Annotated in this window: 104 protein-coding genes, 5 tRNA genes and 3 pseudogenes (1 of these 112 running past the window's edge); 68 read left to right on the forward strand and 44 right to left on the reverse strand. The window is 73.3% G+C overall.

Features of this window, described 5'->3' with window-relative positions; translation table 11 throughout:
- Positions 1–104: 104 nt before the first annotated feature.
- Positions 105–181, reverse strand: a tRNA-Asp gene (locus FHL80_RS01085).
- A gap of 28 nt (positions 182–209) precedes the next feature.
- Positions 210–282, reverse strand: a tRNA-Glu gene (locus FHL80_RS01090).
- A gap of 114 nt (positions 283–396) precedes the next feature.
- On the opposite strand from FHL80_RS01090, the gene FHL80_RS01095 reads away from it, so the two are divergent.
- Positions 397–1,050 (forward strand): AMIN-like domain-containing (lipo)protein, encoded by a 654-nt coding sequence (locus tag FHL80_RS01095; protein ID WP_138731636.1) that lies wholly within the window; start codon positions 397–399, stop codon positions 1,048–1,050.
- A gap of 7 nt (positions 1,051–1,057) precedes the next feature.
- Here FHL80_RS01095 and FHL80_RS01100 read toward each other — a convergent pair whose 3' ends face one another.
- Together FHL80_RS01100 and FHL80_RS01105 are read right to left on the reverse strand one after the other, a co-directional pair.
- Positions 1,058–1,387 (reverse strand): hypothetical protein, encoded by a 330-nt coding sequence (locus FHL80_RS01100; RefSeq protein ID WP_138731637.1) that lies wholly within the window; start codon positions 1,385–1,387, stop codon positions 1,058–1,060.
- A gap of 52 nt (positions 1,388–1,439) precedes the next feature.
- Positions 1,440–1,967, reverse strand: coding sequence for a GtrA family protein (locus tag FHL80_RS01105; protein WP_216870327.1), 528 nt, complete (start codon positions 1,965–1,967; stop codon positions 1,440–1,442).
- 182 nt (positions 1,968–2,149) lie between these two features.
- Here FHL80_RS01105 and FHL80_RS01110 point away from each other — a divergent pair, with 182 nt between their 5' ends.
- The 5 genes from FHL80_RS01110 (at position 2,150) to FHL80_RS01130 (ending at position 6,299) form a co-directional block, all read left to right on the forward strand.
- Positions 2,150–2,641 carry a hypothetical protein gene (locus tag FHL80_RS01110; protein WP_138731638.1) on the forward strand — a complete coding sequence of 164 codons (492 nt, stop codon included), beginning with the start codon at positions 2,150–2,152 and terminating at the stop codon, positions 2,639–2,641.
- Between the two features lie 58 nt (positions 2,642–2,699).
- Positions 2,700–3,587 carry a Rieske (2Fe-2S) protein gene (locus tag FHL80_RS01115; protein WP_138731639.1) on the forward strand — a complete coding sequence of 296 codons (888 nt, stop codon included), beginning with the start codon at positions 2,700–2,702 and terminating at the stop codon, positions 3,585–3,587.
- 34 nt (positions 3,588–3,621) lie between these two features.
- Positions 3,622–4,473, forward strand: a complete 852-nt coding sequence (locus FHL80_RS01120; RefSeq protein WP_138731640.1) for a hypothetical protein — start codon at positions 3,622–3,624, stop codon at positions 4,471–4,473.
- Between the two features lie 423 nt (positions 4,474–4,896).
- Positions 4,897–6,108 carry a serine hydrolase domain-containing protein gene (locus tag FHL80_RS01125; RefSeq protein ID WP_138731641.1) on the forward strand — a complete coding sequence of 404 codons (1,212 nt, stop codon included), beginning with the start codon at positions 4,897–4,899 and terminating at the stop codon, positions 6,106–6,108.
- Positions 6,109–6,226: 118 nt separating this feature from the next.
- Positions 6,227–6,299 (forward strand) — tRNA-Lys (locus FHL80_RS01130).
- Between the two features lie 152 nt (positions 6,300–6,451).
- Here the strand turns inward: FHL80_RS01130 and FHL80_RS26970 are convergent.
- Both FHL80_RS26970 and FHL80_RS01140 read right to left on the reverse strand, forming a co-directional pair.
- Positions 6,452–7,306: pseudogene (locus FHL80_RS26970) on the reverse strand (tyrosine-type recombinase/integrase); the annotation flags it as partial.
- 235 nt (positions 7,307–7,541) lie between these two features.
- On the reverse strand, positions 7,542–7,742 hold the full coding sequence (locus tag FHL80_RS01140) for a helix-turn-helix transcriptional regulator (RefSeq protein ID WP_138731642.1): 201 nt from the start codon (positions 7,740–7,742) through the stop codon (positions 7,542–7,544).
- Between the two features lie 283 nt (positions 7,743–8,025).
- Here FHL80_RS01140 and FHL80_RS01145 point away from each other — a divergent pair, with 283 nt between their 5' ends.
- The 4 genes from FHL80_RS01145 (at position 8,026) to FHL80_RS01165 (ending at position 12,945) form a co-directional block, all read left to right on the forward strand.
- Positions 8,026–8,337, forward strand: coding sequence for a hypothetical protein (locus FHL80_RS01145; protein WP_138731643.1), 312 nt, complete (start codon positions 8,026–8,028; stop codon positions 8,335–8,337).
- A 599-nt stretch (positions 8,338–8,936) separates the two neighbouring features.
- Positions 8,937–9,542, forward strand: a complete 606-nt coding sequence (locus FHL80_RS01155) for a hypothetical protein (RefSeq protein WP_138731644.1) — start codon at positions 8,937–8,939, stop codon at positions 9,540–9,542.
- Between the two features lie 1,662 nt (positions 9,543–11,204).
- On the forward strand, positions 11,205–12,530 hold the full coding sequence (locus tag FHL80_RS01160; RefSeq protein WP_138731645.1) for a hypothetical protein: 1,326 nt from the start codon (positions 11,205–11,207) through the stop codon (positions 12,528–12,530).
- The gene (locus FHL80_RS01165) at positions 12,517–12,945 is read left to right on the forward strand and encodes a hypothetical protein (protein WP_138731646.1); all 429 of its coding nucleotides are present in this window, start codon (positions 12,517–12,519) and stop codon (positions 12,943–12,945) included. The genes FHL80_RS01160 and FHL80_RS01165 overlap by 14 nt, the downstream gene beginning before the upstream one ends.
- Positions 12,946–14,056: 1,111 nt before the next feature.
- On the opposite strand, the gene FHL80_RS26625 is transcribed toward FHL80_RS01165, so the two are convergent.
- Positions 14,057–17,011 carry a toll/interleukin-1 receptor domain-containing protein gene (locus FHL80_RS26625; protein WP_138731647.1) on the reverse strand — a complete coding sequence of 985 codons (2,955 nt, stop codon included), beginning with the start codon at positions 17,009–17,011 and terminating at the stop codon, positions 14,057–14,059.
- A 481-nt stretch (positions 17,012–17,492) separates the two neighbouring features.
- Between FHL80_RS26625 and FHL80_RS26975 the strand changes: the two genes are divergently transcribed.
- Complete coding sequence (locus FHL80_RS26975; protein WP_369333790.1) at positions 17,493–17,705, forward strand: WD40 repeat domain-containing protein; 213 nt, start codon at positions 17,493–17,495, stop codon at positions 17,703–17,705.
- 1,099 nt (positions 17,706–18,804) lie between these two features.
- Here the strand turns inward: FHL80_RS26975 and FHL80_RS01180 are convergent.
- Both FHL80_RS01180 and FHL80_RS01185 read right to left on the reverse strand, forming a co-directional pair.
- Positions 18,805–19,422 carry a hypothetical protein gene (locus FHL80_RS01180; protein WP_138731648.1) on the reverse strand — a complete coding sequence of 206 codons (618 nt, stop codon included), beginning with the start codon at positions 19,420–19,422 and terminating at the stop codon, positions 18,805–18,807.
- Positions 19,394–19,855, reverse strand: coding sequence for a hypothetical protein (locus tag FHL80_RS01185; protein WP_138731649.1), 462 nt, complete (start codon positions 19,853–19,855; stop codon positions 19,394–19,396). Before FHL80_RS01185 ends, FHL80_RS01180 begins: the two co-directional genes overlap by 29 nt.
- A 144-nt stretch (positions 19,856–19,999) precedes the next feature.
- On the opposite strand from FHL80_RS01185, the pseudogene FHL80_RS01190 reads away from it, so the two are divergent.
- Positions 20,000–20,410 (forward strand): annotated as a pseudogene (locus FHL80_RS01190) (methyltransferase); the annotation flags it as partial.
- A gap of 347 nt (positions 20,411–20,757) precedes the next feature.
- Here FHL80_RS01190 and FHL80_RS01195 read toward each other — a convergent pair.
- From FHL80_RS01195 to FHL80_RS01230, 9 genes are all read right to left on the reverse strand, one after another.
- Positions 20,758–20,952 carry a hypothetical protein gene (locus FHL80_RS01195; protein ID WP_138731651.1) on the reverse strand — a complete coding sequence of 65 codons (195 nt, stop codon included), beginning with the start codon at positions 20,950–20,952 and terminating at the stop codon, positions 20,758–20,760.
- Positions 20,953–21,322: 370 nt separating this feature from the next.
- Entirely contained in the window at positions 21,323–21,673 is a 351-nt protein-coding gene (locus FHL80_RS01200; RefSeq protein ID WP_138731652.1) for a hypothetical protein, read from the reverse strand.
- 2 nt (positions 21,674–21,675) lie between these two features.
- Complete coding sequence (locus FHL80_RS01205; protein ID WP_138731653.1) at positions 21,676–22,134, reverse strand: prevent-host-death protein; 459 nt, start codon at positions 22,132–22,134, stop codon at positions 21,676–21,678.
- A gap of 2,064 nt (positions 22,135–24,198) precedes the next feature.
- On the reverse strand, positions 24,199–27,552 hold the full coding sequence (gene mobF, locus FHL80_RS01210; protein WP_138731654.1) for a MobF family relaxase: 3,354 nt from the start codon (positions 27,550–27,552) through the stop codon (positions 24,199–24,201).
- Between the two features lie 490 nt (positions 27,553–28,042).
- A complete protein-coding gene (locus tag FHL80_RS01215; protein WP_138731655.1) occupies positions 28,043–28,741 on the reverse strand; it encodes a hypothetical protein in 699 nt (232 codons plus the stop codon).
- 214 nt (positions 28,742–28,955) lie between these two features.
- Complete coding sequence (locus FHL80_RS26980; protein WP_216870341.1) at positions 28,956–29,159, reverse strand: hotdog domain-containing protein; 204 nt, start codon at positions 29,157–29,159, stop codon at positions 28,956–28,958.
- The gene (locus tag FHL80_RS01220; RefSeq protein WP_216870328.1) at positions 29,101–29,382 is read right to left on the reverse strand and encodes a hypothetical protein; all 282 of its coding nucleotides are present in this window, start codon (positions 29,380–29,382) and stop codon (positions 29,101–29,103) included. Before FHL80_RS01220 ends, FHL80_RS26980 begins: the two co-directional genes overlap by 59 nt.
- A complete protein-coding gene (locus FHL80_RS25145; protein WP_216870329.1) occupies positions 29,379–29,792 on the reverse strand; it encodes a PaaI family thioesterase in 414 nt (137 codons plus the stop codon). Before FHL80_RS25145 ends, FHL80_RS01220 begins: the two co-directional genes overlap by 4 nt.
- Complete coding sequence (locus FHL80_RS01230) at positions 29,789–30,370, reverse strand: TetR/AcrR family transcriptional regulator (protein ID WP_138731656.1); 582 nt, start codon at positions 30,368–30,370, stop codon at positions 29,789–29,791. The genes FHL80_RS25145 and FHL80_RS01230 overlap by 4 nt, the downstream gene beginning before the upstream one ends.
- Positions 30,371–30,514: 144 nt before the next feature.
- Between FHL80_RS01230 and FHL80_RS01235 the strand changes: the two genes are divergently transcribed.
- Both FHL80_RS01235 and FHL80_RS01240 read left to right on the forward strand, forming a co-directional pair.
- On the forward strand, positions 30,515–30,907 hold the full coding sequence (locus FHL80_RS01235) for a GatB/YqeY domain-containing protein (RefSeq protein WP_216870330.1): 393 nt from the start codon (positions 30,515–30,517) through the stop codon (positions 30,905–30,907).
- A 123-nt stretch (positions 30,908–31,030) separates the two neighbouring features.
- Entirely contained in the window at positions 31,031–31,192 is a 162-nt protein-coding gene (locus tag FHL80_RS01240; protein ID WP_246078378.1) for a hypothetical protein, read from the forward strand.
- Positions 31,193–31,472: 280 nt separating this feature from the next.
- Here the strand turns inward: FHL80_RS01240 and FHL80_RS01245 are convergent, their stop codons facing one another.
- The 4 genes and pseudogenes from FHL80_RS01245 to FHL80_RS01255 all read right to left on the reverse strand — a co-directional run bounded on the left by FHL80_RS01245 (position 31,473) and on the right by FHL80_RS01255 (position 34,438).
- Positions 31,473–32,195, reverse strand: coding sequence for a tyrosine-type recombinase/integrase (locus tag FHL80_RS01245; protein WP_246078379.1), 723 nt, complete (start codon positions 32,193–32,195; stop codon positions 31,473–31,475).
- A 12-nt stretch (positions 32,196–32,207) separates the two neighbouring features.
- Positions 32,208–32,576: pseudogene (locus tag FHL80_RS26985) on the reverse strand (tyrosine-type recombinase/integrase); the annotation flags it as partial.
- Positions 32,577–32,757: 181 nt separating this feature from the next.
- Entirely contained in the window at positions 32,758–33,066 is a 309-nt protein-coding gene (locus FHL80_RS01250; RefSeq protein ID WP_138731658.1) for an Rv3488 family transcriptional regulator, read from the reverse strand.
- Between the two features lie 115 nt (positions 33,067–33,181).
- Complete coding sequence (locus tag FHL80_RS01255; RefSeq protein WP_138731659.1) at positions 33,182–34,438, reverse strand: APC family permease; 1,257 nt, start codon at positions 34,436–34,438, stop codon at positions 33,182–33,184.
- Positions 34,439–34,512: 74 nt separating this feature from the next.
- Between FHL80_RS01255 and FHL80_RS25150 the strand changes: the two genes are divergently transcribed.
- Positions 34,513–34,887: a VOC family protein gene (locus FHL80_RS25150; RefSeq protein WP_216870331.1), complete on the forward strand. Its 375-nt coding sequence runs from the start codon at positions 34,513–34,515 to the stop codon at positions 34,885–34,887.
- A 47-nt stretch (positions 34,888–34,934) separates the two neighbouring features.
- Here FHL80_RS25150 and yczE read toward each other — a convergent pair whose 3' ends face one another.
- Positions 34,935–35,603, reverse strand: a complete 669-nt coding sequence (gene yczE / locus FHL80_RS01265) for a membrane protein YczE (RefSeq protein WP_138731660.1) — start codon at positions 35,601–35,603, stop codon at positions 34,935–34,937.
- A gap of 96 nt (positions 35,604–35,699) precedes the next feature.
- On the opposite strand from yczE, the gene FHL80_RS01270 reads away from it, so the two are divergent.
- The 7 genes from FHL80_RS01270 to FHL80_RS01300 all read left to right on the forward strand — a co-directional run bounded on the left by FHL80_RS01270 (position 35,700) and on the right by FHL80_RS01300 (position 41,033).
- The gene (locus FHL80_RS01270; protein ID WP_216870332.1) at positions 35,700–37,082 is read left to right on the forward strand and encodes an aminotransferase-like domain-containing protein; all 1,383 of its coding nucleotides are present in this window, start codon (positions 35,700–35,702) and stop codon (positions 37,080–37,082) included.
- A 57-nt stretch (positions 37,083–37,139) separates the two neighbouring features.
- The gene (locus FHL80_RS01275; RefSeq protein WP_138731662.1) at positions 37,140–37,577 is read left to right on the forward strand and encodes a hypothetical protein; all 438 of its coding nucleotides are present in this window, start codon (positions 37,140–37,142) and stop codon (positions 37,575–37,577) included.
- Positions 37,578–37,717: 140 nt separating this feature from the next.
- Positions 37,718–38,437: a response regulator transcription factor gene (locus FHL80_RS01280; RefSeq protein WP_138731663.1), complete on the forward strand. Its 720-nt coding sequence runs from the start codon at positions 37,718–37,720 to the stop codon at positions 38,435–38,437.
- Between the two features lie 25 nt (positions 38,438–38,462).
- Entirely contained in the window at positions 38,463–38,909 is a 447-nt protein-coding gene (locus tag FHL80_RS01285) for an SRPBCC family protein (protein ID WP_138731664.1), read from the forward strand.
- 44 nt (positions 38,910–38,953) lie between these two features.
- Positions 38,954–39,799 (forward strand): NAD-dependent protein deacetylase, encoded by an 846-nt coding sequence (locus FHL80_RS01290; protein WP_138731665.1) that lies wholly within the window; start codon positions 38,954–38,956, stop codon positions 39,797–39,799.
- A gap of 3 nt (positions 39,800–39,802) precedes the next feature.
- The gene (locus FHL80_RS01295) at positions 39,803–40,102 is read left to right on the forward strand and encodes a biopolymer transporter Tol (protein ID WP_138731666.1); all 300 of its coding nucleotides are present in this window, start codon (positions 39,803–39,805) and stop codon (positions 40,100–40,102) included.
- A gap of 16 nt (positions 40,103–40,118) precedes the next feature.
- Positions 40,119–41,033: an MSMEG_6728 family protein gene (locus tag FHL80_RS01300; RefSeq protein WP_138731667.1), complete on the forward strand. Its 915-nt coding sequence runs from the start codon at positions 40,119–40,121 to the stop codon at positions 41,031–41,033.
- On the opposite strand, the gene FHL80_RS01305 is transcribed toward FHL80_RS01300, so the two are convergent.
- The 3 genes from FHL80_RS01305 to FHL80_RS01315 are packed head-to-tail and all read right to left on the reverse strand — an operon-like array spanning position 40,993 to position 42,649.
- On the reverse strand, positions 40,993–41,886 hold the full coding sequence (locus FHL80_RS01305) for a phosphotransferase (protein ID WP_138731668.1): 894 nt from the start codon (positions 41,884–41,886) through the stop codon (positions 40,993–40,995). The genes FHL80_RS01300 and FHL80_RS01305 overlap by 41 nt on opposite strands.
- Positions 41,883–42,284 carry a PaaI family thioesterase gene (locus FHL80_RS01310; RefSeq protein WP_138731669.1) on the reverse strand — a complete coding sequence of 134 codons (402 nt, stop codon included), beginning with the start codon at positions 42,282–42,284 and terminating at the stop codon, positions 41,883–41,885. The genes FHL80_RS01305 and FHL80_RS01310 overlap by 4 nt, the downstream gene beginning before the upstream one ends.
- Entirely contained in the window at positions 42,281–42,649 is a 369-nt protein-coding gene (locus FHL80_RS01315) for a VOC family protein (protein ID WP_138731670.1), read from the reverse strand. The genes FHL80_RS01310 and FHL80_RS01315 overlap by 4 nt, the downstream gene beginning before the upstream one ends.
- Positions 42,650–42,750: 101 nt before the next feature.
- Here FHL80_RS01315 and FHL80_RS01320 point away from each other — a divergent pair, with 101 nt between their 5' ends.
- Entirely contained in the window at positions 42,751–43,296 is a 546-nt protein-coding gene (locus FHL80_RS01320; RefSeq protein WP_138731671.1) for a YbaK/EbsC family protein, read from the forward strand.
- A 50-nt stretch (positions 43,297–43,346) separates the two neighbouring features.
- Positions 43,347–43,514 carry a hypothetical protein gene (locus tag FHL80_RS25155; protein WP_216870333.1) on the forward strand — a complete coding sequence of 56 codons (168 nt, stop codon included), beginning with the start codon at positions 43,347–43,349 and terminating at the stop codon, positions 43,512–43,514.
- A 182-nt stretch (positions 43,515–43,696) separates the two neighbouring features.
- On the opposite strand, the gene mscL is transcribed toward FHL80_RS25155, so the two are convergent.
- From mscL to FHL80_RS01350, 6 genes are all read right to left on the reverse strand, one after another.
- Positions 43,697–44,155, reverse strand: a complete 459-nt coding sequence (gene mscL / locus FHL80_RS01325) for a large conductance mechanosensitive channel protein MscL (RefSeq protein WP_138731672.1) — start codon at positions 44,153–44,155, stop codon at positions 43,697–43,699.
- A gap of 45 nt (positions 44,156–44,200) precedes the next feature.
- Positions 44,201–44,851 (reverse strand): Flp pilus assembly protein CpaB, encoded by a 651-nt coding sequence (cpaB, locus tag FHL80_RS01330; RefSeq protein WP_138731673.1) that lies wholly within the window; start codon positions 44,849–44,851, stop codon positions 44,201–44,203.
- 109 nt (positions 44,852–44,960) lie between these two features.
- On the reverse strand, positions 44,961–45,314 hold the full coding sequence (locus tag FHL80_RS01335) for an FmdB family zinc ribbon protein (protein ID WP_138731674.1): 354 nt from the start codon (positions 45,312–45,314) through the stop codon (positions 44,961–44,963).
- A gap of 177 nt (positions 45,315–45,491) precedes the next feature.
- Positions 45,492–45,935, reverse strand: coding sequence for a VOC family protein (locus FHL80_RS01340; RefSeq protein ID WP_138731675.1), 444 nt, complete (start codon positions 45,933–45,935; stop codon positions 45,492–45,494).
- Between the two features lie 5 nt (positions 45,936–45,940).
- A complete protein-coding gene (locus tag FHL80_RS01345) occupies positions 45,941–46,372 on the reverse strand; it encodes a helix-turn-helix transcriptional regulator (protein WP_138731676.1) in 432 nt (143 codons plus the stop codon).
- Between the two features lie 94 nt (positions 46,373–46,466).
- Complete coding sequence (locus FHL80_RS01350) at positions 46,467–48,860, reverse strand: ATP-binding cassette domain-containing protein (RefSeq protein ID WP_138731677.1); 2,394 nt, start codon at positions 48,858–48,860, stop codon at positions 46,467–46,469.
- Positions 48,861–48,978: 118 nt separating this feature from the next.
- On the opposite strand from FHL80_RS01350, the gene FHL80_RS01355 reads away from it, so the two are divergent.
- Complete coding sequence (locus FHL80_RS01355; RefSeq protein ID WP_138731678.1) at positions 48,979–49,461, forward strand: MarR family winged helix-turn-helix transcriptional regulator; 483 nt, start codon at positions 48,979–48,981, stop codon at positions 49,459–49,461.
- Positions 49,462–49,504: 43 nt separating this feature from the next.
- Complete coding sequence (locus FHL80_RS01360; protein WP_138731679.1) at positions 49,505–50,530, forward strand: LLM class flavin-dependent oxidoreductase; 1,026 nt, start codon at positions 49,505–49,507, stop codon at positions 50,528–50,530.
- Positions 50,531–50,555: 25 nt separating this feature from the next.
- Here FHL80_RS01360 and FHL80_RS01365 read toward each other — a convergent pair whose 3' ends face one another.
- The 3 genes from FHL80_RS01365 to FHL80_RS01375 form a co-directional block, all read right to left on the reverse strand.
- Positions 50,556–51,140, reverse strand: coding sequence for a hypothetical protein (locus FHL80_RS01365; RefSeq protein ID WP_138731680.1), 585 nt, complete (start codon positions 51,138–51,140; stop codon positions 50,556–50,558).
- 261 nt (positions 51,141–51,401) lie between these two features.
- Positions 51,402–52,928, reverse strand: a complete 1,527-nt coding sequence (locus tag FHL80_RS01370; protein WP_138731681.1) for a carboxyl transferase domain-containing protein — start codon at positions 52,926–52,928, stop codon at positions 51,402–51,404.
- Positions 52,925–54,169 carry a CaiB/BaiF CoA transferase family protein gene (locus tag FHL80_RS01375; protein ID WP_138731682.1) on the reverse strand — a complete coding sequence of 415 codons (1,245 nt, stop codon included), beginning with the start codon at positions 54,167–54,169 and terminating at the stop codon, positions 52,925–52,927. Before FHL80_RS01375 ends, FHL80_RS01370 begins: the two co-directional genes overlap by 4 nt.
- Positions 54,170–54,370: 201 nt before the next feature.
- Between FHL80_RS01375 and FHL80_RS01380 the strand changes: the two genes are divergently transcribed.
- The 5 genes from FHL80_RS01380 (at position 54,371) to FHL80_RS01400 (ending at position 58,619) form a co-directional block, all read left to right on the forward strand.
- On the forward strand, positions 54,371–55,315 hold the full coding sequence (locus FHL80_RS01380; protein ID WP_138731683.1) for a UTP--glucose-1-phosphate uridylyltransferase: 945 nt from the start codon (positions 54,371–54,373) through the stop codon (positions 55,313–55,315).
- A 113-nt stretch (positions 55,316–55,428) separates the two neighbouring features.
- Complete coding sequence (glp, locus tag FHL80_RS01385; protein ID WP_216870334.1) at positions 55,429–56,919, forward strand: molybdotransferase-like divisome protein Glp; 1,491 nt, start codon at positions 55,429–55,431, stop codon at positions 56,917–56,919.
- Positions 56,920–56,986: 67 nt separating this feature from the next.
- Positions 56,987–57,538, forward strand: a complete 552-nt coding sequence (locus FHL80_RS01390; RefSeq protein ID WP_281283415.1) for a GNAT family N-acetyltransferase — start codon at positions 56,987–56,989, stop codon at positions 57,536–57,538.
- Positions 57,539–57,770: 232 nt separating this feature from the next.
- Positions 57,771–58,475 carry a divisome protein SepX/GlpR gene (gene sepX, locus FHL80_RS01395; RefSeq protein ID WP_138731685.1) on the forward strand — a complete coding sequence of 235 codons (705 nt, stop codon included), beginning with the start codon at positions 57,771–57,773 and terminating at the stop codon, positions 58,473–58,475.
- A 70-nt stretch (positions 58,476–58,545) separates the two neighbouring features.
- Positions 58,546–58,619, forward strand: a tRNA-Ala gene (locus tag FHL80_RS01400).
- Between the two features lie 44 nt (positions 58,620–58,663).
- Here the strand turns inward: FHL80_RS01400 and FHL80_RS01405 are convergent.
- From FHL80_RS01405 to FHL80_RS25160, 3 genes are all read right to left on the reverse strand, one after another.
- Positions 58,664–59,446 carry an enoyl-CoA hydratase/isomerase family protein gene (locus FHL80_RS01405; RefSeq protein WP_138731686.1) on the reverse strand — a complete coding sequence of 261 codons (783 nt, stop codon included), beginning with the start codon at positions 59,444–59,446 and terminating at the stop codon, positions 58,664–58,666.
- Between the two features lie 117 nt (positions 59,447–59,563).
- Positions 59,564–60,847, reverse strand: a complete 1,284-nt coding sequence (locus FHL80_RS01410) for an MFS transporter (RefSeq protein WP_138731687.1) — start codon at positions 60,845–60,847, stop codon at positions 59,564–59,566.
- 46 nt (positions 60,848–60,893) lie between these two features.
- Positions 60,894–61,163, reverse strand: coding sequence for a MarR family transcriptional regulator (locus FHL80_RS25160; protein ID WP_216870335.1), 270 nt, complete (start codon positions 61,161–61,163; stop codon positions 60,894–60,896).
- A gap of 170 nt (positions 61,164–61,333) precedes the next feature.
- On the opposite strand from FHL80_RS25160, the gene FHL80_RS01420 reads away from it, so the two are divergent.
- Genes FHL80_RS01420 through FHL80_RS01450 form a run of 7 tightly spaced genes read left to right on the forward strand, consistent with a single transcriptional unit; the run spans position 61,334 to position 68,172 of the window.
- Positions 61,334–62,788, forward strand: coding sequence for a glycosyltransferase family 2 protein (locus FHL80_RS01420; protein WP_246078381.1), 1,455 nt, complete (start codon positions 61,334–61,336; stop codon positions 62,786–62,788).
- Positions 62,788–63,888 (forward strand): archaeosortase/exosortase family protein, encoded by a 1,101-nt coding sequence (locus FHL80_RS01425; protein WP_138731689.1) that lies wholly within the window; start codon positions 62,788–62,790, stop codon positions 63,886–63,888. Before FHL80_RS01420 ends, FHL80_RS01425 begins: the two co-directional genes overlap by 1 nt.
- A complete protein-coding gene (locus FHL80_RS01430; RefSeq protein ID WP_138731690.1) occupies positions 63,885–64,949 on the forward strand; it encodes an ATP-grasp domain-containing protein in 1,065 nt (354 codons plus the stop codon). The genes FHL80_RS01425 and FHL80_RS01430 overlap by 4 nt, the downstream gene beginning before the upstream one ends.
- Positions 64,946–66,094 (forward strand): non-hydrolyzing UDP-N-acetylglucosamine 2-epimerase, encoded by a 1,149-nt coding sequence (gene wecB, locus FHL80_RS01435; protein WP_138731691.1) that lies wholly within the window; start codon positions 64,946–64,948, stop codon positions 66,092–66,094. Before FHL80_RS01430 ends, wecB begins: the two co-directional genes overlap by 4 nt.
- Positions 66,091–66,933, forward strand: coding sequence for an HAD family hydrolase (locus FHL80_RS01440; protein ID WP_138731692.1), 843 nt, complete (start codon positions 66,091–66,093; stop codon positions 66,931–66,933). Before wecB ends, FHL80_RS01440 begins: the two co-directional genes overlap by 4 nt.
- Positions 66,930–67,478 carry a hypothetical protein gene (locus FHL80_RS01445; protein ID WP_138731693.1) on the forward strand — a complete coding sequence of 183 codons (549 nt, stop codon included), beginning with the start codon at positions 66,930–66,932 and terminating at the stop codon, positions 67,476–67,478. Before FHL80_RS01440 ends, FHL80_RS01445 begins: the two co-directional genes overlap by 4 nt.
- On the forward strand, positions 67,471–68,172 hold the full coding sequence (locus FHL80_RS01450; protein ID WP_138731694.1) for a PIG-L deacetylase family protein: 702 nt from the start codon (positions 67,471–67,473) through the stop codon (positions 68,170–68,172). The genes FHL80_RS01445 and FHL80_RS01450 overlap by 8 nt, the downstream gene beginning before the upstream one ends.
- Before the next feature lie 21 nt (positions 68,173–68,193).
- Here the strand turns inward: FHL80_RS01450 and FHL80_RS01455 are convergent, their stop codons facing one another.
- Positions 68,194–69,717, reverse strand: coding sequence for a dolichyl-phosphate-mannose--protein mannosyltransferase (locus tag FHL80_RS01455; RefSeq protein WP_138731695.1), 1,524 nt, complete (start codon positions 69,715–69,717; stop codon positions 68,194–68,196).
- 104 nt (positions 69,718–69,821) lie between these two features.
- Between FHL80_RS01455 and rsmI the strand changes: the two genes are divergently transcribed.
- On the forward strand, positions 69,822–70,661 hold the full coding sequence (gene rsmI, locus FHL80_RS01460) for a 16S rRNA (cytidine(1402)-2'-O)-methyltransferase (RefSeq protein ID WP_138731696.1): 840 nt from the start codon (positions 69,822–69,824) through the stop codon (positions 70,659–70,661).
- Between the two features lie 87 nt (positions 70,662–70,748).
- On the opposite strand, the gene FHL80_RS01465 is transcribed toward rsmI, so the two are convergent.
- Together FHL80_RS01465 and corA are read right to left on the reverse strand one after the other, a co-directional pair.
- Positions 70,749–71,615: a type IV toxin-antitoxin system AbiEi family antitoxin gene (locus FHL80_RS01465; RefSeq protein ID WP_138731697.1), complete on the reverse strand. Its 867-nt coding sequence runs from the start codon at positions 71,613–71,615 to the stop codon at positions 70,749–70,751.
- 125 nt (positions 71,616–71,740) lie between these two features.
- Positions 71,741–72,838 carry a magnesium/cobalt transporter CorA gene (gene corA / locus FHL80_RS01470; protein WP_138731698.1) on the reverse strand — a complete coding sequence of 366 codons (1,098 nt, stop codon included), beginning with the start codon at positions 72,836–72,838 and terminating at the stop codon, positions 71,741–71,743.
- Between the two features lie 155 nt (positions 72,839–72,993).
- Between corA and FHL80_RS01475 the strand changes: the two genes are divergently transcribed.
- From FHL80_RS01475 to pth, 13 genes are all read left to right on the forward strand, one after another.
- Entirely contained in the window at positions 72,994–74,502 is a 1,509-nt protein-coding gene (locus FHL80_RS01475) for an amino acid permease (RefSeq protein ID WP_138731699.1), read from the forward strand.
- A 107-nt stretch (positions 74,503–74,609) separates the two neighbouring features.
- Positions 74,610–75,269 (forward strand): hypothetical protein, encoded by a 660-nt coding sequence (locus FHL80_RS01480; protein ID WP_138731700.1) that lies wholly within the window; start codon positions 74,610–74,612, stop codon positions 75,267–75,269.
- A gap of 46 nt (positions 75,270–75,315) precedes the next feature.
- On the forward strand, positions 75,316–77,136 hold the full coding sequence (gene metG, locus FHL80_RS01485; RefSeq protein WP_138731701.1) for a methionine--tRNA ligase: 1,821 nt from the start codon (positions 75,316–75,318) through the stop codon (positions 77,134–77,136).
- A 37-nt stretch (positions 77,137–77,173) separates the two neighbouring features.
- Entirely contained in the window at positions 77,174–78,091 is a 918-nt protein-coding gene (locus FHL80_RS01490; RefSeq protein ID WP_138731702.1) for a TatD family hydrolase, read from the forward strand.
- 26 nt (positions 78,092–78,117) lie between these two features.
- A complete protein-coding gene (locus FHL80_RS01495; protein WP_216870336.1) occupies positions 78,118–78,951 on the forward strand; it encodes a hypothetical protein in 834 nt (277 codons plus the stop codon).
- A 386-nt stretch (positions 78,952–79,337) separates the two neighbouring features.
- A complete protein-coding gene (locus FHL80_RS01500) occupies positions 79,338–80,441 on the forward strand; it encodes a resuscitation-promoting factor (protein ID WP_138731704.1) in 1,104 nt (367 codons plus the stop codon).
- Complete coding sequence (gene rsmA, locus FHL80_RS01505; RefSeq protein WP_246078382.1) at positions 80,401–81,363, forward strand: 16S rRNA (adenine(1518)-N(6)/adenine(1519)-N(6))-dimethyltransferase RsmA; 963 nt, start codon at positions 80,401–80,403, stop codon at positions 81,361–81,363. Before FHL80_RS01500 ends, rsmA begins: the two co-directional genes overlap by 41 nt.
- A 99-nt stretch (positions 81,364–81,462) precedes the next feature.
- Complete coding sequence (locus FHL80_RS01510) at positions 81,463–82,431, forward strand: 4-(cytidine 5'-diphospho)-2-C-methyl-D-erythritol kinase (protein ID WP_138731705.1); 969 nt, start codon at positions 81,463–81,465, stop codon at positions 82,429–82,431.
- A gap of 204 nt (positions 82,432–82,635) precedes the next feature.
- Positions 82,636–82,711, forward strand: a tRNA-Gln gene (locus tag FHL80_RS01515).
- A gap of 82 nt (positions 82,712–82,793) precedes the next feature.
- Positions 82,794–84,344 carry a bifunctional UDP-N-acetylglucosamine diphosphorylase/glucosamine-1-phosphate N-acetyltransferase GlmU gene (glmU, locus tag FHL80_RS01520; protein WP_138731706.1) on the forward strand — a complete coding sequence of 517 codons (1,551 nt, stop codon included), beginning with the start codon at positions 82,794–82,796 and terminating at the stop codon, positions 84,342–84,344.
- Positions 84,341–85,321: a ribose-phosphate diphosphokinase gene (locus FHL80_RS01525; protein ID WP_138731707.1), complete on the forward strand. Its 981-nt coding sequence runs from the start codon at positions 84,341–84,343 to the stop codon at positions 85,319–85,321. The genes glmU and FHL80_RS01525 overlap by 4 nt, the downstream gene beginning before the upstream one ends.
- Before the next feature lie 417 nt (positions 85,322–85,738).
- Positions 85,739–86,407, forward strand: a complete 669-nt coding sequence (locus FHL80_RS01530; protein ID WP_138731708.1) for a 50S ribosomal protein L25/general stress protein Ctc — start codon at positions 85,739–85,741, stop codon at positions 86,405–86,407.
- A gap of 104 nt (positions 86,408–86,511) precedes the next feature.
- The gene (gene pth, locus FHL80_RS01535) at positions 86,512–87,069 is read left to right on the forward strand and encodes an aminoacyl-tRNA hydrolase (protein ID WP_246078390.1); all 558 of its coding nucleotides are present in this window, start codon (positions 86,512–86,514) and stop codon (positions 87,067–87,069) included.
- Positions 87,070–87,073: 4 nt separating this feature from the next.
- On the opposite strand, the gene FHL80_RS01540 is transcribed toward pth, so the two are convergent.
- Entirely contained in the window at positions 87,074–87,997 is a 924-nt protein-coding gene (locus tag FHL80_RS01540) for a glycoside hydrolase family 16 protein (RefSeq protein ID WP_138731710.1), read from the reverse strand.
- Between the two features lie 427 nt (positions 87,998–88,424).
- Here FHL80_RS01540 and FHL80_RS01545 point away from each other — a divergent pair, with 427 nt between their 5' ends.
- From FHL80_RS01545 to FHL80_RS01585, 9 genes are all read left to right on the forward strand, one after another.
- A complete protein-coding gene (locus tag FHL80_RS01545) occupies positions 88,425–89,921 on the forward strand; it encodes a sugar transferase (protein ID WP_138731711.1) in 1,497 nt (498 codons plus the stop codon).
- Between the two features lie 182 nt (positions 89,922–90,103).
- Positions 90,104–91,408 carry a DUF1972 domain-containing protein gene (locus FHL80_RS01550; RefSeq protein WP_138731712.1) on the forward strand — a complete coding sequence of 435 codons (1,305 nt, stop codon included), beginning with the start codon at positions 90,104–90,106 and terminating at the stop codon, positions 91,406–91,408.
- Positions 91,405–92,175, forward strand: coding sequence for a CDP-alcohol phosphatidyltransferase family protein (locus tag FHL80_RS01555; RefSeq protein ID WP_138731713.1), 771 nt, complete (start codon positions 91,405–91,407; stop codon positions 92,173–92,175). Before FHL80_RS01550 ends, FHL80_RS01555 begins: the two co-directional genes overlap by 4 nt.
- Entirely contained in the window at positions 92,172–92,864 is a 693-nt protein-coding gene (locus tag FHL80_RS01560) for a hypothetical protein (protein ID WP_138731714.1), read from the forward strand. The genes FHL80_RS01555 and FHL80_RS01560 overlap by 4 nt, the downstream gene beginning before the upstream one ends.
- Positions 92,861–94,084, forward strand: a complete 1,224-nt coding sequence (locus FHL80_RS01565; RefSeq protein WP_138731715.1) for a glycosyltransferase — start codon at positions 92,861–92,863, stop codon at positions 94,082–94,084. The genes FHL80_RS01560 and FHL80_RS01565 overlap by 4 nt, the downstream gene beginning before the upstream one ends.
- A complete protein-coding gene (locus tag FHL80_RS01570; protein WP_138731716.1) occupies positions 94,081–94,815 on the forward strand; it encodes a polysaccharide deacetylase family protein in 735 nt (244 codons plus the stop codon). The genes FHL80_RS01565 and FHL80_RS01570 overlap by 4 nt, the downstream gene beginning before the upstream one ends.
- A 249-nt stretch (positions 94,816–95,064) precedes the next feature.
- Complete coding sequence (locus FHL80_RS01575; protein WP_138731717.1) at positions 95,065–99,555, forward strand: PKD domain-containing protein; 4,491 nt, start codon at positions 95,065–95,067, stop codon at positions 99,553–99,555.
- A gap of 105 nt (positions 99,556–99,660) precedes the next feature.
- Entirely contained in the window at positions 99,661–100,920 is a 1,260-nt protein-coding gene (locus tag FHL80_RS01580; RefSeq protein WP_138731718.1) for an MATE family efflux transporter, read from the forward strand.
- Positions 100,917–102,164, forward strand: coding sequence for an O-antigen ligase family protein (locus FHL80_RS01585; RefSeq protein ID WP_246078383.1), 1,248 nt, complete (start codon positions 100,917–100,919; stop codon positions 102,162–102,164). Before FHL80_RS01580 ends, FHL80_RS01585 begins: the two co-directional genes overlap by 4 nt.
- A 146-nt stretch (positions 102,165–102,310) precedes the next feature.
- Here FHL80_RS01585 and FHL80_RS01590 read toward each other — a convergent pair whose 3' ends face one another.
- On the reverse strand, positions 102,311–103,519 hold the full coding sequence (locus FHL80_RS01590; protein ID WP_138731719.1) for a YveK family protein: 1,209 nt from the start codon (positions 103,517–103,519) through the stop codon (positions 102,311–102,313).
- A 368-nt stretch (positions 103,520–103,887) separates the two neighbouring features.
- Here FHL80_RS01590 and FHL80_RS01595 point away from each other — a divergent pair, with 368 nt between their 5' ends.
- The 4 genes from FHL80_RS01595 to FHL80_RS01610 all read left to right on the forward strand — a co-directional run bounded on the left by FHL80_RS01595 (position 103,888) and on the right by FHL80_RS01610 (position 110,087).
- Positions 103,888–104,361, forward strand: a complete 474-nt coding sequence (locus FHL80_RS01595) for an FAD synthase family protein (RefSeq protein WP_138731720.1) — start codon at positions 103,888–103,890, stop codon at positions 104,359–104,361.
- 137 nt (positions 104,362–104,498) lie between these two features.
- The gene (gene mfd, locus FHL80_RS01600; RefSeq protein ID WP_216870337.1) at positions 104,499–108,071 is read left to right on the forward strand and encodes a transcription-repair coupling factor; all 3,573 of its coding nucleotides are present in this window, start codon (positions 104,499–104,501) and stop codon (positions 108,069–108,071) included.
- Positions 108,072–108,157: 86 nt separating this feature from the next.
- The gene (locus tag FHL80_RS01605; RefSeq protein WP_138731721.1) at positions 108,158–109,165 is read left to right on the forward strand and encodes a SurA N-terminal domain-containing protein; all 1,008 of its coding nucleotides are present in this window, start codon (positions 108,158–108,160) and stop codon (positions 109,163–109,165) included.
- A 4-nt stretch (positions 109,166–109,169) separates the two neighbouring features.
- On the forward strand, positions 109,170–110,087 hold the full coding sequence (locus FHL80_RS01610; protein ID WP_138731722.1) for a nucleoside triphosphate pyrophosphohydrolase: 918 nt from the start codon (positions 109,170–109,172) through the stop codon (positions 110,085–110,087).
- A 15-nt stretch (positions 110,088–110,102) separates the two neighbouring features.
- Here FHL80_RS01610 and FHL80_RS01615 read toward each other — a convergent pair whose 3' ends face one another.
- On the reverse strand, positions 110,103–111,071 hold the full coding sequence (locus FHL80_RS01615; RefSeq protein ID WP_138731723.1) for a DUF3592 domain-containing protein: 969 nt from the start codon (positions 111,069–111,071) through the stop codon (positions 110,103–110,105).
- A 103-nt stretch (positions 111,072–111,174) separates the two neighbouring features.
- Here FHL80_RS01615 and eno point away from each other — a divergent pair, with 103 nt between their 5' ends.
- The 3 genes from eno to FHL80_RS01630 all read left to right on the forward strand — a co-directional run.
- Positions 111,175–112,458, forward strand: coding sequence for a phosphopyruvate hydratase (eno, locus tag FHL80_RS01620; RefSeq protein ID WP_138731724.1), 1,284 nt, complete (start codon positions 111,175–111,177; stop codon positions 112,456–112,458).
- A gap of 4 nt (positions 112,459–112,462) precedes the next feature.
- Complete coding sequence (locus FHL80_RS01625) at positions 112,463–112,990, forward strand: FtsB family cell division protein (RefSeq protein WP_246078384.1); 528 nt, start codon at positions 112,463–112,465, stop codon at positions 112,988–112,990.
- A gap of 111 nt (positions 112,991–113,101) precedes the next feature.
- Positions 113,102–113,603: the 5' portion of a DUF501 domain-containing protein gene (locus FHL80_RS01630; protein WP_138731725.1), read on the forward strand. The gene runs 32 nt beyond the window's last position; the window shows 502 of its 534 coding nt (coding positions 1–502); its start codon is at positions 113,102–113,104; the stop codon falls past the right edge of the window.

Genomic DNA, 113,603 nt, shown 5'->3' on the forward strand with positions numbered 1-113,603 from the left:
CCAGGGGCGGGGTCGAACCGCCGACCTCTCGCTTTTCAGGCGAGCGCTCGTACCGACTGAGCTACCTGGCCCCAGCACCGGGACCAGTGGGTGCTGGTACCGGATGGCGACCCTGACGGGACTCGAACCCGCGACCTCCGCCGTGACAGGGCGGCGCGCTAACCAACTGCGCTACAGGGCCTTGCGTTGAACTGTGGTGCTGTCGTGCGTGCCCCCAACGGGGTTCGAACCCGTGCTACCGCCTTGAAAGGGCGGCGTCCTGGACCGCTAGACGATGGGGGCTCGTGGTCGCTGGAGGCAGGGAGAACCATACATGGCCGCGGGAGGGTCCCCGCACGGGGGCCCGGACGCCGCGTGGCGAGCCGATCCGGAGCGCCCTGCGTGCCAGCATCGGTCGTGCTCACACGACGTCCCTCCCGGATGACCGGGCTCGCCTGCCTGGCCGTTGCCGCGCTCTCCGCCGGGTGCGCCGCGCAGACCGCCCCCGACGCCGCGGCCTCCACCGGCAGCGTGTCGGTCGCCGCCCCGACCACCGCCGCCGGCAGCACGTCCTCCGAGGTGGCCGCCTCGTCGGCGGCGCCGGCCAGGGAGGAGGCCGGGAGCACGCCGTTCCCGGGCGACACCCGGGCCGACGTGGCCGAGGCGGTCGACCCGGACGGCCTGACCGTCACCGCGGTGCGCGCGGCCGCCCACGAGGGCTTCGACCGGGTGGTCTTCGAGCTGTCCGGCAGCGGCACGCCCGGTTGGTCGGTGGAGTACGTCGACGCCCCGTCGGCGCAGGGCAGCGGTGCCGCGATCGACGTCCCCGGGTCGGCGTACCTCGGCGTGACGCTGCAGGGCACCAGCTACCCCTACGACTCCGGTGCCGAGGAGGTGGCCCGCGGCGCGGTGCCGGTCTCGGGCACCGACGTCGTCCAGGGGGTGTTCTTCGACGGCACCTTCGAGGGCACCTCGGCGGCCGTCGTCGGGACCGCCACCCGCGCGCCCTTCCGGGTCTACTCCCTCACCGGGCCGTCCCGCGTGGTGGTGGAGGTGGCCACCGCCGGGTGACCGGCGGTCAGCCGGCCTTCGCGGTCAGCTCGAGCGAGTTGTCGGTGACCTTCGTGCAGGTGATCGACAGGGGCCCCGCCGAGACGCTCTCACCCTCGGCGCAGGAGACGCTCGCGTCGCCGACCGACACGGTCGCCTTGCCGTTCTCCGTGCCGACGAAGGCCAGGTCGTTGCCGAGGATGCTGGCCTTCGCGCCGTCCCCCTCCAGCGTCACCGTGCAGGTCCCGCCGGAGCAGTCCACGTTGTCCGAGCTGCACGCCGCCAGCGGCAGCAGCAGCAGGACCCCGGCGGCGGCGCCCACGGCTCCGCGGGCAGCTCGGTGCAGTCGATCGTCCATGGGAGCAGGGTAGGGCGGACGGCGACCTCCCGCGGCTCGACGTGGCGGCAGGTCAGTCCCGGCGCGGAGCGGTGGTGAAGACCCAGCTGCGCAGGGCGACGAACCGGATCAGCCCGATCGCGCCCGTCACCGCGGCGATCAGGAGGAGCTGCGCGACCGCGCCGACGTCGCCGACCAGGCCGTGCACGCCGGCGAGTGCGAGCGACGTGGCCACCAGGCCGATGACGGCCAGCCCACCGCCCTCCCACTGGGCGGCGAACCAGGAGACCCGCGCTCCGGCGTGGAACGTCAGCCGGCGGTGCATCTCGTTGGCCAGCAGGGTGGAGGCGACCGCGCCGACGACGTTGGCCACCTGATCGCCCAGGCCGCCGAGCGCGATGAAGAGCACCGCGTAGAGCGTGCTGGAGACGACGCCGACGACGACGAAGCGGACGAACTGGGCCCGGGCGTCGTCCTGGTGCAGGCGGGCTCGCAGGAGGCTGAGGAGCTGGGGTGCCCGGTGGAGCTCGGCCGTGACGAGGGAACCCGCCTCGCGCGCGCCACCGAGGGTGGTGCGGCGCAGCAGGGACGGGCAGGTCACGTGTACTCCTTCGAGAGCCGAGGGCTCAACGGTTGCATGCTCCACCGACAAGTCTCAGGTGCGCACCTGGATTCCCCGCGCGGCGCGCTGACACTCCGTGAGGTCGATCACGGAGAGTGGTCACGATCAGGTCACAGGCGGCTGTCAGCCGCCTCCCCCCCCGCCCTCGGCACGGTGGTGCCGTGCGCGGAACCGGCCCTCGGCGTCCCTGGCTCTACGACCCCTCGCTCGGCGGGGTGCTCGTGCGGGCGCACCGGTCGCCTGCGGCCGGGGCGGCGAGCAGCGTGCTGTCCGACGTGGTGTGGGGCGACGTCCTGGGGGTGCTGCGCTGGGCCGAGGGGACGCTGACCTGCCCGCCGGAGCTGACCGGTGGCACCGCCTGGCGGACGGCCGCGGCGTCGGCCGGCCTGCTGCGCCGGCTGCCGGGTCTGTGTGCCGAGGCCGGGGTCGCCTGGCCGGGACCTGCACCGGCCTACGCGGCCGGGGACGTGCCGGCCGCGCAGCGGCTGCGGACGGCGGCGGACCGGCTGGCGCTGCGGTTGTGCTCACCGGAGGAGGGCGTTGCCGGGCCGCTGCGCGATGCGCTGGCGGAGCTCGCGGGGGACGTCGACGAGGTGGGCGCGGCGGCGATCGCGGTGCTGACCGAGGGGACGGACTGGACGACGGCCGGGTGAGCCCGGCGTCGGTCCGCCGGGCCGGTTCCGGTGGCCCCCAACGGGTATGGGCGAGCGCATGAGCCTGCTCGCCGTGCTGGACCGGCTGTCCGAGGTGTCGTCGTTCGACAAGTCGCTGGAGAGCGCGCGGGCGGCGGTGAACAAGGTGCTCCGGCCGCAGGCGTTCAAGGACCTGCTGCACGGCACCTGGCTCGGCCACCCGCTGCACCCCATCCTGGCCATGGTCCCGGTGGGCACGTGGCTGTCCGCCGGCATCCTGGACGCGGTACCGCCGGCCCGTCCGGCTGCCACCGCGCTGATCGGCACCGGCGTCGCAGCCAGCCTGCCCGCCGCCCTCGCCGGCGCGGCCGACTGGTCGGAGCAGGACGACGCCGTCCGCCGGCTCGGCGCCCTGCACGCGGTCGCCAACACCGCCGCGCTCGGCCTCTACATGGGCTCGCTGGTGGCCCGGCGCCGGGGCAACGGCACGCTCGGTCGGGTGCTGGCCTACAGCGGGCTCGGGGTGGCCAGCGCGTCGGCCTCCATCGGCGGGCACATGTCCTACGCGCAGTCCTCCGGGGCCAACCACGCGGTGACCGAGGCCCGGCAGCTCACCACCGAGTGGATCGACCTCGGCCCCCTCGACGACCTGCCCGAGGGGCGCCCGGCGTTGCGGACCGGTGAGGGGCAGGGGACGCCGGTCGGGCTCGCCGTCGTCCGCCGTGGTGCCCGGGTCGACGCCTTCGTCAACGCCTGCGCGCACGTGGGTGGACCGCTCGCCGAGGGCACGGTCGAGGAGGTGCGCGGGGTCGACTGCCTGGTCTGCCCGTGGCACGGCTCGGCGTTCGACCTGGAGAGCGGCGAGCCCCGGCGCGGGCCCACGGCCAGCGCGCAGGAGCGGCTGGAGGTCAGGTACGAGGCCGGCCGGGTCTTCGGGAAGCTGCCGAACCGGCACGTCTCGAAGTGACCGCCGGCGGCTGACCCGGACCTAGGCTTCGGCCGTGCGGGCAGCGGCCGTCGGTCTGGTTCTGGTCGTCGTCCTGGCGGGCTGCAGCGGCGCGGATGAGCCCGCGGCGGCTCCAGCTGTGTCCTCCACGCCGGCCGCCGAGGTCCTCCCGGAGGTCCCCGGCATCGCAGGCGAGGCGGTGCAGCTGCGCACCGACGCCGCGCTCGGCGGGCAGGTGCAGGTGCGGCTCACCGACACCGGCCCGGCACCGTTCACGGTGACCTCCGTGCAGCTGGACTCGCCGGGGTTCGCCCCGGTGCCGGCCCGGGCGGTCGCGGCGGCGTACGCGCCCGGGCAGACGATCGACCTCCCGACGCCGTTCGGCGCGGTGGACTGCGCGACCGGGGTCGACCCCGTGGCGGCGCGGGTGACCGTCGTGCGGCCGGAGGGGACGACCGAGGAGCTGCGGGTGCCCCTGGCCGGGGACACGATGGCGCAGGTGCACGACGCCGAGTGCGCGGTCGAGCGGGTGCTGGCGGTCGTCGGCATCGCGGTGGAGGACCTGACCGAGGCGGGGACGACGACGACCGGTGTGGTGGTGCTGACCCGGCGCTCCGGCGATGACCCGGTCGAGGTCACCCGGCTAGGGGGGAGCGTCGTGCTGCAGCCGGTGCTGGAGGACGACCTGCCGGTGACGCTGCCGTCAGACCGGGACGAGCTGCGGCTGCCGGTGACCTTCGACGCGGCGCGCTGCGACCCGCACGCGCTCGCCGAGACGAAGAAGCCGTTCGTCTTCCCGCTGGCGGTGACGGTCGGCGACGGCGGCAGCGTGCCAGTGGACCTGCCGCTCGACGACGCGCAGAAGGCCCAGCTGGAGGAGTTCCTCGGCCGGGTGTGCACCGGCTGAGCGGTTCGTGGGCCCGTCGCCGGGGCACCGTCCGGACGTGTTCCTCTTCTCCAGCCGGCTGGGCTGCCTCGGCTCGCTGCTGGTCTCGCTCGTGCTGACCGCGTTGCTGTTCGTGCTGTTCACCGTGCTCTGAGCCCTCGGCCGATCCCCGAGCCGTCCCCAACCGCGCGTCGGGCGGTCCTGGAGTCCGCACCTCATCCGGTGGTGTTCGGATCATGGCTGTCGCACACGGAGTGACGACCCTTCGCTCGTCGGCGGCTTCCGCTGTCGAGATCGCCGGCACCGCAGCGCCGGCTGGGAGGCTCCGCCGGACGGCCTGCCCCGAGGTCGGCCGACAGGCCACGCTGGATCGAGCCCGAACGGATGCGTCTCATGACCATGCTCCGCAGCGAGAACGGGACCCGAACTGCTCAGCGACTCCTCGTGCCGGCAGCCGTCCTGGCCGTGGTCACGCTCGGGACGGCCGCGGTGCCGTCCGGTGCGGCCACGACCTCCGCTGCGGCTCCGCCGGAGGAGACGGCGTCGGCGGTCGCGGGCGTTGTGCAGACCGCGATGGCCGACGGTCACCTCCGCGCGGTGATCGTCGAGGTCACGCAGGGCGGGGAGGTGGTGGCGAGGCAGGCGTTCGGGACGTCGATGGACGGCGTGCCGGCGACCACCGACATGCACTTCCGCAACGGCGCCGTCGCCTTCACCTACCTCGGCACGCTCCTCATGCAGTTCGTCGACGAGCACGAGGTCGGGCTCGACGACACCATCGACCGCTGGATGCCGGACCTGCCCGAGGCCGACGAGGTCACGCTGAGGATGCTGGCGAACCAGACCTCGGGGTATCCCGATTACGAGACCGACCCGGCCTGGGAGGCCGCGTGGAGCGCGGACCCGTTCCACATCTGGACCTTCGAGGAGCGGCTCGCGTACGCGTTCAGCCGTCCGGCCGTGTTCGCCCCGGGGACGAACTGGAGCTACGCGCACACGAACTTCATGATCCTCGGTGAGGTCCTCGCCCGGATCGGCGGGAAGCCGCTGGACCAGCTGCTGCAGGAGAAGGTGCTCGACCCGATGGGGCTGACCGACACCGTGGCGTCGGTGACCTCCGACGTCCCCGACCCGGTCCTCCACACCTTCAGCTCCGAGCGCCGGGCCGCGCTGGGCATCCCGCCGGCGACCGCCTTCTACGAGGAGTCGACGTTCTGGAACACGCAGTGGGGCACGCCGATGGGCGCCAACGAGACGACGACCATCGATGACTTGGCCACGACCGCGGCGCAGGTCGGCACCGGCGCCCTCCTGTCCGAGGGGAGCTACCACGCGATGACCGACCCGGACCTCCTCGGCTTCGGGCATTCGGACCCCAGCTGTGCGCCCTCCTGCTTCACGCAGGTAGAGGGGTACAACTTCGGCCTGGGCGTCGTCCGTTCCGGGTCGTGGATCCTGCAGGACCCGCTGCTGGCCGGGATCAGCGGGACGACGGCGTACCTGCCCTCCCAGCAGATCGCCATCGCGGTGGCCGTGACGTACCTGCCCGGTGCGTTCGACGCCGAGGGCAACTACCCGAACGCCGCTGACCACCTGTTCCGGCTGATCGGGGCTGTCGTGGCACCGGGTGAAGCACCGCCGATGCCGCCCGGCTAGGGCTTGCGTCGACTCGCCGGCCGGAACGGGCGGTAGCCTCGCTGCGGGCTGCAGCGAGCGGCCTCCAGACCGCCTCCGCGTCGCGTCGTGGGTGTCTGGAGGGTCGTCTGCACCCACCGGGCCTCTAGCTCAACTGGCAGAGCAGCGGACTTTTAATCCGCGGGTTGTGGGTTCGATCCCCACGGGGCCCACCGCGCTTACCTGAGCGTTTGCCCTGCTTCGGGTTGCTCGCCTGGGGTGGCGCCCACAAGACGCCCACAAGACTGTCGGCGGCCTGCTGCGCGGCCGCGTCCATCCGCGCCGCCAGATCGCTCAGGTCGTCGTCGAAGAGGCCGGCGTAGACATCGAGCGTCATCGCCGCCGAGGCGTGCCCGAGCATCCGCTGAACGCTCTTGACGGTCGCCCCGCTGGCCACCGCCAGTGAGGCGGCGGTGTGCCGGAGATCGTGCGGGGTGACGTCGGTCAGCCCGGATGCGCGGACGGCGGGGTCGAAGACGACGCGGCGCCAGTTCCGCAGCCGCAGCGCGGTACCCGCGGAGGTGGTCAGCACCAGGTCGTCACCCTGCTTGCCCTCGCACCGCGCGGCCAGCCCGTCGGCCAACGCGGCCGGTAGCGGCACGCTCCGGTGCTGGTGGGTCTTCGGCGTACCGAACTCCAGCTTGCCGGCGACCTCGGTGACCGACTCCGCGATGGTGAGCCGGCGACGGTGGAAGTCGACGCGGCGCACTCGCAGAGCGGCCAACTCGCCGAACCGCAGACCGGTGTAGGCAAGCAGGCGGATGACGTCGCCGTCGTCGCCCGCTGCAGCAGCGAGGCGCTCGACCTCCTCGCGACTGAGGAACCGCGGCTCGTCGCGGGTGATACGGGGGAGAGGCACTCGATCAGCGGGGTTCCGCGGGATGCGCCCGTCCCGCACGGCCAGTCCGAGCAGCAACGCGAAGACGCGGTGCGCCTGACGCACGGTGGCCGGCGCGGACCCGTTCGCGCGGAGCCCGGCGACCCAGCTGGCGACCTCAGCGTGCGTGACGTCGGCGAGGCGATAGGTGCCCCAGGTGGGCAGGACGTGGGTACGGAGCAGGCCCTCGTAGCGGTACCGCGTGCTCGGCTTGATCTGCGTCTGCGCCGCGAGCCACCGGTCTGCCCACGCGGCGACCGTGATCCGGCCGCGGTCCGGCGCGGTCCAGGTCTGGGTGACCATCGCGGACGTCGCCTCGTCGAGCCAGCGCTGCGCGTCGACCTTCCGGGCGAACCGCTTCTCGTGCTGCCGACCACCGGGATCGCGGTACCGCGCGCGGTAGCGAGAGGTCCCATCGCTCAGCGTGATGCGGGTGATGGAGCCGTCCACGGCAGGGGACCTCCTGTCCGCGTGTGCCGGGCGAAGCGCTTCTGACCGAGCCTGCCCGATGAAGCGGACACGTGGCGACGGTGCGCGGTCACCTGTGGACGCGGGTGGCCTTGTCCCCGCCGACCTTCGACTGCCACCAGCGGTCGACCTCAAGCTCGTCGTAAAGCACGCGACGGCCGACTCGCACGCCGGCGGGCCCGATGCCCGTGTGGCGCCAGTAGCGGACGGTGGCCGGGCTGGTCCGGAAGCGAGCGGCGACCTCCTCGGTAGTGAGCAGTCGAACGGTCACGAATGCCTCCCCGTGCGATCTTCTGGCGGACGGCCCGACAGATGACTGCGATCAGCAGGCGTCGATCAAGCTCCATCGCTGTCAGCGCTCGTCCCCGATGGCCTGGGCCGAGGCGGCGTGCATGTCACCCCGACGTCACCCCGGCGTCCTCAGACGTCACCCCTGGAGGGATGTGCGGTAGAGCGCGGATGTCCGCGACAAGCTGGAGGCGGCAGCTCGCGACCAGTCGCTGATCCGCATCTTGAGGAGCATCCCCCGGTGCGACAAGATCGACGGCTTTGTCATGACCATCGGAAGCGCCTGGGTGCTCTTGGCGGTCTTCTCGCCGGGCATCGACCTGAACGGCTACGTCGCGCTGCGATTGAGCGACGTGTCGAGGGTCAAGCGGCGTGGTGGACCGGACGACTTCGTGGGACGAGCGCTCGCGGCGCCCGTCCGCTTCTGTGACCGATCGGTGCACCTGCTGGAAATCACCCCGCGGGCCGAGGGGGAGGGGCGTCCGACCAAGTGGGCGTTCGGGGACATCGCTCGCGTCGATTTCGGCGGGCGCTACGAGAAGGCTCTGGCGCTCGTCGGCGGATCGCCATTGGCCTGACGCGGCCGACACCGAGTGGGAGTGACCGCTCTGGAACTCGTCACAACGAATTGCGCAGCCGCGGGTGCATGAGGTGTGTCGGTCATGATCTCGCCTGTCGGCAGTGGCGGCGGAGGGGCGTCTGATGCCGGTCTGCGGGGCGCGGGTGATGTTGCTGAGGTCGAGACGGCCCGATGCTTCGCGGCTGGGTCACCGCGCCTGATCAGCATGAGGGTTGTCCCTGGCGCGGTGCCCCGACATCAAGCTCGAGGTGATGGCCGCACGCGACTGCCTGGGCACGGCCCTTCTGCCGGCGGTTGCCCCGTGATCGGACCCGGCCCGGGGTGCCGCTGGGCGAGGCACTGCAGCAGCTGGCCGAACGCACTTCGCTGGCCCGCTTCGTCGACGGCCTGGTCGATGCCATCCGGGGTGCAATGGTGAGCGCCCAGCACCCACTGGGCCCACGTCGTGATGCGGTCATGCCTTGATGACGCCTGCTATGCGGGTCGGCTCCCCAACCCTGGTACCGGCTGGTGCACGATTACTCTGTGGCTCCCCGCCTGAAGCAAGTTCGCACCCTTCGACACCCCTTGAACCCGGACGTCATCCGATTGCCGTCGATGACCTTGAGCATCTCGACTCTCTGGAAGCTCGCGGAGCGCATGGAGTCAGACATGGGGCAGCCCGTCATCGTCCTGGTAAAGGACGAGCAGACGAGCACCGATGATTACCCGAAGGTTCAGGTGGCTACGCGCGGGGCCGGTCTCGGGACAGGGGCTCGCTACGTGTCAGACGTGTCTTTGGTGGCATCCAGCGGGTTCGAGATCTTCGACGGCGTTTCCGCCATACGGAGCGACATGCCGTTCATGCAGTTCGGCTTCCCCTCCGGTCACCCCGGTTCTGCGGTGGTGACGGGAGTCGGGGATTGCGCCTCCTATCGACCGAGACTGGCGGTGACGGCCGCTTGGCTCGCGCATCAGGGTCGGCGTCGGCGGGGCTGGGTCCCTCTCCTCTGGGTCACCGCAGTTGTGCTCGTAAGCTTGCTCACGGCTGGCCTAGTTGCCGTGTCCGCCTTGTCGGCCTTTGACAGAGTTCCGTGGCTCACGTTTCCGTTTACAGTCGCTACAGGAATCGGCGGCATCTGGGCGATCTGGGTCAGCTCACAAAACCTCATCCGTCGGGAGCGCCAGCGGATCAGGGGGGCAAGAATCGACACCAAGCGATGAGCTATCGGTCGAGTGAAACCTCGGCGGGAACGGCGTTGGTCGCGCTTCTGACTGAGAAGCGCGCGTGGTGTCGGTTGGGCCAGGACCCCAAGGGTGCGGTGTAGATGCCCCTTCACGTCGCTCTGAGCGATGTTTTAGGTAAGAGGACCTGGACGTAGACGGTGGTCACGGTGTTGTAGCGGGTGAGTGCCGTGGTCGCGGTCTGGCCGGGCGGGAAGGTCTAGGTCGTCGTGCTCGACTGGCTCGACGCCGGGAAAGGGCCAGTGGCCCGGAACTACTGGCGGCATGCTCGCTACTCGCACTGCTAGAAGAAGTACGCGGTTCCGTCAAGTATTGGTACGTGGACCTGATACGTGGAAGTGTCGTCAAGTCAACATGGGGGTCGCTCTGAGAGAACTCCACGGGAAGGATATACACCCGTCCACCCGGCTTTATTCCAGCATGCGGCCACTCGTCGAAGAGAGCGCCCAATCCGGATTTAGCGCCATCCGTGCCGTGTCTGGCACAAGGGATGCCATGTAGTCATCGGTCAACCCCAGACTGTGGCTGGATGCCTCGCATTTCGACGCCGTGTAGTTGTAGTCGGGTGATTATGACTAACGGTGACGGCGGCGTCGTCGGCCAATGTGCCCTCGGTGGCCTGGGAGTCGAAGTAGTAAAGGCTCCGAACAAGGGCCTGGTCCGCTGCCAGAGTGTCTGCAGGCGTCAACATTGTCGCGATTGGAGTGGGGGCCGTCGAGGCGACGGCGGCCGTGCTTGATGGGCTCGGTGAAGCGGTGCTATCGGCCTTGCCAGCCCCGCAGGCCGCGAGCCCGACGGTGACAACGGCTGAGACCGCGAGCAGGCTCGCTGGCCGCGCAAGGGTTCACAGGCGCGGAGTCGTTGTCATGTGGGGGTCCCTGTTTGTGTCGAGCTGTTTAGGTGAGGCCAGTGGCGACCAACGCAAGGGCTATCGACCGGAACTGGCTCGGATAAAGGCGAGCTGTGTGCCTGTTCCAGGCCGAGGCGCGAATCAAGTGACTCTGCATCCCTGACAGACGAGCCCGCCGCACTGGTGCTGGTCTACATCCCCGAATCAGGACGCCCGGCTTGTCGAACTTATGTACGCGCCGCTATGACGCCACGCTGAGAAGAAGCTCCGACGTTGGAGGCATGTGGAGGCCAACGCTCGACGAAGGGCTCGAGTCGAAGCTGGCAGGCGGCGCTGGCCCGGCCGGGTGTCTCCCGCGTCATCCCACCCAAGCCGGTGACCCTCACGAGCGGTAAGCACGTCACCGGCTGGCTCCGGGGCCGCATGAAGACGGCACGAAACTTGGCTGGGCCCGGTCGACGGTAAGGGTCGGCCCTGGTTGATGGATCGGAGTACCTCATACGTCCGGCACAGCGATCCGTGACGTCACGCCGCCGTGGGCCTTCAGGCTAATCCTCGACCGAGGCGTCATGCGGAGGGTCCTGTTCACGCTGCAACCAAATTGACGGCCGGTCAAGACGCCGGCAGGCGCTGCATAAGACCCATGACGGGTGACCGATGAGGCCACGGTGACGCAGCGGTGACGCTTCGCCAACTACGGTGCGGGCCCTTGGCCGCCGGGTGGAAGTCCGCTAGGTGCGCCGAGGACGGAAGCACCAACCTTAGTCAGTTAAGAAGCGGGGGATCGTCAGATGAGATCGTACGTCAATCAGTCGACCTTCATAATGTACATCCACGTCAAACCCTACGACCTCGATGTCGATGTCGCCGCCTTATTGAATGATACTGGGGATGTAGAGAGCCTGCGGGCGGCCTGGGTGAAGCAATTCTCGAGCCGACCCAATACGTTCTTCCATGAGATCTACCACTATTGGCAGGGGCTGCGGCTCCCGTTTCTATACAGGTATGCCGTGTTGTCCCATCGCGTCATGATTCAGGCGTACGTCAAGATGGCAAGCCAGGGTAAGGGCCTCCACGCTTGGGATGTGCTGCTTCCCGAGCTATATCGATTGTCGCTTCCTTCGCAGATCTGGCAGATAGGTGAGGCAACCTTTGCTCTCGGAGGCCCAGACACTCCTGCACCTCCTGGGGCGAAGCACCACTGGGCGATAAGTCCGCAGGACCTTCTCGAGACGGCCGCAAGCATTTCCGAGTTTCAGGTCACCCAGGTGAATCCTGCGGACCGAACGAGTCCCAAGGCCTTTCGTCGGTGGTGCAAGCGGTTCCCCGCATACTCCGACGGCTATGAGATCGTGCGGGAAGTGCTCGGGGAAGATGTTGCCTTGGTTTGCACCGTCCCACTAGTCAATGGAGCCTTTTGTACGTCGGAACCGTGCCGCGCCTTCATCGAGCTCTTAGGTGCCCTGAAGTCCCACATGGACGCAGGCCGCCTTGACGGTTTCTTGTCTTATCCGGAACCCCGGCAGTGGGCGAGGCTTGTCGAAGACATTGTCAGTCGGCTGGATTACGAGTCCGATTCGCAGGACGCCAAACTCCTCGGGAGCCCCTATCACCGCGTAAATCTTGATGACTGGCTGTATGCCTCGTCTGAGGCAGGAGCCTTGACCCACCCCTTTCTTACCGAAAAGGCTCGCGAGTGGGATGAGCGGTCAAGGGCGCAGCCAGCATACCGGTACCTGCTAGCCCAACCCGCCTGGGTCGAAGAGGCGGCATTTTGGGGTGCTCTGTTAGACCTCGCGCCGCCCGTGTCGTTCGTCAAGCTTTATAAGAACGAGGCGTCTTCGACGCTGATAACTGTCGGAGATACGGAAATTCCTCAGTGGCAGCTTAAGCGATTCTTGACTATGTATAGCGTGGTCCACCGGGCGAGCGAGGTCGGGGTCGACCCTGCGAACCGGTTGTGTCACCACGTGGCATGTCCTGAATACTCCGCGAACTACTGCAACAGCTACCCCGCCATTCCACGCGACTACAAGGACTGCGGATTCCCGAGCATACAAGCAGAGCTAAGTCAGCACTGGAAGTCGAGCCAAGGAGGAAAAAGTGGTATGGACTGAGCACGATCTCGGCGCACAAGTCGATGATCTTCGAGGTCAGTTCGACACGGTTATGTCGGTATCTGCCGGCGATGACACAGAGGATCTCGTCAGATACATTACAAGTCAGCTCGACAACGATTCTTTGGATCAAGTCGAGGTGGTTAGGGACCTGGATCGTCGTGGGGACCTCGCCTCTGAACCCATTACGGTGGCAGCTTTGGTTGCTGTCACGGGGGTGACAGTGGTGACCATCGGACGAATTATAGAGCGTTGGCTTGAAAACCGGCGGCAGCACGCTGAGGCCAAAATGCTTATCACGACATATCAGCTTTCCAAAGAAGCTGGAGACGCGTACGCCGCATTAGCATCGCGACATGCCGATGTGTCTATTGAATATCAGTTAGCCGATCCAGGGTCGGTGACTCAGCTGTAAGCGAGCGGATCGTCTTACCGCGGTCACTCTCGCTGGCGGTGTGCTTGTTCCCTTAGCTACCGTACAATTAATGGGTTTCCTTCGCCATAGCAACGCCGCGGGAAAATTCGTGGTGCTCCAATGGCACCTCAACTGTCGCCACTCCTAGTTGTGGCGCGGATTCCGATCGCGGCCCCGCCGAGCCGCGCTGACATATGGGGCCACTTGGCTCTCGGGAGGTCATCGTAGGGCTAGGCGCGCGCTGCCCCGGCTATTAATCCGGTGCACGTCGTCCCAGTCCCAATGCGACACCTCAATTAGCGACTGTCAGGCCATCCCGCAGGACGCATCCCAGCTGCAGTGTCCGGCGCATAATGGCTTTGGAGCTGAACGCCGCTTACGACATCCACCACGACGACCCCGCCTTTGGCTACCGGTTCATCGCTGACCCGCTGCACGAACGCGGGCTGAAAGTGGGTGAGCCGACGGGTCGGCGCCGCGAGGGAAGTCGGCCCATGAGCGACCCGGTCTTCCGCGGCGCGTGCGGCTGGCCCTTGCGCACCTCTGCGCCGTGTGTGGCTAGGACTGGTGGTTCGTTGGACCAGGCGGGGCGGCCTCGTAGCTGGGCACGTGCGCGGGCGAACATCGGAGCCCGAACACCGTCGATCCGGGGCTGGAGCCGTGGCGTTGTAGCGCAGGCTGCTCGACGGGAGCGTCGTCGGCTTGAGCCAAGACGGCACAATCATGGTGCTACCAGTGCTTTCGGGCGAGCGGCAGCGGCGTACGTCCGGGTCCAAGGCTGAATCGGCCAGTCCATCCGCTGAACGGTCGGTACCCCTCGCCCTGCGCTGAGATTCACCGCCACCCCCTTTGTGGGACGACGGTGGCCAGGTGTGAGCAGCCTGCCGATTAGGTATCCGCGGGCGCAACGTCTGAGCAGGGCTTATGCGGCTGGTGGTCGCGGTGTGGTCGCATTGTCCGGGCTGGCATCGGGCCAGCCGACGCCTGAGCCAGATGGTTTGAGCGTGGCCAGGCGACCGTTTGGGGGACACGCCCTAGCTGAGAGGTCGTGGCAGGACAGGCCCGACCGCGCGAGGAGTTAGGCGCGGCCTTAGCAGGCTCCGCAGCCACATCACGTGTCGCAGACGTCGACGTAGTCAAGACCGGAGACGTAGCTCCCCCACTCGTCGCGGCTCAGGCCACCGCCGGTAATGGCGCAAGCACGCTCCATGTCATGCGCTCGGAACTCTATGAGGTCGGTGAGATTCCACAGCTGCACGGTGCCGTCGTCGCCGGCGGAGGCGAGGGTGTGCCCGTCGGGGGCGAAGGCCACCGACCGGACCCAGTCGGTGTGGCCGGTGAGTGGGGACCCCAGTGGGGTGGGATTGGTCGGATCGCTGGTGTTCCACAGCCGCACGGTGCCGTCCTCGCCGGCGGAGGCGAGGATGTGCCCGTCGGGGGCGAAGGCTACCGACCGGACCGAGTTGGTGTGGCCGGTGAGTGGGGACCCCAGTGGGGTGGGATTGGTCGGATCGCTGGTGTTCCACAGCCGCACGGTGTCGTCGCCGCCGACCGGGCCGCCGGCGGAGGCCAGAGTGTGTCCATCCGGGGCGAAGGCCACCGCCATGACGAAGCCGTCGTGGCCGCTCAGCGGAGCGCCCAGTGGGGTGGGATTGCTCGGATCGCTGGTGTTCCACAGCCGCACGGTGCCGTTCTCGAGGCCGGCGGAGGCGAGGGTGTGGCCGTCGGGAGTGAAGGCCACCGCGGCCGCCGTGCCGTCGCCGGTGAGCGGGGTGGGATTGGTCGGATCGCTGATGTTCCACAGCCGCACGGTGCCGTCGTTGCCACCGGCGGCCAGGGTGTGGCCGGCGGGGGCGAAGGCCATCGACCAGACCGTACCGCCGTCGCTGGTCAGGGGAGCGCCCAGTGGGGTGGGATTGGTCGGATTGCTGGTGTTCCACAGCCGCACGGTGCCGTCCTCGTGGCCGGCGGCCAGGGTGTGGCCGTCGGGGGCGAAGGCCACCGACCAGACCGCACCGCCGTCGCCGGTCAGCGGAGCGCCCAATAGGGTGGGGTTGGTCGGATCGCTGGTGTTCCACAGCCGCACGGTGTCGTCCTCACCGGCGGAGGCGAGGGTGTGCCCGTCGGGGGCGAAGGTAACTGCGATGACGGGGCCGTCGTGGCCGGTCAATCGGGTCGGGGCGGCGGGTCCGCTGGTGTTCCACAGCCGCACGGTGCCTGCGGCGCCGGGCAAGCCGCTGGCGGAGGCCAAAGTCTGTCCATTCGGGGCGAAGGCCACCGCCACGACCAAGCCGTCGCGGCCGGTCAGCGGAGCGCCCAGTGGGGTGGGATTGGTCGGATCGCTGGTGTTCCACAGCCGCACGGTGCCGTCGTAGCCGGCGGAGGCGAGGGTGTGCCCGTCGGGGGCGAAGGCAACCGACCGGACTGAGTCGGTGTGGCCGGTGAGTGGGGAACCCAGTGGGATGGGATTGGTCGGATCGCTGGTGTTCCACAGCCGCACGGTGCCGTCGTAGCCGGCGGAGGCGAGGGTGTGCCCGTCGGGGGCGAAGGCAACCGACCGGACCGAGTCGGTGTGGCCGGTGAGTGGGGAACCCAGTGGGGTGGGATTGGTCGGATCGCTGGTGTTCCACAGCCGCACGGTGCCGTCCTCGCCGGCGGAGGCGAGGGTGTGCCCGTCCGGGGCGAAGGCTACCGCCGTGGCCGTGTCGTCGTGGCCGGTCAGCGGAGCGCCCAGTGGGGTGGGATTGGTCGGATCGCTGGTGTTCCACAGCCGCACGGTGCCGTCCTCGCCCGTGGAGGCGAGGGTGTGCCCGTCCGGGGCGAAGGCCACCGACCAGACCGCGCCGCCGTGGCCGGTCAGCCAAGCGCCAAGTGGGGTGGGATTGGTCGGATCGCTGCTGTTCCACAGCCGCACGGTGTCGTCGTAGCCGGCGGAGGCGAGGGTGTGTCCGTCCGAGGTGAAGGCCACTGACAATGCCCCGTAGTAGTGGCCGGTAAGCTCAGTGGAGGTGGTCGGATAGCTGGTGTTCCACAGCCGCACGGTGCCGTCAAGGCTCGCGGAGGCGAGGGTGTGGCCGTCGGGGGCGAACGCCACCGCGCTCGGCAGGTCGGTGTGGCCGGTGAGGATTCCCCGGTACGGAGTCGTGAGCACGTTGTTTATCAGCGCCGAGCGGGTCTCCTGACCGGGATGAATGTGGACGGCCACTTCATTAAGCCGCAGTGCCGTGCGTGGGTCTTGGTCGAGACGGAGTTCGGCCTGGGCCTGGAGTTGGCGGGCGATGGCCGTCCGTGCTTGTTCTTCGGCGACGCGCTGCTGTTCTTCGGCGATGCGCTGCTGTTCTTGGGCGGCTTGTTGCCGGTCGACGGCGACGACGGTGGCGGTGAGGGCGAGGATTAGCAGGATCGTGAGTGTCGCCACCGCGGAGCGCACCCAGCGAATCGTCCGCCGATGCTGGCGGACGTCCTCTCCGATCAGCTCATCCTTGGGCCGATGGTGCAACGGCGCCGCGACGTCCGCCACGGCGTTGCGAAACCGCGGATTGTGCAGGGACACGTCCTCCTCGGCCCGCGCCCAGCGCACGTCGATGTAGCGCGGATCCTCGGAGAAAACGTCGTGCAGCGATGGCGGCAACGCCGTGGTCCGAGTCCAGTCAAAGTCCCCATCGACGTAGTTCCAGACCACCTTGCCGTCGGTGAGCACGATGAGGAACGTTGCCAGTGACTTGTGCTCCAGCCAGAAGGCGACCTCGCGTCCCACCCAGGGCGAGCGAGCCGCTTCGGGGGAGGCGAGCAGGACGAAGAACTCCGAGCTTCCGAGCGCCTGCTGGATGGAGGTCCACAGCCCGGGATTGGCTGAGAGGCTGGCCTGGTCTCGAAACACGCGCAGCGCCCGGAGTCGAAACCAGGGCCGAGCGAACCCATGCAGCCCGGTCTGCAGGGCCGGAGCCAACTTGCCGTCAGCGGCGTGGCTGTAGGAGATGAACGCCGCGTATGCGTCGGTGGCTCCTACGGCTGACCGGCCCTCCGTGCTCTTCGGGAGGGAACGAAACTTCATGTGCTTACCCACGGAACTCCACCTGGGGCGAACTCCATGATGGTTGAACCTATCGGCCGGCGGTACACCTCAGCGGCCAGCATGGCCACCTCGCCGCCGTCGCTGTTGAAGACCCTGCCGGTGGAAACCTCGTCTCCGCGGTCCACCGTGTCGATCCAGCGTCGCGAATGACTACGAACGGCTAACACGCGCTGCTCTCGGCGGCTAGATGAAGAGTCAGGTACGGTGGCGACTCGCATCGCCTTCACGCTCCGGTTCCTCCAAAAGTTTTCACTCCCCGAAGCGCCGAGGAGCCTCGCCGATACAGTCTGCGAACTAGGGCGTCACCAGTGCGTCACCGCTGCGTCACGGAATTGGATACCCACCGGCACATAGGTTGACCTGCGCTATTGAGTCCTGGGGTCGCGACGTGGTTGCACCGTCCCGACGCCCGGTTGGCCGGCGGTGACGACGGCACGGTGCGGTTGTGGGACCGGGCCAGGAGGGCCCGAGCATGGTTTTCGCTGGGCACTCCGGTGCTGCCACCAATGCCGCCTATGATTCTCAGGAGCGAATGCTTGCGAGCAGCGGCGCCGATGGATCAGTGCGGGTCTGGGATCCAATCAGTGGGGTGGCCATCGGTGAACCGCTGAGGGGCCACCGAGGCCCACAACGGATGCGGCGTTCAGCACGGACGGAGCGCTGCTCGTGTCGGCGGCGCCTTTAAACTGACCCCTGGCGAAGGGCGGGGGACTCAGCGTCTCCGCGGCGGTGACGCTCGCGGTGGTGCCGATCATCCGTACGGCGAGGCTCGGCGCGACCGTGTCGAAGCATGGACCCGCGCCCGGTCGGTCTCGAAAGGGCTCAAGGAGGAGGTCTATCTCTACCTCACCGGCACACCCCGAACGACGGCACCGGCGGGGACGCGCGCACCACCCCTGTCGCCGTCGCCTAAGCCAGGATTAAGGCTGCTGCTACGTGGATCCTCGCAGGGTTGTTCAGGGCGTCGAAGGCGAACGGTATGGCGACCGCTGCGACCGCTGCGATTCCCGTGCTGACCCGAAGGGGTACGTCCCGGAAGTGTCAGTCCGATAAATCCCTGACCTTCGACCGAAGAGGTGTCGAGCCGGCGACCACGAGCACCGCCAGGGCAACGCCTTTCGGCCAGTAGTCCGACGCAAACCTGCCCACGGAGCCGACACGGTAGTGACGACGGGTCGCACTCTCCTCATGCCCCTCCGTTAAGTCGGCAATCTCGCGTCGGGTGAGGCCTCGTTGAGGTAGACGACTTACCCATCGGGAGCCTCACGTCCTCGTCAAGGGCCGGCTGCAGGAGTCGCGGCGGCTGTGGTCGCAGTGTGGTCGCGGACTCCCCGCCATCGGGGCACGGGGGGCGGCAGCCTTCGGCAAGTTAGGCGGCTTTGACCTTCGTAACTAGCATCCGTCGGCACCGGTCAACATCCCCGGGTCGGGACTTTTAATCCGTAGGCTTTTGCGGCGGCCGGATGGCTAAAGGACGAGTGGGGCGACCGTATTGCACATATGTCTGTCCGCCCAGATGTCGCTCGTCGTCTGTCCTGCCTAGCGTGCCTGAAGGCGGGACAAGCTTGGCCGGATGACAGTCCGGCGGTCGGTCAGTTTGCTGGCCTGGGGCAGAAGTCGTAGCGGTCCGCACTCAGTCCGCAGAAAGTCGCAAGAGACTCGTCTTCGCTCATCAGCACCCAGCGGTGGTCAACAGTTAAAAAGTTGGTAAGAAGCATTATGTAACGGTTGGCGATGCCGATCCAGCGCTTCGTCAACGTTCGCTTTAACGTGGTCCAGTTCTACTAGCGTAGTACGCTTGGATCGAACGGTCGCCCACCTGGTGGCAATTTCTCCGGATATGGATCGGCTTTTCCGACCTTGTGGAGCTCGCCATTGACGTCGCGGCGCCACCGCGTCCAGCTCTTGTCCGTGAACTCTACCTCGACGCCAATCACCATGCCGATCGCCTGGCTACGGTCGACGGAGCCTCCTCTTGAAGTGTCTGGCAACTGCTCGTAGTACGTGGGGGTATCGGTTGGAGCTAGCACGGAGGATCCGAAGGTTTGCGTCACATCACGGAAGTCGCGGACGGTGGCTACAAATCTATGAACTGGCAGTCCGGAGCGATTGATAAGCAGAGGTCCTTCTTTTGGGCTGAGTTTGCCCCACCATGCGTAGACCAGTTCGGCCTGACTTCGCTCTTCCCTGTTCCGTGCTTCCTGTTGCTCTGCCAGTAGAAGCTCAATCTGCCTCGACTGATGTCGGTTCGCCTTCAAAGCTGCCCATACCGCGAGGGCGGCAAAAACGAGGGCCAAGACGGAGCCGATTGCGGAAATCCACTCGGGCCACGAGCCCCCGTCGAGCTGGGGGAGTTGAAACTGCGCTAGATGATCAACCATGTTGACGGTCGGACCGGTCACGCTGCGAAGTATCGGGCATCGGGACCCCCGTAGACGTCAGGAGCCGAGCGAGTGTCCCACCGCTCGTCAAAGCGACGTTCAGTGACGAAACTTTGGGCGCAGCGACACGCCTGCCTGTGAAAGCGCGAGAGGTCGTGTTCGCTCGAAAGCCGAGCTGCATGGCGATGGTGCGCGTGCTTTGGACTCCGCCCGCACGATGTCGCACCAGGTCTGGCGCTTGGGTGAAGTCGTGCAGCGGCAGGATGGCGAGTCTGGTGTCCTTCGCCCACAGGATCCGATCTTCGGCGCGAGCCTGCTCCCGGTGCCGCAGCTCCAGCTCGGCGAGTTGACCTTTCGTGCGGTTGGTGACGAAGGCGGTCACGTGGAGGTCGTCGATGTGGGTGATCTGCAGTTGCGCGCCGGGGTGGCCAGCCCTGCGCACGATCGGCCGCATGCCCGCCGGCCACGGGGCAAGGCTGAACGGCGCGGTGACCTCGGAGACTCAGGCGCCGGTGCGGGATTGACTGTCGGCGTCGTACGCCGGTTCCCATAGGCGCTCGGGGCCCGAGGTTGCCGAGTCGCTGGACGACAGCACCCGCGTATGACCGTCCAGGCAGGGAACTTCTTCGCCGATCGGCTTCCTGCGGCGGACGCGTACTTGCTCATGGAGATCTTGCGTGACTGGGCCGACGAGGAGTGTGTCGAGATCCTGCGCGCGCTCCGACGGGCCGCGCATGACGGCTCCACGCTGGTGGTCATCGAGGGTGTTCTCGCCGAGCAGGGATCGGACCGGCGGCCACGCACCCTCGATCTGGTCATGCTGACGGTCACCGGGGGACGGGCGCGGACGGCGGCCGAGCTGACTGCGCTGTTCGAACAGGGTGGCTTCCGGCTCGACCGGGTGTCGACACGGCCAGCCCGATGCGCGTCGTCGAGGCCAGCCCCGTCTGAAATCCGTCCGTGCACACCTGCGTCCGGGACAGGGCACGAGTCCAATGAGCCTGCGTGAAGGCGGCGGTCGCCTCCGCACGCCGAACATCGGGTGAGACGAGTGTCCGAGGGGGACTGGCGGCCGCCGCGTGGTGCCACTGTGGTGGCCTGAGCGGGTCGTTCAAGGTGGTTCGCGCATGTCCCCGGGTGATTGGGCAGCGCGCTGACCTGCGAAAACGCACTCCATTGAACTTCCCTGAATCCCCACAAGCCGCCCTGGCAGTGTGCGGGTACGGCGAGCGAGGTGAGCAGCGTCGTTGAGAAGGTGAGTGCTTTCGCCTCATGCCCTGGCGCGGCCCGGAGACCCCGTGCGCGGGCGATTGACCGTCTCGGTTGGCCACCGTCACGCTTCGGGCGGAGCGAGCGCTACCTGCCGGCGTCGGGGTCCAGGCGGTTGGCCTCGTCAATGTGCCGTTGGCCGTTGGCCGACAAACCGTGGGCGCGTCGCCGCACCTCATCCGAGTCGGGCAGCTTGTCGGCGTGCTGGAGCATCCGACGCTCTACGGCGTGCTCGGCCTCTCCAACGCGTCGATGGGCATCGGCGAGCGGCTTCTTGCTCACCTCCGGAACTCTAACGGCCTTCGACCAAGCGAGCGTGCCGCCTGGCGTCGGTCAGGCGGCGCACTTGCGGCGACGACGCGGGCACCAGAAGTTCCGCCTCGCGTCCTTTGGCCGGGCGGGATCGAGGCTGCCTCTGCAGCCCGCCCTTCAACGACAGTTGCGGACTGAGGCACCGTGCCCGCTACGGCGAGCGCGACGCTCAGTCCGCAAAAAGTCCGCAAGAGTCCGCAAAACGGTCGGTTCTCCTCGTGCTCGACCATCACAAGTCAACGGCATTAGTGCTGGTCAGCGCGCTGAATCAACGCGAGCACGTCAAGATCGAACACCTCATCAACGTTCCGCTTCAACGCGCCTATGTGGTCCTAAGCGGCTACTTAGTCTCGCTCGGATGACTTGTGTGCACCTGCTCGACGACGACCGTTCGCTCGTGGACGTAGAACCAGATGCGCGCTGTGCCTTTCGCCGTCGGCTTGTGCTGCCATCGCTCGTGAGTTGTTCCTCCGCGTGAGATCGTGCCGAGTTCGCCGCGCAGGGGGTAGTTGGTCGGAGTCTGAAGCAGGGGCGTTCCCGTAAGAAAGTCCCAAGTCTCCGTCATGGCGTTGCGGATAGTTGCAACGAGGTCTTGCCACCCTTTGCGTGCCTGCGCGGTGCCGAAGCGGAGCTCGTACTCGGTCTTCTTTGGGGGCCGTGGGACGAGCTCGCCGCGCTTGGCCGCCGCCACGGCTACGGACGCTCCACAGTCTCATCGTCGTCGAGCCATTCGAGGTTTGCACTGCCGAGCCCGGCGGCGAGGGCGGAGGCGGTCTCCCTCCATGACACCAGCTCTGCGATCACGAGGTGGGACTGATGGGTGGAGAACGACGCACGCGCGGCGTCAACGAGATCTTGCGCGCAGGCCGCGCGGTCTGTCGGCGACAGTGCGAGCATCCATGGAAAGGACTTGGCCATGCGCTCGGCGAGCGTGCCGTCGTCGTCCAGGGCGACGGTGATGAGTTGCGCTGCGAACTCCAGCAGGCGGGAACGGCTTTCAGCTTCGCGCTGCGACATGAGGACCAGCGGCTCACCGTCGCGCCGGGTCACCGTCACGGGGTGGTCCTCTGCCTCAGCGAAGACCTCGGCCGAGTGCTTGCTCAGGTCCGAGGAGCGTCGCGTCGCGAGCGGGATGTCTAGTGCGGCCGTCATGGACCCATCGTATTCGGAATATGTTCGGAAGTCCAGTGGCCAGATCTACCGCACGTCCTGGCCCGCGTCTACGACGACAAGGCCACCGCGAAGACCGCCCTCAGGGCTAGCGACCTGGACTGGACCTGGCCTACCCCGTCACACTGACCAGCGGCCCCTGCACCCGGAGTGCGCGGACGAGCGTCCTGTCAGCGACCACCAGGATCCCCGGCCTGCCCCCCCGTCCCGGGCCAACGTCGCCGACGTCCCGATCGCCGGCGTGACCGCCACCGACTGGATGCACCAGGCCAAGGGCCGCTGTGTCTCTGAGCGGCCCACTGAAGGACACCCCAAGGGCCTGCGTGGAGCCTTCTCCTCAATTGCCTCCAGGGGGCTGGTGCGGACTGCGACATGCAGCCCAGGCGGCCGGCGAAGGGACCGTTCAGGACTCAACGGCCTGCTGCTCTAACGACCGTTCAGCTGGCGCGGGCTCCGCTGAAGACGACTCCGCAGGCGTGCCCATGCGTTGGTCGATGTGGTGCTCCAGGCCCCGGCCGATGGCTCGGGTCACGGGGAAGAGGACGTTGGCGAAGACGAGAGCTCCGAGTGCCCAGCCCGCCAGTCCCCAAGAGGGCTCGACGCCAGATGCGAGGGCCACGCCTGCACCCGTAGCTCCGCCTGTGCGGAACAAGATGTCTCCGATGGCGTGCAAGGTCGACGCGGGAGAGTCGGCCACGGGGCGCTCCAGCCAGCCTCATCGCCCCAGCCCGACGAGGACGGTAGCTCCTCGTGTCATTCCCAGCAGCACAGTGCGCCCACCTGCGGGCACGGCATCACCTAGGACACCTACACCAACCCCGAGCTTTCCTGTCGGTCACCGCTTTCGAGAAACCCAGGGCTTGGGGCCGAGTCCCCTACTTGCGGCACCCGGGGGTGCTGCCAGACCCGAGGATCAATGCCCCACACGCTGTAGGGACTCCTCTCGGGCGGGAAGCTCCGGCCCTCAACCAGCGAGCTACCCGCCCCCAAGGATACCCGAAGCGACGACGCCGACAGAGCTGAACGACTCGGCACCCTTCGGACCTCAAGTGCCTTCGAGCCTGCGGTAGGACAGCAGCAATGCGGTCCGTCGGTCTGACCGGCTACCGGCGGTAGGGACGCCGACTTTGGCTGTCTTACTGAAACAGGCAGGGGCGCGCTGCCTCGTCGGTGTCTCCAAAGCCGCCCTCAGGGACATCTAACGGGCAGCTTGCTGGGCTGGCCTACCCCCACGCGGCGCCCACAAGACGCCCACAAGACGGCCAACAATCGTCATACTTGGCCGTGAACGCCCAACGGCGAAACCGCAGGTAAGAGCCACGGTTGATCATTAACGCGCTGGTCAGAACAGGGTGTCGTCCGAGCTTTTAATCCGCGGGTTGTGGGTTCGATCCCCACGGGGCCCACCAAGCAAGCCGCTGACCTGGGGTTATTCTGGATTGAATGGGCGAAGAGCCCGTCGACATCGCGTGCTAACACGCTTTACCCCCATCTTTGCGCCCGGCTACTGGGGCGTGACTTGGTCGCATGCTGACCTTGAGCAGGTCAGTAGACCCGCGGACGTCGAGGCTGTCGGCCGCCCACGTCCCTGCTCGAGACGCCAGCGCTCCGACTGAGGGGCGATGGTCAGCGCGGGAGGGGTGGATCGATGGGCTCGACGGCGCGGGTCTCGAGGTAGGCGTCGAGGTCGGTTTGCTAGAAGCGCAGGGAGCGGCCGGCGTAGGTGAACTTCACTCGCCGTTCGGCGACCAGCCGGTAGATGAGCCGCGGTCCGCACCGGAGGTAGTCCGCGGCGCTGTGGACGTCGTGGAGCTGGTCGCCGGCGTCGACCGGGGGGGCGGGGCTTCGGTGCGGTCATGCTCGCTCCTTTGCACACGGGTCGCCGCACTGGGCCGCGACCTCGGCTACCCGCGGGTGCCCACGGCCTCTTGGCGTCTATAGGCGCGTCTAAGCGGCGGTTGGTGACACCCGGCGACTGAATCCTCGCGGGAGTCCGATCGCTGACGCCGCACTTGAGCGGGCAATTGCGCCGGTGCGGTGGGCGGGTCATCGGCCAACGCTCAAGGCTCGCCGGTGGTCAGGGGCGCGGCTAAGGATGCGTTCGGGAGGCCGGATGCGGGCTGGTCCGGCTTCCAGCTGCTGGTCGAGGCCGTTTGCCTCGTGGTCGAACAGCTGGGCGGCGACAAGGATTTTTAGCTGCGCGCGCACTTCGGGTGTGGGGGAGTCGCGGGGTCCGACCGGGTCGGGGTGGTCGGCGGCGCCGGTGGCGGCGCGCCAGACCGCCAACCGCCGGGCCAGATCCGGGTCGGCTTCGCGGAGCTGGTCGGCCCAGGCGGTGTCGGGGAGGTGGTCGGCGGTGATGGTCGCGGCCAGGGCGTGCACGAGGTCGGCGCGCTGCTGGACGTAGTCGGCCAGCTCGTCACGGTCGGGAGCTGTCGAGTCAGGCTCGGGCGGGGGCGGTAGCCATGGCAGCGGGCCTTCGCTGGTGGCCTGCTCGCCGGGGCGTGGGCTATAGACCCCGGCGAGGGCGTGGGCGTCGAGGTAGCGCTCGACGGCGGCGTGCAGCTGCCGGCCAGGGTCGGCGGCCGCGGTGAGGGTGCTAGTGGCGGAGGGGCGTGGGCCGGTGCGGCCCAGCACGGTGCGCAGCAGCTCCAGCGGGTCCACCGATCTTTCGCTGGCCGGGCGGGCGGGGGTGAGCGCGGAATGCGCGAGGTCCTGGTCGTCGACCGGGCCGGGGGACAGGTGCAGGTGGTTGGCGGTCCGACCGCGGGACAAGGCGACGTAGAGCTGTTCGCGGGTCTCTGTGCCGGTGAGCACGGTGTGGGTGGTGTCGACGGTGGCGCCTTGGGCGAGGTGGATGGTGGCGGCGTAGCCCAGCTGCACATGCTCGGCGACATACGCGGCGGACAGGGTGAGCTGCCGGCGGGTGGGGGCGTGCCGGACGCGCAGCCCGCCGTCGCCGGTTAGGGCGGTGACGGTGAACCGGTCACCGTTCTTGACCCACTCGGTGGCGGTGATGGGCAGATCGCGCTGGTTGTGCCGGGCCAGTACGAGGTCGCCGACCGAGGCGGCGGTGCCATCCCGCATCCGGACCTCCGGCTGCCCGCAGGCCGCGGTGCAGGCCAGGCGCGCGGCGCGGGCGCGGGCGTTGAGCTCGGTCGCCAGTGCGTTGCTGCCAGCCAGCAGCAGACTGTCGGCGCCGGCGGCGCGGTCGGCCGCCCACCCGGCCAGCGCCGACTCGGCACCGTCGGCACCGCCTGCGGCGCTCCCCAGGGTGTTGGGGGCGCCGTGAATCCGCTCGCGTTCGGCGTAGAAGTTCAAAGCGTCGGGGTCCCCGGCGCGGATGGCCAACGTCGCCCTGGCTTCGGCAGGGTCGGTGAACCGGACCGGGGTGTCCAGCCGCACCCCGCCGTGGGTGCGAACCAGGTCGTGCAGGATGCCGCCGGCGGCCGGGGAGGACAGCTGGGCGGTGTCACCGACCAGCCGCACCGAGCCCCCGGCAGCGGTGACCGTGTCGATGAGTGCGGCGAGGTCGGTGGTGGCGGCCATTCCCGCCTCGTCCACAAGCACGAGCGTTTCCGCGCCGAGCGGCACGCTGGCGATCCACGGCGCCTCAGCATCGCGGTTCCGGCCGGCGTCGATCGCCCGGAGCGCGGCGGCGAGGGTGACCGCCGGATGCCCAGTGGCCTTCAGCAGCTCGTGGGCGGCGACCGCGGAGGGCGCGGCACCCAGGACGGTGCCGCCGGCGTCGGTCCACGCCCGGGCCAGCACCCCGAGTGCGGTGGTCTTGCCGGTGCCGGCCGGGGCGAGCGCGACCTGCACCCGCCGCCCGGAGCCGGCGAGCTTCCGCACCATCGCCTGCTGCCCCTCGTTCAATGGCCGCCCGGCGAGACGCGCCTCTAGCAGGGCGAGTTCGATCAGCCCGGCCGGAACCCGGTGCCCGTCGCCGCGTTCGGCGGCGGCCAGGATGCGCCGCTCGGCGGCGAGCAGCGCCGGGGTGGTGTGCAGCTGGGTGTGCGCGGTGGCGTAGACGCTGCTGCCGTCGCGGCGGCGCAGCCCGGCCGGCTCGGCGACATCCGGCTCGGCGGGCGGGTGGTCCGCGCCGGGTTTGCGGTCCAGCCGGAGCGACAGGTCCGCCGACAGCGCCACCGTCAACGCGTCTTCGATCGCGGTGTCCACCGCGGACAGGGGGATCCGGTCGGTGCGGGCCAGGCGTTCCAGCTCGGCCCGCAGGTGGTGGCTGGTGAACACCGCCCGCTGGGTGGAGACCGTGGCCACCGCGCTGCGGGCAGCGCGGCTTGTCCAGTCCGGGTCGAGAGTGGACGCGGCCGGTGGCTGGCGTAGGACCCGGTCGAGGATCTGCCCGGCGGCGTCGCCGCCGAGCAGGTGCTCGGCCTGAGCCCGCCAACTCCGGCGCTGCTCAGCTTCGCTGCGCGGGCCGTGCTTCGCCGGCCGGGTGGCCAGGGTGACCTGCTGAGCCAGGGCATGCCCTTCGGCGGTGGTGGGCTCGCGTCCGTAGGTGGCCCGGAATCGCTCGAGCAGCTGCGCGGAGCCGGTGGTGATCTGCGCCCGCCGGGTCGACCACGCGGCGATCAGCTCGACGGGAACCCCGGCCAGCTCCCGCACCGGCCGCACCCCCGGGCGGGGAGGCCGATCGCTGAAGGTAACCCCCAGCCGGTGAACCAGCTGGGCTTCCAGCCGGGTGTTGTACCGCTCCGACGCCGCCACCGCGGCGGCGTGCAGTGCCCGGCCGTCCAAAGCGCGCCACCGCCCGTCGAGGGTGCGGACCTTGTTGGAGATCGCGACGTGGGTGTGCAGGTCAGGGTCGCCGTTGCGGGAGTCCCGGTGGGTGAACGCCACCGCGAGCAGCCCGGTGACGTCGACCTGCCGTAGCCCGCCGGCGCCCAGCCGGGTGTAGACCGCGGTGCGCTCCAGCCAGCCGATCGTGTCGGCCACCGCCGCGGCGTGGGCGGCCTCGACCTGCGCCGCCAGGGTCGGGTCGGCCAGCGCCCACAACGCCGAGACACTCTTGACCGGGGAGAACGTCAAGTCGTAGCCGGCCACCGACACCCGCGGCCCGGCCGTGACGAACGGCACCCCGAGCTGCACTGACCCCGGGCTGCCACCGCGCTGCCCGGCCACACCGGTGAGGCTGCAGGCGCCTGGGTGGTGACCGCGTCCAAACAACGCCAGCATCTGTGTCTCGGCCACCGGATCACCCGCGCGAGGGCCGCCGTTCAGCGACGCCAGCCCGGCGCCCAGCCACACGCCGGGGGACTCCCCGCGCTGCTCGTAGTAGGCGCCCAGCGATCCCCGGCCGCGGGCGGTGACATCACCGGCAGCGACCTGCCGGGTCAGATATGTGTAGCCCGCCCCGGCCGACAGCTTGTGCAACGACATCACCGTCGTCCACCCCCTCTCAGCCGCGGGTGCGCCGGTCGCAGGCCGGATTGGCCGGCGGTGGCCGGCTGAGTCCGTCGATGAGCTCAAGGTGGCCGAGGAACGTTCACGGCGACGTCACCCCGCAGGTCAGCGGCCGGGAGTGCTCCCTAGGTCCGGCTGCGCGTCGAGAAGGGGGGCGCCCGACGTCACGGAGAGGGCGGGGGTGACAAGGCGGTGAACACGAAGGAGAGCCGTCCTGGCGCGGAGGGGGCCTGCTCCTCGCCGCCCATGATCACGGCCCTGGACGGCGCCGAAGGGCACTGCGCGTCCCTCTGGGATGGGCCTGCCGCCCACCCTTCCTCGCCACCCACGACCGCGGGACGGGCAGTTGCGGAGAACAGGCCCGACTCTGCGGAGGGTCCGAGGGGTCAGTGCCAGGTCAGCCGACGTCGCCCTGAAGGCGGCTTTAGGGCGAGCCTGCTTTCGCCATTGGATGACGCGTGTGCTGTCACTCCGTCCACGGAGTCTCGGCCTTCAGCACGTCGATGCTGGGTCGCATGCCCCGAACCTCCATCACTCGCACGGAGGTCAGGTTGGGTAGTGCGAGAACGGGCGCGTAGTCCAGGTCGTCAGCCGCGATGGAGTGCAGCAGCAGGGAGCGCAACTGCGGCATCTTCCGAAGGAAGCCGAACGACTCGACATGCACCACCCGCGGGGACATCCAGTCGCCACCAAGCTCAAGGTCCTTAACGCCACTCATGTCCCCGATGGGCGACAGGTCTCGCACCCGTCGGAGCCCCTCAACCAGCAAGTCCTCGACACGGGGCGAACGAGCCAGCGGCTGAAGGTCTTCGACGGAAGATGCGCCGCTGAGGTGCAACTTCCGCAAGTGAGCCATCTCGGCGACCGGCGTCAGATCGGCGTAGTCGCCCCACTTCACCGTCAGTGCTTCGAGCTGCGTCTGCCCGCGCAGAGCCTCGAAGAGCCGCTTCGGAGTTCGGCTGACGAACCTCAGGTCGCGAATCGGAGAGGGGCGGGAAGCGAAGAACTCCACCCACTCGTCAACGATGCGGCGGGCTTGGGATTGGCTGTAGTCGCTTCCGAGTTGAGTTGCCTCGACGACGACTTGGGCCTCGCCCCGGTAGTCGGCCAGGCGCGTGATCGTACGGGGCTTGACGCGACCTCTACCTATCGACAGCCATCCCACGCCCCGACGATAGATCGCTTCTGCGCCGCCACTCGGCTAGTGCCTCATCCGACGGCGTTGCGCGCTGAAGTCAGCCTCAGGGCAGGTCGCCCCTGAGTGGGCCGCTTAGGGACATCGGGGCCGGGGCCTCGCGTGCTGGCCCGGAGGGCGGCCTCAGGGCCAGTCACTCCTGCGGCGGCAGGCGCGCCGGGTGCCGCGGCGTTGTGTCAATGCGTCACCAGGTCCGGACCGTGACGAGCGCGGTGGCGCAGAGGGTTTCGCTCCCGTGCTGGACGGCATAGACGTCGACACTGGCGACGGTGAGAGTGGAACCCGCGCGCAGAACTCGACCGCGGGCGAGGAGATGGTCGCCGCGAGCCTCAGTGAGGAACTTGGCCGTGTAGTCGACGGTGGCTAGAGCAGACCCTGGGGGCAGCAGCGTGGCCGCTGCCGCGCCGCCGGTGAAGTCGGGCGAGGGTGGCGACCGGGCTGGCCTGGAAGGCGCCGGGGGCGTGGGAGTGCTCGGGTCGCCACGCCACCCGCGTGGTTGCTCGCCCGTCGGCGAGCTCGTCGAAGGCCAGACCGAAGGCGGCGGCGACCGGGAGGCTGAGCACCCAGTCGGCGACGTCGTGCCGGAACGCGGCCGCGGGCGTCGGGGTCATGAGGGGTCCCTCGGTGAGACCGAGGCGAACACGCCGCTGGCGGTGAGCACCAGTCGACTGTCGGCGGTGAAGTGGCAGTTGGTGAAGGCCAGCGTGCGGCCGATGCGCTGAACGGTGGCTGTGCCGGTGAGCCAATCGCCGAGCCGGGCGGTGGCCGGGAAGTCCGTGGTCAACGAGACGGTGACCAGCCGGGTGTCGGGCGGGCCGGCGCGCTGGGCGGTGTGACCCATGAGCGTGTCGGCGAGGGCGACCAGGACCCCCGCGTGGGCGAACCCGCGGGCGTTGCCGTGTCGCTCATCGAGCCGGATGCCGATCGTGGCCGCGTCGGTCTGGGACTGGAAGACCGGTCCGATCAGCTCGAGGTACCGGCTGGGTCTGGCATACGGGATGAAACGGTCCGGTGCGTTCATCGGGGGGCCAGAGCGCGCCAGGCGCCGTCGGCGAGAGCGCCGGCGGCCTCGGTCGGCCGTTGTCTGGAGCGGCCGCGCAACCAGTGCCGGGCGAACTCCTGCGCCGGTCCGAGCCACAGGGCATGCGCGATCCCGAACGACGGCCTCATCAACGCGCCGTCCTCGGCCTGCTGGCGCAGCCAGCCGTCCACAGCATCGACGTAGCGGCGACCGTCCTCGCTGAGCTGGGGCTCGGCGGCCAGCAGGACCTCGTCCGGGAGGTCGCTGTAGACCCATCGGGCCACGTTGGCGTGTTGCTCGACCCACCGCAGGTGGGCGACGACGACCGTGCGGATGACCTGCTCGGCCGGCGCCGGGACGGCCAGCGCGTCGGTGATGTCCTGCTGACACGCGCGCATGCCCTCCGTCAGCAGCCGGGCGGCCAGATCTGCCCGGCGGGGGAAGTGGTGGTAGAGGCTCCCGTTGGATACGCCGGCTTCCCGGCGCACCGTCTCCAGCGAAACCCCGGCGTACCCGTGGGCCACGAACAACGGCAGCGCGACGGCGAGGAGTCGGTCAGCCGCGGCGAGTTTCACCATGGAGAGATACTCTAGAGAGTCACTCTATTTTGGGACAGACCTTGAGGGCTCCTGGCCTTCGCGTCCCTAGTGGCCGCTGCCGGACACCTGCAGCGGAGCGTGACCGTTGGGGCGCCGGGCAGCGTGGCCGGTATCTTCCGAGCGGTGTCGATCAACGTGCGAGAACGCCTGCGTACAGCCCTCCCGGGCGCGCTCAAGCAGCGGGACGGGGCACTGGTGGCCGTGCTACGAGCCACGCTGGCTGCTCTGGACAACGCTGAAGCGGTCGCGCCCACGGATGATCGAGAGAGCCTCGCGCTGGAGGAGACCCCGGTGGGAGTCGGTGTCTGGGAGGTCGCGCGCCGCGAGCTGTCGGATGAGGACATCGAGCTTGTCGTGCGCGCCGAGATCGACGAGCGGCAGACCGCGGCACGGGTCTACGAGCAGGCGGGCGAGCATGAGCACGCTCGACGACTGCGCCATGAGGCCGACACGCTCACCGCCGTCGCAGGACTGCCCCACGCATCCCACACGCCGCCGGACGACCGAACCGAATGACTTCGCCCGTCGATGTCGCCGCAGCATTCACCTGAGGGGCGGATCAACGTCACCCCTACCTGTCTTCAGTCAGCACACCTCTTGCACCTGCGGTAGGAAGAGGCGCCCCGTCGCCGAGGCGGGGTGCTCGCAGGCGTCACCGGCGAGGCTCGACCCAAGCGCGCCGAGGGAAAGACCGGACGCGAAGCGCTGCGCTGCCTGAAACGACGCCTCTCCGACGTGGTCTACAAGACGCTGCACGAAGACCTCGCCGCCGGCCGGGCACCGACCGCGATAGGACGGTGAGTGCGGCAGCGGCAAACGGGACGCGTCTTCACGGCCGAAGCCAGCTGCGCGACAGGCTCACAGTCCCTGACCTGCTCTTCGCTGCGGCCAGTCCACCGCACCCACCGCCAGCCGAAACGCTACCGCCGAGCCCTTGCACATAGGAGCTCACGCCCAAGGTTTGGCCATCGCGAAGCAACCGTGGGGGCGTGCGTTGGACCGACCGCAAGAACCTTCAGACTTCGGTGTTAGCGCGCCACACGCGGCACTGACCTAGCGGCTTCTCGTCCTCCGCGGGCGGCTACGACACCTCGGCGATCAGGGCGTCCATCTTGTCGGCGAGCACATCAGCTCGGCCGGGGCGGACTCGGGCGTAGAGCGCGAGGGTCGTGATCGGGTCCTGATGGCCCAGTTGTGTCTGCACGTCCTTGATGCTGGCGCCGGCGTCAATGAGCAGAGACGCGCACGTAGCACGCAGATCGTGAGGTGTGACGGTCAGGCCGGCTGCGCGGGCCGCGGGGTCCCAGGAGTCGCGCCGGAACGTCCGATAGCGACGCAAGCCTCCGCTCCTGTTGGGGAACACCAGCTCGCCGGGAGTCGCGGCCAAGTGGCTGGTGAGAGCGGTAGCGAGGCTGGTCGGCATCGTCACCGTGCGGCTGGCATGGGTCTTTGTGGGGCCTACGACCGTCGTTCCGTCGACGCTCCGCTGTACCCGGATGGTGCGGGCAGCAGCGTTTATGTCGCTGCGCCGCAACGCCATCGCCTCGCCGATTCGCAGGCCTGTGTATGCCAGGGTGCGGACCAGGAGCCGGTCGTCTTCGCGTCCCATCTGCGCGGCGAGCTGCTCGACCTGAGCCGGCGAGAGCACCGGGCGATCGGTTGTGGGACGGCGAGGGAGAGCGCCGCGTCGGGTCGCGCACGGGTTCGCCGGCAGCACCCCGTCGCGCACCGGTCGGTCGAGAACGCGCTTCAGCACACCGTGGGCCTCGATGACCTTCGACGCCGACGCGCCGCTCGCCGTCATGGCCGACAGCCACTCCTCGACGGAGCTGGCCTTGATGTGCCGGACCGCGACGGTGCCGAACCGGGGCGCGATGCGTAGTCGCCAGGCGTGCTCGTAGTTGGCGACCGTCGACGGGCGACAGCGGGCCTGAGTAAACGCGAGGTAGCCAGGCCACCAGTCCGCGAGCGGTCTCGCTGCGGCGCGGTCGTCGACGGAGTGACCCCGTTCGAGGTCGACTCGCTTGTGCGACAGCCAGCGGTCAGCCGCAGCCCTGGTCGGAAAGGTCTCGGGTGCCGGTGTCAGCGTCCGCGTGTCGGGATTGGGCCACTTGGCCTGCCACCGACCGGAGGGGAGACGGCGAACAGCACCCCACCCCCGGCGGGATCTCGGTGTAGTCGCCATGACTGCCCCTTCCTCGCCGGTACTCCCTGCTCCGCGCCTCTACTTGTTGCACGGGACTCGCGCGAGACCCGCTGAAATCACTATAAGTGCAGGTCAGCGACATGCGACACGGTTCTTCCTAAACCGTGTGTCGCAGGTTCGAATCCTGCTGGGGGCACCCCGACGACGGCCTCCTGCGCGGCTACTCCGGCTGCTGCGGCCCCAGCACCTCGCGGGCGAGTTCGGCGAGGGCGGCACGGTCCTCGGCCAGGGCGGTGCGACCGACGTCGGTGACGCGGTAGAGCCGTCGGGTCCGGCCGTCGACGACCACCTGCCGGGACGCGAGCAGCCCGTCGGCCTCCAGCCGGTGCAGCGTCGGGTAGAGCGTGCCGGGGCTGATGCGGTAGCCGTGACGTGCCAGCTCGGCAGTCATCCAGGCGCCGTGGATCTCCTCCTCGGCGGCGTGGTGGAGGATGTGCAGCCGGATCGCGCCCCGCTGGAACTCCCGCACACCGCCTCCTGTCCACGCCGCGAGGTGACGAAGCCGATGTCGGCTGCGCAAGCGTACGACCGGGCGGTGACCCCAGCGGGCGTCAGCCGCGGGAGTCCCGGGCCTGCCCGCCGGGTCACCGGGCCGACAGGCGCAGCCGCGTGAACCGGTAGGCGACGCCCACGGCGAGGACGACCACGCCGCCGGTCACCGTCGACCACGGGAGGGTGACGACCAGGACCAGGCAGCCGAGCCCGCCGAGGAGCTGCAGCACCCGGGGGAAGCGACGGTGCCCGCGGTCCTGGGTGAACGCCGCGGCATTGGCGATGAGGTAGTAGAGCAGCACCCCGAAGGAGGAGAACCCGATCGCGCCCCGCAGGTCCACGGTGACCACCAGCAGGCACACGAGCGAGGCCAGGGCGAGCTCTGCGCGGTGCGGCACGTGGAAGCGGGGGTGCACCGCGGCGAGGTACCGCGGCAGGTCACCCACGCGCCCCATCGCCAGGGCGGTGCGGCCCACGCCGGCGATCAACGCCAGCAGCGCGCCGAGGGCGGCCGCGGCCGCACCGACGCGGACGACGGGGGCGGCCCACGCCCAGCCGCTCGCCTCGACGGCGGCGGCGAGCGGCTGGGCCGTACCGGCGACACCACCGGGGCCCAGCGCGGCGAGCACCGTCCCCGCCACCACGGCGTAGACGACGACCGTGATCCCCAGGGCCAGCGGGATCGCGCGCGGGATGGTCCGCTCCGGATCACGGACCTCCTCGCCCATCGTGGCGATGCGCGCGTAGCCGGCGAACGCGAAGAAGAGCAGCCCGGCCGACTGCAGCACCCCGTGGACGCCCCCGTCCGGCGACGCCCACGTCCCGAGCCGGTCGACGTCGACCCCGCCGCCGAGGAGGGTCGCCGTGACCGCGACCGCCAGAGCGCAGAGGACCACGGTGACGATGACCCGGGTCAGCGCCGCCGTGCGGGTCACGCCTCGGTAGTTGACCGCGGTCAGGCCCAGCACCGCAGCCACGGCCACCGGTCGCTGCCAGCCCTCCGGGGCGGTGTAGGCGGCGAAGGTGAGGGCCATCGCTGCGCAGCTGGCCGTCTTGCCGACCACGAAGGCCCAGCCGGCGAGGAAGCCCCACCAGTTCCCGAGCCGCTCACGTCCGTAGACGTAGGCGCCACCGGAGGTCGGGTACTGCGCGGCCAGCTGCGCTGAGGCCGTCGCGTTGCAGTAGGCCACCACCGCCGCGACGACCAGCCCGATCAGCAGGCCGGTGCCGGCCACGGCCGCGGCCGGCGAGAAGGCGGCGAACACGCCGGCGCCGAGCATCGACCCCAGACCGATGACCACCGCATCGGTCGTGCCCAGCCGGCGCGTCAGCCCGGGTCCGCTGCTCACAGCGCGCTCCTCACCGAGGGTCGTCGCAGGCACCCGCACCGACACCTCTGTCGGCGCGGCGATGTCGAGAGCCGATGTCGGCTCACGATACCGGCATCCCCGCGAGCTCCGGTGCCCGGGCCACCCCCGACGATGCCGCCACCGCGGGTCGCAACCGCATCCACCTGGTCGTCGGCGACCTCGACGCCGAGATCACCCGGCTCCGTGACGCGCACCTGCCCCTCCGCAGCGACGTGGTCACCGGCCCCGGCGGGCGTCAGGTCCTGCTCGCAGATCCCGACGGCAACCTGGTCGAGCTGTTCCAGGCAGCCCGGCGACCCGGTGCGGCAGCGTCCCCCGCACCCTGGACCGTCGGCTCACGTCCCCGGTCGCGCCCTGCCCAGGGGCCGGCGCGCTCGAGGTCGGCGTCGCCGGCGTCGACGCACGGGACCGGGTGCGCCGAGCGCTGACCCGCTGCGTCGTCGGAGCCCGAGGCTCGCCGGAGGCCTGGCGGAGCTCAACGCGGGGTGATCCTGTCGCACGCCGCAGCGACGCTGCCGGAAGGGGCGGTGCGGTCCGCCCCGGTGCGCAGCCGCAGCGCGGGGACGGTGCGGTGCATGAGCGGTCCGATGGCCACGGCGTAGAGCAGGGTGCCGACGCCGACCGTGCCGCCGAGCAGCCAGCCGATCCCGAGCACGGCCACCTCGATCGACGTGCGGACCAGCCGCAGCGAGTACCCGCGCGCGGCGATGCCGGTGGTGAGGCCGTCCCGTGGCCCCGCGCCCAGCCCGGCCCCGATGTAGGCGCCGGTGGCGACCCCGTTGAGCACGACGCCGGCCAGCAGCAGCGGCACCTGGACACCCAGGGTGTGCGTCTCGGGCAGCACGACCAGCGTGGCGTTGATGGTCAGCCCCACCAGCACGACGTTGCCGAGCGTGCCGACCCCGGGGCGGCGGCGCAGCGGGATCCACAGCAGCAGGACGACGACGCCCATGATGATCGACCAGGTGCCGACCTCCAGGCCGAACGTCTCCGACAGGCCCTGGTCCAGCACGCTCCACGGCATCAGCCCGAGCCCGGCCCGCAGCATGAGCCCGACGCTGACCCCGTAGGCGACCAGCCCGGCGAGCAGCAGCACGAACCGGGCGGGACGGCGGTCGGTGGGCACCGGCTCGATCAGATGCATGCGGCCCACGCTGGCAGGGGCGGACGGTCCGGCACCAGGGCCAAGTCCGACGTCTTGGCCCTGTCGCGACCAGGCCAAGTGGCGCAGGATGACCCGGTGCGCACCGACCGCCTCGCCGAGCTGCTGGTCCCGTGGCTGGCCGAGGGGCCTGCGTACACCGCGGTCGCGGCCGGTGTCCGCGGGCTCGCGCTGGACGGCCGGCTGCCGGTGGGCACCCGCGTGCCGTCGGAGCGGCAGCTCGCCGGCGCCCTCGGCCTCAGCCGCACCACCGTCAGCGCCGCCTACGACGTGCTCCGCGGCGAGGGGTACCTGCGCAGCGCGGCCGGAGCCGGCAGCACCGTCGCCCTGCCGTCGGTCCCACCGGTGCGACCGGACGCCGACCCGGGCGAGCCGGCCGTCGTCCGGGACCTGACCGTCGCCGCGGCGCCGGCGCCCGCCCAGCTGTTGGACGCCGTCGCCGGGGCCACCGCCGACCTGCGGCCGCTGCTGGCCGGGTACGGGCTGCACCCCTACGGACTGCCCGCGCTGCGCACCGCGATCGCGGAGCACCTGACCCGGCGCGGGCTCGCCACGGCGGCCGAGCAGGTGATGGTGACCAGCGGCGCGCTGGCCGGCTGGGACCTGCTGCTGCGCACCGTCACCCGGCCCGGGCAGCGCGCCCTGGTGGAGCAGCCCACCTACGCCGCCGCACTCGACTCCCTGGCCGCCAACCACCTGCGCCCGGTGGCGCTGCCGGTGAGCGCCGACGGCTGGGAGCTGCCGGTCGCCGCGGCCGAGATCGCGCTGGTCACCCCCGACGGGCAGAACCCCACGGGCCTGCTCGCCGACGGCGCCCAGCGTCGAGCCCTGCTGGCCGCGCTCGACGCCCCGGTGGTCGTCGCCGACGAGACCTTCACCGAGCTGGTCCTCGACGGCGAGCCGCAGACCCAGCTGGCCGCCCTCGACCACCGGGTGGTGACCGTCGGTTCGATGAGCAAGGCCTACTGGTCGGGGCTGCGGGTGGGCTGGGTCCGCGCCGACCCCGCGCTGCTGGCCCGGGTCGCGCAGGTGCGCGGCACCGTCGACCTGAGCAGCCCGGTGCTCGAGCAGCTGGTCGCGACCCGGCTGCTCGCCGTCGCCGACGAGGTGGTCGCCGACCGCGTGGCCTGGCTGTGCGCCAGCCGGGACGCGCTGCTGGCAGCGCTGGCGTGCCGGCTCCCCGACTGGCGGGTCGTCCGGCCGCGGGCGGGCGCCGTGCTCTGGGCGCAGCTGCCCGGGTGCAGCTCCACCCGGCTCGCCGCGCACGCGCTCGACCTCGGCCTGCGGGTGACGCCGGGACCGCGGTTCACCGTCGACGGCACCGCCGACCGGTGGCTGCGGCTGCCGCTCTCGGTGCCGCCGGACCTGGCCGACGAGGTCGCCGTGCTGCTGGCCGCGGCGCAGGAGCGCGCGGTCGCCGGCGCCGACACCCGCCGCATCCCGGCCCGCTGGACGGCCTGAGCGGCCGGGCCCCGGGGGGTCGTGGACCCCGGCCGGGACGCAGACGACACTGGTCGCATGACCGTTGGGAAGACCCGGCCGCGCGAGGACCCCGCCCCGCTGTCCGCGGACGCACGAGCCCTGCTGCACGCCCTGCTCGCGCACGACTTCCCCGGCGCGGCCGAGCTGCGGGCCCAGGTGGACCGGGCGACGGCGACCCCGGGCTGCCGGTGCGGGTGCGGCACCCTCGACCTCCAGGTGCCCAGCGACGTGGCGACCACGTCGTCCGGTGGCGCGGCCCCGGTCGAGGGGACCGTCGTCGGCCCGGACGGGCGGCCGATCGGCAACGTGCTCCTGTTCGTCGAGGGCGGCGCGCTGAGCAGGCTGGACGTCACCTCCTCCGGCGACCCGCTGCCGCTGCCCTCGCCCGAGCAGGTGACCTGGGGCCGCACGGCCTGGGCGGGGCGGGGCACGGTGCGGCGGCCGGCCCGGTTCCGCCGCGACCAGGCGCGCTGACCGGGGTCCCGCCGGCCACGGTGCGTGAGGACGCCGGCGGAGCCCGTCGAGGCGGGGTCAGGAAGGTGTTCAAGGAACCCGTTCACCCGGTCGATCTACTGGTTGTCAGTCGATCACCCACTGTGAGCGGAGCAACGAACGTGTCCATCCCGATGGCCGGCACCACCCGCGGCGTCACCCGCGTCCTCATCCTCGCCGACGCCCCGGTCCTGCGCCGTGGCCTGATCGGCATGGTCAACGAGACCGCCGGCCTGCAGGCGGTGGGCACCCCCGGTGAGCCGCGCCGGGCGCTGACCCTGGCCGAGACCGCCCGCCCGGACGCGGTGATCGTGGAGCTGGGCACCGGCCGGGCCGCGACGCTGAACGCCTGCCGGGACCTGCGCCGCCGCTACCCCCAGATCGCCATCGTCGCGGTCGGCACCGCCGAGGACCCGGCGGTGGTCAACGAGGCCCTGGCCGCCGGGGTGCGCGGCTACCTGCTGATGAACACCTCGGCGACGCTGCTGGGCTGGGCGGTGCTGGCCGCCCGGGCCGGGCGCACGGTGGTCGATCCGCAGATCCGCCGCGGGGAGGCCGGAGAGGTGCCGGTGTCCCGCGAGCTGACCCCGGAGGTGCCGCTGACCCGCCGGGAGTCCGACGTGCTCGACGAGCTGGTCCAGGGCCAGTCCAACCGGGCGATCGGCAAGGCGCTGTTCATCTCCGAGGACACCGTGAAGTCCCACGTGAAGGCGATCCTGCGCAAGCTGGGTGCCCGGGACCGGGCGCACGCGGTCTCCCTGGTCCTGTCCGCCCGCAACGGCGGCACCTGCACCTGCAGCGCCCACGCCCTGACCGCCGCGACCGCCTCGCCCACGACCTGACCCTGGGCCGGGCAGGATGGGGGGCATGGGCCAGGTCGTAGCCACCGCCGAACGCGTCGTACGAGCACCCGTGGACGTCGTCCGCGCCGCGCTCGCCGACTACGTCACCACCCGTCCCGCCGCGCTGCCCGAGCAGTACAGCCAGTACCGGGTCGACGCCGGCGGCCAGGGTGCCGGCACCCGGGTGCACTGGCGGCTGCAGGCCACCTCCAAGCGGGTCCGCGAGCAGGACGTCGTCGTCAGCGCCGGCCCCGACGGTGCGCTGGTGGAGAGCGACGCCAACTCCAGCATGGTCACCACCTGGACCGTCGCCCCGGCCGACGCCGGGGTGAGCACGGTGCGGGCGCGCACGACCTGGAACGGCGCCGGGGGCATCGGCGGGTTCTTCGAGCGCACCTTCGCGCCCAAGGGCCTGGCCCGCATCCACGAGGCGTTCCTGGAGCGGCTGGAGCACGCCGTCACCACCGGCTGAGCCGGGCACGGGCGCGACGGTCCCCGGGCAGGGACGATGGGCCGGTGACCGCAGCACCCGTGACCGTGGAGGGCGTCCCCGCGCTCGCCGACCTGCTCGCCGACGGCGGTGCGCTGGTCCTCTCCGGCGCCGGCCTGTCCACCGACTCCGGCATCCCCGACTACCGGGGCGCGACCGGGTCGCTGCGCCGGCACACCCCGATGACCTGGCAGACCTTCACTCGCGACCCGCGCGGCCGGCACCGGTACTGGGCGCGCAGCTTCGTCGGCTGGCGGCAGATCGGCGAGGCCCGCCCGAACGCCGGGCACCGGGCCGTCGCGGCCCTGCAGACGGCCGGGGCGGTGGGCGGGGTGATCACCCAGAACGTCGACGGGCTGCACCAGGCCGCCGGTGCGCGGGACGTCGTCGAGCTGCACGGCGGGCTGGACCGCACGGTCTGCCTGGGCTGCGGGGACGTCGCCGACCGGGCGGCGCTCGACGTCCGGCTGCGGGCGGCGAACCCGGGGTTCCGGCCGGAGGCCGCCGAGGAGGTGAACCCGGACGGGGACGTGGAACTGCCGGAGGAGGCCCTGGACGGGTTCGTGATGGTCGACTGCCTCGCCTGCGGTGGCGGGCCGCTCAAGCCCGACGTCGTCTTCTTCGGCGAGACCGTCCCGCGGGACCGCGTCGACCACTGCTTCGGCCTGGTCGACCAGGCCCGGTCGCTGCTGGTGCTGGGCTCGTCGTTGACCGTGATGAGCGGCTACCGGTTCGTCATCCACGCCGCCAGGCGCGGCATCCCGGTGGCCATCGTCAACTCCGGTCCCACCCGGGGCGACGCCAAGGCCGACCTCAAGGTGGACGCGCCGCTGGGCGTGGTGCTGCCGGAGCTGGCCCGCCGGGTGGCCTGACCGGTGGCCCGCGAGGTCGAGCACACCGACGACGGCCGCTGGATCGTCGTCGACGGGCGGCGTTGGCGGACGGCGGACCCCGCCCTGCCCGCCGACGTCCGCAGCCGGCTGCTGCACCACCTCGGGGTGGCCCGCTCCGCGGTGCGGACCTCCCGCGGGGACGACGACGCGGTGACCGCCGCCCGGGCACGCGTGCAGCTGGCCAAGACCGGTCTCGGTGAGCGCGGTCCGGCCTGGTGGGACCAGGACGACGACGAGCGGCGGGCCCGGTGGGAGGCGGCACTGCGCGAGCTGGACCGGTGAACCAGACTGGACGGCGATGCAGACGTTCCTCCCGGTCGCCGACTTCACCGAGTCCGCCCGGCTCCTGGACAACCCCCGGCTCGGGAAGCAGCGCGTGGAGTGCCTGCAGGTGCTCCGCGCGCTCGAGCTCCCCGACTACGGCTGGGCCAACCACCCCGTGGTGGCGATGTGGCGCGGCCACACCGTCGGCCTCGTCGTCTACTCCCTGGCGATGGTGCGGGTCTGGCGGGAGCGCGGCTTCGCCGACAGCACCGAGACGCTCATCGCCGAGTTCGCCCCGGACGCGGCGACGATGACCCAGGCCGAGGCGGCCGTCGCGGGCCTGCTGCCGAGCTGGGTCGGGGACGAGGAGCTGCACCTCTCGCACCGCTCCAACCTGCTGGCCAAGGACCCGGACTTCTACCGGTCGCAGTTCCCGACCGACCCCGACGACCTGCCCTACAAGTGGCCGGGCGCCGACGACGTCCCGCCCGCCGTCGCACCGGACGGCGTGCCGGTCTGGGTGGTGCGGCCGCGGGCGCACACCGAGCTGGGTGCCGCCCTGGCCACCGGCATCGTCGGGCTGGGCACCCAGGCCGGGGTCGACGTCGACGCCACCGGGTTGACGCCCGTTGAGCTGCGGGCGCTGGCCAAGGAGCTGTCCGACAAGCGGCCCAGCAAGGACCTCCGCCAGCTGACGGCCCTGCTCGACGAGATGGCGCCCGGTGACCTGGTCGGCCTGCCGATCGAGCACGGCGCCGGTCTGCTGCTCGGTGAGGTGGTGGGGGGCTACTCCTTCGCCGGCCGCGAGCTGCTGCCGCACCGCCGACCGGCCCGGTTCGCCCACGTGGTGCCCCGCTCGGCGGCCCGCCCGCCGGCGACCCTGCAGGACCCCCGCGCGCTGTTCCGGGTCATCCTCGACCCGGCGGCGGTGCCAGCAGCCCTGCGCTGACCCCGTCGACGGCGGCGGTCAGCCGTCGGGTCGCCTCCGGCCGGTCGGCCGGCTCCCGGGTGGCGTGCACCGACCACCACGCCGCGACGTGCAGCGCCCGCAGCCAGACGAAGGGGGCGAGCTCCAGCTCGCTCATCGGATCGGGCAGCGCGTCGACCGCCGCGCGGCCGTCGAGCCGGGCGGTGGTCCGCAGGCACGCCAGGTCCCAGCCACGCGGACCCCGGCAGCTGTCCTCCAGGTCGGCCCACACCAGCCCCTCCGCTGTGCGCAGGAGGTTGCCCGGGTGGGTGTCGCCGTGCAGGGTCATCACGGGACCGTCCAGCAGCGGCCGGAGCACGCCGACGAGCTCGGCCGTCCGCCCGACCTGCACCGGGTCCGCGCCCAGCTCGACGCCGCGCTCGGCGAAGACGGCCAGGTCCTCCAGCGGGGTGTCCAGCGCCGATCCGTCCCACGGCGGCGGCAGCCCGGCCAGGACGGCGTGCAGCTCACCGAGGGCGGTCCCGGCCTCCACGGCGGTCGGGGGTCCGGGCAGCACCTCCAGGTACCGCCAGAACGAGAGGACCAGCCCGTCGTGCTCGTCCGGGCCGGGCGGCACGAGCTCCGACGGTGGGACGACGGCCGCGCCTGCCGCAGTGAGCGCGGCGGCGAGCGCGACCTCCCGGCGGAACGGACGGTCGATCTCCGGGCGCAGCAACGCCGTGGTGGTCGCCACCCGGGCCACCACCGGCGCCGGCCTCAGGTGCACGACGGCGTTGGCCCCGTCGTTCAGCAGCACCGGGTCGACGTCGGTGAGCCCGTGCGCACGGGCGACGGCCACCGCGGCGGCCACCGCCCGGCCGACGCGGTCGATCACGCTGCGGGCAGCGGCACGTTCTGCAGACGCACCTGGCCGCGGGCGACCAGCTTGCCGTCCTCGCGGGTGAGCGTGACCAGCCACAGCTGCAGCGTCTTCCCCTGCTGGACCGGCTCGGCGACGACGTCCAGCCGGCCGGCGGTCATCGGCCGGAGGAAGTCCGTCTGGTTGGACACCCCTACCGAGAACTGGCCGCGCTCCGCCACCGCGGTGCTGGCGCCGATGCTGGCCGCGGACTCCACGACCGTGCAGTAGACGCCGCCGTGCACCACGCCCCACGGGGTGTGGTGGGCCGGTCCGAGGTCGATCGAGCCGGCCACCCGGGTGCCGGTGACCTCGGTCAGCTCCAGGCCGGTCGCCGCGACAAAGGCGCTGGCGGCCGTCAGGTCCGGGGTCACGCTGCGTCCCAGACGAGGCAGAAGGGGTGCCCGACCGGGTCGGCGTAGACCCGGAAGTCGCCGCCGCCGCCGGGCAGCCGACGGGCGCCCAGCTCGAGCACCTGCGGCTCGGCGACGTCGACGTCGGCGACCCGGATGTCGAGGTGGAACTGCTGCGGGCGGTCGGGGTCCGGCCAGTCCGGGGGCTGCAGGTCCGGGGCCTCCTGGAAGGCGATGCGGTAGCCGGCGCCGGTCGCCACGACCCAGTCGTCGCCGGGCTCGCCGGTGACGTCCATGCCGAGCAGCCCGGCGTAGAAGGTCGCCAGGGCGTGTGGGTCGGGGGCGTCGATGACCACGGAGTGCAGCTGACCGATCATGGCCGTCATCCTCTCCTGGCCGTGGCGCCCTCGACCAGCGGGAACCCGGCCACCGGGGTCCGGTCGACCCGGCCGAGCGGGCCGGCTCACCGGTGCCGCAGGATCAGGGCATGACCGCTGTCCAGCTCGGCACGCTGACCTGGCGGCCGGCCGCCGACCACCTGGAGCTGCTCGGGGCGCCGGTCGCCGCCGCGCTGCCCGGGCTGTCCGGCCCGGCCTGGGTGGCCGCGATCGACGAGGAGTCCGCCGACACCGCGGCGTTCACCGACACCTACGGCGTGCCGGCGACCGCCTCGGCCAACTGCGTGGTGGTCGCCGCCCGGCGGGCGGGGGAGACCACCCTGGCCGCCTGCCTGGTGCTGGCCACCACCCGCGCGGACGTCAACGGGCTGGTCCGCCGGCACCTGGGCGCGCGCAAGGCGTCCTTCGCGCCGCAGGACGTCGCGGTCGCCGAGACCGGCATGGCCTACGGCGGGATCACCCCGATCGGCCTGCCGGCGTCCTGGCCGGTGCTCGTCGACGCGGCGGTCGCGGCCGGTGAGCTCCTGGTGGTCGGCTCGGGCACCCGCGGCAGCAAGCTCGCGGTGTCCGGGGCGGTGCTCGCCGCCCTGCCGGGGGCCGAGGTCCTCGAGGGGCTGGGTCAGCCGGTCGACTGAGCACGGCCTGCCGGGGGCAGCGGCCGGCGGACCCGCCTACGCTCGGCTGCGTGTCCGTGCCCGAGCCGCCCCCGGCCCACCGGCCGGACGACGACGCCCTCCCGGTCGCGCGACCGGAGCGGGCACCCGACGACAGCGACGTCGGCTGGGGTGAGCGGCTGACCGACCCGGACGACGACGACCGCCGCTACCTGGAGGACCGCCCTCCGCACTGGTAGAAGGACCCCGCTGCCCCCCACGCCTCGCAAGCTCGGCGCGGGCCCCTGCAGCGGGGCCGTTCCAGCACCTCACCTGCTCAGGCGGGCCCCGGGAAGGGGGCCGTTCCAGCAGCTCACCTGCTCGGCGCGGGTCCCTGCAGCGGGGTTGTTCCAGCACGTCACCCCGGGCAGAGGGGCCTTCCTCAGACCGGGCGGGGGAACTCGCCGGTGTGCGCGTGCCGGCCGGCTTCCTCCGCGGTCGCCGGCGGGAGGCCCTGCTGGGCGCGCAGCAGGTCACGGATCTCGGCCAGCAGCTCCAGCTGGGTCGGCGCGGCGGGGCCGGCCTCCTCACCGCGCCTGCGCCGTTCGGCGATCGTCTTCAGCGGGAGCACCACCACGAAGTAGATGACCGCCGCGGTCAGCGCGAACGTGATGAGCTGGTTGACGAAGTCGCCCCAGGCGAACACCTGGTCGTCGATGACGGTGCTGCCGCCGGTCACGCCGCCACCGCCCACCAGGCCGATGAGCGGCTGCAGGAACGACTCGGTGAACGAGCTGACGACCGCGGTGAACGCGGCTCCGATGACCACCGCGACGGCGAGTTCGACGACGTTCCCGCGCATGAGGAAGTCCTTGAACCCCCGGAGGACGTTCGTGAGCAACTGCGCACCCCTCGGTCGGAGGGGCGACGCGCGGTGGCCCCATGATCACGGCCGGCCGAGCGTGACGGTGAGCGTGCCGCCCGCCCCGGCGGCTGCCAGCAGGCGGGCGGTGTCCGGCGGGACGGCGAGCACGAGCAGGCCGCTGTCGGTGCCCGCGCCCACCCCGGCGTCGGGGTCCGCGGCCGGCGGCGCGCTGAGCACCAGGGCGCTGCGCGCGACGAGCTCGACGGCCGGTGCGCCGGCGCCGCCATCGCCGCTGGTGGTCCCGAGCACGTCGACCCGGTCACCGGCGCGCAGCAGGGTGGCCACCGCCAGGTCGGCCAGCCGGACGGGTGCGGCCACCTCGCCCGCCGGCACCTGCGACCACAGCCCCGGCCCGACGACCCGGACGTCGGTCACCGCCTCCCCGGCCCGCAGCGGGGAGGCGAGCACCCGGCCGGCGAGCTCGCCGGGGTCGGCCACCGACCCGGCCGGGGCCAGGTCGACGGGGACGGCGACCGCGGCCAGGTCGTCGACGGCGAGCACCGTGCCGGGGAACAGGTCCTCGGCGGCGGTGACCACCGGGGTCGTCGCAGGCTCCGCCGCGGGAGCCGGGGGCGGACGCAGCGCGAGCGCCAGGGCCAGGCAGGCGAGGCACCCGGCGGTGACCTGCCGCAGCAGGCGCACGGGGGAGCGGGGACGGCGGAGTCGGGGCACCCCTCGATGCTGGGTGCCGGCGCGGCCGGCCGGCCGGGTCAGTGCCGGGGTGTGGACCGGCTGCCCGGCTGTGGACGCCCGGCAGCGGGCCGGCGGCGGTCGTGCTGGGTCAGTCGGCGGCCTTGCTGGCGCTGCCCTGCGAGGCGGCCGGCGCCGGGGAGGACGTCGAGGAGGAGGAGCCGCCGGAGGAGGAGTCCTTGCCGCCGCTGCCGCCGCTGCCGCCGTTGCCGCCGCTGCCGGAGGACTCCTTGGCGGCCGCCGGGGTGCTGGTGCTCTCGGTCTTGCGGCTGTCGGTGCGGTAGAAGCCCGAGCCCTTGAAGACGACGCCGACCGAGCCGTAGACCTTGCGCACCGGCGAGCCGCACTCCGGGCAGGTGGTCACCGCGGCGTCGGTGAACGACTGCACGACCTCGAACTCGTGCTTGCCCTCGGGGTTGGTGCAGACGTACTGGTAGGTGGGCACAGTGCTGCGAACTCCTCGTCGGTGACCGGGCCGGGCTGGCACTCACCGCCGGCGACTGCCAATGATGCGCCGTCCGGCCGCCCGCCGTCCACGTGGTGGCGGGTGTCGCCGTCGCGCGGGTGACGAGCGTCTCCCCGATCGGGGCGCCGGGCACGGCTCCCGACGAGGCCCGCCGGCTCAGCGCACCTGGTTGATCCGCACCAGGTTGCCCGCCGGGTCACGGAAGGCGCAGTCGCGGATCCCGTAGGGCTGCTCGATCGGCTCCTGGACGACCTCGGCCCCGCGCGACGTGAGGGCGGCGAAGGCGCCGTCGAGGTCCTTGGTGGCCAGCACGATGATCCCGTAGGTGCCCTTGGCCATCATCTCGGCGATGGTCCGGCGCTCGTCGTCGGTGATGCCGGGGTCGGCCCCCGGCGGGTACAGCACGATCGACGGGCCGTCGGCGTCAGCGGGCGCGACGGTGATCCAGCGCATCCGGCCGGACCCGACGTCGTTGCGGACCTCGAAGCCGAGGACGTCCCGGTAGAAGGTCAGCGAGGCCTCCGCGTCCTCGTGCGGGAGGAAGGTCGAGTGGATGGCGATGCCGGTGATGGTGCCGGTGATGGTGCCGGTGGTGTCCATGACCGTCACGCTAGGGGCGGGCGGGTGACCTGCGCTTCTCTGTTCCTGACCGGTCTGGTGACCTGTTTCGCCACGCACGAGGGCATCCCCGCCGCCGCGTGCGCCGCCCGCCGGTAGCTGCTGGGCGGCACGCCCACGAGCTCGGTGAACCGGGTGCTGAAGGTGCCCAGCGACGAGCAGCCGACCGCGAGGCAGACCTCGGTGACGCTCAGGTCGCCCCGCCGCAGCAGCGCCATCGCCCGCTCGATGCGACGCGTCATCAGGTAGGCGTAGGGCGACTCGCCGTAGGCCCGCTTGAACTCGCGGCTGAAGTGGCCGGCCGACATGTGCGCCCCGCGGGCGAGCGCCTCGACGTCCAGCGGCTGTGCGTACTCCCGGTCGATCCGGTCGCGGACCCGCCGCAGCAGCGCCAGGTCGCGCAGCCGCTGCGGGTCCACGACGGGTCCCGGTGTCGGGGGAGGCGGCGGCACGTCCGCATCCTCCCGAGCCGGACCCTGGGTCGTCCACATCCCCGGGCCCGCGGGGACGGGCTCATGCGCCCACGTAGGTGGCGAGGTGCTCACCGGTGAGCGTGGAGCGGGCGGCGACCAGGTCGGCGGGCGTGCCCTCGAACACGATCCGGCCGCCGTCGCGGCCGGCGCCGGGGCCCAGGTCGATGATCCAGTCGGCGTGCGCCATCACCGCCTGGTGGTGCTCGATGACGATGACCGACTTGCCGGAGTCGACGAGCCGGTCGAGCAGGCCCAGCAGGTTCTCGACGTCGGCCAGGTGCAGGCCGGTGGTCGGCTCGTCCAGGACGTACACGCCGCCCTTCTCCGCCATCCGGGTGGCCAGCTTGAGCCGCTGCCGCTCGCCGCCGGACAGGGTGGTGAGCGGCTGGCCGAGCGTGAGGTAGCCGAGCCCGACGTCGGCCAGTCGGTCCAGGATCGTGTGGGCGGCCGGCGTGCGCGCCTCGCCGCCGCCGAAGAACTCCTCGGCCTCGTCCACCGACATGGCCAGCACCTCGGCGATGTCCCGGCCGCCGAGCGTGTGCTCCAGCACGGAGGCCTGGAACCGCTTCCCCTCGCACTCCTCGCAGGGGGACTCCACGGTGGCCATGACACCCAGCTCGGTGTAGATGACGCCGGCGCCGTTGCAGGTCGGGCAGGCGCCCTCGGAGTTGGAGCTGAAGAGCGCCGGCTTCACCCCGTTGGCCTTGGCGAACGCCTTGCGGATGGGGTCGAGCAGCCCGGTGTAGGTGGCCGGGTTGCTCCGCCGCGAGCCGCGGATCGCACCCTGGTCGACCACCACCACGCCGTCCCGGGTCGCGACGGAACCGTGGACCAGGGAGCTCTTCCCCGACCCGGCCACGCCGGTGAGCACCACCAGCACGCCGAGCGGGACGTCGACGTCCACGTCCCGGAGGTTGTGGGTGTCCGCGCCGCGCACCTCGAGGGCCCCGGTGGGGGTGCGCACCGAGGACTTCAGGGACACCCGCTGGTCCAGGTGCCGGCCGGTCAGCGTGCCGCTGGTGCGCAACCCGTCGACGGTGCCCTCGTACACGATCTCGCCACCGCCGGTGCCGGCGCCGGGGCCCAGGTCGACGACGTGGTCGGCGATCGCGATCGTCTCGGGCTTGTGCTCGACGACGAGCACGGTGTTGCCCTTGTCGCGCAGCTGCAGGAGCAGGTCGTCCATCCGCTCGATGTCGTGCGGGTGCAGACCGATGGTCGGCTCGTCGAAGACGTAGGTGACGTCGGTCAGCGAGGACCCCAGGTGGCGGATCATCTTGGTGCGCTGGGCCTCACCGCCGGACAGCGTCCCCGCCGGCCGGTCGAGGGACAGGTAGCCCAGCCCGATCTCGGCGAACGAGTCGAGCAGGTGCCGCAGACCGGTGAGGAGCGGGGCGACGGAGGGCTCGTCGAGCGCGTGGACCCAGCCGGCGAGGTCGCTGATCTGCATCGCGCAGAGGTCGGCGATGTTCCTGCCCTCGATCGTCGACGACCTGGCCTGCGGGGTCAGCCGGGTCCCGTCGCACTCGGGGCAGGTCTGGAACGTGATCGCGCGCTCCACGAAGGCGCGGATGTGCGGCTGCATCGCGTCGACGTCCTTGGACAGCATCGACTTCTGGATCCTCGGGATCACACCCTCGAACGTGAGGTTGATGCCCTCGACCTTGATCTTGGTCGGCTCCTTGTGGAGGAGGTCCTGCAGCTCCTTCTTCGTGTACTCCCTGATCGGCTTGTCCATGTCGAAGCCGGCGCCGCTGAAGATCCGGCCGTACCAGCCGTCCATGCTGTAGCCGGGGACCGTCAGCGCCCCCTCGGCCAGCGACTTGCTCTCGTCGTACAGCGCCGTGAGGTCGAAGTCGGAGACCGAGCCCATGCCCTCGCAGCGCGGGCACATGCCGCCCATGTAGACCTCGTCCCGCACCACGGCCTTCTCGACCCGGCCGCCGGCCTTCTCCGTGCTCATCACCCCGCTCGCCCTCCGCGTCGGGACGTTGAACGAGAACGCCGTGGGGGGACCGATGTGCGGCGTGCCGAGCCGGCTGAAGAGGATCCGCAGCATCGCGTTGGCGTCGGTGGCGGTGCCCACGGTGGAGCGGGGGTTGGCGCCCATCCGCTCCTGGTCGACGAGGATCGCCGTCGTCAGGCCCTCCAGCAGGTCGACCTCCGGCCGGGCCAGCGTCGGCATGAAGCCCTGCACGAAGGCGCTGTAGGTCTCGTTGATCAGCCGCTGGGACTCCGCGGCGATCGTGTCGAACACCAGCGAGCTCTTGCCCGAGCCGGAGACGCCGGTGAACACCGTCAGCCGGCGCTTGGGGATCTCGACGCTGACGTCCTTGAGGTTGTTCACCCGCGCGCCGAGCACCCGGATCAGGTCGTGGCTGTCGGCATGGTGCACCGCGGGGGTCTGCGGGTCCGTGCTGGTGGCCGTGCTCATCGTCTCTCCTCTGTCCGGCGGGCCGTCCGCACCAGGCGGTGTCCCTCGATCGGGCGCGCACGGCGACGGTCCGCTGTCTACCGGATCGCGGCGCCCAGCGGGCGGATAACGTCGGGCCGTGGACACCCCGTGGCTCGACGAACAGCAGCAGCGCACCTGGCGTGCCTGGCTGGCGGTGACCGAGCTGCTGCCCCGCACGCTGGACGCGCAGCTGCAGCGCGACGCCGGGCTCACCCACGCGGCCTACGTCGTGCTCGCCATGCTGTCCGAGGCGCCGGACCGCAGCCGCCGGATGAGCGACCTAGCCCGGACGGCGAACCAGTCGCAGAGCCGGCTCTCGCACACCGTGGCCCGGCTGGAGGAGCGCGGCTGGGTGCGCCGGGTCCGGGCCACCGAGGACCGGCGGGGCAACGTCGCCGTCCTCACCGACGCCGGCTGGGACGTCGTCTCGCGGGTGGCGCCCGGGCACGTGGCCGCGGTGCGCGAGGGTCTGTTCGCCGCGCTCAGCCCCGCGCAGACCGACGCCCTGGAGGAGGCGCTGGGCGCGGTCCTCGACCGGCTGGACCCCGACCGCACCCTGCGGGTGCCCGAGGCCGGCTGACCTCCCGGGAAGCCCGTCCACCGGGACGGCGTTGACGTCGGTGATGTCCGAGACCCCGCTGCCCCTGTCCGTCCTCGAGCTGGCCACCGTCGGGTCCGGTCAGTCGACCGCCGACGCGCTGGCGAACACGGTGCGCGTGGCGCAGGCCGCCGACCGGCTGGGCTACCGGCGGATCTGGGTGGCCGAGCACCACAACATGCCGGCCGTGGCCAGCACCAACCCGCCGGTGCTCATCGCCCACCTCGCGGCGGTGACCGCGCAGATCGCGGTCGGCTCGGGCGGGGTGATGCTGCCCAACCACGCCCCGCTCGTGGTCGCCGAGCAGTTCGCCCTTCTGGAGGCGCTGCACCCGGGCCGGATCGACCTGGGGATCGGTCGGGCGCCGGGCACCGACCAGCACACCGCCCTCGCGCTGCGTCGGGACCCGAAGGCGCTGTCCGCCGAGGACTTCCCGACCAACCTGCTGGACCTGCTCGGGCTCTTCGGTGACGAGCGGGTGGAGGGGGGGCTGGCCGAGCGCTTCCGCGCCACGCCGGCGGCGGTCACCGCGCCGCGGGTGGTGCTGCTGGGCTCCAGCGGGTTCTCCGCGCAGCTCGCCGGGCAGCTCGGCCTGCCGTTCACCTTCGCCCACCACTTCGGCAACCCGAACACGGTCGCGGCGCTCGACCTGTACCGCGAGACGTTCGTGCCCTCCGCCGTCCTCGACCGGCCGTACGCCGTCGTCACCGCCAACACGCTGGTCGCCGACTCCGACGAGGAGGCCCGCCGGCTCGCGCTGCCCGGTCAGCTGATGCGGCTGTCCATCCGCACCAACCGGCTGCGGCCGGTCCCCAGCCTGGAGGAGGCCGTCGCCGACCCGGAGCGCGCGGCCGCCGAGGCGATGCCCAGCAACGCGATCATCGGCGGGCCGGGGTCCGCGGTCGCCGCCCTCCGGCAGCTGGCCGCGGACACCGGCGCCGACGAGCTGATGGTCACCGCCTCGACGCACGGGGTCGCCGAGCGGCTGCACAGCCTCGAGCTCCTGGCCCAGGCGTGGGGCCTGCCCGCGGCGGCGCGCCCGGCCGCCTGACCGGCTCCCGCCGAGGGTCCTCGGGCTAGGCGGCCCGCAGGACGGCGGCCTTGACGCTGGTCAGGCCGGCGCCGAGGGCGCCGCGCAGGGTGGAGCTGGTCCGCTGCTGCTCGCCCTGCTGGGCCGCCAGCACGATGAGCACCCCGGTCAGCGCGGGGTTCACCCACTGCAGCGGCTTCTGGCCCCGCTGCGCCGCCGCGACGTCCGGCGGGGTGGCGGCGTTCGGCTCGGTCGCGGTCGCACTGGGCGTCGGCGCCTGGGCCCCGATCTTGGCGCCCAGCACGCCGCTGGCCACCGACGTCCCGATGGCGGCGACGGTGAGGACGCTCTTGAGCACCGTGTTCGCCGTCGCGCCGGAGTCGGTGGCCACCCGGCCGCGGTCGGCGCGGAGCATGCCGACCGAGCCGACCAGGTGGGCGGCCATGGCCGCGCCCTGCACCGGCCACCACGCCGCCCAGCCGATCGAGGACAGCCGGGTGCGCTCGGTGCTGTCGTGCGCGGCCGCGGCGGCCTTGTTCAGGCCGACGGCACCCATCAGGTTGCCGCCGAACCAGGTGGCCAGGCCGAGGTCGTGCATCGAGCGGAGGACGGTGTGCTGGTCGTGGGACATCAGGTCTCCTGGAGGTTGCGGGCGTCAGCCGCGGGAAGAGCCGGACGGTCTCACCGGCTCCCTCCCGACCGTGCCCGATCCTCGGCGCAGCAACCCCGTCGTGAGCGGCCCACGTCACGCCAGGTGCCGGAGGCAGGTCACCGGGTCGCCGAGGAACTGCCGCCAGCCGTCGTACCGCACCAACGGCCGTCCCCCTGCACGAACGTAGGTGCGGGAGGACGGCCGTGGATCAGGTGACCTGATCACTGCTGGGCGACGGGGTCAGCGGCCGGCGTGGCCCAGGTGCCGCCACCGGCGGGCGCGGCTGCGCATCCGCTCGACGTCGTCGCGGCCGAGCAGCCCGGCCAGCTCCTCGGCGAGCACCCGGCCCAGGCGCATGCAGAACTCGACCGGCTCGTCGGCCGCGTCCGGCCGCTCGGGCACGACCCGGTCGACGATGCCGGCCCGCCACAGGTCGGTGGCCCGCACGCCCTGCGAGGCCGCCATCTCCCCGGCCCGGTCGACGGTGCGGTGCACGATCGCCGAGGCGCCCTCCGGCGGCAGCGGGCCCAGCCACCCGTTGGCCGTCGCCAGCACCCGGTCGGCGGGCACCAGGGCCAGCGCCCCGCCACCGGTGCCCTGGCCGAGCAGCACCGCCAGGGTCGGTGCGCGGAGCATCACCAGGTCCTGCAGGCAGCGGGCGATCTCCCCGGCCAGCCCGCCCTGCTCGGCCGCCACCGACAGCGCCGCGCCGGGGGTGTCGATCAGGGTGAGCAGCGGCAGCCGGAGCTCGGCGGCCAGCCGCATGCCCCGCCGGGCCTCGCGCAGCGCGGCGGGCCCCAGCGGTGCCGACAGCGACTGCCCGCGCCGGTCCTGGCCGAGCAGCACGCACGGCGCCCCGCCGAAGCGGGCCAGCGCCAGCAGCAGGCCCGGGTCGGACTCGCCGGCACCGGTGCCGTTCAGGGTGACGACGTCGGTCGCCGCCGTGCGCAGCAGCTGCCGCACCCCGGGACGGTCCGGACGCCGCGAGGCGGTGACGACCTCCCACGCGGTGCGCCCGTCCTCCGGGTCGTCGGCGTCGGTGCCGTCACCCTCGACCGGCCCCTCCACCGCTGCCCCGCGGTGCCAGGTCTCCCGGGCGGCCAGCACCCGCAGCGCCTTGTCGGCGACGTCGGCGATCTCGTCCGGGGGGACGACGCCGTCGATGAGCCCGCGCGAAGCCAGGTTCTCCGAGGTCTGCACGCCGGCCGGGAACGGGTCTCCGTACAGCGCCTCGTAGACCCGGGGGCCGAGGAACCCGATCGCGGCACCGGGCTCGGCGATCGTCACGTGACCCAGCGAGCCCCAGGACGCCAGCACCCCGCCGAAGGTGGGGCCGCGCAGGTAGACGAGGTAGGGCAGCCCCGCCTCCTTGTGCCGGGCGATGGCGGCGGTGATGCCGATCATCTGCAGGAACGCGACGGTGCCCTCCTGCATCCGGGTGCCGCCGGAGACGGGTGCGGCCAGCAGCGGCAGGCCCTCCTCGGTGGCCCGCTCCACGGCGGAGATCAACCGCTCGGCAGCCGCCACCCCGATCGAGCCGGCGAGGAAGCCGAACTCCCCGGCGACGACGGCGACCGGCCGGCCGCGCAGCGTCCCCGCGCCGGTGACCACCGCCTCGTCCTGCTGCGTCTGCTCCGCGGCCAGCGCCAGGTCGCGGGCGTAGTCGTCGTCCACGGCGCGCGGCGGCACCGGGGTGTCCCACGACCGCCACGACCCGGGGTCGAGCACCAGGTCCCGCAGGCCCCGGGCGTCGAGCCGGGAACTCACGTGGCGTGCCCGTCCTCGACGTCGTCGCCCTCGGGCTGCGGCACCCCGTCGGCCTCGCCCAGCTCCGACCCCGACAGCCAGGCCCGGACCGCCTCGCCGTCGGCGCCCAGCACCGGCGGCGGGGTGTGGTCCCGGCGGGTCGTCTCCTGCTCGCCGTCCGTGCCCGGCGTGAAGAAGCGCAGCGGCGGGCCGGGCAACGTCAGCGGCCCGGCGGTCGGGTGCTCGACGCTGATCACCAGACCCTGCGACTCGACCTGGTCCCAGGAGTAGACCTCGTCGAGGGTCCGCACCTTCCCCGCCGGCACCCCGGCCGCTGCCAGCCGGGCCAGCAGCTCGGGGGCCTCGATGTCGGCGAAGACGCCCTCCAGCAGCTCGATGACCTCCTCGCGGCGGGCGACCCGCTCGCCGTTCGTGGCGAACCCGGGGGCGTCGGCGTCCAGGCCGAACTCGGTGCACAGCCGGCGCCACAGCCCCTCGCTGCCGCAGGACAGCTGCACGCTGCCGCCGGCGCAGTGGAAGAGGCCGTAGGGCGAGATCGAGGGGTGGTGGTTGCCCTGCCCGCGGGGGACCTTGCCGCCCACGGTGTGCGCGGTCCCCTGGTAGGCGTGCACCCCGACGACGGCGGCCAGCAGCGAGGTCCGCACCACCTGGCCGCGGCCGGTTCGCTCCCGCTCGAGCAGCGCAGCCAGCACGCCGTAGGCGCCGTACATGCCGGCCAGCAGGTCGCTGATCGGGACGCCGACCTTCTGCGGGTCCTCGGGCCCCGAGCCGGTCATCGACATCAGCCCGGCCTCGCCCTGGGCGATCTGGTCGTAGCCGGCGCGGCCGCCCTCGGGGCCGTCGTGGCCGAAGCCGCTGATCGCCAGGGTCACCAGCCGCGGGTTCAGCTCGGCCAGCACGTCGGTGCCGAAGCCGAGCTTGGCCAGCGTGCCGGGACGGAAGTTCTCCAGCAGCACGTCGGCGCGGCGCACCAGCTCGGTGAGCACGGCCTTGTCCGTCTCGTCCTTGAGGTCGAGGGCGATCGACTCCTTGTTGCGGTTCGCGGAGAAGAAGTAGGTGGACTCGCGCCCGCCCGGGGTGTCGACGAACGGTGGGCCCCAGCCGCGGCTGTCGTCCCCACCGCCGGGGGTCTCGACCTTGACCACCCGGGCACCGAGGTCGCCGAGCATCATCCCGGCGTGCGGGCCGGCCAGGGCGCGGGTGAGGTCGACGACGAGGACGCCGTCCAGGGGGCCACTCACGGGGGCAGGGTCCTTCCAGCAAGATGACGGAGACGTCCGTCACCCTCTCAGAGGCCCGGGCGACCCGTGAGGCCAGCTGCCACCAGCCGGCAGACGGGCTGCGGACGCCGCCCCGGCCGGCAGGACCGTGCGCGGCGTCGCCTCACCGCTCACCACGTCGGGGGAGTCGCCCGGGGCGGCTGGCTGGTTACGCTGCCCGCCATGTCGAGTCCGTCCACCCCGAGCCAGCGCCCGGCCACCAAGGCCGTCCTCCCCGTTGCCGGGATGGGCACCCGGTTCCTCCCCGCCACCAAGGCGGTTCCCAAGGAGCTGCTGCCGGTCGTCGACCGGCCGGCGCTGCAGTACATCGTGGAGGAGGCGGCGCGCGCCGGGCTGCCTGAGGTGCTCATGGTCACCGGCCGCAACAAGGGCAGCATCGAGGACTTCTTCGACCGCACCCCGGAGCTGGAGACGGCGCTGGAGGCCAAGGGCGACCAGTCGCGGCTGGACGCGGTGCACGCCTCCACCGACGTCGCGCAGGTGCACTTCGTCCGCCAGGGCGAGGCCAAGGGGCTGGGTCACGCGGTGCTGCAGGCCGCGGCCTTCGTCGGGGACGAGCCGTTCGCGGTGCTCCTCGGGGACGACATCATCGACGCCCGCGACCTGCTGCTGGAGCAGATGCTCGCCGTCCAGGCCGAGCACGGCGGTGCCGTCGTGGCGCTGCTCGACGTCGGTGCGGAGAACATCTCCAAGTACGGCGCGGTCGCGGTGGAGGAGGCGAAGGTCTCCGGCGACACCGGGCAGGACGAGGTGTTCCGGGTCACCGGCATGGTCGAGAAGCCCCCGGTCGACGAGGCCCCCAGCTCGCTGGCGATCATCGGCCGCTACGTGCTCCCCCCGGAGGTCTTCGCCGCGATCCGGGAGACCCCGCCCGGCCGGGGCGGGGAGATCCAGCTGACCGACGCCATGCTCAAGCTGGTCGAGGACGGCGTGCCGGTGCACGGCGTCGTCTTCTCCGGCCGGCGCTACGACACCGGGGACAAGCTGGACTACCTCAAGGCCGTCGTCCAGCTCGCCGTCGAGCGGGAGGACCTGGGCCCCGCGTTCGGCCCCTGGCTGCGGGACTTCGTGGCCGACCTGCCCGCCGAGGGCGCGTCGCCGGCCTGACCGGGCCTCCCAGAGGGCACCATCGTCAGGCGCAGGTCCGTCGATCGGCGGCCGTGGTCGCGCCTCGACCACGGGGGACAGGCCCGACGGCGCGAAGGACGACGGTGGTGGGGATGAACGACGACAGCACACGCGGGTGGTTCTCCGGGGGTGGCCGGGACACCAGCCAGCTCGACCTCGGTCAGGGGCAGCTGGTCAAGCCGCGGCGGGAGGGCCAGCTGGTCACGGCTGAGCGCCCGGCGGCCGTCGGCTCCGACACGGTGCAGGTCGACCGGGAGATGTTCGCCTCCGACCGGGTCCCCTCACCGGCCATCGCCACCGGTGACCGCACCCCCGACCCGCTGGCCGACACCGGCTCGGTGGACGTCTCCGGGGTGCGGCTGCGCTCGGTCGAGCAGCACCTGGACGACATCCTGGGCGCCGTGCCGCAGCCGGCCCCGATCGAGCTCGCCGTCCTGGACGCCCAGGGTCTGCTCTGCGCCGAGCTGGTCACCAGCTCCCGCGCCCTGCCGGCCTTCGACCAGGCCGGCCTGGACGGGTACGCCGTCCGCGCCGCGGACACCACCACCGCCACGGTCGAGGTGCCGACCGTGCTGGCCGTCGTGGGGGAGACCTCCGCGGGGTCGGCCGAGACCACCGCCATCGCCGCCGGGCTGGCGCAGAAGGTGGCCGTCGGCGCGATGCTGCCGGCCGGGGCCGACGTCGTCGTCCCGGCCGCCTGGACCGACCAGGGCCTCGCCCGGGTGCAGGTCTACGCCGCGCTGGCGCCGGGCAGCTACGTCCGCCGGATCGGGGACGACGTGAGCCCCGGCGACACGGCCGTGCAGATCGGCACCCCGATCGGCCCGGCGCAGATCAGCCTGCTGGCCGCTGTCGGCCGGGAGCGGGTGGCGGTGCGCCCGCGCCCGCGGATCGCCGTGCTGTGCGCCGGGGACGAGCTGGTCGACGTGGGCGCCACCGTCGGCCCCGGGCAGCAGGTCGACGTCAACAGCTACGCGCTGGCCGCCGCGGCCCGGGACGCCGGAGCCGAGGCCTACCGCGGCGGCATCCTGCCCAACGACAGGCGCCGGATGGTCGAGCTGATCGAGGGGCAGTCGCTGCGCAGCGACGTCGTCCTGATCGCCGGCACCTTCGCCACCGGCGCACCGGACGTCCTGCAGGAGGCCCTCGACGAGCTCGGTGGGCTGTCGTTCACCCAGGTCGCGATGCACCCGGGCCCGGTGCACGCCTTCGGCACGCTGGGACCGACCGGTGTCCCGGTCATCTGCGTGCCCGGCGAGCCGGTCGCCGCGCTGGTCGCCTTCGAGGTCTTCGTCCGCCCGGCGATCCGGCTGATGCTGGGCAAGCGGCAGCTGTTCCGCCGCACGGTGCAGGCCGTCTCGGCCCAGCAGCTGCTCTCCCCGCTGGGGTACCGGCAGTACCTGCACGGCCAGGTCATGCGGCACCCCGACGGCGGGTACGTCGTGGAGCCCATCGGCGACGGCGACCAGGCGATGCTGGCCCGGATGGCCCGCGCCAACTGCCTGATCGTGGTCGACGAGGACGTCACCGAGGTGTCCGCCGGCGGGCTGGTGACGGTCATGCCGATGCTCCTCGGAGGCTGAGCTGGACCCGGCGCTGCACCCCGGCTGGCCGGCTCGGCTGGGCTGGGGACCGGTCGTCCTCGAGCCGCTGCGCCGCGCCGACGCCCGCGAGTGGGCCCGGGTGCGGACGGCGAACGAGGCGTGGCTGACGCCCTGGGAGCCGTCCTCACCGGTGCCCTGGCGCGACCGGCACACCCCGGCCGCCTACCGCGCGATGCGGCGGGCCGCCGGACGGCGGGCGCGGGTCGGGATGTCGCTGCCCTTCGCGCTGTTCGTCGACGGCCGGCTGGCCGGTCAGGTGACGGTCGACAACGTCGTCCGGGGGGCGCTGCGGTCCGGGCACCTCGGCTACTGGGTGGACTCCGCGGTCGCCGGCCGGGGGATCGCCTCGCTGGCGGTGGCGCTGGTCTGCGACCACGCCTTCGGCCCGGTCGGGCTGCACCGGCTGCAGGCCGACATCCGGCCGGAGAACGGGCCGAGCCGCCGGCTGGTCGAGCGGCTGGGCTTCCGCCAGGAGGGGTTGTTCCGCAGCTACCTGGACATCGACGGGGCCTGGCGCGACCACCTCGCGTACGCACTGCTGGTCGAGGACACCGCGGGGAGCCTGCTCACCCGGTGGCGGGCGCAGGCGCCGCGCTGAGCCGGTCGGGGGCGGCAGTGCTCCCTGATCGCTGACCCTCCGTCACCGCTGCAAGACCCGCGGCGGACCCCGACACGCCAACACATCGGGCGCGACGCGCCGACACACCGGAGAACGTCCCGGATATCGGCAGTCCAGGCGCTTACCTTGACTGCCGAGTGACGGATGTGACTCGAGTGGCCCCAGGGATGGGGCCGTCACGGTGTGCCACGGATGGATCGGGGTGGAAGTGATGGGATCGGGCGTTCTGCTGGCCGCTCTCGTCGTGCTGTGGTTCGTGGTCCTGGTGCCGATGGTGGTCACCCGGGGCGACGCACGCACGGGGACCGGCGTGGCCGACTCGGGCCGCACCCTGCAACGGCGCCGTCCGGTGGACCCGGTGGTGCACGCCGAGACCGAGCGGGTGACGATCGACCGGGCCACGCTGGTGAGCAGCGGTGAGCTCAAGGTCGACGTGCACGCGGTCCGCCGCCGCACGCTGGCCGGCCTGGTCGCCCTGGCCGTCCTGGCGCTGGTCGGCGCGCTGACCTACCGCTCCTGGCTGTGGGCGCCGCAGGTGCTCCTCGACGTCGCCGTGGTCGGCTACCTCATGGTGATCCGGGCCGCAGCGCAGCGCGAGCGGCGGGCCGCGGCCCGCCGCCGGGCCCGGGCCGCGCAGCGGCCGCGCAGCCGCGCCCCGGAGGCCTGGCCGATGCCGCAGCGGCCCGCCGCGCAGCGTCCCGCCGCCCGGCCCGGCCCGGTGGTCACCGCCGAGACCGGACCGGTCCACCCCAGCGCGCCGCTGGCCCCGGTGCACCCGCTGCGCCCCGGCCGGGTGGTCGCCGCCCGCACGCCGGTCTCGGCCGGCTGGCAGCAGAGCGCCGTCGTCGGGCTGGACGACGAGGACATCGGCTTCGCCGAGATCGACGTCTACCGGCCCCGCGCGGCCAACGGCTGACAGGAAGGACCCTCCTGGCCGCCGACCCCGTGTCGGCGCCGGGAAGGGGGACGGTAGGCTCTCCGTCCGAGGGGCTGTGGCGCAGTCCGGTAGCGCACCTCGTTCGCATCGAGGGGGTCAGGGGTTCAATTCCCCTCAGCTCCACCCTCGTCAGGCCGGGCCCATCGGGCCCGGCCTGACGCATCTCCTCAGCCCGCGCCGGGGAAGTCCGGTCGGCGTCCCTCCAGGAACGCGGTGACGCCCTCCCGGCTCTCCGGGTCCGTGGCGGACACCCGGATCAGCCGCTCCTCGTCCACGAGCTGCTCCTCCAGCGTGCGGACCGCCGCCCGGCGGACCAGCCCGCGGGTGCGCACCATCGACCTGATAGGTCCGGCCGCCACCTGGTGGGCCAGGGCGGTGACGACGTCGAGCAGCTCGTCGTCGTCGACCAGCCGGGCGACCAGGCCGAACAGGTGCGCGTCGGCGGCGCTGAGCGTGCCGTCGGTGAGCATCAGCTCCAGCGCGCGCGGTGCCCCCAGTGCCCGGGTCAGCGCCCACGACGTCCCGCCGTCGGGGGTGAGGCCGAGGCCGCCGTAGGCCGGCCGCAGCTTGGTGTTGCGGGCGCAGACCACGATGTCGCAGGCGCCGAGCAGGCCGAGCCCGGCGCCGGCCACCGCGCCGTGCACGCCGGCCACCACCGGGACCTCGCAGTACAGCAGGGCCCGGATCGTCCCGTGCCAGGTCTGCGCGAGCCGGCCGATGACCTCGGGCAGGTCGTCCGCGGCGGCCGCGAAGGCGCGGACGTCCCCGCCGACGCAGAACCTCGGTCCGGTGGCGGTCAGCAGCACCGCCCGGGCGCCGGCGGGCCGTTGCGCGATCGCTGCACCGAGCTGCTCGGCCATCGCCTGGTCCACGACGTTGCCCGCCGTGGGGTTGTCGAGGGTGAGGTGCCAGACGTCGCCGTCCAGCGCGGTGGTCACCGGTCCGGTCATCGTGGGGAGCTCCCTGTCGTCGGAGCCCTCACGCTAGGGGCCGGTCGGCGTCCCCGCTGGGGACGCAACGACGCCCCGGTCGCCGGTGACCGGGGCGTCGCGTGTGCAGGAGGTCCCTCAGGAGCGGGTGGCGGAATCCCTCCGGGCCACCAGCTCCGGCTCGACCTCCTGGTCGATGGCGCCGGGCGCGCCGCCGAACTCGTCGGCGACCTCCCCGGCGACGTCGTCGGGCTCCCCGGAGCCGGCGGCCATCTCCGCGTCGGCCGCGGTGAGCATCCGGTGGCCGGTGGACAGCACGGCGATGGCCAGCACCACGGCGACCGCGCCGACGACGAAGGGCACGTGCAGGCCGTAGTGCTCGGCCAGCTTGCCGGCGGCGTAGGGCGCCAGGCCGCCGCCGAGGAACCGGACGAAGCCGTAGGCGGCCGAGGCGACCGGGCGGGGCACCGGCGAGACGAGCATGACCGCCTGGGTGGTCAGCGTGTTGTTGATCCCGACGACGATGCCGGAGGCGATCACGCAGGTGATCAGCGCCCAGCGGACGTCGGTGAACAGGCCGATCAGCAGCAGCAGGACGGCGAAGAGACCGAGTGCCCCGTACAGCGAGGGCGCGGTGCCGAAGCGGGCCTGCAGCCGGGGCGCACCGATGACCGCGAAGAACGCGACCAGCAGCCCCCAGCCGAAGAACACGAAGCCGAGCTGGATCGCGGAGAGCTCCATCGGGTAGGGCGCGTAGCCCAGCATGGTGAAGAAGCCCCAGTTGTAGAACAGGGCGGTCAGGCTCATGGTCAGCAGGCTGCGGTGCCGCAGCGCCCTCAGCGGTGCCGACAGCGGGGTCGGTTCGGCCGGCTTGGGCGTGGCGTCGAGCAGCACGACGGTGGCCAGCAGTGCGATCGCCATGAGGACGGCGACGCCGAAGAACGGCCCCCGCCAGCTGACGTCGCCCAGCAGGCCGCCGACCAGCGGACCGGCCGCGATGCCGAGGCCGAGTGCGGCCTCGTAGAGGACGATCGCACCGGCGAAGCCACCGGAGGCCGAGGCGACGATGACCGCCAGCGAGGTGGCGATGAACAGCGCGTTGCCCAGGCCCCAGCCGGCGCGGAAGCCGACGATCTCGTTGATCGAGCCGGACAGCCCGGCCAGGGCGGAGAAGACGACGATCACGGCCAGGCCGGTGATCAGCGTCCTCTTGGCGCCGATCCGGCTGGACACCCAGTTGGTGCCGAGCATCGCGACCGCGGTGACCACCAGGTAGCTGGTGAACAGCAGGCTGACCTGGCTGGGCGTGGCGTCCAGCTGCGCGGACAGCGCCGGGAGGATCGGGTCGACCAGGCCGATGCCCATGAAGCTGACGACGCAGGCGAAGGCGACCGCGAAGACCGCCTTGGGTTGGGCTGACATGCTCGTGGTGCTGGCGCCGCCGTGTGCGGACACGAGTTCCTCCGGTTCAGGGGTGGGGAAGGGCGCCGGCCAGCCGGGCGGCGCGGTCCTCGCGACGCCGGTCCAGCAGCTCCGCACCAGCCGCGGTGAGGCTGAGCAGCACCGCCCGGCCGTCGCCGGGGTCGGTGCGCCGCTGCACCGGGCCGGCGTCGACGAGCCGGCTGACGAGCGCGGTCATCGAGGGCTGGCTCAGCCCCTGGCGGTCCAGGGTGAGCCGGCGCAGCCCGATGACCACGTCGTCCAGCTGCTCGGCGAGCTGCCCGCGGTCGACGTCCACCGTTCAGTTGTACAACCCAACTATGTGTCCCCGCCAGTCCGGGTGACCGAGCAGACACGGCTCGCCGCCGGGGGAGCCCTGCTCCGCTCAAGGACGCAGGTCGCAGTGCCGATGACCCACCGGACAGGGGGAGTGGGCCCCACGCGGGCGGAATGGCAGAGGGGGCAGCCGTGGTCACCGGGACAGCCGTGGACGACGAGGCGCAGCCCGCTGCCGCCGACGTGCCCCCGGCCGCCGTCGCACCGGCCGCCGACCCGCACGCGACCGCGCCGGAGGGGCGCAGGCTGGTCCTGCTGGCCTACGTCGTCGGCTTCGCCCTGGTCGCGCTCAGCTTTGGCCTCGACCGCACCCTCGGCGTCGTCGCCGGCCTGCTCAACGTCGTCTTCGGCGTCTACTTCTGCCGGCACCTCGCCTTCTCGGTCGCCGCGGCGCGCTGGGCCGAGAACGACATGCTCGCCGCCGACGTCGGGCTGGACGGCTACACCCCCTCGGTCGCGGTCTTCGTCGGCTGCAAGGACGAGGAGCTCGTCGTCGACGGCATGGTCACCGCACTGCTCGCGCTGGACTACCCGGTGGACCGGCTCACCCTGGTGGTCGTCGACGACGGGTCCGACGACAGCACCGGCGCCCGGCTGGACGGCTGGGCCGCGCGCGAACCGCGGCTGCGCGTCCTGCACCGCGCGCCCGGCTCCGGCGGCGGCAAGTCCGGTGCCCTCAACGACGCCCTCGGCCTGGTCGACGCCGAGGTCGCCGTCGTCTTCGATGCCGACCACGAGCCGGACCAGGCGTCGCTGCGCCGCCTGGTCCGCCACTTCCGGGACCCGGTCGTCGGCGCGGTCATGGGCCGCTGCGTCGTCCGCAACGGCCGGGACTCCCAGATGGCCGGGACGGTCTTCGTCGACTACCTGTCCGGCTACCTGGTCAACGAGTACGGCCGGCAGGCGCTGTTCGAGCTGCCGGCGTACGGCGGGGCGAACTGCGCGGTCCGGATGACGACGCTGCGGCGCCTGGGCGGGTGGAACCCGCACTCGGTCACCGAGGACACCGACCTGACCCTGCGCGTGCTGCTGGCCGGCGAGCGGGTCCGCTACGACCTGTCCGCCGTCGACTTCGAGGAGGCGGTGGTCAGCGCCCAGCGGTTCTGGAAGCAGCGCTACCGCTGGGCGCGGGGTCACCAGAAGTGCTTCCGGGACCACTGGCGCCCGCTCATGCGGTCCCCGCACCTGTCCGGGGTCGAGAAGGTCGAGACGACGTTGTTCCTGCTCGTCTACCACGTGCCGCTGCTCAGCGGGATCGGGCTGCTGCTGACCGTGCTGCGTGCCTTCGGCATCGGCGACCTGCCGGCTGTCGGGGTGCTCCCGCTGTCCATGCTGCTGTTCATCGGACCGCTGGCCGAGCTCTCCGTCGGGCTGCTCGTCGGACGGGTCGAGCGGCGCGCCGCCTGGCGGCTGCTCGGCTTCCTCCCGGCCTTCGCGCTGTCGATCTGGGTCACCACCCGCGCCTACCTCGACGGCATGCTCGGCCGCCCGTACACCTGGGTGAAGACGACGCGGTCCGGCGCCACCTCGACGGTCCGGACCGTCCCGCCGCCCGCCGCGCCGGCCGCCTCCGGGACCGGTGCGTGATGGCCGGGACGGACGTGCTCCCCGACGGGCGGCACCGCCACCGGCAGTCCCGGCGCAGCAGCCGGCGGCTGCGGCCGGTGCTGGTCGACCTGCTGCTGGCGGTGGCGATCTGCGCGGTCGGCTACCGGTACGGCGCCGGCTTCCTCCAGGAGCACGAGGCCCGCTGGGTGGCCCAGGTGCTCGGCCTGCTCGGCGTCGACTCCGTCTCCGGCAGCCTGCCGCGCCACGTCCTGGTCTTCCGGCCCGACGGTGAGGTCATCCTGGCCGAGGTCACCGCGTCCTGCTCCTCGATCCTGTCCGTGCTCGGGCTGACCGCGCTGACCGCCGTCGTGCTGCGGAGCCGGCGCCACCACGCGGTGGCCGGGCTGGTCGTCGCCGTCGCCGCGCTGCTGGCGCTCAACCACCTGCGGCTGCTCGCCTCCACCCTCGCCGGGCTGGCGTGGGGCACGCCGGCTCTCGTCCTCTTCCACGACTGGGTGGGCACCGTCTGGAACCTGGCGGCGACCCTGGGCGGCTTCCTGCTGATGATCTGCATCACGCTGCCCACCGCCGAGCGCGCCGAGCAGGACGTCGCCGGCCGGCACACCGCCCGCCGGCCGGACAGCTGGGCGCGGCCGGGCCTGGGCTACCGGCTCGCGGACGACCCGACGCCGATCGTGTCCCGGCGCTGGAACCTGACCGGCGCGCTGTACCGCTACGTGCTGCCGCGCCGAACCGCGGCGTGGCTGGCCGCTCGCCGGGAGGCCGACCGCATCGACTACCGGATCGGGCACCTGCTCCCGGCCGAGCGGGCCGAGCGGGTCCGGGCCCTGGTCGCCGACGGCCTCGGGGTCCATTCCGCCTCGCTCATCGCCGTGGCCACCTACGACGAGGACCCCTACGTCCTGGGCGTCCTCGCCGAGGCCGTCGCCGCCCGGCAGTGGGAACCGGTCACCGGCCCCCGGGTGGCCGCGCTGCGGCTCTGGGCCCGGGGCTGGCTGCTGCCGCGCTCGGTGCCCGGGGTCCCGCCGATGGACGACACCCTGCCGGTGCCCCGCTCCGCCCTGTCCCGGCCGCCGGTGCGGCCGACGCCCCTCCTACCGATCCAGGACCCACGATGACCTCCGCCCTGCCCCAGCCCCGGTCGGCTCCCGCCGCCCCGGGACCCGCGCCCACGGTGCACCCGGACGGCGGTGCCCCGGCCGTGCTGGTCACCGGCGCCGGCGGACCGGCCGGCGTCGCGGTGATCCGCCGCCTGGTCGCGCTCGGCCACCGGGTGGTGGCCGCCGATGCCGACCCCGCGGCGGCCGGGGGCGCACTGGCCACCGTGGGCGTGACCGTGCCGCGCGGGGACCACCCGCGCTTCGTGGACGCGCTCCTCGGGGTCGCGGCCGCGCAGGGGGCCGACGCGCTCGTCAGCACCGTGGCCGAGGAGCTGCCGCAGCTGACCGCCGGCGCCGACCGGCTGGCCGCGGCCGGCATCGCCAGCTGGCTGCCGGCGCTGGCCGCCGTGGACCTGTGCTGCGACAAGGAGGCCTTCGCCCGGCGGATGGCGGCCGCCGGCGTGCCGCACCCGGCCACCGCGGCGGACGAGCTCGCCGGCGTCCCCGGTCCGTGGGTGGTCAAGCCCCGCGCGGGCCGGGGCAGCCGGGGGGTGCGGTTGCTCGACGACCGGGCCGAGGTCGCCGCGGCACTGCGCGAGGGTGCCGACCTCATCGCCCAGACCCGGCTGGCCGGCCGGGAGTTCACCGCCGACGCCCTCGTCGACCGGGCCGGAGGGCTGCGCGTCGTCGTCCCGCGGTGGCGGGAGGAGACCAAGGCCGGCATCTCGGTGAAGGGCCGGACGTTCACCTCCGCCGCCGTCACCGCCGTCGTCGCCGGGGCGCTGGCCGCGGTGGGGCTGACCGGGCCGGCCAACGTGCAGGGCTTCGTCGCCGACGACGGGGCGGTGACCGTCGTCGAGATCAACCCGCGCTTCTCCGGCGGGCTGCCGCTGACCCTCGCAGCCGGGGCCGACGTCGTCGCCGCCTACCTGACCGGGGTCCGCGAGCCGGACGCGCCGCTCCCGGACCTGTCCTTCCGGCCGGGTGTCTCGATGAGCCGCTACTTCGCCGAGACCTACGCCAGCGAGGACGGCAGCCCGGTCGCTGATCCCTGCGTCCCGGCGGCGGTCCACGCATGAGCCGCCGGCGGCACCTGCTCGTGCCGTTCGGCACCCGTCCCGAGGTCGTCAAGCTGGCTCCTGTCGTCAGCGCCCTGCAGGCCGCCGGGCACCGGGTCAGCGTGGTGGACACCGGCCAGCACACCGACCCGGCGATGGGCTCGGAGCTGCAGACGGCGCTGGGGCTCACCCCCGGGCACCGCTTCCGGCTGCCGACCGACCCGGCCGAGCGGGCGGGCGCGCTGCACGCCGACGCGGCGCGGGCGGTCGCCCGGTCCGCGCCGGACGTCGTCCTGGCGCTCGGGGACACCGCCACGGTGCCCGCCTACGCCCTGGCCGCGCGCGCCGCCGGCGTGCCGTTCGCGCACCTCGAGGCCGGCCTGCGCAGCCTCAACCCGCGCAGCGTGGAGGAGGTGAACCGGCGCGTCGCCGCCGCAGCCGCCCAGCTGCACTTCGCGCCCACCGAGCGGGCCGCGGCGTTCCTCTCCGCCGAGGGGGTCGACCCCGAGCGCGTCTTCGTCGTCGGCAACCCGGTGATCGACACCCTCGTCGCGCGGGGGGTCCGGCGGGTCCCGCCGGCCGAGCGCTCCGGCGTGCTGGTCACCGCCCACCGGCCCACCAACGTGGACGACCCCGTCCGCCTCGCCCGTCTGGTCGCCGTGGTCCGGGGGCTCGCCGAGGAGGTCGGGCCGGTGACGTTCCCGGTGCACCCGCGCACCCGGTCCCGCCTCGCCGCCGCCGGGCTCGCCGACGCGCTGGACCACCCGCGGATCACCCTCACCGGGCCGGTGGCCCACGACGTCCTGCTCGCCGCCCTCGCGTCCGCGCGGCTGGCGGTGACCGACTCCGGCGGGATCCAGGAGGAGGCGGCGTACCTGGGCGTGCCGGTCGTGGTGCTGCGCGGCTCGACCCCGCGGTGGGAGGGCGTGGAGGCGGGGACGACGACCCTCGCCGGGCTGGCCGACGACCGGGCGGCTGCGGCCGTGCTGACCGCAGCCGCCGGCCACACCAGCCTCGAAGGCCAGGAGCGGGCCGTGACGGTGCCGTGCCCCTACGGCGACGGGACGACGGGCGCGCAGGTCGCCGCCGTCCTGGCCGACGAGCGGACCGATGCCCTGCTGGCGCTCGACGAGCCGGACTTCACCGACGGTCGCCTGCCGTGGTGACCGGCTGGTCGGGGCCCCCGCCGCTGGGCGTGGTCGTCGACCTCGACGACACGCTGTACCCGCAGGCGGAGTACCTGGCGTCGGCCGCCGCGGCGGTGGGGGAGGCGGCCGGGGCCGCCGGGCTGGACGGCGGTGCGGTGCACGCCGCGCTGCGGCGCGAGCTCGCCACCGGGTCCGATGCCGGCGGCACCATCGACCGGGCGCTGCTCGCCGTGGGCGTGCCCGCCGCCGAGCTGCCCGGGTACGTCCCGGCGCTGGTGGCGACGTTCACCGGGCACACCCCGCCCCGGCTCGTGCCGTACCCCGGGGTCGAGGAGGCGCTGCGCGCACTGGCCGCCGCCGCGCCGCTGGCCTGCCTCACCGACGGCAACCCGGTGATCCAGGCGGCGAAGCTGACCGCGACCGGCCTGCTGCCGCTGCTGCCGGTCGTCGTCGTCACCGACGCCCTCGGCGGGCGGGGAGTCCGCAAGCCGCACCCCGCGGGCATCGAGGCGGTCGCGTCGGCGCTGGGCGTACCGGCGGCGCGGCTGCTGGTCATCGGTGACCGGCCGGGCAAGGACGTCGCGGTGGCCGCGGCGGTGGGCGCCCGGGCGATCCGGGTCCGGCAGGGGGAGTACGCGGCCGCCCCCGACTCGCCGTCGGCCTGGGCGGTCGCCGGCTCCTTCCCGGCAGCGGCCGACCTGGCGCTCGGCGTGCTGGGAGCTGCGGTCACCGGCGGACGCGGTGTGACCACCCGCTCGGGTGACGCTGCGCACCCGCGCTCCAGCTCCCCGCCGTCCCCGCCGATGAGGTCGGGACGGGCGGATGAGCCGCCTCCGGAGCGAGGACACCGATCATGAGCATGGAGTCCAGGATGCGCCGGCGCGCCGGTGCCGCCCGTACCGGTCTGGTCGCGGTCATCGGCCTCGTCGGGCTCCTGGCCGCCCCGGGTACGGCCGTCGCCCAGTCCGGCGTGGTCACCCCGCTGTTCGAGTGCGTCACGAAGCTCCACGGCGCGGCCGGGTGGACGGCGCTGATGGGCTACTCGAACAGCAGCAACGCCCCCGTGACCTGGGCCGTCGGTCCCGAGAACGTGCTGCGGCCGAGCGCGCGGAACGGCGAGCAGCCGACCACGTTCCAGCCGGGCGTCCACCGCGGGGTGTTCACCGTCGCGTTCACGACCGGGAACTCGGTGTCCTGGACCGTCGGTGGCAGTTCCGTGGTCGCGACCATGAACGCCAAGCGCTGCCCGGCCTCGACCGAGCTGCCCGCGGAGGGCAACGGCACCGGGCCGGCGATCGTGCTGGTCGGCGCCGGCGTGATCGGCGCGGTGGCCCTGCACCGGGCCCGCCGCCGGCCGCTGCCCACCACCGTCCGCACCGAGGGAGGCCGGGACGATGCGTAGGGTCCTGGCCGTCGGGGCGCACCCCGACGACATCGAGCTCGGGTGCGGCGGGACCCTGCTGGCCCACTCCGCGGCCGGGGACGCCGTGACCATGCTGGTGATGACCGGCGGGGAGAACGGCCCCGGCGACGACGCGGCGGTCGTCGGCCGCCGTGCCGAGCAGGAGCGGGCCGCCCGCACCCTCGGTGCCGGGCTGCTGTGGGGCGGGCTGCGCGACTGCACGCTCACCCCGGACGCCGCCACGGTCGCCGTCGTCGAGCGGGCCCTGGCCGAGACCGACGCCGACGTCGTCTACGTGCACGCCCCCGACGACAGCCACCAGGACCACCGGGCCACCGCGGCGGCCACGCTGTCGGCCGCCCGCCGCCTGTCCCGGGTGCTGCACTACCAGAGCCCCTCGACCCTGACCTTCAGCCCGACCACATTCGTCGACGTCACCGCCTACCTGTCGGGCAAGCTGGCCGCGCTCGGGGCGCACGCCTCGCAGGTGGAGATGTCGGCCATGGTGGAGCCGGACGCCGTCGTCGCCTCCGCCCGGCACTGGGGCGCCCAGGCGCGGATCGGCTACGCGGAGGCGTTCGCCCCCACCCGGATGGTGCTGGACCTGGCGCCTGCGCCGCGGCACCCCGTCGAGGAGATCCCGGAGGCCCACCGGCTCGTCCCGGCAGGCTTCCCGTCGGTCGCCGTCCGTTGATCCCGGCTGGGTCCCGGGGCGTCAGAACCAGGAGGGGAACCACATCCGCTGGGCCCACTCCGCGTGCGACAGCGGCTGCCCGGTGAGGATCGGGTAGAAGAAGACGAAGGTCATCGCCACCGCGGCGAGGTACAGGCAGACCGCCGCGAGCCCGATCCGGCGGCGCAGCGCGCTGGCCCGGGCGGCACCGAGCACGTCCTGCAGCACCAGGGTCACCGCCAGCACGAAGAACGGCAGCACCGGTGCCATGTAGAAGATGAACATGGTCCGGTCGAGGTTGACGAACCAGGTGAGCCAGCCCGCGGCGATGCCGACGCCGACGGTCAGCGCGGTGGGGTCGCGGCGCGCGACGAGCCGCCAGACCAGCCACACCAGCGCCGGGGCGAACGCGAACCACAGCGTCGGCGTCCCGAGCATCAGGATGTACCGGATCACCTGGTTGCCCTCGGGGTCGGTGAGCCCCTGGGGGTTCCACAGCAGGATCGGGCGGCCGTCGACCAGCCACGACCACGGCTCGGACTGCCACGGGTGCGGCGTCGACAGCCCGTTGTGGAACCGCAGCCACTCGCCGTGCATGTGCCACAGCGAGCGCAGGGCGCCCGGGACGAACGGGAACGCGGTGTCCGGGTGCTGCTCGGCCCAGTGCCGGCCCTGGGAGTCCTCGCCGCGGAACCAGCCGGTGAACGTCGCCAGGTAGGCCAGTACCGGCAGGACGCCGAGGGCCCACGCGGCGCCCGGCAGACCGCGGCGCAGCGCTACGGCCGTCGGCCGGGCGACGCCCGCCTCGCGCCACGCCGACCGGTCCCACCACAGCGAGAGCAGTGCGAAGAAGGCCAGGAAGTAGACGCCGCTCCACTTGGTCGCGCAGGCGCAACCGAACAGCACGCCGGCGGCCAGCCGCCAGGTCCGCGGACCGAGCGCGAACCCGCTCCGCGTCACCCGGGCCGCGCCGTCGCGCACCCGGGCCCGCACCTGGTCCCGGTCGACCACCAGGCAGCTGACCGCGCACACCACGAACATCTGCAGGAAGACGTCGAGCAGCCCGATCCGGCCGAGGCTGAACGACAGCCCGTCCAGCGCGAGCAGCAGACCGGCCACCAGGCCGAGCAGGGTCGAGCCGGTCAGCCGCCGCGCCAGCCGGGTCAGGACGACGACGGCGATGGTGCCGGCCACCGCGCTGGGCAGCCGCCAGCCGAACGAGTCGTAGCCGAAGAAGTGCTCGCCGACCGCGATCAGCAGCTTGCCCAGCGGCGGGTGGACGATGAACGTGTAGCCGCGGTTGTACTCGTACCCGAGCTCCAGGACCTCCCGGGCCTCGGGCGGGTAGTACGCCTCGTCGAAGACCAGGTCCGCCGGGTAGCTGATGTCCCACAGCCGGGTCACCAGCGTGGCCACCCCGAGCACCGCGGTGAGGACGGCGGCCAGCCGGCGGTCGCGGGGGAGCGGCGGGGTGGACTGGCGGCGCGGCCGGGGGAGTGCGGGGAGCCGGCGCGGCCGCGGGTCCTCGGGAGCCGACTCCGTCCGCTCGGGGGTCAGCACCGCCATGGGCGCCAGGGTAGACAAAGGACCTGCCTGCCCCCCGGCACTCGCAGGCTCGCGCCGGGCCCCTGCAGGCAGGCCGAGGGGATCGGTCGTGGCAGGGTCGGGGCATGACGGGACGTCTCGTGCTCGGTGGTGCGCCGCTCGGGCAGCCCGGCGACGTCGGCCCCCGGTTGCGCGAGGTGCTGGCCACCGCCGACGTGCTCGCCGTCGAGGACACCCGCCGGCTGCACCGGCTGGCCGCCGACCTCGGGGTGACGTTCACCGGGCGGCTGGTCAGCTTCTACGAGTCGGTCGAGCAGGCCCGGCTGCCCGGGCTGGTGGCCGCCATGCGGGACGGTGCCACGGTGCTGCTGCTCACCGACGCCGGCATGCCCTCGGTCTCCGACCCCGGGTACACGCTGGTGCGGGCCGCGATCGAGGCGGACATCGCCGTCACCTCGGTGCCCGGCCCGTCCGCCGTCGTCACCGCGCTGGCCGTGTCCGGGCTGCCGACCGACCGGTTCTGCTTCGAGGGGTTCCTGCCGCGCAAGGGCGGTGAGCGCCGGGCCGCGCTGGCCGCGCTGGCCGGGGAGCTCCGCACGATGGTGTTCTACGAGTCGCCGCACCGGCTCGCCGAGGCGCTGGCCGACGCCGCCGGCGCCTTCGGTGCCGACCGTCCGGCCGCCGTCTGCCGCGAGCTGACCAAGACCCACGAGGAGGTCCGCCGCGGGCCGCTGGGCGAGCTGGCGAGCTGGGCCGCCGAGGGCGTGCGCGGGGAGATCACCCTGGTCGTCGCGGGCGCCGTCGCCGGGCCGGTGTCGATGTCGCCGGCCGAGCTCGCCGCGGAGGTGGCGGCCGAGGAGGCCGCCGGTGCCGACCGCAAGGAGGCCATCCGCACGGTCGTGGGGCGCACCGGGCTGTCCCGCCGGGTGGTCTACGACGCCGTCGTCGCCGCCAAGACCCCCTGACCCCGCCCTTCGCGCGCCGAGAGTGCGCTGATCGTCACCATCCGCGCCGCAGGACGACGACGAGCGCACTCTCAGCGGCTGTTTGGCTCAACGGCTCAGCGCCGCGCCCAGCCTCGCCAGCAGGTCGGCCGGACGGTGCAGGTCGGCGGCGGTCACGAAGAAGACCCGCCAACCGGCTGCCTGGATGCGGTTGAGGCGTCGCCGGTCCTCGCGGAACTGGCCGGGCTCCGCGTGCCAGGTCCCGTCGTACTCGACGGCCAGCCGCCGGTCGGGCCACCCGAAGTCCACCCGCGCCACGAACACCGTGCCGTGGCGCACCCGGAACTGCGCGACGGGGACAGGCAGATCGCTCCGGACCAGGAGCAACCGCAGGTGCGTCTCCTGCGGCGACTCGGCCAGCCCGTCGGCCAGCGCACTCGCCTCGCGCACGCGGCGGCACCCGCGTCCGGTGAGCTCCCGGGCAGCGGCACGTACCGGTTCCAGGTCGACCTTCCCAGACACCACCATCTGGTCGATCGCGGCGACGGCGTCGTCCAGGGGCAGGTGGCGGGCGACGGAGACGGTGGTCGCCTCCGGGGTGGTGGTGCGCACGCCACGGCGTCGGCACAGCGACTGGTCGGGGATCGGTTCCCGTCGGACGCGCAGCCCGCTGACCCGCACGGGGTGGCTGCCCGGCGGCAGGGTGACCTCGACGTCGTCCTCCGGGCCGGCCAGGTCGACGCCCCACAGGACGGCGGCGCTGGCACCGGTGACGACGGCATCGGGCCGGAGCACCGCGGCCGCCTGGACGCGCAGCAGGTGCGTCACCGGCAGCTCAGCGTGCACGTAGACGTCAGGGAACAGCCGCCGCCACGACCGGTGCCGCAGCTGCCGGGCGGTCAGCAGCCCGCGCCGCACCGCGGCGGAGCCACGGAACGGGCCGGCGAGGAGCTCCGGTGGTGCGGGCACGGACACCCGGGAACCGTGCCCGACCAGCGCCCCTCCGCGCTGGCGTCGTCCACAGCACGTCGAGTGTGCGCTGATCGTCGCTGCCCGGGCCGATGGGCGACGGTCAGCGCACTCTCGATGTCAGGCCGCGGCTACAGCCAGTGGTTGCGCTTGAAGCCGCGGTAGAGCAGGAAGCAGAGGGTGGCCATCAGCAGCAGTGCGAAGGGGTACCCGAAGTCCCAGTGCAGTTCGGGCATGTGATCGAAGTTCATCCCGTAAACCCCCGCGATCAGCGTGGGCGCGGCGATCAGGCCGGCGTAGGAGGAGATCGTGCGCATGTCGTCGTTCTGCGCCACCGAGATCCGGGCCAGCGCGGCCTGGAGGATGTTCGACAGCAGCTCGTCGAGGCCGGCCACCTGGTCCCGGACCCGCAGGGCGTGGTCCTGGACGTCGCGGAAGTAGGACCGCATCGCGTCGGGCACCAGGTCGTGTGGCCGCTCCGCCAGGATCGACAGCGGGACCTCCAGCGGCTGCACCGCCCGGCGCAGCTGGACCAGCTCCCGCTTGAGCTGGTAGATCCGCGGGGTGTCGTCGGCGCGAGAGGGGCTGAACACCGACGCCTCGAGCTCCTCGACGTCGTCCTCGACGGCCTCGGCCACCTCGACGAAGTGGTCGGCCACCAGGTCGCTGACCGCGTAGAGCACCGACGAGGGACCCAGCTGCAGGAGGTCGGTCTGGCCCTCCAGGCTGTTCCGCAGGTCCTTGAGGCCGCCGTGGTCACCGTGCCGCACGGTGATCACGTAGTGGCTGCCGAGGAAGACCATGACCTCGCCGGTGTTCACCACCTCGCTGGTGGCCGTGAGCGTGTCGTGTTCCACGTACCGCGCGGTCTTCAGCACCATGAACAGGCTGTCGTCGTAGCTGTCCAGCTTCGGCCGCTGGTGGGCCTCGACGGCGTCCTCCACCGCGAGCGGGTGCAGCCCGTAGACGGCGGCCACCCCCGCGAGGTCGGCCTCGGTCGGCTCGTGCAGCCCCAGCCACACGAAGCCGTCGTTCTCCACCGCCGCCCGCAGCGCCTCGTCGTAGGCCACCGGGGTCTGCCGCCGGCCGTCGACGTACACCGCGCAGTCGACCACGAAGTCGGTGGCCCGCTGTTCGGTGGCGGGCACGGTGGGCGCACCGGCCGGGCGCGGGCGGCGCACCTGGGGCAGCCGTGACCGGGCGCCGGAAGTGCTGTCGGTGCTGGTCACCGGGTTCTCCTGGTCTCTCGTGCGACCGGTCGGGACCGGCCGGATGGTGTTCAGAGCGTAGGTCTGCGGGATGGGCCGCCCTGTGGGACGCTCCCCGCACGGATGATCACCAGTCGGACGGTGGCTGAGGCACCGCCCGCTCGAGGGGGGTTCCAGTGGCCACCAACCGGGCACGGGTCAAGAGCGTCGAGGAGTCGATCCGCGACACCGAGGAACCCGATCACCAGCTCAAGAAGAACCTCTCCGCCCTGGACCTGACCGTCTTCGGGGTCGGCGTGATCATCGGCACGGGCATCTTCGTGCTCACCGGTGAGGTCGCCAAGACCGACTCCGGACCGGCCGTGGCCATCAGCTTCGTGATCGCCGGCATCGTCTGCGGGCTGGCCGCGATCTGCTACGCGGAGTTCGCCTCCACCGTCCCCGTGGCGGGGTCGGCGTACACGTTCTCCTACGCCACCCTCGGCGAGCTGGTCGCCTGGATCATCGGCTGGGACCTCGTCCTCGAGCTGGCGCTGGGTGCCGCGACGGTGGCGGTCGGCTGGTCCGGCTACCTCAACCAGCTGCTCGGCGACCTGGGCATCCCGCTGCCCACGTCGATCGCGGGGGAGGAGGCGAGGTTCAACATCCCCGCGATGTTCATCGTCGCGGTGATGACGGGCGTGCTGATCCTGGGCATCAAGCTGTCCTCCCGGGTCACCTCGGTGATCGTGGCGATCAAGGTCGCCATCGTCCTGATGGTGATCGGGGTCGGGATCTTCTACGTGAAGGCCGCGAACTACACGCCCTTCATCCCGCCGGCCGAGCCCAGCGAGACCGGCAGCGGCCTCACCGCGCCGCTGATCCAGACCCTGTTCGGCTTCGCGCCCAGCACGTTCGGCGTGGGCGGCATCCTGGCCGGCGCGGCGATCGTCTTCTTCGCCTTCATCGGTTTCGACATCGTCGCGACGGCGGCCGAGGAGACCAAGGACCCCAAGCGGGACCTGCCGCGCGGCATCATCGGCTCGCTCGTCATCTGCACGGTCCTCTACGTCGCCGTGTCCCTGGTCGTGGTGGGCATGCAGAAGTACACCGAGCTGTCCACGTCGGCGCCGCTGGCCGACGCGTTCCGGAGCGTCGGGTTGCCGTTCTTCTCCGGGCTCATCTCGGTGGGGGCCCTGGCCGGGCTGACCTCGGTGGTCATGATCCTGATGCTCGGCCAGTCCCGGGTGCTGTTCGCGATGAGCCGGGACCACCTGCTCCCGCCCACGCTGGGCGCCGTCCACCCGCGGTACGGCACGCCGTACAAGATCACGGTCATCACCGGCATCGTCGTGGCGGTGCTGGCCGGGCTGATCCCGCTGAGCACCCTTGCCGAGCTGGTGAACATCGGCACGCTCTTCGCGTTCGTGCTGGTGTCCTACGCCGTCATCCGGCTGCGCAAGACCCGTCCGGACCTGCACCGGTCCTTCCGCGTGCCACTGGTCCCGCTCCTCCCGTGGCTCTCGGTCGCGGCGAGCATCTACCTGATGCTGAACCTGCCCGGGGAGACCTGGCTGCGGTTCGTGATCTGGATGCTGCTCGGGGTCGCCCTCTACTTCGTCTACGGACGGCGGAACTCCCGGTTCTCCGTCAAGGGCGCGGCCGAGCGCAAGGCAGCGGGACAGCAGGCCGGCGGGGAGCGCTGACCGCCGGGCCTCACCCCCCGGGGTGAGACCCTTCCGTCCTCCCCTCCGGGGGGAGACCGCAGCGCCCGACCTGATCAGGGACACCCGTCCCCGGTCAGGAGGTCCCCGTGCCGAGCGCCCTCGTCGACGCCCGCACCGATCCGCCCGTCGTGGCGGCCCGGTCGCCGCGCCGGGCCGGTCGGCTGCCCGCCCCGGTCGCCGCGGCCGCGGCGCTGGCGGTGCTCCAGTCGCTCGGCCTGCTCGCGCTGGGCCTGACCAGCCTGGACGGCGTCTTCGGCACCGGTGTACGGCCGGACGGCCGGCTGGTCGCGGTCGTCCTCGTGCTGCTCGCCGGCTGGGTCGTGCTGTGCGCCGGCGGCGGGGCCAACCTGGTCGACGGCGCCGGCCGTCAGCTGGTCGTCGCGGTCGCGTGCGGTGAGATCGTGCTGCTGCTCGTCCTCGCCGTCGCCGGCGTGCTCGGCGGGGACGGGGTCTGGCTGGTCGCGCTCGGCCCGCTGCGTGCGCTGCCGGTGCCGGCCCTGGCGCTGCTGACCCTCGGGGTGCCGACCGCGAAGCTGCTGCTGGCCACCGCCCCGTCGGCCGCGTCCTGGGTCGAGGCGGGTGGCCGCCCCAAGACCGTCCGCCCGGCTCGGGACGGGGAGCGCCGGGTGCTCCGCGGGGTCACCCTGGCCTGCATCGGGCTCGCCCTGACCGGCGTCGCCCTGCTCGGCGGGCCGGCCGACCCCCCGACCGGCCCGAGCACCGCTGCGGTCGTCGACGCCCCCTGACCCAGGCGTCCGAACGGCCCGGACGTCACCTCACTACCCTCAGGTCGTGACAGATCGGCACATCCTCACCGCCGTCGCCTGGCCCTACGCCAACGGCCCGCGGCACATCGGGCACGTCTCGGGCTTCGGCGTGCCCTCCGACGTCTTCAGCCGGTACCACCGCATGGCCGGCGACCAGGTGCTGATGGTGAGCGGCACCGACGAGCACGGGACGCCGATCACCGTCGCCGCCGACGCCGAGGGCATCACCCCGCGGGAGATCGCCGACCGGAACAACCGGGTGATCGTCGACGACCTGGCCAGCCTCGGGCTCAGCTACGACCTGTTCACCCGGACGACGACGGCCAACCACGCCGCGATCAGCCAGGAGATCTTCCTCGGGCTGCTCAAGAACGGCTACGTGTTCCCGCAGACGACGCTGGGCGCGATCAGCCCGTCGACCGGGCGCACGCTGCCCGACCGCTACATCGAGGGCACCTGCCCGATCTGCGGCTACGACGGCGCCCGCGGCGACCAGTGCGACAACTGCGGCAACCAGCTGGACCCGGTGGACCTGATCAACCCGGTCAGCCGGATCAACGGCGAGACGCCGAGGTTCGTCGAGAGCGAGCACTACTTCCTCGACCTGCCGGCGTTCGCCCGGGCGCTGGGCGACTGGCTGGCCACCCGCAAGAGCTGGCGGCCCAACGTCCTGAACTTCAGCGTCAACCTGCTCGAGGACCTCAAGCCGCGCAGCTACACCCGGGACATCGACTGGGGCGTGCGGGTGCCGCTGGAGGGCTGGGTCGACCGGCCGGACAAGCGCATCTACGTCTGGTTCGACGCCGTCGTGGGCTACCTGTCGGCGTCGATCGAGTGGGCCCGCCGCTCCGGTGACCCGGAGGCCTGGCGGCAGTGGTGGCAGACGCCGGACGCCGACGCCTACTACTTCATGGGCAAGGACAACATCGTCTTCCACTCCGAGATCTGGCCGGCCCAGCTGCTCGGCTACAACGGCGCGGGGGACAAGGGCGGGACGCCGGGGTCGCTGGGCGCCCTCAACCTGCCGACCGAGGTCGTGTCGAGCGAGTTCCTGACCATGGAGGGGCGCAAGTTCTCCTCCTCGCGGAACGTCGTCATCTACGTCCGGGACTTCCTGTCCCGCTACGACGCGGACGCGCTGCGCTACTTCATCGCCGTCGCCGGCCCGGAGAACCAGGACACCGACTTCACCTGGGCGGAGTTCCTGCGCCGCAACAACGACGAGCTGGTCGCCGGCTGGGGCAACCTGGTCAACCGCTCGGTGTCGATGGCGGCCAAGAACGTCGGCGCCGTCCCGACGCCGGGGGAGCTGACAGACGCCGACCGCGCGCTGCTGGCCACCACGTCGGGGGCCTTCGGGCCGGTCGGTGACCTGCTGGCCCGCAACCGGCAGAAGGCGGCGGCGACCGAGGCGATGCGGGTCGTGGGCGAGGCGAACAAGTACCTGTCCGACCAGGCGCCGTGGAAGCTCAAGGAGGACCCGGCCCGCCGGGACACCGTCCTGCACACCGCGCTGCAGGCGATCAAGGACTGCAACACGCTGCTCACCCCGTTCCTCCCGCACTCCTCGCAGCAGGTGCACGAGCTGCTCGGGGGCACCGGGGTGTGGTCGGTCGCGCCGCAGGTCGTCGAGACCCACGACCTGGACGACGGCTCGCCGTACCCGATCATCACCGGCCCCTACGGCGAGGGGCAGGCGACCTGGGCGTCCACGCCGCTGCCCCCGCCCGGGACGCCGCTGGCCGCGCCGACGCCGGTCTTCACCAAGCTCGACCCCTCGATCGTGGAGGAGGAGCTGGCCCGGCTCGAGGCCGGCGGGACGAGCAGCACGGACGGCGAGGCGTGACCCCCGTCCGGGCCATGGTGGCCAACATGGCCGCCCGGTGAGCCGCTCGGCGTCGTCGCGGGCGAACAAGCGCGGGGAGCCGCCGCCGTCCCCGGAGCCGCTGCCGTCGCCCGCCGTGGACAGCCACACCCACTTCGACATCGCCGTGGGCGGCGAGGACCGCACACCCGCCGAGGCCGAGGTCGACGAGGCGATCGCCGCCGCGGTCGCGGTGAACGTGCCGCGGCTGGTCCAGGTGGGGGTGGACGTCGCCTCCTCGCGCTGGTCGGCGGAGCTCGCCGCCCGGCACCGGAACGTGCTGGCGGCCGTGGCGGTGCACCCCAACGAGGCCGGCGCGGGAGCGGCGACCGAGGCCGCGCTGGCCGAGATCGACCGGCTGGCGGCCCAGCCCCGGGTGCGGGCGGTGGGGGAGACCGGGCTGGACCGCTACCGGACCGGCGAGGACGGCTGGGCACCGCAGGAGGCGTCCTTCCGGGCGCACATCGACATCGCCAAGCGGCACGGGGTCGCCCTGGTCGTCCACGACCGGGACGCCCACGACGACGTGCTGCGGGTGCTCGACGAGGAGGGCGCCCCGGAGCGCACGGTGCTGCACTGCTTCTCCGGTGACGCCGGCTTCGCCCGCGCCTGCATCGAGCGGGGCCACGTGCTGTCCTTCGCCGGGACGCTGACCTTCGGCAACGCCGGCCAGCTGCGGGAGGCGGCGGCGATCACCCCGCTGGACCAGCTCCTCGTGGAGACCGACGCGCCCTTCCTCACCCCCGCCCCGCTGCGCGGTCGCCCGAACTCCGCCCGGCTGGTGCCGCACACCGTGCGCGCCCTCGCCGAGGTCACCGGCACCGATCTCGAGCAGCTCTGCGCCTCCCTCACCGCCAACGCCGAACGGGTGTTCGGGACGTGGCGGCTGGAGGACCCCGCGCCAGTTGCCGCGACGAGCTCGGGCGGTACCGCCTAGCCCGACATCCGGGGCACACTGGGGGCGTGGGCCGCCTCATCGCCGTCGTCCTCTTCATCGCACTGCTCGCCCCGGCCGGGCTGCTCGCGCGGGCCTGGTCGCTCGCCGCCGGTCGCCGGGCGGTCGCGTCGGCCGCCGTCGAGTTCGTCCCGACCACGCCACCGGCGACCGCCCAGCTGGCCCGGCAGGCCGCCCACGGCCGCCGGGTCCGCACGCTGGGCTCCGCCCTCGGCGTGGTCCTGGTCGTGGTGTCGGTCGTCCTCTTCGCCGAGGCGTCGGTCTTCCTGTGGGTGCCGGCCCTGGCCGTCGGCGTGCTCGCCGGCGTCCTGCTGGCCGAGGCGACCCGCCCCCGGGCGCGCTGGGCGCTGAGCAGCCCGCCCCGCCGGCCGCGCCGCGGTGAGCAGATCTCGCCGTCGCTGCTGTGGACCATGCGCGGCATCGTCGTCGGGGACGTCGTGGCGGCGGTCTGGCTGGCCGACGACCTGGGCACCGCGCCGACGGCGGTCGCCCTGTCGGTGCCGCTGGCCGGGTGGCTGCTGGCCGAGGCCGCGCTGGTGCGGGTGCTGGTGCGCCCGCTGCCCGCGGAGGGTGCCGACGTGCCGATCGACGAGGCCCTGCGCACCTGGACCGCCCACCTGGTGGTGGCAGCGGCGACGGTGCTGGCGGTCCTGCCGCTCGGCGCGCTGCTGCTGCGCGCGGCCATCGACCTCGACGACCGGGTGGCCGGCGACGGTGCCGGGCTGCTCCCCGTCGCACTCGTCGCGGGCGGCTTCTCCGCGATCCTGGCCGGGTTGGTGGTGGCCGGGTTCCTGGTGACCTGGTTGCGCCCGGTCCGGCAGACCTCGCACGCCCTGGCTTGATGGAGGACCCCTCTGCCCCCACGCCTCGCGAGCTCGGCGCGGGCCCCTGCAGAGGGGCCGGGTAGTGGCGTTGGCCACGTGGTCATCTGGGCCGCTGAGCGTCCAGTACGGCGTGGACATCACGTTGCGTGTCGGCGCGCCTGCGGAGCGACTGGTCGACATGTTGGTTTCCTGATCGAGCACCGTTGTCTTCCGAAGGCGTTCGTTATCGTGTCGTGACCGACCAGCCGGGGTGGGGAACACCTGGGCGACCAGTCCGCCGGTCCGGGGAACCCCCGGACCCGGACCGACGTCGGGCCGCGCGATGCCGGGCGCCACCTCGGGTGGGGTCCCGTCGGCTGCTGCCCTCGTTCCCCTGCCCGGGTCCAGTGACCCGTGGATGTGTTGTGCGCCGATCCTTGAAGTCCAGTCTCTTCGTCCTGGTCCTGCTGGGCCTCGTGGGCGGTTCCGCCGCCTACTTCCTGGCCCAGAAGACGGTGACCATCACCGTCGACGGGCAGGCGCGGGAGGTCCGCACCTACGCCGACACGGCGGGTGAGGTGCTGGCCGACGAGGGACTGCAGCTCGCGTCTCACGACGTCGTCCTGCCCGACCAGGACGCTGCCGTCGGCGACGGCGACACCATCGTCCTCAACCGGGCCCGGCCGCTGTCGCTGACCGTGGACGGTGTGCGCAGTGACGTCTACACGACCGCGCTGTCGGTCGACGGCGCGCTCGACGAGCTCGGCTACCGCGCGGAGAACCTGGTGCTCTCGGCCAGCCGCAGCGAGCGGCTCCCGCTCGACGGCATGGACCTCTCGATCGCCACCGCCAAGGACGTCACCCTCATCGCCGACGGTCAGCAGCGGATGGTCACCACCACCGCGCAGACCGCCGGCGAGCTGCTCGCCGAGCAGGGCATCGCCCTCTCGCCGACCGACCGCACCTCCCTCTACCCGGCCCAGCCGCTGCTGGACTCGATGGTCCTGCGGGTCACCCGGGTGCAGGTCGAGGACGTCACCGAGGTCCGGACGGTGGACTACGCGACCGTCGAGACCGACGACCCCGAGGCCCCCGAGGGCGACCGCACGGTCACCCGGGACGGCGTCGAGGGCCAGCGGACCATCACCTGGCGGATCACCCGCACCGACGGCGTCGAGACCGGCCGCGAGCAGGTCGACGCCGCCGTCACCACGCCGCCGGTCGACGAGCTGGTCAGCGTGGGCACGAAGGAGGCGCCGGCCCCCGCCGCGAGCACCGCGGTCGTCTCGGCCGACGGCCTGAACTGGGCCGCGCTGGCCCGCTGCGAGTCCGGTGGTCGGCCGGACGCGGTCAGCGCCAGCGGCACCTACCGCGGCCTGTACCAGTTCTCCCGGGCCACCTGGGCCGGCGTGGGCGGCAGCGGGGACCCGGCCGCCGCCTCCGTCGCCGAGCAGACGATGCGCGCGCAGATGCTCTACGCGCGCAGTGGTGCCGGCCAGTGGGGCTGCGGCAGCCACCTGTTCGACTGATGGCGGACCCCGCTGCCGCCCACCGCTCGACGGAGGACCACGTCGGGCCCCTGCAGCGGGGCCGGTCCTGAGCACCGACCCCGAGCAGGGCGACGGACTGCTGGGCCCGGCCGCGATCCGCGACCTGGCCCAGCAGCTCGAGCTGCGACCGACCAAGACCCTCGGGCAGAACTTCCTGCACGACGCCAACACGATCCGGCGGATCGTGCGCACCGCCGACCTCACGCCGGACGACGTCGTCTGCGAGGTCGGCCCCGGGCTGGGGTCGCTGACCCTGGGCCTGCTGCCGGCCTGCGCGCACGTCACCGCCGTGGAGATCGACCCGCGGCTGGCCGAGCAGCTGCCGCGGACCGTCGCCGCCCGGCTGCCCCGGTACGCCGACCGGCTCACCGTGGTGACCGCGGACGCGCTGCGGGTCACCGAGCTGCCCGGACCGCCGCCCACGGCGCTGGTGGCGAACCTGCCGTACAACATCGCCGTCCCGGTGCTGCTGCACCTGCTGGAGCTGCTGCCCTCGCTGCGCAGCGCGCTGGTGCTGGTGCAGGCCGAGGTGGCCGACCGGCTGGCCGCCCGGCCCGGCACGCCGTCCTACGGCGTGCCGAGCGTGAAGGCGGCCTGGTACACCGACGTGCGGAGGGCCGGCAACGTCCCGCGCCCGGTCTTCTGGCCGGTGCCCAACGTCGACTCCGGGCTGGTCGCCCTCACCCGGCGGCCGCCGCCCCCGGGTGACCGGGCCGCCACCTTCGCCGCCGTCGACGCCGCCTTCGCCACCCGGCGCAAGGGGCTGCGGGCCGCGCTGGCGCGGTGGGCGGGCAGCCCCGTGGCGGCCGAGGTCCGGCTGCGCGCCGCCGGGATCGACCCCACCACCCGCGGTGAGCAGCTCTCGGTGACCGACTTCGCCCGGCTTGCCGCCACGGAGTGAGGGCCCTCGTGCCCCCACCACCCGCAGGCTCTCGGCGGGCCGCTGCACAGGGGCCGTCCGGTGCCTCTGCGCTGTTGCGGCAGTGGCAGGGTTGACCGGGTGAGGAACGCGACGTCCGGTGGGCCGGGCAGGCTGGCCGGCAACGGCGCCGTGGCCGCCCGGGCACCGGCGAAGGTCAACGTGCACCTGGGGGTCGGCCGGCTGCGCCCGGACGGCTACCACGAGCTGCAGACGGTGTACCTGGCCGTCTCGCTGTTCGACACGGTCACCGTGCGGCGCGCGGAGGGGCTCTCGCTGACCGTCCGCGGGGAGGGCTCGGGCAACGGCCGTGGCCCGTCGAGCGTGCCCGTGGACCGGCGGAACCTCGTCTGGCAGGCCGCCGAGCTGCTCGCCCGGCACGCGGGCATCTCCGCCGACGCGCACCTGGAGATCGACAAGGCCATCCCGGCCGCCGCCGGGCTGGCCGGGGGGAGCGCGGACGCCGCAGCGGCGCTGGTCGCGCTGGACGCGCTGTGGGGCACCCGGGCCACCCGCGGCGACCTCGCCACGCTCGCCGCCCAGCTGGGCAGCGACGTGCCGTTCAGCCTGCTCGGCGGGGTGGCGCTGGGCACGCACCGGGGCGAGCGGTTGTCCCCGGTGCTGGCCCGCCGGCGGTGGGACTGGGTGCTCGGCATCGCCGGGGACGGCCTGTCGACGCCGGCCGTCTACGCCGAGCTGGACGAGCTGCGGGCGGCCGGGACGCTGCCCGACGGCGCGGAGCTGGCCTCGACCGAGCCGGTGATCGCGGCGCTGCGCAGCGGGCCGGCGCCGGCGCTGGCGGCCGCGCTCGCCAACGACCTGCAGGCACCGGCGCTCCGGCTGCGCCCGGAGCTGCGGCGGGCACTGCGGACCACCACGGACGCCGGCGCCCGCGCCGCGCTGGTCAGCGGGTCCGGACCCACCGTGGCCGGCCTGGCCGACGACGAGGACACCGCCGTGCGGCTGGCGGCCGAGCTCGCCGGCGCGGGCGTCTTCCGCACCGTCCGCGCGGTGCACGGCCCGGTGCACGGGGCCCGGCTGGTCGGCTGAGCACCCGGCGGACGGGCCGGCGGTGCCGCCGGGCGCGACCGTGACCCACGGGGCGCGAGGGGCGGCCGCACGGCCCGCGACCGCGGTGCTGGGTGCCCGGACCCCGGCCCGGCCCTAGGCTCACGGGCGGGGCACCGGTCGTCCACCGGCGTCCCGCGCAGTCGCACCGCCGGTGCGCGACCGCCCCGCGCGGCCGCCCGGCGATGGGGGATGGGGTAATCGGCAGCCCGCCGGCCTTTGGAGCCGGGAAGTCTCGGTTCGAGTCCGAGTCCCCCAGCCAGTCCGCCCGCCGAGGCGCCGCGCCGGCCCGCCGTGGCCGGTGTCCCGCCGCGTCCGCACCACCCGCCATCGCGAGGAGAACCGTGAGCCTGCAGCAGACCCCACCCACCGCCAGCCCCGGCGGCGACGTCGGCGCCGTCGTCGTCCTCGCCGCCGGCCAGGGCACCCGGATGCGGTCGGCCACCCCGAAGGTGCTGCACCGGCTCGGTGGCCGCTCGATGCTCGGGCACGTGCTGGCCGCGGCCGCCCCGCTGGGCGCCGCCCGCACCGTCGTCGTCGTCGGTTCCGGCCGCACGGCGGTGACCGAGCACCTGGCCGACGTCGCGCCCGAGGCCGACGCCGTCGTCCAGGAGGAGCAGCTCGGGTCCGGGCACGCCGCCGCGGTCGCGCTCGATGCGCTCGGCGAGGTGCCGGGTGCGGTGCTCATCGTCAACGGCGACGCACCGCTGCTGCGCGCCGAGACGCTGACCACGCTGGTCCAGGCGCACCGCGACGCCGGGGCCGTGCTCACCGTGCTCACCGCCGAGGTGGCCGACCCGACCGGGCTGGGCCGGATCGTCCGCGACGGGAGCGGCGGCGTGCGGGCCATCGTCGAGGAGCGGGACGCCGACGACGCCACCCGCGCCATCGCCGAGGTCAACGCCGGCGTCTACGTCGGGGACGCCGCCGCCGTGCGGGAGGCGCTCACCCGGGTCGGCGCCGCGAACGACCAGGGCGAGGTCTACCTGACCGACGTCCTCGGGCTGCTGGTGGCCGACGGGGCCACGGTGGGCGGCCACCGGGCGGACGACGCCGCGGACACGCTCGGCTGCAACGACCAGCGTGAGCTCGCCGACCGGCGCCGGACGCTGAACGACCGGGTGCTCGACCGGCTCATGCGCGCCGGCGTCGTGGTGGTCGACCCGATGACCACCTGGGTCGACGTCACCGCGGACGTCGCGGCGGAGGCGGTGCTGCAGCCGGGGACCCAGCTGCTGGGCGCCACGACCGTCGGCGCGGGCGCGGTGGTCGGGCCGGACACCACGCTGCTGGACACCGAGGTCGGCGAGGGCGCCTCGGTCGTCCGCTCGCACGTCACGCTGGCGGTGATCGGCCCCGCCGCCAGCGTCGGCCCGTTCAGCTACCTGCGCCCGGGCTCCGAGCTCGCCCGCGGCGCGAAGGTCGGGGCCTTCGTCGAGACCAAGAACGTGCAGGTCGGCGAGGGCGCCAAGGTGCCGCACCTGTCCTACGTCGGTGACGCCACCATCGGTCAGGGGTCGAACGTGGGGGCGGCGACCGTGTTCGTCAACTACGACGGTGTCGCCAAGCACCGCACCGAGATCGGCGACCACGTCCGAATCGGCTCGGACACGATGCTCGTGGCTCCGGTCACCGTGGGGGACGGCGCCTACACCGCCGCCGGATCGGTGATCACCGAGGACGTGCCGCCCGGGGCGATGGCCGTTGCGCGGGCCCACCAGCGGAATGTGGCAGGCTGGGTGAGCCGACGGCGTCCGGGGACGCTCTCGGCAGAGGCCGCCGCGGCGGCCGGTGCTGCACCGGCTGATGACGCAGCGGACACTCGACCTGCACAGTCCGAGGGTGGCCGGCCGACGGCCACCGCGGGGGACGACGACCACCAGGGACGGCGATGAGCGCGATCCGGCAGACCACCAGCAAGAGCCTGATGCTCTTCTCGGGACGGGCCTACCCCGAGCTGACCACCGAGATCGCCGGGCACCTGGGGGTGACCCCCACCCCGACCGCCTCCTACGAGTTCGCCAACGGTGAGCTCTTCGTGCGGTTCGAGGAGTCGGTGCGCGGCTGCGACGCCTTCGTCGTGCAGAGCCACACCGCGCCGATCAACACCTGGCTCATGGAGCAGCTGATCATGGTCGACGCGCTCAAGCGCGCCTCGGCCAAGCGGATCACGGTCGTCGCGCCGTTCTTCCCCTACGCCCGGCAGGACAAGAAGCACCGCGGCCGGGAGCCGATCTCCGCCCGGCTCGTCGCCGACATGTTCAAGACCGCGGGGGCCGACCGGCTCATGGCCGTCGACCTGCACACCGCGCAGATCCAGGGCTTCTTCGACGGCCCGGTCGACCACCTCTTCGCGATGGACCTGCTGATCGAGGACGTCAAGAAGAAGTGGGGCGACCGCGACCTGACCGTCGTCTCGCCGGACTCCGGCCGCGTCCGGGTCTCCGAGCGGTGGAGCGACAAGCTCGGCGGCACGCCGCTGGCCTTCATCCACAAGACGCGGGACATGACCCGGCCCAACGAGGTCGTCGCCAACCGCGTCGTCGGTGACGTCGAGGGCCGGGTCTGCATCCTGGTCGACGACATGATCGACACCGGCGGCACGATCGTGAAGGCGGCCGACACGCTGTTCGCCGCCGGCGCGGCCGACGTGGTCATCGCCGCCACCCACGGCGTGCTCTCCGGCCCGGCCATCGACCGGCTGAAGAACAGCCGGGTGAGCGAGGTGCTGGTCACCAACACGCTGCCCATCGAGCCGGCCCGGCAGTTCGACAAGCTGACCGTGCTCTCCATCGCCCCGCTGCTGGCCCGGGCCATCAAGGCGGTCTTCGAGGACGGCTCGGTGACCAGCCTGTTCGACGGGGCGAGCTAGACCGCGACCCTCCGGGCCGCACCGCGGCCAGGAGCCGTTCCCCGCGTGAGCTGAGCCCCTTCCCGCGGCGGGGTCAGGGACCCTCCGGGCCCCGTGACCCTGCCGCGGACGGACCCACCTGCGGTCTGCGGCGGGAGCCTCCGGCCCCGCGCCTCATCCCGCAGACGCCCTCGCGGGCGACGGGTCCGGGGTTCTCGGCTCGGGACGTCCGCTCCCTCGCTCTTTCGCGCGCGAAAGCGCGCGTGCTCTCGCGCGCGGAAGTGCGCTGGTCCCTCTCGTGTAACCTCGTCCGTGCTGCCCGGCGAGGGAGGCGGTTCGTCCGCGCTCCGTGATCGACGTGCGTCTGCCCTCCAGGGTGTGCCGCGCTCGTGCGCCGGCCGCACAGACCCGATCCACCCTGTTGAGGAGCACATCACCGTGGCTGACTTCCGCCTCGTCGCCGAGCCCCGTACCGAGTTCGGCAAGGGCAGCGCCCGCCGGACCCGTCGGGCCGGGCGCGTCCCCGCCGTCATGTACGGGCACGGCCAGGACGTCGTCCACCTGTCCCTGCCGGCCCGCGAGTTCGCCGCCGCGCTGCGCAACGGTGGCACCAACGTGCTGCTGACCGTCGTCGTGGACGGCAAGGAGCAGCTGGCGCTGACCAAGGCCGTGCAGCGGGACCCGCTGACCCGCGTCCACGAGCACGTCGACCTGCTCGTCGTCCGCCGCGGTGAGATGACCACCGTCGACGTGCCGGTCATCATCGTCGGTGAGCCCGCGCCGGACACGATCAGCAACCACCAGCTGAACACGGTCTCGCTCGAGGCCGACGCCACCAACCTGCCCGAGTCGATCGAGGTCGACATCACCGGCCGCACCGCCGGCAACGGCATCACCGCGGCCGACCTGCCGCTGCCGGCCGGCGCCACGCTGCTGACCGACCCCGAGGCGCTCGTCATCGGCTTCCTCGGTGCGCCGACCGCGGCCGAGCTCGAGGCCGACCTGGGCGACGAGGGCACCGAGGCGCCCGAGGGCGACATCGTCGGCGAGCCGTCCGACCAGGGCAGCGGCGAGTCGATCGAGGCCGCGAACGCCGACGAGGCCTGAGGTCCCCGCTGAGCGAGAGCACGGCCCGCAGGGGCGCCGGTACCGCCGGCGCCCCTGCGGCGTCTCCCGACCCGGTCTCCGAGGGGCCGTTCCTGCTCATCGGCCTGGGGAACCCCGGCCCGGGCTACGCCGGCAACCGGCACAACGTCGGCGCGATGGTGCTGGCCGAGCTCGCCGCCCGCGCCGGCGTGAAGCTGTCCACCGGCAAGGGCCCCCGGGCCCGGGCGTTGTCGGGTGAGGGTCGCCTCGCCGGCCGCCGGGTCGTGCTGGCGCAGCCGCTGACCTACATGAACGAGTCCGGCGGCCCGGTGCGTGGCCTGCTGGACTACCACCACCTCCCGGCCAGCGACCTGGTCGTCGTGCACGACGAGCTGGACATCCCCTTCGAGGCCGTCCGGCTCAAGCGCGGCGGGGGAGAGGGCGGGCACAACGGCCTGCGGTCGATCTCGCGGTCCACCGGCACCCGGGACTACCTGCGGGTGCGGGTGGGCATCGGCCGGCCCCCCGGGCGGCAGGACCCCGCCGACTTCGTGCTCAAGGACTTCTCCGCCACCGAGCGGAAGACCCTCGAGCTGCTGGTCGGCGAGGCCGCCGACGCCACCGAGCTGCTGCTCGAGCGTGGCCTGGAGACCGCCCAGAACGTCGTCCACCCCCGGAGCTGACCGGTCAGCCGGCCGCGGCCTCCGGGGTGTGGGCCCAGGCCTTGACGTAGTCGATCTGGACGCCGCCCGACGTCGACGCGTCCGGGTCCTCGGCCTCGGACTGCATGGACCAGTACATCGGCACCGAGGGGATGGCCAGCGGGTCGGTCGTCGTCCTGCTGCGGCCGTCGAGGGTGAACGTCAGCGAGTCCGGGCGCCACTCGATGACCGCGGTGTGCCAGTCCTGGGGTGACCCCTCGAAGCGCTGCGCCCACTGGTTCACCGACGGCGTCGGGCCGATCTGGTGGGAGAACCCCATGATCCAGTCGCCGGCGTCCAGCCCGGTCTCCGGGAAGTCGATCTCGCCGTCGGTCCAGTCGTTGTCGGCCGGCCAGAGCAGCCAGGAGAAGTGGTACCCCGGGACGACGTCGGCGCGGAAGCGGACCTCGTAGCGTCCGTAGGTCTGCACGTGCGGCACCGGGGTGATCGAGACGACGAGCGCCTCGCCGTCCTCGCTGTGCAGGTCCTCGGTCAGCACCCCGTCGGAGACCGTGACGACGCGGCTGCTGTCGTAGCGACCCGGACCGGTCGTGTCGTGGTACCCGTCGTAGTCCGCCCAGCCGGGGTAGAGGTCGGCGAACTCACCGAGGGCGGCGGGGGTGTCGAAGCCCTGGTCGATCAGGGGCGTCCACTCGCTGCCCGCGGCGGGCGCGGGGGCCGGGTCCGGGGTCGGGCCCGGGTCCGCCGTCGTCGGGTCCGGGTCCGAGGACGTCGGGCCCGCCTCCGTGGGCGTCGTGGTCGGCGTCGTGGTCGGCGTCGTGGTCGGCGTGCTGGCCGTCGGCGTGGGGGTGCTGGTCGCCGCGGCTGAGCCCGGCGACGGCTCCGGCAACGCGGCCCGCGTGCTCTGGGCCGCCGTGGTCAGGGGCACCACCGCCACCAGCAGGGGCACCAGGGCCCAGGGGAGCCGGCGACGTGCACCGGCCGGCCCCGGTCTGCGGGGATCGTCCCCCCGGTCGAGTTCTCCTCCGCGCACCGGTCCCCCTCTCGTCCCCTGCATGCTCGTCCGGCCGCAGCGCGCGGAGAACCGATCGAGGACGTGCTCACCCGGTCGTGTGCCCGGTTCGCCCACGTTCGGGGGAAGGGCGGTCTGCGGCTCCCCGATCGCGGGCCGAAGGCCGCTGCCGGGTGACGCTCCGTGTCCGGTCGGGTGGTCCTTGCCTCCTGGCCTGCCCCTTCGGGTGAAGTCGCGTTGTCCCAGCGGTCACCGACTGTGATGGTCGCTGGGCGTCGTCGCAGGAGGCCGTCCGTCCCGCGGACAGCTCGTCTCCCGGCGACGCGATGACAGTGAGTCACCAACCTGGTCATAGGGGGACACGTTGCTGCTCGAACGAGTTGAGGCCCTGCCCGTCGTCGATCCCGTCGCAGGCGCACTCCGCACCGCGGGGTCGGTCGACCGGCCGCGGCCGGTGCCCACGGCGCGCGACCCCTGGGCCGCCCGGCACCGCCGCCGGCTGGTCGGCGCCGAGGTGGTCCTCGCGGCCGCCGCGGCGCTCATCGTGCTGGCCGCCCACGACGGCGTGGTGCCCCCGGCGGGCGGCCTGTTCTGGGCCAGCGTCTCCCTCGTCCTCGCCTGGCCGGTGCTCCTCGCCGTCACCGGCGCCTACGAGGAGCGCACGTTCGGCATCGGCAGCGACGAGTTCCACCGGATCGGCCGGGCCGGCCTGCTGCTCCTGGCCGGGATGGGCTTCCTCAGCTACGCCGCCGAGCTCGACCTGAGCCGCGGCCTGGTCGTCATCGGCGTCCCGGCGCTGGCCCTGGCCACCGTCGTCGAGCGGTACGGCGCCCGCCACCTGCTGCACCGCCAGCGGCTGCAGGGCCGGTGCGTCAAGCGGGTCGTGGTCGTCGGCCGCGGGGGCGCCGTCCTCGAGCTGGTCGACCGGCTCGCCCGCACCTCGCACGCGGGGCTGCAGGTCGTCGCCGCCTGCGTGACGCCCGACGACCGGGCCCGGGTGGCCCGCGCGGTCGGCCTGCCGGTCTCCGGGCTGGACGACGTGGTCGCCACCGCGGCCCGGATGCGGGCCGACACCATCGCGGTGACCTCGGCCAGCGAGACCGCCGCGCAGTACCTGCGCTCGCTGTCCTGGCAGCTCGAGGGCACCGGCCTGGAGCTGCTCGTGGCGCCCGGCCTGGTCGAGGTCGCCGGCCCGCGGCTGCACATCCGCCCCTTCGACGGGCTGCCGCTGCTGGCGGTCGAGCAGCCGCGGTTCGAGGGCTGGCGGCGGGTGGTGAAGACCGTGCTGGACCGCTCGGTCGCGTTCGGCGCGCTGCTGGTGCTCGCCCCGCTGTTCGGCGCCCTGGCGCTGGCGGTGCGGGTGTCCAGCCCCGGTGGGGTCTTCTACCGGCAGCAGCGGATCGGCCTCAACGGCGAGCCGTTCACGATGCTGAAGTTCCGCAGCATGGTGTCCGGGGCCGACCAGCAGGTGGCGGGGCTCTCCGACGGCAACGACGCCGACGGCCTGCTGTTCAAGATGCGCTCCGACCCGCGGGTGACCCCGGTCGGCCGCTGGTTGCGCCGGTTGTCCCTGGACGAGCTGCCGCAGCTGGTCAACGTGCTCACCGGCACGATGTCCCTGGTGGGCCCGCGCCCCCCGCTGCCTCAGGAGGTGGCCCGCTACGACAGCTCGGTGAGCCGCCGGCTGCTGGTGAAGCCGGGGCTGACCGGTCTCTGGCAGATCTCCGGGCGCAGCGACCTCCCGTGGGAGGAGGCCGTCCGGCTCGACCTGCGGTACGTGGAGAACTGGTCGCTCGCCCTGGACCTGCAGATCCTCTGGAAGACCGCCCGGGCCGTCGCCACTGCCTCCGGGGCCTACTGACCGGAGTCCTCCCTCTGAGTGACGGAGTCAGTCACTTCCGTGACGGCGCGCGTCGGCAGAGCCGATGGTCTCCCCAGCACACGCCGTGGCCCTGGCCTCGCCGTGCCGACCCGCGCTCCGCGGACCCGGCACGCCGACCAGACGCCGGGGACGGACACACGGGGAGAAACGGAGCGGCAGACATGGCACGGAACACGTCCGGGAAGCTGCGCATCGCACTGGTCGGCACGCGCGGGGTCCCGGCGCGGTACGGCGGCTTCGAGACCGCGGTCGAGGAGGTCGGCCGCCGGCTGGCCGACGCCGGCCACGAGGTCGTCGTCTACTGCCGGACGGCGGGCGACGAGCCCCGCCCGCCGACGCACCTGGGCATGCGCCTGGTGCACCTGCCCGCTCTGCGCCGCCGGTCGCTGGAGACGCTGAGCCACACCGGTCTGTCGGTGGCCCACCTGCTGGCCCACCGCGCCGACGCGGCCGTCGTCTTCAACGCGGCCAACGCGCCGTGGCTGCCGCTGCTGCGCGCCGCCGGCATCCCGGTCGCCACCCACGTCGACGGCCTGGAGTGGAAGCGCGCCAAGTGGGGCGGCGCCGGCCAGCGCTACTACCGCGTGGTGGAGGCGCTGTCGGTCCGCTGGTCCGACGCGCTCATCGCCGACGCCCAGGGCATCGCCGACTACTACCGCGACGAGTTCGCCGCCCCGACCGAGCAGATCGCCTACGGCGCGCCCAAGATCGCCGGGGGAGCGTCGGACAAGCTGGCCGACGTCGGTCTGACCCCGCGCGGGTTCCACCTGGTCGTGGCGCGGTTCGAGCCGGAGAACCACGTCCACGTCATCGTCGACGGCTACCGGCGCAGCGGGGCCACGCTGCCCCTGGTCGTGGTCGGCTCGGCCCCCTACGCCGACCAGTACACCCGGCAGGTGCGCGAGCTGGCCGACGACCGGGTCCGCTTCCTCGGCGGCGTCTGGGACCAGGAGCTCCTCGACCAGCTCTACGCCAACTGCGCGACGTACCTGCACGGGCACTCCGTCGGCGGCACCAACCCCTCGCTGCTGCGGGCCATCGGGGCGGGAGCCGCGACGATCGCCTTCGACGTGGCGTTCAACCGCGAGGTCCTGCGGACCAGCGGCCGGTACTTCAGCACCCCCGACGACGTCGCCGTCGAGGTGACGGCGGCTGAGGCCGACCCCGCGGCGGTCCGCCGGGACGGCAACAGCGCCCGGGTCATGGCCGCCCGGTACGACTGGGACGACGTCGCCACCCGGTACGAGGCGCTGTGCACCCGGCTCGCGGCCCGGCAGTTCCCGCGCACCCGCCCCAGCGGACGCCGCCGATACGGGGTGCCGACCGCCCGGACCGAGCAGGCCCCGGTGCTGCCCCCGGCTCCCCGCCGCCGGCTCGGCGAGCCCGCGCTCGCCCCCCTGCGGGTGGCAGTCGGGGCCGACGTGCTCCCGGTCGAGGCACCGACCGCTCGGGCGGCGCAGTCGTGAGCGCCGTCCTGGAGACCGCGCCCCCGCCCCGGCCGCGCCCGGCGGAGACCTTCGGCCAGACCCTGGCCCGGCTCGGCGGTGCGCAGAAGGGCGCGCTCGGCGCGCCCGCCTACTCCCGGTTCGTCAACCGGCGGATGGGCCGGTTCCTGGCAGCCGTGGCCTACCACGCCGGCCTCACCCCGAACGCGGTCACCGGCATCAGCGCCGCCTTCTCCGCCGCCGGCGTCGCCCTGCTCGCGCTCGTCGCGCCGTCCTGGGCGATGGGCGTGGCGGTCGCCGCCTGCCTGGTCGTCGGCTACGCGCTGGACTCCGCGGACGGCCAGCTGGCCCGGCTGCGCGGCGGTGGCTCGCCGGCCGGTGAGTGGCTGGACCACATGGTCGACGCGGCCAAGGCCTCGAGCCTGCACCTCGCGGTGCTGATCGGGCTGTACCGCTTCGGCGACCTGGACTCCCGCGCCTGGCTGCTGGTGCCGCTGGGCTACTGCGTGGTCGATGCCGTCCTCTACTTCGGCACGATGCTCAACGACGCGCTCCGGGCCCAGCACGGGGTGCCCATCCGGTCCCAGCAGCGGGGCGAGCGGGCCGGCGTCCTCCGGTCGCTGCTCGTGCTGCCCACCGACTACGGCCTGCTGTGCTGCGTGTTCGTGCTCTTCGGTGCACCGGCGCTGTTCCTGCCGGTCTACACCCTCCTCCTCGTCGCGATGACGGCCTTCCTGGCCCTCGCGTCGGTCAAGTGGTTCCGCGAGATGGACAGGCTGCCGCGATGAACGTTCCCTCCGACACCCCGGCGGCGCGGTCGCCGCGCCGCCGCACGGCGCTGGCCGCCGTCCTGGCGGTCGTGGCCGCCGCGCTGGCCGTCCTCGCGCTGACCACCGGCGGGTCCGGCGACGACCCGGCCGGCGCCGCGGCGCCCTCGGGTCCGGCGACGGCGACGGGGACGTCGGCGGCGACGGGGACGTCGGCCGCGACGTCCGCCGCGCCGACGAGCGTGGCGCTGGCCCCCGCCGCCGACACCCCCGAGCCGACCGGACCGACCACCGACGCCGACGAACCGCCGCCGAGCCTCGGCCCGGTGCCGCTCGACCAGCCGGCCGCGGTCGGCAACGGGGTCACCGCCGAGGTGGTCTCCCTGGACGCCGTCGACGCCACGGGCGTGGGTCCGGGCAACGTGACCGGTCCCGCGCTGCGGGTCACCGTCGAGCTCACCAACGGCACGGCCGACGCGCTGCCGCTCGGCGGTGTCGCGGTCGACCTGGCCTCCGGGCCCGAGCTGGTGCCCGCCTCGCCGGTCAACGACCCCTCGGCGGCCCCGTTCAGCGGCACCGTCGCCGCCGGTGGGACGGCGCAGGGCGTCTACGTCTTCAGCATCGCCGCCGACGACCGCACCGACGTCACCCTCTCGGTCGGGTACGAGGCGGGGGCGCCGGTCCTCGTCTTCACCGGCGCGGCCTCGTGACCGCGCCGGGAGCGCGGCCCCGCGTCCTGGTGGTCCACCCCGGCGCCGAGCTCTACGGCGCCGACCGGGTGCTGGCCGAGTCGGCGTCGGCGCTGGCCACCCGGTTCGACGTCACCGTCGCGCTGCCCGCTCCCGGACCGCTGGTCGCCGAGCTGGAGGCCCGCGGGCTGCGGGTCGTGCTGTGCCGGATGCCGGTGCTGCGCAACTCCGCACTCCGCCCCCGGGGAGCGCTGCGGCTGCTGGCCGACACGGTGCTCGGCGCGCTGCCGGCGCTCCGGCTGCTGCGCTCGGCCGGCCAGGCCGGGGTCTACGTCAACACCCTCACGCTGCCCTCCTGGCCGCTGCTCGCCCGGCTGGCCGGACGGCGTTCGGTCTGCCACGTGCACGAGGCCGAGCAGTCCGCGCCGCGGCTGCTGCGGGTCGGCATGGCCGTCTGCCCGGCGCTGGCCGATCGCGTGGTCGCCAACAGCCTGTTCTGCCTGGACGTGCTCGCCGAGACGGCCCCGTGGCTGCGCCGGCGCGCGACCGTCGTCTACAACGCCGTCCCGGCTCCCGCCGAGGTCCGGCCGCCCCGCGTGGCGCTGGACGGGCCGGTGCGGCTGCTGTTCGTGGGCCGGCTGTCCCCGCGCAAGGGGCCGCAGGTCGCCGTGGCCACGCTGCAGGAGCTGCTGGCCCGGGGCGTCGACGCCCGGCTGCAGCTGCTCGGTTCGGTGTTCGAGGGCTACGAGTGGTTCCAGGCGGAGCTGCGCGGCACGGTGGCGGCGGCCGGGCTCACCGACCGGGTCGAGTTCCTCGGCTTCCGGTCCGACGTCTGGCCGGTGCTGGCCGACAGCGACGTCGTGCTCGTGCCCTCGGTTCTGGAGGAGTCCTTCGGACTCACCGCCGTCGAGGCCGTGCTCGCCGCCCGGCCGCTCGTGGTGAGCGACGGCAGCGGGCTCCGGGAGGCCGCCGCCGGGTACGCCGGCGCCCAGTCCGTCGCCCCGGGGGACCCCGCGCGGTGGGCGGACGCCGTCCAGCGCGTCGTCACCGGCTGGGACACCTACCGGGCGGCGGCCGCCGCCGACGCCGCCGAGGCCCGCCGCCGGCACGCCCCGCAGCGCTACGCCGAGCAGCTGGTGGCCGTCCTGGGCGCACTGGCCGGACGCCCGACCACCCCTGCCGTCGTCCCTGCACCCCGCCGTCCCGTCGAGGCCGCGGCCGTGTCCGGGGCAGCCCGATGAGCCTGCCCACCACCGACGCCCGGACGCCGCTGCGGGTCCGGCCGGTGCTGATGTACCACTCGATCAGCGTGTCCACCGCGCCCGACCCGCACCGGCTGCGGGTGCACCCGGACCGGCTGGACCGGCACCTGCGGTGGCTCCGCCGGCTCGGCCTGCGGGGCGTCGGCCTCACCGAGCTGCTGCAGGCGCAGGAACGGGGTGAGGCCGGCCGGCTGGTCGCGCTGACCTTCGACGACGGGTACACCGACTTCCTCGAGCACGCGGTGCCGGTGCTCGAGCGGCACGGCATGACCGCCACCCTCTACGTCGTCGCCGGCCGCATGGACGGGGCGAACGAGTGGGACTCCGGTCCGCGGCTGCCGATCATGGGCCCGGACCAGGTGCGGAGGGTCGCCGCCGCCGGGCACGAGGTGGGCAGCCACACGATGACCCATGCCCGGCTCGCCGGCGCGGACCCGGCCACGCTGACCGCCGAGGTGGTCGGCAGCCGACAGGTGCTGCAGGACGTGCTCCAGGACGAGGTGGCCGGCTTCTGCTACCCCTACGGCGCCTACGACGCGGCAGCCGCCGACGCGGTCCAGGCCGCCGGGTACGACAACGGCTGCGTCATCGGCGACTACGCCCCGGGTGACCGGTTCACCGTGCCCCGGTGCTACGTCAGCCCGCAGGACACCGCCGCGCACCTGGTCGCCCGGATGTCCCGCCACCAGCTCCTCCAGCGCGGTCGCTGACCCGACGGCACGAGGCCCGCTCACCCCTCGGGGGGAGCGGGCCTCGCGCGTTCTCCGGCGCTGCCCGTCGGCGGCCCGCGCGGGTGACGCTCGGTTACTCCGACCGGGTGACGGTCGCCGTTGACCTGCGGTTTCGTACCGCATCGAGTGACGCGTTCACCCTGGTCGGGCGCTGATCGTCACGCTTAGTGTTCATCGACTGCGCTGGCCCCGACCGGGTGCCAGGGGGGACGACGAACGGACACGAGCATGAGGGCAAGGACGGCGACCATCGCCGCACGGACCACCGCGGGCGTGGTGGGACTGGCGCTGGCGATCGGCGTGCTGGGCGCAGCGGTACCGGCGGCACACGCCGACTCCGCGCCGGTGGACCCCACCAGCAGCGCGACCCCGAGCACGGTGACCGCGGACGCGCTGCCCACCGTGCAGATCAACGGCGTGGCCTGGGCCCAGGTCGTGGTGGGCAACACCGTCTACGTCGCGGGCAAGTTCACCTCCGCGCGGCCGGCCGGCGCCGCCGCCGGCACGCAGGAGACCGTCCGCAACAACATGCTCGCGTACGACATCCGCACCGGTGCGCTGGTCACCTCCTTCGCGCCGGACCTGAACGCGCAGGCGCTGGCTGTCGCGGCCTCGCCCGACGGCAGCCGGGTCTACGTGGCCGGGGACTTCAGCACGGCCAACGGCCAGACCCGCAAGCGCGTCGCGGCGTACGACACCGCCACCGGCCAGCTCGTCGCCGACTTCAAGCCGAGCGTGACCGGCCAGGTCCGGGCGTTGGCGGTCACCGGTTCCGCGGTCTACCTGGGCGGCAGCATCAGCGCGGTCGGCACGACCAGCCGCACCTCGCTGGCCGCCGTCTCCCCGTCCGGTGCGCTGCTCCCGTGGGCGCCGGTCGCCGGCGCCGCCGCGACCGGCGGCAGCAAGGAGGTCCTCGCCCTGGTGGCCACCAACGGTGGCGCGCAGGTCGTGGCCTCGGGCCGGTTCGCCAGCCTCAACGGTGTCGCGGCCACCGGTGTCGGCGCGCTCGACGCGGCCACCGGTGCGACGCGGCCGTTCGCCGTCAACCGGATCATCACCAACCAGGGGACGAACTCCGCCATCTGGAACCTGTCCACCGACGGGACGACGGTCTTCGGCAGCGGCTACGACTACTACGGCCCGGGCAACCTCGAGGGCACCTTCGCCGCGAAGGCCGACGGCGGCGCGCTCGTCTCGGTGGCCTACTGCCGCGGTGACAACTACTCCAGCTACGCCACCGGTGGCGTGGTCTACATCGCCTCGCACATGCACGACTGCTCCTACGTCGGCGGCTACGGCGACATCGGGCAGTACAAGCGGGCGACCGCCTTCACCGTGGCCGCCACCCGCACGGTCACCGGGAGCACCTTCCGGAACAACAACTGGCTGGGCCAGCCGGCCGGCTCGCTGCTCGACTGGTTCCCGACGATCCCCGCCGGCACCTACACCGGGCAGGACCAGGGCTCCTGGAGCGTCGCCGGCAACACCCAGTACGTCGTCTACGGCGGCGAGTTCCCGTCGGTGAACGGCACCAGGCAGCAGGGCCTGGTCCGCTTCGCCACCGCCGCGATCGCCCCGAACAAGATCGGTCCGGACGCCGCGCTGCTCAAGCCCACGGTGACCGCCGTCGGCGCCGGCGCGGTGCGGGTCGCCTGGACGGCCACCGCCGACCAGGACAACGAGAACCTGACCTACCGGGTCTACCGCGACGGCGCGACCACCCCGTTCTACGAGACCACGCAGGCCTCCACCTGGTGGAACACCCCGGCGATGGTGATCGGTGACACCGGCCTGCCCGCCGGCACGCACACCTACCGCCTGACGGTCACCGACCCGATGGGGAACGTCGCCAGGCCCGCAGCGGTCTCGGTCACCCTCGCCACCGGCGGTGCGGCCCGGCCCTACGCCGACGTCGTCCGGGCCGACGGCGCGACCGACCTCTGGTCGCTGGGGGAGACCTCCGGCACGACCGCCTACGACCTCGAGGGCGCGACCGACATGACCACCGGCACCGCGGTCACCCGCGGCACCGCCGGCGCCCTCTCCGGTGACGCCAACACCGCGTACACCCTCTCCAACAGCACGTCGTCCTTCGCGTCGACGCGCACCGCGGTGGCCGGCCCGCAGACCTTCTCGGTGGAGGCCTGGTTCAAGACGACCTCCAGGACCGGCGGCCGCATCGTCGGCTTCGGCAACTCGACGACCGGCGCCAGCAACCTCTACGACCGGATGGCGTTCCTGGACGCCACCGGCCGGGTCGTCTTCGGTGTGTACAACGGCGCGACCACGGCCGTCACCAGCCCCCTGGCCTACAACGACGGCCGGTGGCACCAGGTCACCGCGACGCTGAGCTCCAACGGCCTGGTGCTGTACATGGACGGCAAGCAGGTCGCCTCGCGCACCGACGCCGTCTCCGCCCAGCCGTACACCGGCTACTGGCGGATCGGGTACGACAACGTCTGGGCCGGCTCCACCACCTTCACCGGCTCGATCGACGAGGTCGCCGTCTACCCGACCGCGCTGACCGCAGCCCAGGTCGCCAGCCACGTCGCCGTCGCCACCACGGGCTCCGCCCGCAACCAGGCGCCGAACGCCGCGTTCACCTCGACCGCGACCTTCCTCGACGCCGGCTTCGACGCCCGCTCCTCCAGCGACACCGACGGCACCGTCGTCGGCTACGCCTGGGACTTCGGCGACGGCACCACCGGCACGGGCCCGACCGCGACGCACGGCTACCGGACCGCCGGCACCTACGCGGTGACCCTCACGGTCACCGACGACGACGGCGCCACGGCGAGGAAGACCGCATCGGTCTCGGTCGTCGCACCGCCGGCCAACGTCGCCCCGACCGCCGCCTTCACCGCGGTGTCCGGAGGGGCCACCGGGTCCTTCGACGCCACGGCGTCCGGCGACACCGACGGCACCATCGCCGGGTACCGCTGGGCCTTCGGTGACGGCGCCACCGGCACCGGGGTCACCGCCTCGCACACCTACGCCCAGGACGGCACCTACACCGTCACCCTCACGGTGACCGACGACGACGGTGCCACCACCAGCACCACGGAGCAGGTCACCATCGTGTCCGGGGTGCTGGCGGCCGACGGCTTCGGCCGGACGGTGACCGGCGGGCTGGGCACGGCCGACACCGGCGGTGTCTGGACCTCCTCCGCGGGTGCCGCCCGCCAGTCGGTGGCCGCGGGCACGGCGACGTTCGCCATGACCAAGGGCACCAACACCGGCTCCTACCTGGGCACGGTGTCGGCCACCAGCTCCGACGTGCAGGCGTCGTTCTCGCTGGCCTCGGTGCCGACCGGCGGTGGCGCGTTCGTCTACGTCACCGCTCGCCAGGTCGGGCTGAACACCTCCTACTCCACGCAGGTCCGGGTGCTGGCCGACGGTTCGGTCGGGGTGTCCCTGGTCCGCTTCGCCGGCACCACCAACGCCGTGCTCATCGGCAAGGAGGTCGTCGTGAAGGGCCTGACCTACACCGCCGGCACCGTGCTCCGGGTCGACGTCCAGGCCGTGGGCACCGCGCCGACCAGCCTGTCGGCCACGGTGTGGGCGGACGGCACGACCCGGCCGACCACACCGACGGTCACCGCCACGGACACCACCGCAGCGCTGCAGGCGCCCGGATCGGTGGGCCTGCTCGGGTACCTCTCCGGCAGCGCGACCAGCCCGGTCGACGTCCGGGTGACCTCGTTCGGGGCCGTCCCGGTCGGCGGCACGCCGGCACCGACGACGCCGACCGCGCCGACGACGCCGACCGAGCCGCCCGCCCCCGTCCCGCCGGTGGCCCCGGCGAACACCGCCCCGACGGCCGCCTTCACCGCGGCCACGGACGCCCTGTCGGTGACCGTCGACGGCTCGGGCTCCACGGACGCCGACGGCACCGTGACCGCCTCCGCCTGGGACTTCGGTGACAACGGCACCGGCACCGGCACCACCGCGTCGCACACCTACGCCGCGGCGGGCAGCTACACCGTCACCCTGACGGTGACCGACGACGACGGCGCCACCGCCCGCACCCAACGGACGGTGACCGTCACCGCCCCGGTCACCCCGGCCCCGCCGGCCGACGTCATCGCCGCCGACGGCTTCGACCGGACCGTCACCGGTGGCCTGGGCACGGCCGAGGACGGCGGCAACTGGACCGTCAGCGCCGGCGCCACGCGGCAGTCGGTGTCGGGGGGCGCCGCGACGTTCGCCCTGACCAAGGGCACGAGCACCGGGTCCTACCTCAGCGGGGTCGCGGAGAGCAGCGTGGACGTGCGGACGGCGCTCTCGCTGTCCGCCGTGCCGACCGGCGGCGGGGCCACGGTCTACGTGGGCGCCCGCCGGGTGGACACCAACGTGGCCTACCAGGGCCGGGTGCGCGTCCTCGCCGACGGCACGGTGGCCGTCGCCCTGGTCAAGCAGGCCGGCACCAGCAACGACGTGCTCATCGGCAAGGAGGTCGTGCTCACGGGCCTGACCTACACGCCGGGCACCGTGCTCGACGTGCGGGTCGTCGCCACCGGCACCGGCGCCACGCAGCTGGCGGCGACGGTGTGGGCGGCCGGCACGACCGAGCCGACCACCCCCACGGTGACCGGGACCGACACGACCGCCGCCCTCCAGGCAGCGGGCTCGGTCGGGCTGACCGCCTACCTGTCGGGCAGCGCCACCTCCCCGGTGGACGTGCGGTTCAGCGAGATCACCGTCACGCCGGTCGCGTGAGCCGACTGCGGGGCCGCGCCGGACGCGGCCCCGCAGGACCCCAGTTCGGGTGACGCCCGGTGCCGCAGCAGCGGCACCGGGCGTTCGCGCGGGGAGGATCAGCACGTGACCGGAGTGGTGCGCCTGCTGCGGCGTCCGGCCACCGGCGCCCTCGCCGGCCAGGTGACGTCCGCCCTGGCCGGGTTCGTGCTGCAGGTCGCCGCGGCCCGGGCGCTGGGCGCCGCGGGCCTGGCCACCTTCTCCTTGGCCTACGGCGCCATCGTGCTGGCCACCGCCGTGTGCAGCGGCCTGGTCGGCGACTCGCTCACCGTCCTGGACCGCCGCGAACCGCGGGTCCGGGCCGGGCTGCACGTGAGCACGGCCCTCGTCTCCGGCGCCGCCGGGCTGGCCGGCGGCGTGCTGGGCGTGGCCACCGGCGTCCTGCCGGCCTGGGCCGGGCTGCTGCTCGGCGCCGCGACGGCGGCCTTCGTGCTCGAGGACACCCTGCGCCGGCTGCTGATGGCCACCGGCCGGTTCTGGTCGCTGCCCGCCGTCGACGTCACCAGCCTCGTCGTCGCCCTCGGGACCCTGCTGGTCGCCGCGGACGCCGGTGGGCTGTCCCTGTCCTCCTTCGTCGTCGCCCTGCTGGCGGGGCAGTCCGCTGCCGCCGTCGTCGCCTGGGTGCTGCTGCCCGCGGCCGAGCGGCCGCGGGGTCCGTGGCGGGACCCGGCGCTGGGGACCGTGTTCGCCTTCGGCAGCTGGCGTGCCGCCGCGCAGACGGTCCGCCCGGCGCTGCTGACCGTGCTGCGGCTGTTCGTCGTCGCCGTCGCCGGCGCGGCGGCCTACGGCCCGCTCGAGGCCGCCCGGGTCTACACGGCGCCGACCCTGGTGCTCGTCGCCGGCCTGGGCACCTTCCTGCTGCCGTACTTCGTCTCGCTGCGCCCGCACGGGCCGGCCGCCGGGCTGCGGGCCGCCGACCGGGCTGCGGCGGGTCTGGCCCTCGCCGTCGGGGTCATCGGGCTGCTCGCCGTGGTCGCGCTGCCCTGGGCGGGTCCGCTGATCACCGGCGGCGACTACCCGGTGCCGGGCGGGGCGGTGGCCGGCTGGTCGGTGTACGCCGTCGCCAGCGCCGTCCTGCTGCCCTACTCCGGGCTCGCCTCGGTGCACGGGGCGCAGCGCCGGGTGCTGGTGCTCCGCGGCTTCGAGTTCGCCTCGCTGGCCGCGGTCGCCCTGCTGCTGCTGGCCGTCGACGGCGGCGTGCCGTGGACGCCGCTGGCACTGACGCTGGGCCCGGTGCTGGCCGCCGCGGCCGTCCGGCGCTCGGTGCTGCGGCCGCTGGCGCGCAGCGCGCCCGTGCCCGCCGTCCGTGCACCGGCCGTCGCATGACCGCGGCACTGACGGCGGCACTGACGGCGGGCACCGGTTTCCCGACCGGCCGGGGGCGGAGCTCCTGGGTCCTCCAGCTGGCGACGCTGCTGATGGTGCTGGGCGCGGTCGACTGGCGCCGCGGTGCCTACTTCGCCGGCTCGGTGGACCCGGTCGTGCTCAGCAAGGCGCTGGTCGCCGGGCTCGGCCTGCTGCTGGCCTTCGGGCTGGCCTCCGCCGGGCGCGGTCACCGGCTCGGCACGCTGTCGGTGTGGTGGCTGGCGATCGTGCTGGGCAGCTCGGTCTGGGGCGCGCTGACCGCGGGCAAGCTGCTCGGTGGCGGGGTGATGGCCGTCCGGGTGGCCGTGCTCGGCGCCACCGTGTTCTTCCTGCTCCGGGCAGCACCGTCGCTGGAGGTGCTGCGCCGGACGGCCTGGGCGTGCGGCGCCGTCGCGGTGCTCGCCTCGCTGACCGGCCTGCCCGCGATGACCGACGGCCGGCTGGCCGGCGGCCTGCCGGCGATGGACCCCAACGCGCTGGCACTGCTGGCCGGCATCCCGCTGGTCTTCCTGGCCTGGCGCACCGTGCTCGGCGAGGCCAGCTGGGGCATGGCCGTCGGCGGCTGCTGCCTCCTCGCCGTGCTGTGGCTCACCGGGTCGCGCACGGCCCTGCTCATGCTGCTCGTCGGCGTCGCCGCGATGGCGGTGCAGGTCCGCCGGCCCCGGGTCGGGCTGGTCGTCGGCGTGCTGGTGCTCGGCGCGCTGGGCGCGGTCGGCGCGGTCGCCACCGGCGTGCTGTCCAGCTTCGCGGAGCGCGGCGGGGACGGCACCAGCACGCTGGGCTCCCGCTTCATCGCCTGGCGGGCCGCCCTGACCTGGGCGGACTCCACCTGGCAGGCCGTCTTCGGTGGCGGTCTCAACATCAAGATCATCCGCGTGACGGGGCAGTACTGGGAGACCCAGCCGCTGGACAGCAGCTGGGCGTCCCTCCTCGTGCAGACCGGCGTCCTCGGCCTGCTCGTCGCCGCCGGCTGGGTGTGCTGGGTGGCCCGCGGCGCGCTGCGCGCCCCGTACCCGCACCGGGTCCTCTTCGTCGGGCTCTGGGTCTTCCTGGTCGGCCGCAGCCTGCTGGAGAGCGGGCTGTTCGACGCCAGCCCGGCCTTCCTGCTCTTCCTCTCCGTGTCGCTGCTGGCCGAGGGCGCCTCCCGCCAGCGGCTGCGGGACGAGCTCGGCGACGCCTCGCCCGTCCCCGCTCTCCAGCGCTGACCCGCCGGGCCCCCGCCCGGCAGGCGCCTGACGCGAGGGTCACTCCTGGCGGGTCGCGCCCTGGAGCCCGGGGAGTGACCGGCCCTGGACGCAGCACAGCCCGGACGGTCAGCGGACCGTCCGGGCTGTGGTGGGGGAGCGGTGGCTCAGGGGCGCGACGCCGGGACGGCGTCCCGCGGAGCCGGCGTCCGCGCGCGGATCAGCTGGGCCGGCACGCTCGCCGGAGCCGGCAGGGGTGCGGACCGCGGGACCGCCCCGGCACGGGCGGCCCGGCGCCGGGGCGCGGGCTGCAGGACCACCGAGAGGACCCGGACACCGGCGGCGTCCAGGACCGAGCGCAGCTCGTGCAGGTCGGCCCGGTCGGTACGGCCGGGCGCGACGACGAGGACGACGCCCGCGTGGCCCTGGGTGGTCCGCCGCCACTCGCGCAGCGAGGCCTGCGGCGAACCGACCCGGAACTGCACGCCGACCCGCCCGGAGGCGTCGGTGAGCGGGGCCGGCGCCGTGCCGAGCACCTCGACCGGGACCTCCCAGGCGGTCAGCTCCGCGGCGACCTGGTCGACGACCGCGGCGGCAGCCGCCGGGTCGTCGTCGGAGGGCGAGAGCGCGACCACCCGGACGAGCTGGTGCTCGGCCATCGGCTCGAGCTGGCGGGCGAGCGAGGTGGTGGGCCGGTGCGCCCGCAGCGCCCGGCCGGCCGGCGCGGCGTGCACCTGCAGCTGGTCGGCGCCGGCGCCCCAGGCGGCCCGGACGTCGTCCTCGCTGTGCACCCGGGTGTCCAGCCGGCTGCGGACGACGGCGGCCGCGGCACCGAGCGCCAGGCCGACGACCAGACCCAGCGGCAGCAGCAGCGCCGGCAGCGGGGAGACCGGGGAGGTCGGCACGGTCGCGGGGTTGGTGACGGTCAGGCTGACCGGGGACGCGCCGTCCCCGGGCTGCTCCAGCTCCTCCACCGCGGTCCCGAAGCGCTCGGCGACGGCGTTGGCGATCCGGGCGGCCCGGCCGGCGTCGTGGTCCCTGACGGCGATCTCGATCTGCGAGGTGTCGGCCGGGTTCGTGGCGCTGACCTGCTTGCGGAGGTCGGAGAAGGAGTCGGCCAGGCCCAGCTCGTCGATCACCGGGGCGAGGACGGTGCGGCTGTCGGCGACCTGCGGGTAGCTGGTCACCCGCTGGTTGACGAACTGCGAGCCGCTGGTGCTGTCGTCGACGCTGGCCACGAAGACCTGGGCCGTCGCCTCGTAGGTCGGCGGGGTGACCAGCACGATGCCGAGCGCGACCAGCAGGCCGGCCAGGGCCACCCCGAGCCACGTCGTCCAGTACCGGCGCAGGGCCACCCAGTAGTCCTGCAGTTCCATGTCGCCGTCTCCCTGTCCACGCCCGTCGGGCACGAGGTCGCGCGCGGGCGCAGCGCCCGCGCGTCCTGGTCCTCTGCGTGCAGGCTAAGGCGCTGACCAGGCCGGATGCGGTCCCGAGCCGGCTGCCTCACCCGATGGAGAGGGGCCCGCGCCGCCCGCTCGCGGTACCGGTCTGCGGCGCTCCCGGCCGGCCGCGGGCGCCAGGCCCACCGATCAGGTCACCGGCCCCGCCCCATCGGGTGAACCTGCCCGTCGGCTCTCACGCTCGGTCACCGGATCTGCCTAGCGTGGCCCTGCGAGCCCGGCCGGACGGCGATGTCCGCCCGGTCCAGTCACGGAGCGTGTCGGTCAGTCGAGGAGAGTGCACGATGTCCAGGTCCACCACAGGCGGTGCCGTCCGGCCCGTCGTCGGCTACGCGCCGGGCGCGTACGACCTCTTCCACGTCGGCCACCTGAACGTCCTCAAGCACGCCGCGGCCCACTGCGACCGGCTGGTCGTCGGGGTGGTCTCCGACGAGGTGCTGCTGCAGACCAAGGGCCGGCTGCCGGTCGTGCCGCTGGTCGAGCGCATGGAGATCGTCCGCAACCTGCGCTTCGTCGACGACGTGCACGCCGAGGTCGTCCCGGAGAAGATCGACACCTGGCGGGAGGTCCGGTTCGACGTCCTCTTCAAGGGCGACGACTGGCGGGGCACCGCCAAGGGCGACAAGCTCGAGCGCGACTTCGCCGCCGTGGGCGTGGAGGTCCAGTACTTCCCGTACACGATGCACACCTCGAGCACGATCCTGCGCAAGGCGCTGGCGGCCATCACCGCCGAGCCGGCGCTGGCCGCCCGCGCCTGACCCGGTCGGCCGCGTCCAGAGGCTCGTCCCGAGCCTGCGAGGGATGAGAGGGACGCGGTCCTTCATCTAACCTGGGAAGCGGCCCCCGCGCGCACCCGGCGCGTCGTGCGTGGCCCCCAGGAGCAGGAGTGGCCTCCGTGAGCTTGCGCGGCGTGCTCGACGTCGTCCTGACCGACCCCGGCATGGCGCAGGTGGTCGCCCAGGCCGGCTCCGCCGAGCTGGCCGTCACCGCCGCACCGCCGGTCCAGCCGCTGGTCGCCGCGGCACTGGCCGCGGGCGGGCGGGGACCTGACGGCGCAGCCGGCGTGCCCGTGCTGGTGGTCACCGCCGGGGAGCGGGACGCCGACGCGGTGGCCGCGGTGCTCCGCTGCCTCGTCCCCGACCACCGGGTGGAGGTCTTCCCGGCGTGGGAGACCCTGCCGCACGAGCGGCTCAGCCCGCGGGCGGACACCGTCGGCCGGCGGCTGGCCGTGCTGCGCGACCTCACCCAGCCCGAGCAGGGGTCGGCGGTCGACGTCGTCGTCGCGCCGGTGCGCAGCGTGCTGCAGCCGCTCGCGCCCGGCCTCGGCGACCTGGTGCCCGTGGAGCTCGCGCCGGGCCAGTCCGCGGACCTCGAGGACGTCGCCCGGGCGCTGGCCGACGCGGCCTACACCCGGGTCGAGCTGGTCGAGAAGCGCGGTGAGTTCGCCGTCCGCGGTGGCCTGCTCGACGTCTTCCCGCCCACCGAGCCGCACCCGGTGCGGGTGGAGTTCTGGGGCGACGAGGTCGACGAGCTGCGGTACTTCTCCGCCGCCGACCAGCGGTCGCTCGACGAGCGGCCGGAGCGGCTGTGGGCTCCGCCGTGCCGGGAGCTGCTGCTCACCGAGGAGGTGCGGGCCCGCGCCACCCAGCTCGGCGTCGACCACCCGGAGCTGGCCGAGGTCACCGGCAAGCTCGCCGAGGGCATCGCCGTGGAGGGCATGGAGTCCCTGATCCCGGCCCTGATCGGCGGGCAGCAGATGCAGCTGCTCACCGACCTGGTGCCCCGCGGCACGCACGTGCTGGTCCTCGACCCGGAGCGGGTGCGCAGCCGCGCGGCGGACCTGGTGCGCACCGCCGAGGAGTTCCTCGCCGCGTCCTGGCAGACCGCCGCCGAGGCCGGCCAGGCGCCGATCGACCTGGGCGCGTCGTCCTTCCGCGACCTGGAGGACGTCGCCGACGCCGCCCGGGCCCGGGGCCTGCCGTGGTGGACCACCGGGGTGTTCACTCTGCTGCCCGACGACGACGCCACCCACCTGACGCTGGACGCCACCGGTGTGGAGAAGTTCCACGGCGACCAGGAGCGTGCCATCGACCAGCTGCGGAGGTGGGGCCGCGACGGCTGGCGGGTCGTGCTCACCTTCGCCGGCCCGGGCCCCGCGCAGCGCGCCGCCGACCAGCTCACCGAGCACGACCTCGGCGCCCGGCTGGTGCCCGGCATCGAGGGCGCACCCGAGGCCGGGCCGACGCTGATCACCCAGGGCAACCTCGAGTCCGGCTTCGCCTTCCCCGGCGTCCGGCTGGCACTGGTCACCGAGGGCGACCTCACCGGCCAGCGCGGCACCTCGATGAAGGACGCCACCAAGATGCCGGCCCGCCGCCGGAACGCCGTCGACCTGGTGCAGCTGCAGCCCGGTGACCTCGTGGTGCACGAGCAGCACGGCGTCGGCCGCTACGTGGAGATGGTCAGCCGCACCGTGCACGGCGGGCAGCGCGACTACCTGATCGTCGAGTACGCGCCCGGCAAGCGGAACCAGCCGCCGGACCGGCTGTTCGTGCCCACCGACTCCCTCGACCAGCTCACCCGCTACGTCGGCGGGGAGGCGCCTGCGCTGTCCAAGCTGGGCGGCGCGGACTGGCAGAAGACCAAGAACCAGGCGCGCAAGGCGGTCAAGCAGATCGCCGCGGAGCTGATCCGGCTGTACTCGGCGCGGATGGCGAGCAAGGGCCACGCCTTCGGCCCGGACACCGTCTGGCAGCGCGAGCTCGAGGACGCCTTCCCGTTCCAGGAGACCCCCGACCAGCTGGCGGCGATCGACGAGGTCAAGGCCGACATGTCCCAGCCGGTGCCGATGGACCGGATCATCTGCGGCGACGTCGGCTACGGCAAGACCGAGATCGCGATCCGCGCGGCGTTCAAGGCGGTGCAGGACGGCAAGCAGGTCGGCGTCCTGGTGCCGACGACGCTGCTGGCCAACCAGCACTTCAAGACGTTCTCCGAGCGGATGGCGCAGTTCCCGGTGACGGTGGCGGTGCTGTCCCGCTTCCAGTCGAAGACGGAGTCCGACGAGACGCTGCGCAAGCTCGCCGCCGGGGAGGTCGACATCCTGGTCGGCACCCACCGGCTGCTGCAGCCGACCACCCGGTTCAAGGACCTCGGGCTGGTGATCGTCGACGAGGAGCAGCGCTTCGGCGTCGAGCACAAGGAGTACCTGAAGACCATGCGGACGGCGGTCGACGTCCTGTCGATGTCGGCCACCCCGATCCCGCGCACCCTGGAGATGAGCCTCACCGGCATCCGCGAGATGTCGACGATCCTCACCCCGCCGGAGGAGCGGCACCCGGTGCTGACCTACGTCGGCGCCTGGGACGACAAGCAGATGGCCGCCGCGATCCGCCGCGAGCTGCTCCGCGACGGCCAGGTGTTCGTCATCCACAACCGGGTGCAGTCCATCGACAAGGCCGCGGCCAAGATCCGCAACCTGGTGCCCGAGGCGCGGGTCGCGGTCGGCCACGGGCAGATGCACGAGCACGAGCTCGAGAAGGTCATGGTCGGCTTCTGGGAGAAGGAGTTCGACGTCCTGGTCGCCACCACGATCGTCGAGTCCGGGCTGGACATCCCGAACGCCAACACGCTGATCGTCGACCGGGCCGACACCTTCGGCCTGTCCCAGCTGCACCAGATCCGCGGCCGGGTGGGCCGCGGCCGGGAGCGCGCCTACGCCTACTTCACCTACGACCCCTCCCGGCCGCTGACCGAGACCTCGGTCGACCGGCTCACCACGATCGCGCACAACACCGACCTCGGCGCCGGCATGGCCGTGGCGATGAAGGACCTGGAGATCCGCGGGTCGGGCAACCTGCTCGGCGGGGAGCAGTCCGGGCACATCGCCGGCGTCGGCTTCGACCTCTACGTCCGGCTCGTGGGCGAGGCGGTCAGCGACTACCGCGCCCAGGCGACGGGGGAGTCCCCGGCGGTCGAGCCGGCCGAGGTGCGGGTCGACCTCCCGGTCGACGCCCACCTGCCGCACGACTACGTGCCCGGTGAACGGCTGCGGATGGAGGCCTACCGCAAGGTGGCCTCTGTCCAGGACGACGAGCAGGCGCAGGCGGTGCTCGACGAGCTGACCGACCGCTACGGCGCCCCGCCGGCACCGGTGCTCAACCTGCTGGCGGTGGCCCGGTTCCGCGCGGCCATGCGGGCGCTCGGCGTCACCGAGATCTCGATGCAGGGCCGCAACATCCGGGTCGGTCCGCTGGAGCTGCGCGAGTCGCAGGTGATGAAGCTGTCCCGGCTCGCCGAGGGCGCCACCTACAAGGCGGCGGTGCGCACGGTGTCGATCAAGGTGCCGATGGGTCCGGACCGGCGGACGCCGCTGCGGGACGTCGCGCTGCTGGAGAAGCTGCACACCCTGCTGTCCGCCGTCCTCCAGCAGCCCCAGGAGGCCACCGTCCTCCCCGCCCTTCGCTAGCTCAGGACGGGCCCCTGGACGGGCCGAAGGCCACGACCGGCGCGGGCCTGCGACGCGGGTCACAGCCGTGTGGCACGCTCGCGGCCGTGTCCCGCCGTCGCGCCGTCGCCGTCCTGCTCGTGGGTGTCGCCGGGCTCGGCGGCCTGGCCGGCTGCCGCAACGCCCCGACGGTGGCCGCGTACGTGGGGGAGTCGCAGGTGACCGTCGCCGAGCTGGACGACGCCGTCGCCGAGCGGCTCGCCGTCCCCGACATCGCCGCCTACGCCGGGGACGACGAGACCGGCTTCACCCGCCAGGTGCTCAGCCTCCAGGTGGGCGAGGAGGTCTACGCCGCCGCCGCCCGCCGGTACGACGTGCAGGTCACCGACGCCGACGTCCAGGCGCGGATCGGCCAGCTGCTGGCCGGCAGCGACCGCGACCAGGTCCTCGCCCAGGTCGCGCAGCAGCAGGGGGCCAGCGAGGACGACGTCGTGGAGAACGTCCGGCAGCAGCTGGTCCGCCAGCGGATCGCGGTCGCCGCGGGCAAGGCCGACCTGTCCGACGACGCGCTGCGCGACCGCTACGCGGCCGGCCAGCCGGCCCTGACGACGGTCGAGCTCGGCATCGTCACCGTGCCGGACCAGCCGACGGCTGACGCCGTGCTCGCCCAGCTGACCGCCGACCCGGCCGGCTACCCGGCGGTCGCCGCGCAGTACGCCGGGGACAACACGTTGCCCGACGTGCAGTCCTTCACCTCCGCCGACCTGCCCGACGTGCTGGCCCCCTCGGTCGCCGCCACCCAGCCCGGGCAGGGGTTCACCCAGGCCGTTCCCCAGGCCGGCGGCGTGGTCGTCGGCCTGGTGCGGTCGGTCACCGTGCCGAGCTTCGAGGACGCGCGCGCCCAGCTCGCCGAGCAGGCCGCGTCTGAGGCCGACGACGCCGGCCTGGCCCTGGTCACCGCGGTGCGCGAGGACCTCGACGTGACCGTCAACCCGCGGTACGGCGTGCTCGACGAGGGGCGGGTCGTCGCCGACGAGGGCGGGGTCGTGCTCCTGCTCGAGGACGACGCCGCAGCGGGCGCCGGCGGCACCGACCCGGGCGCTGCCGGAGACTGACCGGGTGCCCGTCGCGCTGCTCGTCACCGTCAGCCCCCGCCTGCCCGGCCTGCTGGCCCCCGCCGGCTGGCGGGCGGTCACCGCCGCCCCGGCCGTCCTCGCCCTCCCCGGCGCCGCGGCCACCGCCGAGGTGCTGCGGCAGGAGGGCATCGCGGTCACCGACGTCGCGGGTCCGGAGGAGGCAGCCGCGCACGGAGCCCACGTCGTCCTGCTGGCGACGCCGGAGGAGACCGACGGCAGCGCGGGGCCGGACCGGGTGGACGGTGCCCCCGAGCCGCCCGGCGCCCGACTGCTCGACGTCGTCACCGTGATGGACCGGCTGCGCTCGCCGGGTGGCTGCCCGTGGGACGCCGAGCAGACCCACGCCTCGCTGCGCGGGTACCTGCTGGAGGAGGCGCACGAGGCCTACGACGCGATCGTCGACGACGACCCGGTGGCGATGCGCGAGGAGCTCGGCGACGTGCTGCTGCAGGTCGTCTTCCACGCCCGGGTGGCGGCCGAGGCCGGCCCGGAGCGGCGGTTCGACGTCGACGACGTCGCCGGGGACCTGGTCGACAAGCTGGTCCGGCGGCACCCGCACGTGTTCGGCGATGCTGGCCCTCGCGACGTCGCGCAGGTCGAGGCGGGCTGGGACGAGATCAAGAAGGCGGAGAAGCAGCGCCGGTCGCCGACCGAGGGGGTCTCCCGCTCGCAACCGGCCGCCTCCTGGGGCGCCGCGCTGACCCGGCGGGCCGAGCGCGCCGGGCTGCCCACGCCACCGGCCGGTGAGCTGTCGGTGGACAGCCCCGAGGCGCTCGGGGAGCGCCTGCTCGGGGTGGTCGTGGCCGCCGCGCAGCGCGGCTGGGACGTCGAGGACGCGTTGCGCGAGGCCGTCCGCCGCTACGCCGGTGAGCTGGACGCCGCCGCCCTCGCCCGACCCTGACCGCCTTGGGCTCCGTCAGGTCCTGCCGGGTGATCGAGGGTCGGAGCCCAGCAGTTGCGGCAGCCAGAACAGGACGGCCGCCGACAGCGCGGTCACGGCGAGGAAGCCCAGCGGCCCGCTGCTGTCGACGTAGGACCAGAGCAGCCCCAGGACCGGCGCGAGGAAGGGCAGCACGCCGTCGGCCCGGGCCTGCCGGGCCAGCCCCACGTCGGTCGCCGCCGGGTCGACGGCTGCCTGGCGGAGCTCGCCGCGCGGCTCCCGGCCGCGCACCCGCCCCGACGGCCAGATCTCCGCACCCTCGACCACCGGCAGCACCAGCCGGTCCCGCGCCGGATCGCCGCGCACCTCGATCCGGGCGCCGGGGGTCAGCCGGTCCAGCTCCGGCGCCCAGTGCACCGGCAGCCAGCGCAGCCCGGCCGAGCTGTCGATCTCCAGCCAGCTGCGCACCAGCAGCCCCTGCCGGACGACGACGTGCGTGGCGGTCAGCCGGAGCGCCGGGCGCGACCGCAACCGGGGGCGTCCGAGCAGCCGGGCGGTGGTCAGCGCCGTGGCCGCCAGCAACACGACCAGCACCGCGACCAGACCGAACACCACGTCGCTGACCGCGGCCGAGGCGGCGTCGCCGTCGGTGTGCACCCGGGCGGAGCCGTCGGCGGTGTCGTCGGGGTCGTAGCGCACCGTCAGCCGGGCGCCGACCGGCACGTCGAGCGCCCGCTCCAGCTCGATCACGCCGGTGCGCGGCGTCCCCTCCTCGTCGGTGAACGAGACGTCGAGACCGCGCCCGTCCGGCGCCGTCCCCACCGCCGTCACGGTCGCGGTCGCCGTCGCGGTCCCGGCGGCCAGCGGCGCCCGGACGTCCCCCAGCCGCACCGCGAGCGCGACCAGCAGCACCAGCCCGACCACGAGCAACGGCACCAGGCCGAGGAGCAGCTGGCGCGCCGCGCGCCGGTGCGGGCGGAGCGGCGGGGAGGTCGGCGGCGTCATCGCGGCCATCGTCCCAGCTCCGACCCGGTGTCCGGCCGCCGTCCCGGCGGGTGCACCGCCGGGGTGTCCCGCGGCGGTCGCCCGGCTGGCTAGGCTGCCCCTCGTGGCCAGCATCGATGCCGTAGGCGCGCGAGAGATCCTCGACTCGCGCGGAAACCCCACCGTCGAGGTCGAGGTCGCCCTCGACGACGGGACGATCACCCGGGCCGCCGTGCCCAGCGGCGCCTCGACCGGCGCCTTCGAGGCGGTGGAACTGCGCGACGGCGGCGACCGCTACAACGGCAAGGGCGTGACCCAGGCCGTCGACGGCGTCCTGGACGTCATCGGCCCCGAGCTCGTCGGCTTCGAGGCCTCCGAGCAGCGCCTCCTCGACCAGCGGCTGATCGACCTCGACGGCACCCCCGACAAGTCCCGGCTCGGCGCCAACGCGATCCTCGGCGTGAGCCTCGCCGTCGCGAAGGCCGCCGCGGAGTCCGCGGGCCTGCCGCTGTTCCGCTACGTCGGTGGCCCGTCGGCGCACCTGCTGCCGGTGCCGATGCTGAACATCCTCAACGGTGGCGCCCACGCCGACAGCAACGTCGACGTGCAGGAGTTCATGATCGCCCCGATCGGCGCGGCGACCTTCGCCGAGGCGCTCGCGGTGGGCGCGGAGACGTACCACGCACTGAAGTCCGTGCTGAAGAAGCGCGGGCTGTCCACGGGCCTGGGCGACGAGGGTGGCTTCGCCCCGTCGCTGCCCAGCAACCGGGACGCCCTGGACCTCATCGTGGAGGCCGTCGAGCAGGCCGGTTGCACGCCCGGCACCGACGTCGCCTTCGCCCTGGACGTCGCCGCCACCGAGTTCCACAGCGAGGACGGCTACGCCTTTGAGGGGACGACGCGCGACGCCGCCTACCTCACCGAGTACTACGCCGGGCTGGTGGACGCCTACCCGATCGTGTCGATCGAGGACCCGCTGTCGGAGGAGGACTGGGACGGCTGGGTCGCCCTGACCCAGGCCCTGGGTGACCGGGTGCAGATCGTCGGCGACGACCTCTTCGTCACCAACCCGGCCCGGCTCGCCGACGGCATCGCCCGCGGCGCGGCGAACGCGCTGCTGGTGAAGGTCAACCAGATCGGCACGCTCACCGAGACGCTGGACGCGGTGACCCTGGCCCACCGGAGCGGCTACCGCTCGATGATGAGCCACCGTTCGGGGGAGACCGAGGACACCACGATCGCCGACCTCGCCGTCGCCCTGGACTGCGGGCAGATCAAGACCGGTGCCCCGGCCCGCAGCGAGCGGGTGGCCAAGTACAACCAGCTGCTCCGCATCGAGGAGGAGCTGGACGACGCCGCCCGCTACGCCGGCGCCGCCGCCTTCCCGCGGCTCGCCGCACGCGGCTGACCGGATGAGCACGGCCCGCCCCCGCCGTGGCAGGTCCGGCGGCACCCGCCGCCGGGCCTCGTCACGGCCGGTGCGGGCCGGCTCGCGCGGGTCGGCCGACAGCCGGCCCGGACGGCGGACCACCCGCAGTGCGGCCCGCAGCACGACCACCCGCCGCGGCCCGCGCTTCACCGGCCGAGCCGTCCTGCTCGGCACGCTGGTGCTGCTGCTCGCGCTCACCTTGGCCGGCCCGCTGCGCCAGTACGTGGCCGGCCGCCAGGAGCTCGCCGAGCTCGCCGCCGAGCACGACGAGCTGACCCGGCGGGCCGCCGACCTGCAGGCGCAGCTGGACCGGCAGTCCGACCCGGCCTACATCGCCCAGCAGGCCCGGGAGCGGCTGACCTACGTGCTGCCCGGTGACCGGCTGGTCATCGTGGGCGACGCCGGCGACCCGGGCGACAGCGCCTCGCCGTCGACCGACGCCGCCGACCCGGAGGCGCCGGTGCCCTGGTACGAGGGCCTGCTCGGATCGGTCGCGGCTGCCGACGGCTGAAGGACCCCATCACCTCACCGAGGCTCGCGGTGGCCCCCTGCGAGGGGCCGTTCCAGCACGTCACCCGGGGCCCGTGCGTGGGCGCTCGGGTGCCTGCCGCAGACTCGTCGGGTGAGCAGTCCTGCCCCGCCCTCTCCGCCGGTCACGCCTGACGAGCGGGCCGTCATCGCCCGCCAGCTGGGCCGGCCGCCGCGCGCCCTGGTGGGCGTGGCGCATCGCTGCCCGTGCGGCCAGCCCGACGTCGTCGAGACCGCGCCGCGGCTGGAGGACGGCACGCCGTTCCCCACGCTGTACTACCTGACCTGCCCGCGGGCGACCGCCGCCGCGAGCCGGCTGGAGTCGGCCGGGCGGATGCGGGAGTGGCAGGACGAGCTGGCCACCGACGCATTGCTGGCCGCGGGCTACCTCGCGGCGCACGAGTCCTACCTGGCCACCCGGGACGACCGCGACGTGCTGCCCACCCGGGCGACCGCCGGCGGCATGCCGGACCGGGTCAAGTGCCTGCACGCGCTGGCCGGGCACGCGCTCGCCGCCGGCCCCGGCGTGAACCCGATCGGCGACCGCGCGGTCGCCGAGATGGGGGAGTGGTGGGCCGCCGGCCCCTGCGCCGCAC

It is taken from the genome of Modestobacter excelsi (assembly GCF_005930495.1).
GTDB lineage: Bacteria > Actinomycetota > Actinomycetes > Mycobacteriales > Geodermatophilaceae > Modestobacter > Modestobacter excelsi.

Bases quoted from the DNA above. Each gene is read 5' to 3' on its own strand.
- FHL80_RS01100 (WP_138731637.1), bottom strand. From the start codon at position 1,387: ATGGACGATCGACTGCACCGAGCTGCCCGCGGAGCCGTGGGCGCCGCC.
- FHL80_RS01115 (WP_138731639.1), top strand. From the start codon at position 2,700: ATGAGCCTGCTCGCCGTGCTGGACCGGCTGTCCGAGGTGTCGTCGTTC.
- FHL80_RS01145 (WP_138731643.1), top strand. From the start codon at position 8,026: ATGACCATCGGAAGCGCCTGGGTGCTCTTGGCGGTCTTCTCGCCGGGC.
- FHL80_RS01155 (WP_138731644.1), top strand. From the start codon at position 8,937: ATGACCTTGAGCATCTCGACTCTCTGGAAGCTCGCGGAGCGCATGGAG.
- FHL80_RS01160 (WP_138731645.1), top strand. From the start codon at position 11,205: ATGAGATCGTACGTCAATCAGTCGACCTTCATAATGTACATCCACGTC.
- FHL80_RS26975 (WP_369333790.1), top strand. From the start codon at position 17,493: ATGGTTTTCGCTGGGCACTCCGGTGCTGCCACCAATGCCGCCTATGAT.
- FHL80_RS01185 (WP_138731649.1), bottom strand. From the start codon at position 19,855: ATGCGGCCGATCGTGCGCAGGGCTGGCCACCCCGGCGCGCAACTGCAG.
- FHL80_RS01205 (WP_138731653.1), bottom strand. From the start codon at position 22,134: ATGACGGCCGCACTAGACATCCCGCTCGCGACGCGACGCTCCTCGGAC.
- mobF (WP_138731654.1), bottom strand. From the start codon at position 27,552: ATGTCGTTGCACAAGCTGTCGGCCGGGGCGGGCTACACATATCTGACC.
- FHL80_RS01220 (WP_216870328.1), bottom strand. From the start codon at position 29,382: ATGACCCCGACGCCCGCGGCCGCGTTCCGGCACGACGTCGCCGACTGG.
- FHL80_RS25145 (WP_216870329.1), bottom strand. From the start codon at position 29,792: ATGAACGCACCGGACCGTTTCATCCCGTATGCCAGACCCAGCCGGTAC.
- FHL80_RS01230 (WP_138731656.1), bottom strand. From the start codon at position 30,370: ATGGTGAAACTCGCCGCGGCTGACCGACTCCTCGCCGTCGCGCTGCCG.
- FHL80_RS01245 (WP_246078379.1), bottom strand. From the start codon at position 32,195: ATGACGGCGAGCGGCGCGTCGGCGTCGAAGGTCATCGAGGCCCACGGT.
- FHL80_RS25150 (WP_216870331.1), top strand. From the start codon at position 34,513: ATGTCGGCTCACGATACCGGCATCCCCGCGAGCTCCGGTGCCCGGGCC.
- yczE (WP_138731660.1), bottom strand. From the start codon at position 35,603: ATGCATCTGATCGAGCCGGTGCCCACCGACCGCCGTCCCGCCCGGTTC.
- FHL80_RS01275 (WP_138731662.1), top strand. From the start codon at position 37,140: ATGACCGTTGGGAAGACCCGGCCGCGCGAGGACCCCGCCCCGCTGTCC.
- FHL80_RS01285 (WP_138731664.1), top strand. From the start codon at position 38,463: ATGGGCCAGGTCGTAGCCACCGCCGAACGCGTCGTACGAGCACCCGTG.
- FHL80_RS01300 (WP_138731667.1), top strand. From the start codon at position 40,119: ATGCAGACGTTCCTCCCGGTCGCCGACTTCACCGAGTCCGCCCGGCTC.
- FHL80_RS01315 (WP_138731670.1), bottom strand. From the start codon at position 42,649: ATGACGGCCATGATCGGTCAGCTGCACTCCGTGGTCATCGACGCCCCC.
- FHL80_RS01320 (WP_138731671.1), top strand. From the start codon at position 42,751: ATGACCGCTGTCCAGCTCGGCACGCTGACCTGGCGGCCGGCCGCCGAC.
- FHL80_RS01340 (WP_138731675.1), bottom strand. From the start codon at position 45,935: ATGGACACCACCGGCACCATCACCGGCACCATCACCGGCATCGCCATC.
- FHL80_RS01350 (WP_138731677.1), bottom strand. From the start codon at position 48,860: ATGAGCACGGCCACCAGCACGGACCCGCAGACCCCCGCGGTGCACCAT.
- FHL80_RS01360 (WP_138731679.1), top strand. From the start codon at position 49,505: ATGTCCGAGACCCCGCTGCCCCTGTCCGTCCTCGAGCTGGCCACCGTC.
- FHL80_RS01365 (WP_138731680.1), bottom strand. From the start codon at position 51,140: ATGTCCCACGACCAGCACACCGTCCTCCGCTCGATGCACGACCTCGGC.
- FHL80_RS01380 (WP_138731683.1), top strand. From the start codon at position 54,371: ATGTCGAGTCCGTCCACCCCGAGCCAGCGCCCGGCCACCAAGGCCGTC.
- glp (WP_216870334.1), top strand. From the start codon at position 55,429: ATGAACGACGACAGCACACGCGGGTGGTTCTCCGGGGGTGGCCGGGAC.
- sepX (WP_138731685.1), top strand. From the start codon at position 57,771: ATGGGATCGGGCGTTCTGCTGGCCGCTCTCGTCGTGCTGTGGTTCGTG.
- FHL80_RS01405 (WP_138731686.1), bottom strand. From the start codon at position 59,446: ATGACCGGACCGGTGACCACCGCGCTGGACGGCGACGTCTGGCACCTC.
- FHL80_RS01410 (WP_138731687.1), bottom strand. From the start codon at position 60,847: ATGTCAGCCCAACCCAAGGCGGTCTTCGCGGTCGCCTTCGCCTGCGTC.
- FHL80_RS01425 (WP_138731689.1), top strand. From the start codon at position 62,788: ATGGCCGGGACGGACGTGCTCCCCGACGGGCGGCACCGCCACCGGCAG.
- FHL80_RS01430 (WP_138731690.1), top strand. From the start codon at position 63,885: ATGACCTCCGCCCTGCCCCAGCCCCGGTCGGCTCCCGCCGCCCCGGGA.
- wecB (WP_138731691.1), top strand. From the start codon at position 64,946: ATGAGCCGCCGGCGGCACCTGCTCGTGCCGTTCGGCACCCGTCCCGAG.
- FHL80_RS01445 (WP_138731693.1), top strand. From the start codon at position 66,930: ATGAGCATGGAGTCCAGGATGCGCCGGCGCGCCGGTGCCGCCCGTACC.
- FHL80_RS01450 (WP_138731694.1), top strand. From the start codon at position 67,471: ATGCGTAGGGTCCTGGCCGTCGGGGCGCACCCCGACGACATCGAGCTC.
- FHL80_RS01455 (WP_138731695.1), bottom strand. From the start codon at position 69,717: ATGGCGGTGCTGACCCCCGAGCGGACGGAGTCGGCTCCCGAGGACCCG.
- rsmI (WP_138731696.1), top strand. From the start codon at position 69,822: ATGACGGGACGTCTCGTGCTCGGTGGTGCGCCGCTCGGGCAGCCCGGC.
- FHL80_RS01525 (WP_138731707.1), top strand. From the start codon at position 84,341: ATGAGCGCGATCCGGCAGACCACCAGCAAGAGCCTGATGCTCTTCTCG.
- FHL80_RS01550 (WP_138731712.1), top strand. From the start codon at position 90,104: ATGGCACGGAACACGTCCGGGAAGCTGCGCATCGCACTGGTCGGCACG.
- FHL80_RS01560 (WP_138731714.1), top strand. From the start codon at position 92,172: ATGAACGTTCCCTCCGACACCCCGGCGGCGCGGTCGCCGCGCCGCCGC.
- FHL80_RS01570 (WP_138731716.1), top strand. From the start codon at position 94,081: ATGAGCCTGCCCACCACCGACGCCCGGACGCCGCTGCGGGTCCGGCCG.
- FHL80_RS01575 (WP_138731717.1), top strand. From the start codon at position 95,065: ATGAGGGCAAGGACGGCGACCATCGCCGCACGGACCACCGCGGGCGTG.
- FHL80_RS01585 (WP_246078383.1), top strand. From the start codon at position 100,917: ATGACCGCGGCACTGACGGCGGCACTGACGGCGGGCACCGGTTTCCCG.
- FHL80_RS01590 (WP_138731719.1), bottom strand. From the start codon at position 103,519: ATGGAACTGCAGGACTACTGGGTGGCCCTGCGCCGGTACTGGACGACG.
- FHL80_RS01595 (WP_138731720.1), top strand. From the start codon at position 103,888: ATGTCCAGGTCCACCACAGGCGGTGCCGTCCGGCCCGTCGTCGGCTAC.
- FHL80_RS01615 (WP_138731723.1), bottom strand. From the start codon at position 111,071: ATGACGCCGCCGACCTCCCCGCCGCTCCGCCCGCACCGGCGCGCGGCG.
- FHL80_RS01625 (WP_246078384.1), top strand. From the start codon at position 112,463: ATGAGCACGGCCCGCCCCCGCCGTGGCAGGTCCGGCGGCACCCGCCGC.